Annotated in this window: 99 protein-coding genes and 1 tRNA gene (1 of these 100 only partly in view); 51 read left to right on the top strand and 49 right to left on the bottom strand. The window is 71.6% G+C overall.

What is annotated here, in order from left to right; all coding sequences use genetic code 11:
* Together D9C15_RS00495 and D9C15_RS00490 are read left to right on the top strand one after the other, a co-directional pair.
* Nucleotides 1-837, top strand: the 3' end of a protein-coding gene (locus D9C15_RS00495) for a TonB-dependent receptor (RefSeq protein WP_164886605.1). Its footprint begins 1,719 nt before the window's first position; only the last 837 of its 2,556 coding nucleotides appear in the window; the start codon falls outside the window, past its left edge; the stop codon is at nt 835-837.
* 67 nt (nt 838-904) lie between these two features.
* Nucleotides 905-4,729 (top strand): response regulator, encoded by a 3,825-nt coding sequence (locus tag D9C15_RS00490; RefSeq protein ID WP_127995469.1) that lies wholly within the window; start codon nt 905-907, stop codon nt 4,727-4,729.
* Here D9C15_RS00490 and D9C15_RS00485 read toward each other — a convergent pair.
* From D9C15_RS00485 to D9C15_RS00460, 6 genes are all read right to left on the bottom strand, one after another.
* Entirely contained in the window at nt 4,721-4,948 is a 228-nt protein-coding gene (locus tag D9C15_RS00485; protein ID WP_127995468.1) for a cysteine-rich CWC family protein, read from the bottom strand. The genes D9C15_RS00490 and D9C15_RS00485 overlap by 9 nt on opposite strands.
* Nucleotides 4,941-6,497, bottom strand: a complete 1,557-nt coding sequence (locus tag D9C15_RS00480; protein WP_127995467.1) for a malonate--CoA ligase — start codon at nt 6,495-6,497, stop codon at nt 4,941-4,943. Before D9C15_RS00480 ends, D9C15_RS00485 begins: the two co-directional genes overlap by 8 nt.
* A gap of 13 nt (nt 6,498-6,510) precedes the next feature.
* On the bottom strand, nt 6,511-7,302 hold the full coding sequence (locus D9C15_RS00475) for an enoyl-CoA hydratase/isomerase family protein (RefSeq protein WP_127995466.1): 792 nt from the start codon (nt 7,300-7,302) through the stop codon (nt 6,511-6,513).
* Nucleotides 7,303-7,363: 61 nt separating this feature from the next.
* Nucleotides 7,364-8,341: a Bug family tripartite tricarboxylate transporter substrate binding protein gene (locus D9C15_RS00470; RefSeq protein WP_127995465.1), complete on the bottom strand. Its 978-nt coding sequence runs from the start codon at nt 8,339-8,341 to the stop codon at nt 7,364-7,366.
* Nucleotides 8,342-8,376: 35 nt separating this feature from the next.
* A complete protein-coding gene (locus D9C15_RS00465; RefSeq protein WP_127995464.1) occupies nt 8,377-9,675 on the bottom strand; it encodes a malonyl-CoA decarboxylase in 1,299 nt (432 codons plus the stop codon).
* Nucleotides 9,665-10,354, bottom strand: coding sequence for a GntR family transcriptional regulator (locus D9C15_RS00460; protein ID WP_127995463.1), 690 nt, complete (start codon nt 10,352-10,354; stop codon nt 9,665-9,667). The genes D9C15_RS00465 and D9C15_RS00460 overlap by 11 nt, the downstream gene beginning before the upstream one ends.
* Nucleotides 10,355-10,506: 152 nt before the next feature.
* Here D9C15_RS00460 and D9C15_RS00455 point away from each other — a divergent pair, with 152 nt between their 5' ends.
* On the top strand, nt 10,507-11,421 hold the full coding sequence (locus tag D9C15_RS00455) for a transglycosylase SLT domain-containing protein (protein ID WP_127995462.1): 915 nt from the start codon (nt 10,507-10,509) through the stop codon (nt 11,419-11,421).
* A gap of 6 nt (nt 11,422-11,427) precedes the next feature.
* Here the strand turns inward: D9C15_RS00455 and D9C15_RS00450 are convergent, their stop codons facing one another.
* The 3 genes from D9C15_RS00450 to D9C15_RS00440 all read right to left on the bottom strand — a co-directional run bounded on the left by D9C15_RS00450 (nt 11,428) and on the right by D9C15_RS00440 (nt 13,326).
* Nucleotides 11,428-11,934, bottom strand: a complete 507-nt coding sequence (locus tag D9C15_RS00450) for a hypothetical protein (protein WP_127995461.1) — start codon at nt 11,932-11,934, stop codon at nt 11,428-11,430.
* 41 nt (nt 11,935-11,975) lie between these two features.
* Nucleotides 11,976-12,479 carry a hypothetical protein gene (locus D9C15_RS00445; RefSeq protein ID WP_127995460.1) on the bottom strand — a complete coding sequence of 168 codons (504 nt, stop codon included), beginning with the start codon at nt 12,477-12,479 and terminating at the stop codon, nt 11,976-11,978.
* 154 nt (nt 12,480-12,633) lie between these two features.
* Nucleotides 12,634-13,326, bottom strand: coding sequence for a hypothetical protein (locus D9C15_RS00440; protein WP_127995459.1), 693 nt, complete (start codon nt 13,324-13,326; stop codon nt 12,634-12,636).
* A 227-nt stretch (nt 13,327-13,553) separates the two neighbouring features.
* Here D9C15_RS00440 and D9C15_RS00435 point away from each other — a divergent pair, with 227 nt between their 5' ends.
* The 4 genes from D9C15_RS00435 (at nt 13,554) to D9C15_RS00420 (ending at nt 21,297) form a co-directional block, all read left to right on the top strand.
* Entirely contained in the window at nt 13,554-15,041 is a 1,488-nt protein-coding gene (locus D9C15_RS00435; protein WP_127995458.1) for an extracellular catalytic domain type 2 short-chain-length polyhydroxyalkanoate depolymerase, read from the top strand.
* A gap of 46 nt (nt 15,042-15,087) precedes the next feature.
* Entirely contained in the window at nt 15,088-17,232 is a 2,145-nt protein-coding gene (locus D9C15_RS00430; protein ID WP_127995457.1) for a D-(-)-3-hydroxybutyrate oligomer hydrolase, read from the top strand.
* A 62-nt stretch (nt 17,233-17,294) separates the two neighbouring features.
* Nucleotides 17,295-17,873, top strand: a complete 579-nt coding sequence (locus tag D9C15_RS00425; RefSeq protein WP_127995456.1) for a histidine phosphatase family protein — start codon at nt 17,295-17,297, stop codon at nt 17,871-17,873.
* Nucleotides 17,874-17,988: 115 nt separating this feature from the next.
* Complete coding sequence (locus D9C15_RS00420; protein WP_127995455.1) at nt 17,989-21,297, top strand: S41 family peptidase; 3,309 nt, start codon at nt 17,989-17,991, stop codon at nt 21,295-21,297.
* Here the strand turns inward: D9C15_RS00420 and D9C15_RS00415 are convergent, their stop codons facing one another.
* A complete protein-coding gene (locus tag D9C15_RS00415) occupies nt 21,298-22,212 on the bottom strand; it encodes an AEC family transporter (protein WP_127995454.1) in 915 nt (304 codons plus the stop codon). It abuts the gene before it with no gap.
* Nucleotides 22,213-22,290: 78 nt separating this feature from the next.
* On the opposite strand from D9C15_RS00415, the gene D9C15_RS00410 reads away from it, so the two are divergent.
* Nucleotides 22,291-24,264, top strand: coding sequence for a peptidase U32 family protein (locus D9C15_RS00410; protein ID WP_127995453.1), 1,974 nt, complete (start codon nt 22,291-22,293; stop codon nt 24,262-24,264).
* Here D9C15_RS00410 and D9C15_RS00405 read toward each other — a convergent pair.
* From D9C15_RS00405 to D9C15_RS00380, 6 genes are all read right to left on the bottom strand, one after another.
* Nucleotides 24,225-24,713, bottom strand: coding sequence for a nucleoside deaminase (locus D9C15_RS00405; protein WP_127995452.1), 489 nt, complete (start codon nt 24,711-24,713; stop codon nt 24,225-24,227). The genes D9C15_RS00410 and D9C15_RS00405 overlap by 40 nt on opposite strands.
* A 10-nt stretch (nt 24,714-24,723) precedes the next feature.
* Nucleotides 24,724-25,359 (bottom strand): flavin reductase family protein, encoded by a 636-nt coding sequence (locus D9C15_RS00400; RefSeq protein WP_127995451.1) that lies wholly within the window; start codon nt 25,357-25,359, stop codon nt 24,724-24,726.
* Nucleotides 25,360-25,369: 10 nt separating this feature from the next.
* Nucleotides 25,370-26,437 carry a BMP family ABC transporter substrate-binding protein gene (locus tag D9C15_RS00395; RefSeq protein ID WP_127995450.1) on the bottom strand — a complete coding sequence of 356 codons (1,068 nt, stop codon included), beginning with the start codon at nt 26,435-26,437 and terminating at the stop codon, nt 25,370-25,372.
* Nucleotides 26,438-26,600: 163 nt separating this feature from the next.
* Nucleotides 26,601-27,287, bottom strand: a complete 687-nt coding sequence (locus D9C15_RS00390; RefSeq protein WP_127995449.1) for a GntR family transcriptional regulator — start codon at nt 27,285-27,287, stop codon at nt 26,601-26,603.
* Nucleotides 27,288-27,332: 45 nt separating this feature from the next.
* The gene (locus D9C15_RS00385) at nt 27,333-28,445 is read right to left on the bottom strand and encodes an ABC transporter substrate-binding protein (protein WP_127995448.1); all 1,113 of its coding nucleotides are present in this window, start codon (nt 28,443-28,445) and stop codon (nt 27,333-27,335) included.
* A 126-nt stretch (nt 28,446-28,571) separates the two neighbouring features.
* Entirely contained in the window at nt 28,572-33,389 is a 4,818-nt protein-coding gene (locus tag D9C15_RS00380) for a PA14 domain-containing protein (RefSeq protein WP_127995447.1), read from the bottom strand.
* Between the two features lie 149 nt (nt 33,390-33,538).
* Here D9C15_RS00380 and uvrA point away from each other — a divergent pair, with 149 nt between their 5' ends.
* The 5 genes from uvrA to D9C15_RS00355 all read left to right on the top strand — a co-directional run bounded on the left by uvrA (nt 33,539) and on the right by D9C15_RS00355 (nt 40,963).
* Nucleotides 33,539-39,232: an excinuclease ABC subunit UvrA gene (gene uvrA / locus D9C15_RS00375; RefSeq protein WP_127995446.1), complete on the top strand. Its 5,694-nt coding sequence runs from the start codon at nt 33,539-33,541 to the stop codon at nt 39,230-39,232.
* 117 nt (nt 39,233-39,349) lie between these two features.
* On the top strand, nt 39,350-39,547 hold the full coding sequence (locus D9C15_RS00370; RefSeq protein ID WP_127995445.1) for a zinc metalloprotease: 198 nt from the start codon (nt 39,350-39,352) through the stop codon (nt 39,545-39,547).
* A complete protein-coding gene (locus D9C15_RS00365) occupies nt 39,544-40,017 on the top strand; it encodes a YybH family protein (protein WP_240668238.1) in 474 nt (157 codons plus the stop codon). Before D9C15_RS00370 ends, D9C15_RS00365 begins: the two co-directional genes overlap by 4 nt.
* Entirely contained in the window at nt 40,014-40,445 is a 432-nt protein-coding gene (locus D9C15_RS00360; RefSeq protein WP_127995444.1) for a hypothetical protein, read from the top strand. Before D9C15_RS00365 ends, D9C15_RS00360 begins: the two co-directional genes overlap by 4 nt.
* Before the next feature lie 11 nt (nt 40,446-40,456).
* Nucleotides 40,457-40,963 carry a hypothetical protein gene (locus tag D9C15_RS00355; RefSeq protein WP_127995443.1) on the top strand — a complete coding sequence of 169 codons (507 nt, stop codon included), beginning with the start codon at nt 40,457-40,459 and terminating at the stop codon, nt 40,961-40,963.
* Between the two features lie 16 nt (nt 40,964-40,979).
* On the opposite strand, the gene D9C15_RS00350 is transcribed toward D9C15_RS00355, so the two are convergent.
* Both D9C15_RS00350 and zwf read right to left on the bottom strand, forming a co-directional pair.
* Nucleotides 40,980-41,849, bottom strand: coding sequence for a MurR/RpiR family transcriptional regulator (locus D9C15_RS00350; protein WP_127996088.1), 870 nt, complete (start codon nt 41,847-41,849; stop codon nt 40,980-40,982).
* A gap of 17 nt (nt 41,850-41,866) precedes the next feature.
* Nucleotides 41,867-43,312 (bottom strand): glucose-6-phosphate dehydrogenase, encoded by a 1,446-nt coding sequence (gene zwf, locus D9C15_RS00345; RefSeq protein ID WP_127995442.1) that lies wholly within the window; start codon nt 43,310-43,312, stop codon nt 41,867-41,869.
* 252 nt (nt 43,313-43,564) lie between these two features.
* Between zwf and D9C15_RS00340 the strand changes: the two genes are divergently transcribed.
* The 10 genes from D9C15_RS00340 (at nt 43,565) to D9C15_RS00295 (ending at nt 54,036) form a co-directional block, all read left to right on the top strand.
* On the top strand, nt 43,565-44,866 hold the full coding sequence (locus D9C15_RS00340; RefSeq protein WP_127995441.1) for an ABC transporter substrate-binding protein: 1,302 nt from the start codon (nt 43,565-43,567) through the stop codon (nt 44,864-44,866).
* Between the two features lie 99 nt (nt 44,867-44,965).
* On the top strand, nt 44,966-45,823 hold the full coding sequence (locus D9C15_RS00335; protein WP_127995440.1) for a carbohydrate ABC transporter permease: 858 nt from the start codon (nt 44,966-44,968) through the stop codon (nt 45,821-45,823).
* 9 nt (nt 45,824-45,832) lie between these two features.
* Nucleotides 45,833-46,654, top strand: a complete 822-nt coding sequence (locus D9C15_RS00330; RefSeq protein ID WP_127995439.1) for a carbohydrate ABC transporter permease — start codon at nt 45,833-45,835, stop codon at nt 46,652-46,654.
* Nucleotides 46,655-46,678: 24 nt separating this feature from the next.
* The gene (locus D9C15_RS00325; protein ID WP_127995438.1) at nt 46,679-47,710 is read left to right on the top strand and encodes an ABC transporter ATP-binding protein; all 1,032 of its coding nucleotides are present in this window, start codon (nt 46,679-46,681) and stop codon (nt 47,708-47,710) included.
* Nucleotides 47,711-47,715: 5 nt separating this feature from the next.
* On the top strand, nt 47,716-48,444 hold the full coding sequence (locus tag D9C15_RS00320) for an SDR family oxidoreductase (protein ID WP_127995437.1): 729 nt from the start codon (nt 47,716-47,718) through the stop codon (nt 48,442-48,444).
* Between the two features lie 9 nt (nt 48,445-48,453).
* Nucleotides 48,454-49,839, top strand: a complete 1,386-nt coding sequence (gene dalD / locus D9C15_RS00315; RefSeq protein WP_127995436.1) for a D-arabinitol 4-dehydrogenase — start codon at nt 48,454-48,456, stop codon at nt 49,837-49,839.
* Nucleotides 49,840-49,863: 24 nt separating this feature from the next.
* The gene (locus D9C15_RS00310) at nt 49,864-50,790 is read left to right on the top strand and encodes an AraC family transcriptional regulator (RefSeq protein WP_127995435.1); all 927 of its coding nucleotides are present in this window, start codon (nt 49,864-49,866) and stop codon (nt 50,788-50,790) included.
* An 89-nt stretch (nt 50,791-50,879) separates the two neighbouring features.
* The gene (gene tal / locus D9C15_RS00305; protein ID WP_127995434.1) at nt 50,880-51,827 is read left to right on the top strand and encodes a transaldolase; all 948 of its coding nucleotides are present in this window, start codon (nt 50,880-50,882) and stop codon (nt 51,825-51,827) included.
* On the top strand, nt 51,827-53,422 hold the full coding sequence (gene pgi, locus D9C15_RS00300) for a glucose-6-phosphate isomerase (protein WP_127995433.1): 1,596 nt from the start codon (nt 51,827-51,829) through the stop codon (nt 53,420-53,422). Before tal ends, pgi begins: the two co-directional genes overlap by 1 nt.
* Nucleotides 53,419-54,036 carry an HAD family hydrolase gene (locus tag D9C15_RS00295; protein ID WP_127995432.1) on the top strand — a complete coding sequence of 206 codons (618 nt, stop codon included), beginning with the start codon at nt 53,419-53,421 and terminating at the stop codon, nt 54,034-54,036. The genes pgi and D9C15_RS00295 overlap by 4 nt, the downstream gene beginning before the upstream one ends.
* Here D9C15_RS00295 and D9C15_RS00290 read toward each other — a convergent pair.
* Genes D9C15_RS00290 through D9C15_RS00280 form a run of 3 tightly spaced genes read right to left on the bottom strand, consistent with a single transcriptional unit; the run spans nt 54,033 to nt 57,466 of the window.
* On the bottom strand, nt 54,033-55,112 hold the full coding sequence (locus tag D9C15_RS00290) for a M14 family metallopeptidase (protein WP_127995431.1): 1,080 nt from the start codon (nt 55,110-55,112) through the stop codon (nt 54,033-54,035). The genes D9C15_RS00295 and D9C15_RS00290 overlap by 4 nt on opposite strands.
* A gap of 2 nt (nt 55,113-55,114) precedes the next feature.
* Nucleotides 55,115-56,311 (bottom strand): M20 aminoacylase family protein, encoded by a 1,197-nt coding sequence (locus tag D9C15_RS00285; protein ID WP_127995430.1) that lies wholly within the window; start codon nt 56,309-56,311, stop codon nt 55,115-55,117.
* Nucleotides 56,312-56,341: 30 nt separating this feature from the next.
* Nucleotides 56,342-57,466, bottom strand: coding sequence for an ABC transporter substrate-binding protein (locus tag D9C15_RS00280; RefSeq protein ID WP_127995429.1), 1,125 nt, complete (start codon nt 57,464-57,466; stop codon nt 56,342-56,344).
* Between the two features lie 187 nt (nt 57,467-57,653).
* Between D9C15_RS00280 and D9C15_RS00275 the strand changes: the two genes are divergently transcribed.
* Genes D9C15_RS00275 through D9C15_RS00265 form a run of 3 tightly spaced genes read left to right on the top strand, consistent with a single transcriptional unit; the run spans nt 57,654 to nt 61,114 of the window.
* Nucleotides 57,654-59,696, top strand: a complete 2,043-nt coding sequence (locus tag D9C15_RS00275) for a molybdopterin-containing oxidoreductase family protein (protein ID WP_127995428.1) — start codon at nt 57,654-57,656, stop codon at nt 59,694-59,696.
* A 14-nt stretch (nt 59,697-59,710) separates the two neighbouring features.
* The gene (locus D9C15_RS00270) at nt 59,711-60,790 is read left to right on the top strand and encodes an aminopeptidase (protein WP_127996087.1); all 1,080 of its coding nucleotides are present in this window, start codon (nt 59,711-59,713) and stop codon (nt 60,788-60,790) included.
* Between the two features lie 3 nt (nt 60,791-60,793).
* A complete protein-coding gene (locus D9C15_RS00265) occupies nt 60,794-61,114 on the top strand; it encodes a polyhydroxyalkanoic acid system family protein (protein WP_127995427.1) in 321 nt (106 codons plus the stop codon).
* Between the two features lie 4 nt (nt 61,115-61,118).
* Here D9C15_RS00265 and D9C15_RS00260 read toward each other — a convergent pair whose 3' ends face one another.
* Complete coding sequence (locus tag D9C15_RS00260; protein ID WP_127995426.1) at nt 61,119-61,376, bottom strand: acyl-CoA-binding protein; 258 nt, start codon at nt 61,374-61,376, stop codon at nt 61,119-61,121.
* Between the two features lie 100 nt (nt 61,377-61,476).
* On the opposite strand from D9C15_RS00260, the gene D9C15_RS00255 reads away from it, so the two are divergent.
* Nucleotides 61,477-62,901, top strand: coding sequence for a wax ester/triacylglycerol synthase family O-acyltransferase (locus D9C15_RS00255; protein ID WP_127995425.1), 1,425 nt, complete (start codon nt 61,477-61,479; stop codon nt 62,899-62,901).
* Nucleotides 62,902-62,914: 13 nt separating this feature from the next.
* Here the strand turns inward: D9C15_RS00255 and D9C15_RS00250 are convergent, their stop codons facing one another.
* Nucleotides 62,915-64,606: an NHL repeat-containing protein gene (locus D9C15_RS00250; RefSeq protein ID WP_127995424.1), complete on the bottom strand. Its 1,692-nt coding sequence runs from the start codon at nt 64,604-64,606 to the stop codon at nt 62,915-62,917.
* 138 nt (nt 64,607-64,744) lie between these two features.
* Nucleotides 64,745-65,527, bottom strand: coding sequence for a DeoR/GlpR family DNA-binding transcription regulator (locus D9C15_RS00245; RefSeq protein ID WP_164886604.1), 783 nt, complete (start codon nt 65,525-65,527; stop codon nt 64,745-64,747).
* Nucleotides 65,528-65,580: 53 nt separating this feature from the next.
* Between D9C15_RS00245 and D9C15_RS00240 the strand changes: the two genes are divergently transcribed.
* Nucleotides 65,581-66,759: an MFS transporter gene (locus D9C15_RS00240; protein WP_240668237.1), complete on the top strand. Its 1,179-nt coding sequence runs from the start codon at nt 65,581-65,583 to the stop codon at nt 66,757-66,759.
* Between the two features lie 46 nt (nt 66,760-66,805).
* On the opposite strand, the gene D9C15_RS00235 is transcribed toward D9C15_RS00240, so the two are convergent.
* Both D9C15_RS00235 and D9C15_RS00230 read right to left on the bottom strand, forming a co-directional pair.
* Complete coding sequence (locus tag D9C15_RS00235) at nt 66,806-67,579, bottom strand: tetratricopeptide repeat protein (RefSeq protein ID WP_127995422.1); 774 nt, start codon at nt 67,577-67,579, stop codon at nt 66,806-66,808.
* Nucleotides 67,580-67,600: 21 nt separating this feature from the next.
* Nucleotides 67,601-68,263 carry a TetR/AcrR family transcriptional regulator gene (locus tag D9C15_RS00230; RefSeq protein ID WP_127995421.1) on the bottom strand — a complete coding sequence of 221 codons (663 nt, stop codon included), beginning with the start codon at nt 68,261-68,263 and terminating at the stop codon, nt 67,601-67,603.
* A gap of 89 nt (nt 68,264-68,352) precedes the next feature.
* On the opposite strand from D9C15_RS00230, the gene D9C15_RS00225 reads away from it, so the two are divergent.
* From D9C15_RS00225 to D9C15_RS00160, 14 genes are all read left to right on the top strand, one after another.
* Nucleotides 68,353-69,273 carry an ABC transporter ATP-binding protein gene (locus tag D9C15_RS00225; protein WP_127995420.1) on the top strand — a complete coding sequence of 307 codons (921 nt, stop codon included), beginning with the start codon at nt 68,353-68,355 and terminating at the stop codon, nt 69,271-69,273.
* A 58-nt stretch (nt 69,274-69,331) separates the two neighbouring features.
* Complete coding sequence (locus D9C15_RS00220; RefSeq protein WP_240668236.1) at nt 69,332-70,099, top strand: ABC transporter permease; 768 nt, start codon at nt 69,332-69,334, stop codon at nt 70,097-70,099.
* Nucleotides 70,100-70,112: 13 nt separating this feature from the next.
* Nucleotides 70,113-70,382, top strand: a complete 270-nt coding sequence (locus D9C15_RS00215; RefSeq protein ID WP_127995418.1) for a BolA family protein — start codon at nt 70,113-70,115, stop codon at nt 70,380-70,382.
* A 91-nt stretch (nt 70,383-70,473) separates the two neighbouring features.
* Nucleotides 70,474-71,733 (top strand): UDP-N-acetylglucosamine 1-carboxyvinyltransferase, encoded by a 1,260-nt coding sequence (gene murA / locus D9C15_RS00210; protein WP_127995417.1) that lies wholly within the window; start codon nt 70,474-70,476, stop codon nt 71,731-71,733.
* On the top strand, nt 71,730-72,368 hold the full coding sequence (hisG, locus tag D9C15_RS00205) for an ATP phosphoribosyltransferase (RefSeq protein WP_127995416.1): 639 nt from the start codon (nt 71,730-71,732) through the stop codon (nt 72,366-72,368). Before murA ends, hisG begins: the two co-directional genes overlap by 4 nt.
* A gap of 83 nt (nt 72,369-72,451) precedes the next feature.
* Nucleotides 72,452-73,771: a histidinol dehydrogenase gene (gene hisD, locus D9C15_RS00200; RefSeq protein WP_127995415.1), complete on the top strand. Its 1,320-nt coding sequence runs from the start codon at nt 72,452-72,454 to the stop codon at nt 73,769-73,771.
* Between the two features lie 14 nt (nt 73,772-73,785).
* Nucleotides 73,786-74,841, top strand: a complete 1,056-nt coding sequence (gene hisC / locus D9C15_RS00195) for a histidinol-phosphate transaminase (protein WP_127996085.1) — start codon at nt 73,786-73,788, stop codon at nt 74,839-74,841.
* Nucleotides 74,838-75,437, top strand: coding sequence for an imidazoleglycerol-phosphate dehydratase HisB (gene hisB / locus D9C15_RS00190; RefSeq protein ID WP_127995414.1), 600 nt, complete (start codon nt 74,838-74,840; stop codon nt 75,435-75,437). The genes hisC and hisB overlap by 4 nt, the downstream gene beginning before the upstream one ends.
* 2 nt (nt 75,438-75,439) lie before the next feature.
* Nucleotides 75,440-76,087 (top strand): imidazole glycerol phosphate synthase subunit HisH, encoded by a 648-nt coding sequence (gene hisH / locus D9C15_RS00185; protein ID WP_127995413.1) that lies wholly within the window; start codon nt 75,440-75,442, stop codon nt 76,085-76,087.
* 60 nt (nt 76,088-76,147) lie between these two features.
* Nucleotides 76,148-76,894, top strand: a complete 747-nt coding sequence (gene hisA, locus D9C15_RS00180) for a 1-(5-phosphoribosyl)-5-[(5-phosphoribosylamino)methylideneamino]imidazole-4-carboxamide isomerase (protein WP_127995412.1) — start codon at nt 76,148-76,150, stop codon at nt 76,892-76,894.
* Nucleotides 76,894-77,652 (top strand): imidazole glycerol phosphate synthase subunit HisF, encoded by a 759-nt coding sequence (hisF, locus tag D9C15_RS00175; protein ID WP_127995411.1) that lies wholly within the window; start codon nt 76,894-76,896, stop codon nt 77,650-77,652. The genes hisA and hisF overlap by 1 nt, the downstream gene beginning before the upstream one ends.
* Nucleotides 77,649-78,260, top strand: coding sequence for a 16S rRNA (guanine(966)-N(2))-methyltransferase RsmD (gene rsmD, locus D9C15_RS00170; protein WP_127995410.1), 612 nt, complete (start codon nt 77,649-77,651; stop codon nt 78,258-78,260). The genes hisF and rsmD overlap by 4 nt, the downstream gene beginning before the upstream one ends.
* Nucleotides 78,257-78,760, top strand: coding sequence for a pantetheine-phosphate adenylyltransferase (gene coaD / locus D9C15_RS00165; RefSeq protein ID WP_127995409.1), 504 nt, complete (start codon nt 78,257-78,259; stop codon nt 78,758-78,760). The genes rsmD and coaD overlap by 4 nt, the downstream gene beginning before the upstream one ends.
* 88 nt (nt 78,761-78,848) lie before the next feature.
* A complete protein-coding gene (locus tag D9C15_RS00160; protein WP_127995408.1) occupies nt 78,849-79,124 on the top strand; it encodes a YfhL family 4Fe-4S dicluster ferredoxin in 276 nt (91 codons plus the stop codon).
* Here the strand turns inward: D9C15_RS00160 and D9C15_RS00155 are convergent, their stop codons facing one another.
* From D9C15_RS00155 to D9C15_RS00120, 8 genes are all read right to left on the bottom strand, one after another.
* Nucleotides 79,125-79,529 (bottom strand): hypothetical protein, encoded by a 405-nt coding sequence (locus D9C15_RS00155; RefSeq protein WP_127995407.1) that lies wholly within the window; start codon nt 79,527-79,529, stop codon nt 79,125-79,127.
* Nucleotides 79,526-80,152: an aminoacyl-tRNA hydrolase gene (gene pth, locus D9C15_RS00150; RefSeq protein ID WP_127995406.1), complete on the bottom strand. Its 627-nt coding sequence runs from the start codon at nt 80,150-80,152 to the stop codon at nt 79,526-79,528. Before pth ends, D9C15_RS00155 begins: the two co-directional genes overlap by 4 nt.
* Before the next feature lie 76 nt (nt 80,153-80,228).
* Nucleotides 80,229-80,876, bottom strand: a complete 648-nt coding sequence (locus tag D9C15_RS00145) for a 50S ribosomal protein L25/general stress protein Ctc (protein ID WP_127995405.1) — start codon at nt 80,874-80,876, stop codon at nt 80,229-80,231.
* A gap of 44 nt (nt 80,877-80,920) precedes the next feature.
* Nucleotides 80,921-81,883, bottom strand: coding sequence for a ribose-phosphate pyrophosphokinase (locus D9C15_RS00140; RefSeq protein ID WP_127995404.1), 963 nt, complete (start codon nt 81,881-81,883; stop codon nt 80,921-80,923).
* A 53-nt stretch (nt 81,884-81,936) separates the two neighbouring features.
* Nucleotides 81,937-82,013, bottom strand: a tRNA-Gln gene (locus tag D9C15_RS00135).
* A 38-nt stretch (nt 82,014-82,051) separates the two neighbouring features.
* Entirely contained in the window at nt 82,052-82,933 is an 882-nt protein-coding gene (ispE, locus tag D9C15_RS00130) for a 4-(cytidine 5'-diphospho)-2-C-methyl-D-erythritol kinase (protein ID WP_205854711.1), read from the bottom strand.
* Between the two features lie 5 nt (nt 82,934-82,938).
* Nucleotides 82,939-83,460 carry an outer membrane lipoprotein LolB gene (locus D9C15_RS00125; RefSeq protein ID WP_127995402.1) on the bottom strand — a complete coding sequence of 174 codons (522 nt, stop codon included), beginning with the start codon at nt 83,458-83,460 and terminating at the stop codon, nt 82,939-82,941.
* Entirely contained in the window at nt 83,457-85,274 is a 1,818-nt protein-coding gene (locus tag D9C15_RS00120) for a tetratricopeptide repeat protein (RefSeq protein WP_127995401.1), read from the bottom strand. The genes D9C15_RS00125 and D9C15_RS00120 overlap by 4 nt, the downstream gene beginning before the upstream one ends.
* A gap of 87 nt (nt 85,275-85,361) precedes the next feature.
* On the opposite strand from D9C15_RS00120, the gene mutM reads away from it, so the two are divergent.
* From mutM to D9C15_RS00085, 7 genes are all read left to right on the top strand, one after another.
* A complete protein-coding gene (gene mutM, locus D9C15_RS00115; protein ID WP_127995400.1) occupies nt 85,362-86,177 on the top strand; it encodes a bifunctional DNA-formamidopyrimidine glycosylase/DNA-(apurinic or apyrimidinic site) lyase in 816 nt (271 codons plus the stop codon).
* A gap of 163 nt (nt 86,178-86,340) precedes the next feature.
* A complete protein-coding gene (locus tag D9C15_RS00110) occupies nt 86,341-87,183 on the top strand; it encodes an ABC transporter ATP-binding protein (protein ID WP_127995399.1) in 843 nt (280 codons plus the stop codon).
* Complete coding sequence (mlaE, locus tag D9C15_RS00105) at nt 87,180-87,962, top strand: lipid asymmetry maintenance ABC transporter permease subunit MlaE (protein ID WP_127995398.1); 783 nt, start codon at nt 87,180-87,182, stop codon at nt 87,960-87,962. Before D9C15_RS00110 ends, mlaE begins: the two co-directional genes overlap by 4 nt.
* Before the next feature lie 28 nt (nt 87,963-87,990).
* A complete protein-coding gene (gene mlaD, locus D9C15_RS00100; RefSeq protein WP_127995397.1) occupies nt 87,991-88,491 on the top strand; it encodes an outer membrane lipid asymmetry maintenance protein MlaD in 501 nt (166 codons plus the stop codon).
* A complete protein-coding gene (locus D9C15_RS00095; protein WP_127995396.1) occupies nt 88,488-89,243 on the top strand; it encodes an MlaA family lipoprotein in 756 nt (251 codons plus the stop codon). The genes mlaD and D9C15_RS00095 overlap by 4 nt, the downstream gene beginning before the upstream one ends.
* Before the next feature lie 111 nt (nt 89,244-89,354).
* Complete coding sequence (locus D9C15_RS00090) at nt 89,355-89,987, top strand: MlaC/ttg2D family ABC transporter substrate-binding protein (protein ID WP_127995395.1); 633 nt, start codon at nt 89,355-89,357, stop codon at nt 89,985-89,987.
* 83 nt (nt 89,988-90,070) lie between these two features.
* A complete protein-coding gene (locus D9C15_RS00085) occupies nt 90,071-90,340 on the top strand; it encodes an STAS domain-containing protein (RefSeq protein ID WP_127995394.1) in 270 nt (89 codons plus the stop codon).
* Here the strand turns inward: D9C15_RS00085 and msrQ are convergent.
* The 4 genes from msrQ to D9C15_RS00065 all read right to left on the bottom strand — a co-directional run bounded on the left by msrQ (nt 90,307) and on the right by D9C15_RS00065 (nt 93,093).
* A complete protein-coding gene (msrQ, locus tag D9C15_RS00080) occupies nt 90,307-90,966 on the bottom strand; it encodes a protein-methionine-sulfoxide reductase heme-binding subunit MsrQ (protein ID WP_127995393.1) in 660 nt (219 codons plus the stop codon). The two genes, D9C15_RS00085 and msrQ, sit on opposite strands and share 34 nt — an antisense overlap.
* A 16-nt stretch (nt 90,967-90,982) precedes the next feature.
* Nucleotides 90,983-91,972 carry a protein-methionine-sulfoxide reductase catalytic subunit MsrP gene (gene msrP, locus D9C15_RS00075; protein WP_127995392.1) on the bottom strand — a complete coding sequence of 330 codons (990 nt, stop codon included), beginning with the start codon at nt 91,970-91,972 and terminating at the stop codon, nt 90,983-90,985.
* A 78-nt stretch (nt 91,973-92,050) separates the two neighbouring features.
* Nucleotides 92,051-92,389, bottom strand: coding sequence for a hypothetical protein (locus tag D9C15_RS00070; RefSeq protein ID WP_127995391.1), 339 nt, complete (start codon nt 92,387-92,389; stop codon nt 92,051-92,053).
* Nucleotides 92,390-92,466: 77 nt separating this feature from the next.
* Entirely contained in the window at nt 92,467-93,093 is a 627-nt protein-coding gene (locus tag D9C15_RS00065) for a c-type cytochrome (protein ID WP_127995390.1), read from the bottom strand.
* A 62-nt stretch (nt 93,094-93,155) separates the two neighbouring features.
* On the opposite strand from D9C15_RS00065, the gene yihA reads away from it, so the two are divergent.
* On the top strand, nt 93,156-93,848 hold the full coding sequence (yihA, locus tag D9C15_RS00060) for a ribosome biogenesis GTP-binding protein YihA/YsxC (RefSeq protein ID WP_127995389.1): 693 nt from the start codon (nt 93,156-93,158) through the stop codon (nt 93,846-93,848).
* Here the strand turns inward: yihA and D9C15_RS00055 are convergent.
* From D9C15_RS00055 to D9C15_RS00025, 7 genes are all read right to left on the bottom strand, one after another.
* A complete protein-coding gene (locus tag D9C15_RS00055) occupies nt 93,845-94,363 on the bottom strand; it encodes an Hcp family type VI secretion system effector (RefSeq protein ID WP_127995388.1) in 519 nt (172 codons plus the stop codon). The genes yihA and D9C15_RS00055 overlap by 4 nt on opposite strands.
* Before the next feature lie 161 nt (nt 94,364-94,524).
* Nucleotides 94,525-96,798, bottom strand: coding sequence for a patatin-like phospholipase family protein (locus D9C15_RS00050; protein WP_127995387.1), 2,274 nt, complete (start codon nt 96,796-96,798; stop codon nt 94,525-94,527).
* Entirely contained in the window at nt 96,795-98,726 is a 1,932-nt protein-coding gene (locus D9C15_RS00045) for a DUF1631 family protein (protein ID WP_127995386.1), read from the bottom strand. The genes D9C15_RS00050 and D9C15_RS00045 overlap by 4 nt, the downstream gene beginning before the upstream one ends.
* Before the next feature lie 118 nt (nt 98,727-98,844).
* Nucleotides 98,845-100,494 (bottom strand): chaperonin GroEL, encoded by a 1,650-nt coding sequence (groL, locus tag D9C15_RS00040; protein WP_127995385.1) that lies wholly within the window; start codon nt 100,492-100,494, stop codon nt 98,845-98,847.
* 33 nt (nt 100,495-100,527) lie between these two features.
* Entirely contained in the window at nt 100,528-100,818 is a 291-nt protein-coding gene (gene groES, locus D9C15_RS00035) for a co-chaperone GroES (protein WP_009856121.1), read from the bottom strand.
* A 180-nt stretch (nt 100,819-100,998) separates the two neighbouring features.
* Entirely contained in the window at nt 100,999-101,976 is a 978-nt protein-coding gene (locus D9C15_RS00030) for a Bug family tripartite tricarboxylate transporter substrate binding protein (protein WP_127995384.1), read from the bottom strand.
* A 63-nt stretch (nt 101,977-102,039) separates the two neighbouring features.
* On the bottom strand, nt 102,040-102,831 hold the full coding sequence (locus D9C15_RS00025) for a helix-turn-helix transcriptional regulator (RefSeq protein WP_127995383.1): 792 nt from the start codon (nt 102,829-102,831) through the stop codon (nt 102,040-102,042).
* A gap of 99 nt (nt 102,832-102,930) precedes the next feature.
* Here D9C15_RS00025 and D9C15_RS00020 point away from each other — a divergent pair, with 99 nt between their 5' ends.
* Complete coding sequence (locus tag D9C15_RS00020) at nt 102,931-103,392, top strand: DUF3237 domain-containing protein (RefSeq protein ID WP_205854697.1); 462 nt, start codon at nt 102,931-102,933, stop codon at nt 103,390-103,392.
* Nucleotides 103,393-103,426: 34 nt separating this feature from the next.
* Here D9C15_RS00020 and D9C15_RS34430 read toward each other — a convergent pair whose 3' ends face one another.
* The 4 genes from D9C15_RS34430 to D9C15_RS33285 form a co-directional block, all read right to left on the bottom strand.
* Complete coding sequence (locus D9C15_RS34430; RefSeq protein WP_127995381.1) at nt 103,427-107,314, bottom strand: glycosyltransferase; 3,888 nt, start codon at nt 107,312-107,314, stop codon at nt 103,427-103,429.
* 16 nt (nt 107,315-107,330) lie between these two features.
* On the bottom strand, nt 107,331-110,780 hold the full coding sequence (locus tag D9C15_RS00010) for an eCIS core domain-containing protein (protein ID WP_127995380.1): 3,450 nt from the start codon (nt 110,778-110,780) through the stop codon (nt 107,331-107,333).
* 5 nt (nt 110,781-110,785) lie between these two features.
* Nucleotides 110,786-112,711: an AAA family ATPase gene (locus D9C15_RS00005; RefSeq protein WP_127995379.1), complete on the bottom strand. Its 1,926-nt coding sequence runs from the start codon at nt 112,709-112,711 to the stop codon at nt 110,786-110,788.
* 5 nt (nt 112,712-112,716) lie between these two features.
* The coding region (locus D9C15_RS33285; protein WP_205854696.1) for a hypothetical protein at nt 112,717-113,511 on the bottom strand (795 nt) is incomplete at its 5' end.

Genomic DNA, 113,511 nt, shown 5'->3' with positions numbered 1-113,511 from the left:
CGCGAGACCGACCACCTGCCCAGCGCCAGCCTGCGCTGGCGTCCGGCGCCGGGCTGGCAAGCCCGCGCCGCCGCGTCGCGCACGATCACGCGGCCCGACTTCAACCAGCTCTCGCCCTCGCTGCTGCTGCTGCCCAACCCGGTCGACTCGAACCTGAACCAGGGCAGCGCCGGCAACCCGGCGCTGCAGCCGATGCGCTCGTCCAACCTCGACCTGGGACTGGAGCACGAGCGCGCGGGCGGCACGGCGGCCTCGCTGGTGCTGTTCTGGAAGCAGGTCGACGGTTTCGTCTTCAACCTCGCGCAGCCGGAGGAACACGGGGGTGCGGTCTACCTCGTCAGCCGGCCGCGCAATGCCGACCGGGCGCGCGTGCGCGGGGTCGAGCTCGCATGGCAGGGCTTCTTCGACACGCTGCCCGGCGCCTGGTCCGGGCTCGGGCTGCAGGCCAACCTCACCCACGTGGACAGCAGCACCTTCGACCGCGTGCTCGGCCGCGAGGTGGCGCTGCAGGGGCTGTCGCGCCACAGCGCCAACCTGATCGGGCTGTACGAACACGGGCAGTGGTCGGCACGGCTGGCCTGGAACTGGCGCAGCCGCTTCGCCAGCGGCGTGGTGCCGGTGGTCGACCTCGGCGGCGCGCAGCAGGTCTGGACCCGTGCGCACGGCTGGCTCGACGCCTCGCTGCGCTGGCGCGTCACGCCCCGGGTGACCTGGGCGCTGGACGGCGTGAACCTGACCCGCACGCTGCGCCGCAGCGACCTGGGCAGTGCGGCCCGTCCGCGCGACGCCTTCGTCAACGACCGGCAGCTGGCCACCAGCCTGAGCGTGCAGTTCTGAACGGTTCCGCCGTGCCCCGGGAATCCGCCACCGTGGTGCGGGGCAGCGTCGCACTACAGTGGGTCACATGAGCCGATGCCCTCGATCGCTGCTGCATCTGTGGCTGGCCGGGCTCCTGCTCTGCCTGGGCGCGGCACCCGTCACGGCGCAGGATCCGGCGGCCTGGCGGCGCGCGGTGGACGACGCCCGCCAGCTGGCCGAGAACGATGCCCCCGCCGCTCTTGCGCGCGCCGTCGAGCTCGAACGCAGCCTGCCGGCCGACGCGCCGCCGGCCGACCGTGTGCGCCTGCTCAACCTGCAGGCGCGGGTCGAGGGCTACATGGCGCAGACCGAGCGCTCGGCCGCCCATGCGCAGCAGGCCTTCGAGCTGGCCGAGCAGGCGGGCGACCGGCTCGGCCTGGCCGAGGCCGGCCTGAACATCTCGATGAACGACGTGAACCTGGGCCGCCTGGGCCGGCTGCAGGAGATCATGACGCGCACGCTGGCCGCCCTCGAGGGGGCCGACCGGCCCGACCTGATGGGCGAGGCGCTGCTGCGCACCTCGATGACCTACCGGCGCGCCAACCTGCTGGACGACTCGCTCAACGTCGCGCTGCAGGCGATGGAGATCGCGCGCACCAGCGGCGACCCGACCGCACTGGCGCACGCGCACCGCGGCCTGGCGATGGCCTACGACCTGGGCGACCGCCTGCCCGAGGCGCGCGAGCAGTTCGAGCGGATGCGCGCGCAGGCGGTGGCCGGGCGTTCGCGGCTCAACGAGGCGCTGGCGATCAGCGGCCTGGCCGGCGTCGCGAGCAAGCAGGGCGACAAGCCGCTCGCGCTGCGCCTGTACCGCGAGGCGATCGGCCTGTACCAGTCGATCGGCATCCCGTTCTCGGAGGCGCTCGGCCACTTCGCGCTGGCCTTCGAGCTGCGCCAGCAGGGCGACCTGAAGTCCGCCCAGGCCGAGCTGCAGCGCGCCGCCGCGATCTACGAGCGCCACCCGAACCCGATCGGCCGCTGGTTCGTGCTGAAGGAGCAGAGCGAGCTGGCCCAGCGCCTGGGCGACCTCGCCGAGGCGCGCGCGCGTGCCGAGCAGTCCTACCAGCTCGCGCGCACGATCGACCTGCCGGTCTACCGCAGCGAGAGCGCGCAGCGCATGGCCGCGGTGGCGGCCGCCGAGGGCGACCACCGGCGCGCCTACGAGCTGTCGGTCGAAGCGGCCGAGGCGAACGCGCGCCTGGCGCGCGAACGCGCCGGCGCGCGGGTGTTCGAGCTGGCCGAGCGCATCCGCAGCGAGGCGCGCCAGCGCGAGCTGGCCGAGCTGACCCGCCGCAGCGCGCAGCAGGTCGCCGAGATCGAGCGGCGCACGCTGCAGCAGCGCTGGCAGGTCACGCTGCTGGCCGCCGGTGCGCTGCTGCTGGCCGGCGCGACGGTGTTCGTGCTGCGCCTGCGCCGCTCGCGCACCGAGCTGCAGCGCCAGACCGTCATCCTGCGCGAGGTGCTCGACGGCATCGGCGACTCGGTGCTGGTGGTCGACCGGCGCGCCGAGCTGGTGCTCGCCAACCCGGCTGCCGAGTTCATCGCCGGCCGCGGCATGACCACCGGCCCGAAGGGCAACTGGCGCGAGCGCTTCGGGCTGTACCTGCCGGACCGCGTCACCCTCTGTCCGCTGGAGGACCTGCCGCTGGCGCGCGCCCTGCGCGGCGAGGACGTCGACAAGCAGGACCTGTACATGCGGCGCAGCGGCGAGGGCCCGGACCAGGGGCTCTGGCTGACTGCCACGGCGCGGCCGCTGCGCGACGCGGCCGGCGCCGTGAGCGGCGCGGTGGCGGTGTTCGCCGACACCAGCGTGCGCCGGCGCGCCGAGGAGGAGGTGCGCGCCCTGGCCGCCGACCTGGAGCGCCGCGTGCAGGAACGCACCGAGGAGCTGGCGCGGGCCCGGCAGGCGGCCGAGGCCGCCAACCGGGCCAAGGGCGAGTTCCTCGCCAACATGAGCCACGAGATCCGCACGCCGATGAACGCGATCCTCGGCATGTCGTGGCTGGCGCTGCAGAGCGGGCTGGACGCGAAGCAGCGCAACTACGTCGAGAAGGTGCACCGCGCCGCCGAATCGCTGCTGGTGGTGATCAACGACATCCTCGACTTCTCCAAGATCGAGGCCGGGCGGCTCGAGATGGAGCAGATCCCGTTCCGGCTCGGCGAGGTGCTGGACCAGTTCGCCCACCTGGTGGGCATGCGCGCCGACGAGAAGGGCCTGGAGCTGCTGTTCGACCTGCCGCCGGACCTGCCGACCGCACTGGTCGGCGACCCGTCGCGGCTCGGCCAGGTGCTGCTGAACCTGGGCAACAACGCCGTCAAGTTCACCACCCAGGGCGAGGTGACGGTGGCGGTGCGGCTGCTCTCGCGCGAGGCCGACACCGTGGTGCTGCGCTTCGAGGTGCGCGACTCCGGCGTCGGCATCGAGGCCGCGCAGCGCGAGCGCCTGTTCCAGCCCTTCAGCCAGGCCGATGCGTCGACCAGCCGGCGCTACGGCGGCACCGGGCTCGGGCTGGCGATCTGCCGCCACCTGGTGGCGCTGATGGACGGCGAGATCGGCGTCGACAGCACCCCCGGCCGCGGCAGCGTGTTCCACTTCAGCGCCCGCTTCGGCCTGCAGCCCGGTGCCGCCGCGGCCGCGCCGGCGGCGCCCGGCGAGCTGCGCGGGGCGCGCCTGCTGATCGTCGACGACCACCCGCTGGCCCGCGAGCTGATGCTGGCGATGTGCAGCTCGCTGGGCATGCAGCCGGAGGCGGTCGGCGACGCCGCGGCCGCGCTGCTGGCGCTGCGCCGCGCCGACGCGGACGACGCGCCCTACCGTGTGCTGCTGCTGGACTGGAAGATGCCCGGCACCGACGGCATCGAGCTGCTCGAGCAGCTCAGCCACACCGAGCTGCGCCACGCCAGCCCGACGGTGCTGATGGTCACCGCCTTCAACCGCCACGAGGCGCAGCGGCGCCTGGACGAACGTGGCCTGCCGGTGGCCGGACTGCTGGCCAAGCCGGTCACTGCGTCGGCGCTGCTCGATGCCTGCGCCGTGGCGCTCGGTCGCCCGGCGCTCGCGGCCCGGCGCGAGGAACTGCGCCACGACCTGCTGCAGGCACGCCAGTCCGGGCTGGCCGGCACGCGCGTGCTGCTGGTCGAGGACAACGAGATCAACCAGGAGCTGGCCTGCGACCTGCTGCGCCGCGCCGGCATCGAGGTGAGCGTCGCCGCCGACGGGCGCGCCGCGCTCGACCGGCTCGAGCACGAGCGTTTCGACGCCGTGCTGATGGACTGCCAGATGCCGGTGATGGACGGCTACGAAGCCACGCGCGTGCTGCGCCAGTGGCCGGGCCTGCAGGACATGCCGGTGATCGCGATGACCGCCAACGCGATGGCCGGCGACCGCGAACGCGTGCTCGAGGCGGGCATGAACGACCATGTCGCCAAGCCGATCCGCGTCGACGAGCTGTTCGCGACGCTGTCGCGCTGGGTGCGGCCGGCCGCCGGCCCGGGGGCCGCCGGCGAACTGGCGGCCGTGCCCGGACTCGACCTGCGCGCCGGCCTGGCCGGCGTCATGGGCAACGAGGCGCTGTACCGTCGGCTGCTGCGCATGTTCCACGAGCGCGAGCGCGAGTTCGGCGCACGCCTGGCGGCCGCCCGGGCGGCCGGCGACGCGCCCGCCTGTACGCGGCTGGCGCACGACCTGAAGAGCGTCTCCGGCACGCTCGGCATGGCGGCGCTGCAGCGTGCCGCCGCGGCGCTGGAGGCTGCCTGCGAGCATGGCGCGGCGCCGGGCGAGATCGACCGGCTGCGCGACGCGGTGCTGCAGCAGCTCGGCCCGGTGCTGGACGGCCTGGCGCGACTGGCGCCGGACCTCGAGTCAGCCTGAGGTCTGCCCGGGTGCGCGGCCGGCGTCCTGCGCACCGGACAGTTCGGCCAGGCAGCGCAGGCACAGGCAGCCGCGGTAGGCGGCCGAGAGCCGGGCGAGGGTCGCCGCGTCGAGCCGCAGCGTCGTGCAGGCGCACGGGCCGGGGTCGTTCGCGCCGCAGTGGAACGCGCCGCCGCAGCGCGGGCAGCGCGTGGAGTCGGCCGGCGGCAGCTCAGGCACCGAACAAGGCCTTGTGCTGCTCGCGCAGCAGGTTCTTCTGCACCTTGCCCATCGTGTTGCGCGGCAGCGTGGCCTCGATGAACAGGTGCTTGGGCACCTTGAAGTTGGCGATTCGGCCCTTCAGCGCGCCGATCAGCGCGGCGGGATCGGGCGCGGCGCCCGGCCTGGGCACCACGACCGCGACCACCCCTTCGCCGAAGTCCGGGTGCGGCACGCCGATCACCGCGCTCTCGGCCACGCCGTCCATCTCGTTGAGGTAGCCCTCGATCTCGGCCGGGTAGACGTTGTAGCCGCCGGTGATGATCAGGTCCTTGCTGCGGCCGACGATGGTGACGTAGCCGTCCGCGCCGACCTTGCCGACGTCGCCGGTCCTGAACCAGCCGTCGGCGGTGAACTCCTCCTTCGTCTTCTCCGGCATGCGCCAGTAGCCGGCGAACACGTTCGGTCCCTTGACCTCGATGCCACCGATCTCGCCGGCCGGGCAGGGTCGGCCCTGCTCGTCGCTGACGCGCAGCTGCACGCCCGGCAGCGGGAAGCCGACCGTGCCGCCGCGGCGCTCGCCGTCCTCGGCCCGGTAGGGGTTGGACGTGAGCATCACCGTCTCGCTCATGCCGTAGCGCTCGAGGATGGTGTGGCCGGTGCGCTCGCGGAACTCGTTGAAGGTCTCGATCAGCAGCGGCGCCGAGCCGGCGATGAACAGCCGCATGCGGCGGCACGCCTCGCGCCCGAAGCCGGGCTCGGCCAGCAGCCGCACATACAGTGTCGGCACGCCCATGAAGACGGTGGCCTCGGGCAGGCGCGCCGTCACCAGCTTCGGGTCGAACCTCGAGAACCACAGCATCCTGCTGCCGTTCAGCAGCGCGCCGTGCGAGGCGACGAACAGGCCGTGCACGTGGAAGATCGGCAGCACGTGCAGCAGCACGTCGCCGTCGGTCCAGCCCCAGTAGTGCTTCAGCGTCAGCGCGTTGGACAGCAGGTTGCCGTGCGTCAGCATCGCGCCCTTGCTGCGCCCGGTGGTGCCGCTGGTGTAGAGGATCGCGGCCAGGTCCGAGGCGCTGCGCCGCGCCGGCACGTGACGGTCGCTCTGCAGCGCGGCGCGCTCGAGCAGCGAGCCGCTGCGGTCCTCGTTCAGCGTGAAGACGTGTTTCGTGCCGGCCTTGAACGCGATCTTCGACACCCAGCCGAAGTTCTTGCCGGAGCACACCACCACGGCCGGCTCGGCATTGCCGATGAAGTACTCGATCTCGGCTTGCTGGTAGGCGGTGTTCAGCGGCAGGTAGACGTACCCGGCGCGCAGCACCGCAAGGTACAGCAGCAGCGCCTCGACGCTCTTCTCGGTCTGCACCGCCACGCGTGGCGGGTGCTCGCCGTCGCGCGGCAGCTCGAGCGAATCGAGCAGGTTGGCGATCATCGCGGTGGCGCGTTCGAGGTCGCGCCAGGTGTAGCGCAGCGGCGCGTCCGGGCCGTCGCCGGTCTCGATCGCGACCGTGTCGAGCGCGGCCGGGAAGGCGGCGCGCAGCGCCGTGAACAGGTTCTGGTTGTCGTCCATCGCAGGGTTCCCTCTACGCGCGCCCGAAGCGCGGCGTTCTCTTCTCGAGGAAGGCGGCGATGCCTTCCCGGTGTTCTTCGCTGTCGGCGTAGGCGTAGTGCGCCAGCCGCTCGGCCTCGGTCGGCCCGTCGCGCTCGAGCTGGCGCAGCGTGCGCTTGTTCAGGCGCAGCGCCTGCGGCGCGAGCTGCGCGATCTGGCGCGCGCGCTGCACCGCCACCGCGGCCACCTCGTCGTCGGGCACCGCCGCGTGCACCAGGCCGTGCTGCAGCGCCGCCGCGGCGCCGAGCAGGCGGGCTTCGAGCAGCATCTCGCGCAGCACCGGGCCGCTCGCCACCCGCGCCACCACCTGCAGCTCGAGCGGCGCCATCGGGAAGCCGAGCCGGGCGATCGGTGCGCCGAAGCGGCTGCCGTCGCCGCAGACGCGGATGTCGCAGCAGGCCGCGATCTCGAAGCCGCCGCCCAGGCAGTGGCCCTCGATCTGCGCGACCAGCGGCAGTTCGCAGTCGAGCATCGCGTGCAGCGCCGGGGCGACGACGTGCTCGTGGAAGTCGCGCAGCCGTGCCGCGTCGAAGCGGAAGCCGGCGAACTCGGCGATGTCGCCGCCGGAAGCGAACTGGCCGTCCGCGCCGCGCACGATCACGGCGCGCGGCGCCTCGCCCGGCGGCAGCGCCTGCAGCCGCTCGAACAGCGCGCGCAGCTCGCGCCACATCGCGATGTCGATCGCGTTGAGCTTGCCCGGGTGGGCGAGCGTCAGCGTCGCGACGCCGTCCGCGCCGGTGGGCGCGAGCGTGACGGTACCCGCCATCAGGCATGCCTCCGCGCTGCGTGCTTCGGGATGAGCGCTTGGGAGCGGCCCGGCGCGCTCATCAGTCGAGCTTCGCGCCCGAGGCCTTCACCACCTCGTGCCAGCGCTTGACCTCGCTCCCCACGAACTTGCCGAAGGCGTCGCCGTACAGGTTGGGCGTCTCGGTGCCGAGGCCGGTCCAGATGCCCTTCAGCTCGTCGCCGGTGAGCGCCTTCTTCATCTCGGCCTGCATCGCCTCGACGATCTCCTTCGGCGTGCCCTTGGGCGCCCACAGGCCGTACCAGGTGGCGACCTGGTAGGTCGGCACGCCGCCTTCCTTGGACGTCGGCACGTTCGGGAAGCCGGGGGCACGGCTGTCGGAGGCCACCGCGATCGCCTTGATGCGCCCGCCCTTGATGTGCGCGGCCGAGGAGCCGAGGCCGTCGAACATCATGTCCACCTGGCCGGCCACCAGGTCCTGCAGCGCCGGGCCGGCGCCGCGGTAGGGGATGTGGGTGATGAAGGTCTTGGTCTGCAGCTTGAACAGCTCGCCGGCCAGGTGGTGCGAGGTGCCGTTGCCGGCCGAGCCGTAGTTCAGCTTGCCCGGGTTCTTGCGCAGGTAGTCGAGCAGGCCGGGCAGGTCGTTGACGGCCACGCGCTGCGGGTTGACCACGATCACCTGCGGCACGCTGGAGATCAGGCCCACCGGCACGAAGTCGGTCTCGATGTTGTAGTCGAGCTTGGGGTACATCGAGGGCGCGATCGCGTGGTGCACCGCGCCCATGAAGAAGGTGTAGCCGTCCGGCGCCGCGCGGGCCGCCACGCCGGCGCCCACCGTGCCGCCGGCGCCGCCCTTGTTGTCGATGACGAACTGCTTGCCGGTGTTCTTGGTCATCGTCGCGAACAGCGGGCGGGCGAAGGCATCGGTGCCGCCGCCGGCCGGGAACGGCACGACGATGGTCACCGGCTTGGTCGGCCAGGCCTGCGCGAGCGCCCAGGGGCTGGCCAGCCCCAGGGCGAGTGCGGCGAGGGCGCGGCGGTGGATCGAGGGTTGGCGCATCGAACGGGTCTCCGTGGTGTGTGTGGTGGTTCGAGTCAGAGCAGCGAGGCGACGAGGCGTGACTGTGCCACTTCCGCGTGCACGAACTTCTCGTGGTGCAGTTCGACGCGCGCCAGGTCGTACAGGTAGTTGACCATCAGGCCGAAGGACTGGCGCACGCCCTTGCCGGAGAGATCGGCGAGGGCGTTCAGGCGCTCGAGCCGGGCGCCGTTGTCGAGGTGGAAACGCGCCACCGGGTCGCCGTCGGGCTGGGCCGCGTGCAGGCCGAGGTAGAACGCGCCCAGGCGCAGCAGCGCCTGCTGCGCCGGCTCGGGCAGGGCGCGCAGCGCGGCGGCGTTGGCCAGCTTGTCGAGTTCGCCGCCGCAGGCGGCCAGCAACTCGGCGCGGGCCTGCTGCAGCCGCTCGGCACGCGGCTTCGCCAGGCCCTCGATCACCGCGCCGGCGCGCAGCCAGCGCGCGAAGCCGGGGATGGGCGAGAGCGTGCAGAAGGTCCGCAGCTGCGGCAGCTCGCGCTTGAGCTCCGCGGCCACGCGCTTGATCAGGAAGTTGCCCAGCGACACGCCCTTGAGGCCGGGCTGGCAGTTGCTGATCGAGTAGAACGCCGCCACCTTGAACTGGCTGGCCGGCAACGGCTCGCTCGCCTTGTCGATCAGCGGCGCGATCGCCGCCGGCATCTCCGGCAGCAGCGCCACCTCGACGAAGATAAGCGGCTCGTCGGGCAGCTGCGGGTGGAAGAAGGCGAAGCAGCGGCGGTCGGGCTGCAGTCGGCGGCGCAGGTCGGCCCAGCCGTCGATCTCGTGCACCGCCTCGTGGTGGATGATCTGCTCGAGCAGCTGCGCGGGCGAGTTCCAGTCGACCCGGCGCAGCTGCAGGAAGCCGGGGTTGAACCAGCTTGACAGCAGGTGCAGGAAGTCGGCCTCGACGGCCTTCAGCTCGGGCGCCTTCGAGACGCGCTGCAGCAGCGAGCGGCGCATCGCCACGATGCTGGAGGTGCCGCCGGGCGAGCGGTTGATCCGGCGCAACAGTTCCTGGCGCGGCGGCTCGGCCTCGCGCGTCAGGCGCTCGAGGTTGGCCGCGCTGGGCTCCTTCGCGTAGGCCTGCGCGCTCGCCAGCACGGCCTGCGGGTCGGGGCTGAAGTCGCGCGACAGGCGCTCGAAGAAGCTGCCCTGCTGGTCGTCCGGCAGCGCCTTGAAGCGCGCCACCACCTCGCGCGCGATCGCCACGCTGTTGGCCTCGCCACGCTCGGAGAGCAGGCGGCGGCAGTCGATCATCAGGGTGCGCAGGTGGCGCGCGCCGTTCACCTTGCGCGCGGCGCTGCGCAGTTCATCCAGCATGCGGTGCTCCTTGCGATCGTTCGGCCGCGCGCAGCGCCTTCAGCGCGGCGAGCTGGGCCATCAGGTGGTCGTGCATCACGCGCTCGGCGCGTGCGGCGTCGCGCTGCACGATGGCGTCGAGCAGCACGCGGTGTTCGTTGATCGAGGCCTCGATGCGGCCCGGCCAGTTCAGCTGCCGGCCGCGCAGCAGGCGCACGAAGCGGCGCAGGTCGCCGGTGGCGCGGTCGAGCCAGCGGTTGCGCGCCATGGCCTGCACCGTGCTGTGGAACTCGTGGTTGGCCCGGTAGTAGCCGTCGATGTCGTGCGCGGCGGCATGCCGCTCGAGCTGGTCGTGCAGCTGGCGCAGGCGCCGGATGTCGGCCTCGCTCGCCTTGCGCACCGCCTCGTAGGCGCAGCGGCCCTCCAGCAGGGCCATCACCGGCAGCAGCTCGTCGGCGTCCTCCTCGGACATCTCGGCCACCTTGCAGCCCTGGCGCGGCACCGGCGTCACCAGGCCCTCGGCGGCCAGCACCTTGAGCGCCTCGCGCAGCGGCGTGCGGCTGATCTGCCAGTCGCCGGCGAGTGCGAGTTCGTCGATCCACTGGCCAGGCTGGAGCACGCGGTCGAAGATCATCTGGCGCAGCCGGGTGGCCACTTCCTCGTGCAGCGAAGCCCGGCGCAGCGGGGTGGGTTCGACCATGGCTGCAGGCTAGCATTACTAATTCATAATTACAACGACCCGGCCCCGGGCAGGGACTTGTCCGGCGTCGTCGACCCGAGGGGGAAGGGCAGGTCGAGCGAAGCCGGCTTCGCTACAGTGGCGGCCGTCGCCCTTCCGCGCCCGACCCGAGCGTGCTCACCACCGTCCTCGCCCGCCGTGCCCTGGCCGCCCTGCTGCTGTGCAGCGGCAGCGCGCTGGCGGCCGTCGGGCCGGTGGAGTCCGAGGCCGAACGGCTGCACCGCACGCTGCTGCGCAGCGAGGCGCAGGCGCTGGAGAACGGCGAGGGGGTCGAGCGCGATCCCGAGCGCGCGGCCCGGCTGTATTGCCAGGCGGCCCGGCTGGGGGATGCCGAATCCCAGTTCAACCTGGGCTGGATGTACGCCAACGGACGCGGCGTCGAACGCAGCGATTCGACCGCGGCCTACTTCTTCCATGCCGCGGCGGAGCAGGGCCTGGAGCAGGCGGTGCGGATGCTCGACCGCGTGGGCGGCCCCCCGACCTACACACCCGATTGCATGCGCGAGCCGGAACCCGCCCGCGCCGCCACGGCGGTGCCGCGCGCCGCGGCGCCGGTGCCGGCTCCGGCTGCGGCCGCCCCGGCGATCGCCGCGCCGCCGGACATCGCGCGCCTGGTCAAGCGCCTGGCGCCGCAGTACGGCCTCGCGCCGCAGCTGGTGCTGGCGTTCATCCAGGCCGAGTCGAACTTCGACGTGGTCGCGCTCTCGCCCAAGAATGCCAAGGGCCTGATGCAGCTGATTCCCGACACGGCCGCGCGCTTCAACGTGCACAAGCCCTACGACCCGGAACAGAACGTGCGCGGCGGCATGGCCTACCTGCGCTGGCTGCTGTCGTACTACCGCGGCGACGTGATCCTCGTCGCCGCGGCGTACAACGCCGGCGAAGGCACGGTCAACCGCTACCGCGGCGTGCCGCCCTACGCCGAGACACGGGCCTACGTGCGCCGCATCCTGGCCGGCTTCGGCCAGGCGCTGCACCCGTTCGACCGCGCGCTGACCGAACCCGCGCCGCTGCCGCAGCTGCGCTGATCCGGATCAGTTGGTGATCAGCAGCGTGCGCTCGCCGTAGGACGCCTGGGTCGCGCCGTTGTTGAGTCGGGCGCGCACCTGCACACGGTAGCGCCCGAGCGGCAGGTTGGTGCGCAGTTCGGCGATCACCTTGTTGGAGCGCCAGCCGCTCAGGCCGGCGCTGCCGTCGGCCGAGCAGAACGCGCCCAGGTTGCCGCCCATCGGCACCAGGCTGCGCACCACGGCGCCAGCGGCGTTGAGCATCACGATGTCGACGTCGGTCCAGGCCGTGGTGTTGCCCGCTGGCGCATTGACCGCGCATTCGGCGGCGAAATGCACCAGCAGGCGCTGGCCCGGCGCGATGCTGATGAACGGGCTGACCATCCCGGAGACCAGCACCGGGCCCGGCACGTTGATGATCTGGTTGCCGGTCGCGGTGGTGCCGAACAGGGTATGCGCCTGGGCGGCACCGACCGAGACGGCGGCCAGCGCGGCGGCCGCGAAGCTGCGGCGCAGCAGGGAAAGCAACGACATGGCAGGACTCCTCTGGGGTGGATCGCGGGGGGGGGGGGGGTTCAGCGGGTCACCAGCAGCGTGCGCTCGCCGATCGTGCCGCCGGTGGCACCGTTGTTCAGGCGGGCGCGTGCCTGCACGCGGTAGACGCCGGCCGGCAGGCCCGGGCCGCCGATGCCGATCACCGCATTGGACTGCCAGCCGCTCAGGCCCGCGCTGCCGTCGGCCGAGCAGAAGGCACCGAGGGTGCCGACAGTGGGCTGCAGCACTTGCACGACGGCGTTGGCCGCGTTGAGCACGACGAGGTCGATGTCGAGCCAGGCGGTGGTATTGCCGGCCGCGGCGTTGACGGCGCATTCGGCCGCGAAGTGCACATAGAAGCGCTGGCCCGCGGCGTTGGCGAATGCGCCGCTGGTCGCGCCGGGGACCGGCGTGGCGATGGCGCCGAGCGGGACCGGCATGTTGTTGACGCCGGTGGCCACTGCGATGGTGTGGGCTTGGGCCACCCCGGCCAGGCCGAGGGCGGTGACGGCGGCAGCAAGGCGCAGGTTCTTCAGGAAGTTCATGGTGATGTCCTCGAGGGGCGGATGAGGGTTCACGCGGCGTCCTGCCCCGGCGGACGTCGGCGAGGGAACTCCACGCCGCGACGCCACCCCGGTCGGTCCGGATGCGGCATCACGACGGTCGGGAATCAGCGGGCGGCGCGCCGCCCGCGCGTGGTCATGGGCTCGGGTGGGCCTGCGGGTCGTCGGGCGCGACCTGTTCGCTCAGGCGCAACTCCTCGAGGCGGCGCCTCGCCTCGCCCGGAACGGCCGTGCCGGGCTGCAGCGTGGCGGCCTGCAGTGCGCCGCGCAGCCCATCGGGCGAGTCGCCCTGCGCCTCGAGCCAGGCCTCGAATGCCAGCAGGCGCACCCGCTCGCTGGCATCGGTGTCGGCCACGGTCTTCAGCAGGCCCTCGGGCAGCACGACGCCGTCCTCGCGCGCCTGCAACAGCCCCTCGAAGCGATCGGCCTCGGTGCCGCGCTCGATGGCCTGCAGCAGCCGCGCCGTGTCGGGCCGCGGCGCGGGTGCGGCGACCGGGCACTGATCCTCCGCAGGCATGGCCTGGGCCGCCGTCGATGCGGTCGCGGTGTCCGTCGTGCGGGCCGGCCGGGCCACGGTCCGCCCGCTCTGCCGCTCGATCTCCTCGAGCACCCAGTCCAGCGGCTGCTGCTCGACGCGCAGCGTGGCGCGGCCGTCGTCGCTGATGGCGATCAGCGCCGTGTCCTGGTGCAGCGTGGCGGCCGCGGGTGCGGGGTGCGCGGGTGCGGGTGGCGGCGCCTCCGGGCGCGGCGCGCCGCGCAGCATCCAGCCCAGGCCCACGGCGGCGGTGAACAGTGTCGTGCGCAACAGCAGGGTGGGGATCGATCGCATGGTCGTGTCGGTGTGCAAGGGCGTGTAGGCGTATGTTTAGGCGACGGGTGTTCCGGGTCCTTCCCTAGCAGGGCATCCCGCAGGCCCTGCGTGCTAGGGCCCCTGTCGGACGGAGGCGCGCACCGTTGCGGGGCCGCCCCTACCTCGCAGGCTCCTAGGGTTTGTGCCGAATGAGATGGGCGCGCGGATCGTGAACATGGCGGCCTGTTTTCGACCAGGAGATCGCCATGGCCCGAGCCCCGCTGCTGGCCACCGCGCTCGTCGCGGCGCTGGCCGCGCCGGCCAGCCGGGCCGCCTCGGCGCTGCCGGCGCTGAACATCGATCGCGCGGCGATCACGGTCTCGGGGCTGTCCTCCGGCGGCTTCATGGCCAACCAGCTCGGCATCGCGCACTCGGCCACCTTCAGGGGCGTGGGCGTGTTCGCGGCCGGGCCCTACATGTGCGCCGGTCACAGCCACTACACGGCCTGCATGTACAACGCGGGCATTTCGTCCTCGAGGCTCGCGACGATGCAGGCCGACATCGACCGCTGGAGCGGCAGCAGCATCGACGCGAAGTCGAACATCGCGGCGCAGAAGGTGTTCCTGTTCGTCGGCAACGGCGACACCACGGTCGGCCCCAACCCGGTGCTCGCGCTGCAGTCGCAGTACCAGGCCAACGGCGTGCCGGCGGCGAACCTGCAGCTGGTGCGGCGCGACGGCACCGCGCATGTATTCCCGACCGACTTCGCCGGCACCGGCAACAACGCCTGCAACAGCGCGAGCTCGCCCTACATCGCCAACTGCGGCTACGACGGCGCGAAGGCCGCGCTGTCGATGTTCTACGGCACGCTGAACCCGCGCAACGACGCGCCGCCCGCCGCGCGCTACCTCGAGTTCGACCAGTCCGCGTTCACGAGCAACCCCGGCATGGCGGCCACCGGCTGGGTCTACGTGCCGGCCGACTGCGCCGCCGGCACGAGCTGCCGGCTGCACGTGGCGCTGCACGGCTGCCAGCAGAACCAGGCGACCATCGGCGACCGCTTCCTCGTCAACACCGGCTACACGCGCTGGGCCGACACCAACCGCATCGTCGTGCTGTTCCCGCAGACCCGCGTGGACAGCACCAGCCGCAGCACCGCCGCGAGCGGCTCGCTGCCCAACCCGAACGGCTGCTGGGACTGGGTCGGCTGGTACGGCGGCAGCTTCGCGCAACGCAGCGGCACGCAGGTGGCGGCGATCAAGGCGATGGTGGACCGGCTCGCCTCCGGCGGCAGCGGCGGTGGGGGCTCGACGCTGCCCGCGCCCACCGGCGTGGCCGCCTCGGGCGCGACCGCCAGCAGCATGGTGATCGCGTGGGGCGCCGTGACCGGCGCGAGCGGCTACAACGTCTACCGCAACGGCGGCAAGGCCAACTCGGCGCCGGTGGCCGGCACGAGCTTCACCGACACCGGGCTGGCTCCCGGCACCACCTACGCGTGGACCGTCACCGCGGTCGACGCCGGCGGCGCCGAGAGCGCACCCTCGGCCCCGGCCAGCGGCACGACCACCGGCAGCGCGGCGGTGTGCTTCACCGCCTCGAACTACGCGCACACCACCGCGGGCCGCGCCACGCAGCGCCTGGGCCTGGCCTATGCCAACGGCTCCAACCAGGCGATGGGCCTGTGGAACGTGTTCGTCACCACCACGCTGAAGCAGACCGGCGCGAACTACTACGTGATCGGCTCCTGCCCCTGATCCCCTGCCTTCCTTCCCCACGACGACCCCAGAGAGGAGAACGACGATGAGAACACCCTGGATGCTGCTGCCGCTGGCGGCTCTGGCGCTGGGCACGGCGCCGGCCGGCGCGCACGGCGACGACGCCGGCCGCGGCTACGGCCCGCGCAGCCCGTTCAACCGCCTGCCCGCGTTCATCAACGGCCCGGTGACGAGCACCGAGTACGACGGCGTCACCGACGACCTGCTGACCGCCGGCCTCGGCAAGAGCGGCCTGGCCGGTGCCACGCCCCCCGTCTCGGCCGTGCCCACTGCCGCGGAGATCCGCCGTCTGGCGATCTACGTCAACTACCGCGCGATCGTCGACATGACGCCCGGCGGCGGCTACGGCAGCTTCTACGGGCCCAACGTCGATGCGCAGGGCAACGTCACCGGCTCGGAAGGCAAGATCGCCGGGCTCGAGGTGCTTGCCTTCAGCCGCGGCGCGCATGCCGGCGCAACGCCGCAGAACGTGGTGCTGATGGTGCAGGTGCCGGCCAGCTTCGACCCGCGCAAGGCCTGCATCGTGACCGCCACCTCGTCGGGCTCGCGCGGTGTGTACGGCGCGATCAGCGTCGGCGAATGGGGCCTCAAGCGCGGCTGCGCGGTGGCCTACACCGACAAGGGCACCGGCACCGGGCCGCACGACCTGGCGACCGACACCGTGACGCTGATCGACGGCACGCGCACCGGCGCCGCGGCCGCGGGTGAGCTGGCCCAGTTCCGCGCGCCGCTGTCGGCGCAGCAGCTGGCCGAGATCAACGCCGCCAGCCCGAACCGGCTCGCGTTCAAGCACGCGCACTCGCAGCGCAATCCCGAGCGCGACTGGGGCCGCTTCACGCTGCAGGCGGTCGAGTTCGCCTACTACGTGCTCAACGAGCGCTACGGCCGCACGCTCGGCAACGGGCTCAAGCTGCGCACGATCCGGCCGGAGAACACCGTCGTGATCGCCTCCAGCCTGAGCAACGGCGGCGGCTCGGCGATCGCCGCCGCGGAGCTGGACCGCGAGCGCCTGATCGACGGCGTGGCCGTCTCCGAGCCGATGATCCAGCTGCCGCCGGACGCCGGCGTCGTCGTCAAGCGCGGCACCACGGTGCAGCCGGTCGCCGGCCGGCCGCTGTTCGACTACACCTCGCTGGCCAACCTGATGGGCTTGTGCGCCAGCCAGGCCCCGTCGCTGGCCGGCGCGCCGGGCAAGGCGCTGGTGTCCTCGGCGGTGGTGATGGCGATCGCCGCCAACCGCTGCGCGTCGCTCAAGGACAAGGGCCTGGTCGCCGGGGCCACGACGGCCGAGCAGGCCGAGGACGCACTCGGCAAGCTGCAGGCCTACGGCTGGGAGCCCGAGGCGGCGCAACTGCACACCTCGCTGGCCGCGCTCGAGGTGGCGCAGGCGATCAGCATCACCTACGCCAACACCTACTCGCGCGCCAGCGTGGCCGATGCGCTGTGCGGCTTCAGCTTCGCCGGCGTGGACGCCGCGCTCAAGCCGGCCGCCGTGGCGCCGCTCGCGCTGGCCATCATGGCCGGCACCAGCAACGGCGTGCCGCGCTCGGCCCCGGTGGAGGTGATCAACGACCTGTCGGTCGGCGGCCCGGTGCGCGACCTGTTCTCGGTCTCGGCGTCGACCGCGCGCTCGGATGCCGGTCTCGACGGTGCGCTGTGCCTGCGCAACCTGCTGACCGGCAGCGACGCCAAGGCACAGGCGCTGCGCCAGGGCATCTCGGAGGTCTACCGCAGCGGCGACCTGCGCGGCAAGCCGGCCATCATCGTGCACGGGCGCGACGACGCGTTGGTGCCGGTGAACCACTCGTCGCGCCCGTACGTGGCGCTGAACCGCAAGGTCGAGGGCCGCCACAGCAGGCTGCGCTACATCGAGGTGGCCAACGCGCAGCACTTCGACGCCTTCGTCGGCCTGCCGACGGTGCTGCCCGGCTACGACAGCCGCTACGTGCCGGTGCACCTGTACCTGTTCCGTGCGCTCGACGCGATGTACGCCCACCTGACCGAGCGCGCCCCGCTGCCCGGCAGCCAGGTGGTGCGCACCGTGCCGCGCGGCGGCAGCCCCGGCGCGGCACCGGCGCTCACGGCGGCCAACGTGCCGCCGATCGCGCTCGAGCCGGCCCCGGCCGACGCGATCACGGCGCGCGGCGCGACGCTCGTCGTGCCCGACTGAGCGCGACGGCGGCGGTGACCCCGCCGCCGTCCCCGGCTTCGCGGCACGGGCAGCATCGCGTGATGCTGTCCCGTCGCCCCCTGCTCGGCGCCACCCTCGGTGCCACCCTCGGCACCGCCTGCCTGCCCGGCCGCGCGGCCGACGCCCCGAACGATGCGGCCGAGGCCGCCCTGCGCCGCGGCGGCGTGGTGATCGCGTTCCGGCATGCGCTCGCGCCAGGCACCTTCGATCCGCCCGGCTTCAGGCTGGGCGACTGCTCGACGCAGCGCAACCTGAACGAGGACGGCCGCGCCCAGGCGCGCCGCATCGGGGCCTGGTTCGCGGCACGTGGGCTGGTGCCGGCACGGGTGCGCTCCAGCCCCTGGTGCCGCTGCGTCGACACCGCGCAGCTCGCCTTCGGTGCGGCCGAGCCCTGGGCGGCGCTCGGCTCGCCGCGCGGCGCGAGCGAGACCACCAATGCCGAGTCGCTCGAGGCGCTGCGGCGCGCGGTGGCCGCGCGGCGCGAGGGCATCGAGGTCTGGGTGACGCACATGTTCGTGCTGTCGGCGCTGGTGGGCGAGGGCAGCGCGTCGGGCGAAGGGCTGGTGCTGGCCAGCGTGGACGGCGTGGTGGCGCTGCGCGCGCGCCTGGCCATCCCATGAACCCCTGAGGCGACGCGCACGCCGCTCGCCTATGCTCGCGGCTTTTCCGCCGCGCGCGCGGGCCACGAGCCCGCCGTGCGGCGGGTCCCGTGGACAGTTCCAACCCGTCTTCGCCATGAGACCACTGCTGCGTCGCGCACTGGCCGCGTGCCTGTTCCTCCTGCTTGCCGCCCGGGCGCCGGCGGCCGAGCCGCTCGGCGCGCTGGAGGCGCCGCTGTGGCTGCGCTACCCGGCGATCTCGCCCGACGGCCGGCAGGTCGCGTTCAGCTTCCAGGGCGGCCTGTACGTGGTGGGCGTCGAGGGCGGACCGGCGCGCCTGCTGGTTGCCAACGGCCGGCGCAGTCACTCGCCGGTGTGGTCGCCCGACGGCCGCGCGATCGCCTTCGCCTCCGACGTGTACGGCAACGACGACGTGTTCCTGGTCGCCGCCAGCGGCGGCCCGGCGCGGCGCCTGACCACCCACTCCGCGCCCGAGCAGCCGACCGGCTTCACGCCCGACGGGCGCGAGGTGCTGTTCGCCGCGCAGCGCCTGGACGACCGGCGCAACAGGCTGTTCCCGTCGCGCTCGGCCGGCGAGCTGTACAAGGTGTCGGTCGAGGGCGGCCGGCGCCCGCAGCAGCTGCTGAGCACGCCGGCGCTGGCCGCGCGCTTCGACCGCGCCGGCACGCGCCTGCTCTACGAGGACTGGAAGGGCTACGAGAGCCCCTGGCGCAAGCACCATGTCTCGCCGGTGGCGCGCGACGTCTGGCTCTACGACGTGGCCGGCGGCCGGCACCGCAAGCTCACCGAGTTCGGCGGCGAGGACCGCGACCCGGTCTGGTCGCCCGACGAACAGGCCTTCTACTACCTCAGCGAGCGCAGCGGCAGCTTCAACGTCTGGCGCCAGGGGCTCGACGGCGGCGCGCCCCAGCAGCTGACCTTCTTCGAGCGCCATCCGGTGCGCTTCCTCAGCATCTCGGCGCAGGGCGTGCTCGCCTTCGGCTTCGACGGCGAGCTCTACACGCTGCCGGCCGGCGCCGCGCAGCCGCGCAAGCTGGCGGTGCAGATCGCCTCGGACACCCGCGGCCGCGGTGTCGAGCAGCTCAAGCTGGCGCAGGGTGCCACCGAGATCACGGTCAGCCCGGACGGCAAGGAGATCGCCTTCGTCGTGCGCGGCGAGGTGTTCGTCGCCTCCACCGAGTTCGGCGACACGCGCCGCATCACCGACACGCCGACGCAGGAGCGCTCGGTGCAGTTCAGCCCGGACGGCCGCAAGCTGATGTTCGCCGGCGAGCGCGACGGCGCGTGGAACCTGTACGAGGCCGCGATCGTCGGCAAGCGCGACGACGTGCCGCACTTCTTCGCCGCGCCGCAGGTGAGCCTGCGCACCGTGCTGGCCAACGGGCAGGAGAACTTCCAGCCGCGCTGGTCGCCCGACGGCAAGGAGATCGCCTTCCTCGAGAACCGCACCACGCTGAAGGTGCTGGACCTGGCCAGCGGCAAGGCGCGCACCGTGCTGCCCGGCGAGGCCAACTATTCCTACGCCGACGGCGACCAGTGGTTCGACTGGTCGCCCGACGGCCGCTGGCTGCTCTCGCAGATGCTGGACCGGCAGCGCTGGACCCACGAGGTGGCGCTGGTCGACGCGGCCGGGCAGCGTCCGCCGCGCAACCTCACGCTCAGCGGCTATGAAGACCTGCACCCGCAGTGGGCGCGCGGCGGCCGGCAGTTCCTCTGGGTCAGCGACCGCATGGGCCTGCACGGCACCGGCGGCGTGGCGCAGACCGACATCTACGCGATGTTCCTGACGCGCGAGGCCTGGGACCGCTTCCGCCTCGACAAGACCGAGTACGCCCTGCTGAAGGACAAGGAGACGGAGCAGGACAAGGCCAGGGACGACGCGAAGAAGGACTCGGCGAAGGACGCGAAGAAGGACGCCGCGCCCGAGCCCAAGCGCGCCGACCCGGTGGCGCTCGAACTCGACGGCGCGGACGAGCGCGTCGCGCGGCTGACCCCCGGCTCGGGGTCGATCCGCGCCCTGGCGATGACGCCCGACGGCGAGACCCTGCTGTACCTGCAGCAGGGCGCCGAGGACATGGAACTCTGGCTGCACCGCCCGCGCGAGAAGGAACTGCGCCGCCTGTTCGGCCTGCCCTCCGAACGCGTGCCGGTGTGGGAGGCGCCGCCCACCGACCTGCAGCTCGACGCCAAGGGCGAGACCGGCTACCTGCTGGTGGCCGGCAGCCTGCACAAGTTCAAGCTGCCGCAAGGCGATGCCGCGGCCAAGGCCGAGCCGGTCAAGTTCAGCGCCGAGCTGAACCTGGACCGCGCGGCCGAACGGGCCTACCTGTTCGAGCATGTCTGGCGCCAGACGCTGCAGAAGCTCTACGTGGCCGACATGGGCGGGGTCGACTGGGCCTTCTACCGGCGCGCCTACGAGCGCTTCCTGCCCTTCATCGGCAACGACGAGGACTTCGCCGAGTGCCTCTCGGAGATGCTCGGCGAGCTGAACGTGTCGCACACCGGCGCCGGCGTGGCGCGGCACGACCCGGACGAGGACGCCACCGCCGCGCTCGGCGCCTTCTTCGACGAGCGCCATGCCGGCGCCGGGCTGAAGATCGCCGAGACCATCGCCGGCGGCCCGCTGGACACGGCCGGCAGCGCGGCGCGCGCCGGCAGCGTGATCGAGCGCATCGACGGCGCGCCCATCGGACCGGGCCGCGACGTGGACGCGCTGCTCAACCGCAAGGCCGGCAAGCGGGTGGTGCTGAGCCTGGTCGATGGCGCCGGCAAGCGCAGCGAGCAGGTGGTCAAGCCCATCACGCTGAAGCAGCAGGCCGAGCTGCTCTACCGGCGCTGGGTGCGCCAGCAGCGCGAGACGGTGGAGCGCCTGTCCGGCGGCCGGCTCGGCTACGTGCACGTGCGCGAGATGGACGACGACAGCTACCGCGACACCTATGCCGAGGTGCTCGGCCGGCACAGCGCCAGGCAGGGCCTGGTGGTCGACACGCGCTTCAACGGCGGCGGCAACCTGCACGACGACCTGGCCGTGCTGCTCTCGGGCCGGCGCTACCTGGAGTTCGTGGCGCGCGGCCAGGCCATCGGCTGGGAGCCGGTGGGGCGCTGGAGCAAGCCCTCGATCGTGCTGGTCGGCGAGAGCAACTACTCCGACGCGCACCTGTTCCCCTGGACCTACCGCCATCTCGGCCTGGGCAAGCTGGTCGGCATGCCGGTGGCCGGCACCGGCACCGCGGTGTGGTGGGAGACGCTGCAGAACGACGCGCTGTACTTCGGCATCCCGCAGGTCGGCTTCCGCGACGAGAAGGGCGAGTACATGGAGAAGGCGCTGATCGTGCCGGACATCCTCGTGCCCAACGACCCGGCGGAGATCGCCGCCGGGCGCGACGCGCAGCTCGAGGCGGCGGTGCGCGAGCTGCTGAAGTAGTCAGCCCAGCAGCCGCCCGCCCAGCCAGTGCCAGGCCGGCGCGGTGGACAGGCCCAGCGGGATGCCCAGGCCGACCATCAGCGAGACCAGCGGTGGCGCCAGGCGCGCCTGCGCCGCGACGATCGCCGCGCCGATCATCGGCGGCATCGCCGCCTCGATCACGCTGACGCGGCTGGTGGTGCCGGGCGCCGCCTCGGCCCACCACAGCAGCAGGAGCACCAGCGCCGGGCAGGCCAGCAGCTTGTAGCCCAGCCCCAGGCAGAGCAGCCGCGCGTGTTCGCGCAACGCGTCGAAGCGCAGCTGCAGGCCGACCGAGAGCAGCGCCAGCGGCGCCAGCGTGTCGCCGATGCGCAGCAGCACCTGGTCGACGGCCGGCGGCCAGGCCAGCGGTGCGCTGACCAGCGCCAGCACCAGCGCGACGAAGGGCGGAAAGCGCAGCACCTGGAGCAGCACCTCGCGCGCCGAGCGGCCGCCGCCGCCGCTGTACAGCGCCGCGGCCGCGATGCCCAAGGTCGAGAGCGCGAGGTAGGAGCCGAGCTGGTCGATCAGCAGGCCGAGGCCGAGGCCGTCGCGGCCGTGCAGCGCCTCGATCATCGGCAGGCCGACGAACGAGGTGTTGCCGAAGCCGCCGACCAGCGTCAGCGCTCCGATGCTCGCCGCCGGCAGCTTCCACAGCCGGCCGACGGTCCGGAACAGCACCGCACCGAGCAGGAACAGCGCCCAGGGCATCAGCACCGGCAGCAGGTGCGCGGCGTCGAAGCGGAAGGCGTGCAGGTGGTGCAGCGTCAGCGCCGGCAGGCTGAGGTGCAGGATGACCGCGTTGATCGCGGTGTGCGCGCCCTCGGGCATGCGGCCGCTGTGGCGCAGCAGCAGCCCGGCGGCCAGGCAGGCCACGAGCAGCAGCAGGTTGGACATGGGGAACCTCGCCCGGCGCACGAAGGGCACCTCTTGCCCGGAGTACGAGCGCGGCGCGCAAAAGCGGACAATCCCGCCATGCCGCGCCCGGACCTCGAACTGCTGGCCCCCGCCCGCGATGCCGACATCGGCATCGAGGCGGTGAACCATGGCGCCGATGCCGTCTACATCGGCGGGCCGGCCTTCGGCGCGCGCGACAAGGCGGGCAACTCGCTGGCCGACCTCGAGCGCCTGGCCCAACATGCGCACCGCTTCGGCGCGCGCATCTTCCTGACGCTCAACACCATCCTGCGCGACGACGAGCTCGAGGCCGCGCGCACGCTCGCCTGGGACGCCTGGAACATCGGGCTCGACGCGCTGATCGTGCAGGACATGGGCCTGCTCGAGCTCGACCTGCCGCCGATCCAGCTGCACGCGAGCACGCAGACCGACATCCGCACGCCGGAGAAGGCGCGCTTCCTGCAGGACAGCGGTTTCTCGCAGATGGTGCTGGCGCGCGAGCTGACGCTGCCGCAGATCCGCGCCGTCGCGGCGCAGGTGACGGAGGCGACGCTCGAGTTCTTCATCCACGGCGCGCTGTGCGTGGCCTACAGCGGGCAATGTTTCATCAGCCATGCGCACACCGGGCGCAGCGCGAACCGCGGCAACTGCTCGCAGGAATGCCGGCTGCCCTACACGGTGACGGATGCGGCCGGGCGCATCGTGGCGCACGAGAAGCACGTGCTCTCGCTGAAGGACAACGACCAGAGCGCCAACCTCGCCGCGCTGGTGGAGGCCGGCGTGCGCAGCTTCAAGATCGAGGGCCGCTACAAGGACCTCGGCTACGTGAAGAACGTGACGGCGCACTACCGGCGGCTGCTCGACACGCTGCTGGAAGGCCGCAACGACCTGAAGCGCGCCTCCTCCGGCCGCTGCCGCTTCGATTTCGTGCCCGACCCGGCGCGCAACTTCAACCGCGGCGCGACCGACTACTTCGTCAACGGCCGGCTCGACGACATCGGCGCCTTCGACACCCCCAAGCACGCCGGGCTGCCGCTCGGCCACGTGACCAGGGTCGCGCGCGAACACTTCGAGCTGGAGACCGACAGCGCCGAGACGCTGCTGCACAACGGCGATGCGCTGACCTGGGTCGACCTGCACGGCGAGCTGCAGGGCGTGCCGGTGAACATCGCCACGCACCTGGGCGGCCGCCACTGGCGCATCCTGCCGAACGCCGAGATGGCCGCCCTGAAGCACCTGCGCCCGGGCACCACGCTCAGTCGCAACCGCGACATGGCCTGGGAGCGCCTGCTCGCGAAGAAGTCGGCCGAGCGCCGCATCGCGCTCGACCTGCACTGGCATGCCGACGGTGCGGGCTTCGTGCTCGTGGCGGTCGACGAGGACGGCCACCAGGCCTCGGTCCGCGCCGAGCACGCGCTCGAGCCGGCGCGCGACCCGGCGCGCTCACGCGACGCGCTGCGCGAATCACTCGGCAAGCTCGGCACCACGATCTTCGAGCCGCGCTCCATCACCATCGAGGGCGACGCCTTCGTGCCCGCGTCGCTCGCCAACGGCCTGCGGCGCGATGCGGTGGCGGCGCTCGAGGCGGCACGCGCCGCGGCGTTCGAGCGCCTGCCGCGCGCCGTGCCCGTGGAGCCGCCGGCGCCGTACCCGGAAGACACGCTGAGCTACCTCGCCAACGTCTACAACTCCAAGGCCGCGGCCTTCTACGCCCGGCACGGCGTCAAGGTCATCGCCGCCGCCTACGAGAGCCACGAGGAGCTGGGCGAGGTGCCGCTGATGATCACCAAGCACTGCGTGCGCTTCAGCCTCAGCCTGTGCCCCAAGCAGGCCAAGGGCGTGATCGGCGTGCAGGGCACGCTGCGCGCCGAGCCGCTGACGCTCGTCAGCGGCGGCGACACGCTGACGCTGCGCTTCGACTGCAAGCCCTGCGAGATGCACGTGGTGGGCCGGATGCGCAAGAGCGTGCTGCGCGATGCGGCGCGCGAGGCGGCCGCGGTGCCGATGCAGTTCTACCGCACGCGGCCGGCCAGGACGCCGGCCGCCTCCTGAAGCACGGCGATCGCATCTTCGGCCAGCAGCGGCCCGTCGACCTGCACCGCAGGCGACGCGCCGGCATAGACCGCGGCGCTGCGGATCGGCAGCGTGTCGCCGCCGAGCGCCGCGCCGATGTCGTCCTGCGAGGCGGCGAACACCACGCGCCGGATGCCGGCCCAGAACATGGCGCCGCTGCACATCGCGCAGGGCTCGCCGCTCGCGTACACCGTGCCGCCGTGCAGCGCCTCGGCGCCGAGCGCGCTGCGCGCCTCGCGCACCAGCACCAGCTCGGCATGGCCGGTGCAGTCGCCGCTGGTCACCTGGTTGTTCTGCGCGGTCCACAGCAGGCGGCCGTCGGGCGCGACCAGTGTCGCGCCGAAGGGCATGTTGCCGGCGGCGACGGCCTGGCGCGAGGCCTCGATCGCGCGGCGCATCGGTTCGTGGTCGGAGGGGGTCAAGGGCATGGGCTCTCCTTCAGATCTCGTCGATCGGCGTGCTGGCGCGGCTCTCGCGGTCCTGGCCGTCGATCGCGAAGCGGTCGCGGGTGGTGACGTAGAAGCTCGCGCCGAAACGGCCCACCGGGTGGTAATCCTGCAGGCGCACGCGCCAGTTGGAGGTGTCCACCAGGCCGTCGCGCGCATGCAGCCATTGCACGCGGCCGATGAAGACGTAGCGGCTCTCGGTCTCGAGCTTCTCGTGCAGCACGCACTCGAACGCCACCGGCGCTTCGGCGATGCGCGGCGGCCTGACCGTCTGCGACGGCAGCGCATGCAGGCCGAAGCGCTGCAGCTCGCTCACGTCGGGCGGCAGCGACTCGCCGCAGGCGTGCATCTGCGCGGCCATCGCCTCGTCGCTGATGTGCACGACGAATTCGCCGCTGGCCAGGATGTTGGCCGCGGTGTCCTTGAGCCGCCCGTCCTTCAGGCGGTTGATCGAGAGCATCACGATCGGCGGGTCCTCGCCGAGCATGTTGAACATCGAGAACGGCGCGGCGTTGGCCACGCCGCCGGCCGAGAGCGTGGTGACGAGCGCAATCGGCCTCGGCACGATCAGGCTGGCCATCAGCTTGTAGCGCTGGTAGGCCGAGAGTTGCGCGAAGTCGATCTCCATGGGCCCGCTCTCAGGGTTGCTTGCCGAGCACGCCTTCGGCGTACCACTTCATCTTCCAGAGCTCGTCCTCCGGCAGCACCTGGCCCGCCGCGACCCTCGTCGCACCGGTCGTGTCCTTGATCGGACCGGTGAAGGGATGGAACTTGCCCGCCAGGATCTCGGCCTTCTTCTGCTCGAACAGGGTCACCACGTCCTTGGGCACTTCGGCATTGGGCGGCACCACCTGCACGATGCCCTCCTTCATGCCCCACTTGGTGTCCTCGCTCTTCCACTTGCCTTCGAGCACCTGCCGCACCTTGTGCACGTAGTAGACGCCCCAGTTCAAGGTGTTGCCCGACAGATGGGCCTTCGGCCCGAAGCGAGTCATGTCGGAGTCCTGCCCGAAGGCGTACAGGCCCTTGCTCTGCGCCAGCTGCACCACGGCCGGCGAGTCGGTGTTCTGGTAGAGCACGTCGGCGCCCTGGTCGATCAGCGCCTGCGCGGCCTCGCGCTCGCGGCCCGGGTCGTACCAGGAGTTGATCCACACCACCTTGACGCCGACCTTCGGGTTGACGGCGCGCGCCCCCAGCGTCCAGGCCGACAGGTTGCGGATGACCTCCGGGATCGGGAACGGCGCCACGTAGCCGAAGGTGTTGCTCTTCGTCATGCGCCCGCCGAGCAGGCCGATCAGGTAGGCGCCCTCGTAGAAGCGGGTCTGGTAGATGCCGACGTTCTTCGCGCTCTTGTAGCCCGAGCAATGTTCGAACACCACGTCCGGGTGGTCCGCGGCGACGCGGATGGTCGGGTCCATGAAGCCGAACGAGGTGGTGAAGATCATGCGGCAGCCGTCGGCGATCAGCTGGCGGATCACGCGGTCGGCTTCGGCCGACTCGGGCACCTTCTCGACGTAGACCGTCTCGACCCGCTGGCCGAACTCCTTCTCGACCATCTTGCGCCCGAGGTCGTGCTGGTAGGTCCAGCCGATGTCGGCGATCGGGCCGGGATAGATGAAGCCGATCTTCAGCGGCGCGGCAGCGCGTGCCGGCGTGGCGACCAGGGGAGCGAGGGCGGAGGCGAGCAGGAGCTGGCGGCGATGCATGGCGGGCTCTCGGAAAAGGGCGCCGGGGATTCGGCAGATTGTATACATGCACACAACATGCCATCGTGTCATGGCAATCAAGTCATTGAAAATCAATGACTTGCAGTTAGTTGCGCAATGTATACAATCGCCGCAATCTGGTGCCGGCGCACCGCGGTGGGGCTCAGGCCGGCAGGGCCAGGCGCGCTTCGAGGGCGCTCAGGTGCTGGTCCATCAGGGCTGCGGCGGCATCGGCCTCGCGCAGCGCGAGCAGGTCGACCAGGCGCTGGTGCTCGTCGTGTTCGCAGGCCGCCTCGCCCGGGGCCTCGTAGAGGGCGACGATCAGCGAGCACCGGGTCATCAGCTCGGTGAGCATGCGCTGCAGCACCCGGTTGCCCGCCAGCTGCGCCAGCGCGAGGTGGAAGCCCCCGGCCAGCAGCACCCAGCGCGCGTGGTCGCCCTCGTGCAGCGCGGCATGTTCGGCCGCGAGCCGCTCGTGCAGGCGCTGCACCTCGGCATGCGTGATGCGCGCGGCGACCAGGCGCACGATGGCCGCCTCGATGGCGCGGCGCGCCACGAACACCTCGCGTGTCTCCTGCGGCGTGGGCGCCGCGACGGTGGCGCCCTTGTTCGGCACGATCTCCACCACCTGCGCCTCGGCCAGCCGGCGCAGCGCCTGGCGCACCACGGTGCGGCTGACGCCGAACTGTGCACACAGCGCCTCTTCGCCGAGCCGCTCGCCGGGCCGCAGGCGGCCCTGCATCACGGCGTCGAAGAGCGTGTCGTAGACGGTCTGGTCGAGTGTGCCGGTGACCGGCTTGGACGCTGCGCGGCGCTTCGTGGTCGGCGGGCGGCGGCGCGAGGTGGGCATCGGGCCGGCAGTGTAGCCAGCGCGCCGCGGGCGCGGCGCGCAGCCTCAGCGGCGGAACTTGCCGTCCGGGCCGATGATGGAGAGGTCGACGAAGTCCAGCCCGGTGTGGTCGGTCGGGCTGTAGTTGACCTCGAGGCCGCCGATGTCGAGCTTCTGCAGGCTCTCGAGCGACTGCTGCAGCTTCACGCGCGTCGGGCTCGGGCCGGCCTTCCTCAGCGCCGCGACCAGCACCTTGGCCGCCGCGAAACCCTCCAGCATCGCCGGCGTCACGCCCTCCAGGCCCTTGGCGACCGCGAGGTCGTGCGCTTCCTTGACGATCGGCGCGGCCAGCGAGCGCTCGTAGGGAAAGACCTGCGCGACGATGGTCCCGCGCGCGTTCTCCTTGAGCGACTTGACGAAGCCGCCGGACGCGTTGTTCGAGAAGGTGACGACCTGCGCGCGCGAGCCCGACTTGCGGATCGCGTCCACGCCGTCGGCCGCGGCGTTGCCCGAGCCGATCAGCAGCACCGCCTGCACACCCGACTCGGACACCTTGGGGGCGATCTTGGAGAAGTCCCAGTTCTCGCGGGAGAACTTCTCCACGAACACCGGGTTCTTCGCGACGGCTGCGAAGCCGCGCTGCGCGCCCTCGAGCAGGTCGGCCCCGAAGCTGTCGTCGACATGGATCACGCCGATCCGGTCCATCCCGATCAGGCTGAGGTGCTGCACCGCGCGCTCGGCCTCGCGCTGGTAGGTGGCGCGCACGTTGAACACCCACGGATTGACCGGCTTGTGCAGCACCATCGCGCCGGTGGACGGTCCCACCAGCGGCACCTTGTGCTCCGCCAGGAGCGGCATGATGGCCTGGGTGTGCGGCGTGCCGCGGTTCAGGAACAGCGCGACCACGTTCTTCTCGGTGATCAGCACCTTGGCGTTGGCCGCCGCGAGCTTGGGGTCGAACTTGTCGTCGAGCGACACCAGCTCGATGGACTGCCCGTTCACCCCGCCCTTGGCGTTGACCGAGTCGAGGTACAGCTTCGCCCCGTCGGTGGTCTCCTTGACGCCGGCGGCCACCGCGCCGCTGAAGCCGGCCGTCTGCCCGATCACGATCTGCGCCTGCGCGGACAGGCAAGCCAAGGCGCTGGCCAGCGCGGCCAGCATTCCAACGACCTTCTTCATCTGCATCTCCATCGCCCTGCGCCCCGTGTGGCGCCACCGCGCAGTGTCGCCGCTGCGGCGCGTCCGTGGACGCCGCAGGCGCAGGCGGCGTGACACCCTGCACGGGCGCCGCGCCGATGGAGTGCATCAGTTCGTGTACAGGCTGGCCGCCGGGATGGCCACGTAACCGGTCGTGCCCGGCACCTGCCAGCGCAGCCGCATCACCGCGCTGCCGGTGTTCTCGTAGTACTCCACCCGCACCGTGTAGCGCTGCCCGGCCGTCAGCGTCACCGTGCCGCTGGTGTTGGTGGTCGACGAGTGGTTGGTCCAGTTGTTGATGACCTGGGTGCCGTTGATCCACACCCTCACGCCGTCGTCCGAGACGGTCTGGAAGCGGTAGCTGCCGCTGCTCGGCGCGAGCACGGTGCCGGTCCAGCGCGCCGAGAAGCCGTTGTTCGGCACCCCGGTGCCGGGCGAGCCGCCGCCCCAGCTGAAGTCGATCGCCTCGGTGCGCGTGAGCACCGCCGTGCCGGACAACGAGGTGTTGGCGAAGTAGCTGCCGGCCAGGCCGCTGCCCACCGCAGGACGCGCCAGGCGCGCGGCCGGAATGGCCACGAAGCCCGCCTCGCCCGGCGGCTGCCAGCGCAGCCGCATCGCCGCGCCGCCGCCGCGTTCGTAGTACTCGGCGACGATGTCCACCTGCGTACCGGCCGCGAGGTTGATCACGCCGCTGGTGTCCACCGTCGGGGCGTGGTCGGTCCAGTTGTTGATCAGCTGCACGCCGTTGACCCACAGCCGCACGCCGTCGTCCGATTCGGTCTGGAAGCGGTAGCTGCCGCTGGCCGGCACGATCAGCCTGCCGCTCCAGCGCGCCGAGAAGTTGTCGGCGTTCACGCCGGTGCCCGGCGAGCCGGTGCCCCAGTCGAAGTCGACCGCTTCGGTGCGCGCTAGCACGGCGGTGCCGCCGGGCGTGACGCTGTTGTAGTAGCTCGCGGCCAGGCCCGTGCCGCTGCCGGCGGCCTGCGGCGCAGCCGTTTCGTCGCTGCCGATCTCGCGCAGGTAGGCCACCAGGTTGGCGAGGTTGGCGTCGCTGATCGTCACGCCGCCGTGCGATCGCACCGCGGCCTCGAGCGTCGCCGCCGAGCCGTCGTGCAGGTAGGGCGCGGTGGCCCAGACGTCGCGCAGGGTCGGCGGGTCGATTCCGGTCAGCGCGCCGCCCAGCCGCTGGCCGCTGGTGGCCTTGAGCGTGCCGACGTTGGCCGGCGTGTTGACGCCGCTGGCACTGAACGCGGTGCCGGCATGGCAGGACGCGCAGTCCATCGAACTGAACAAGGTGCGGCCGGCACTGGCCGCGCTGGACAGCGCGGCGGCCGAGGGCCGGTGCGGGCTCGGCTCGAAGGCGTTCAGCGAGGCCAGGTAGGCGGCGAGTGCGTCCAGATCGCTCGACAGGCCGGTCTTCGCATCGCCGAGCGGCTGGCTGCGCGTGCCGGCCGCGAAGTCGGTGTCGGCCATCAGGCCGGTGCCGCCGGCGAGGTTGCGGATCTGGCCTTCGAAATCCTGCACCTCGTCGAAGTTGTTGCTCCAGTGCAGCCAGCCCTGGCCCATGCCGGCGCGGCCGCGCAGGCTGATGGTGTTGCGCAGGCCTTCGCCGAAGTTGGACAGGTCCCAGGTGCGGCCGTCGTGCCCGCCGTCGTTGTGGCAGCTCGCGCAGCTCATGTAGCGGTCGCGCGCCAGGCGCGGGTCGGCCGCGTCGTAGAACAGCTGCTTGCCGCGCAGCACGGTCGGCGCGAGTTTCTCGCTGGTGATGGTGGTCAGCGTGGCCTGCAGCGGCGCGGCGAGCTGGCCGGCCGCGAGCGGCCGCAGGTCGTGCACGTTCACCGTGCGGTCCATGAAGTTCTGGACGTACAGGGTCTGCCCGTCGGCCGAGACGGCGAGGCCCTGTGGCGCGAGCCCGCTGCCGAAGCGGAACAGCTCGCGCTTGCCATGTGCGTCGACCACCGCCACCTCGCGGCTGGTCTCGAGTGCGACGAACAGGTACAGGCCCTTCGGGTCGAACGCCGCGGCGCTCGCCAGGCTGGCGTTGTCGTGGTCGATGCGGCCGGCCAGGTCTTCGCTGCCGCCGGCCAGCACGATGCGAGAGCTGATCGCGCGCACGGTGTTCTGGAAGTTCAGCGGCAGGCCGTCGCGCGCGCCGCCGCGCTGGATGTTGTCCTGCTTGGAGGGCACCCAGGCGGCGCTGCCGTCGGGCGAGATCGCCGCCGCGCCGAGGTAGTTCGGCAGGCCGCGGCCCTGGTTCTCGAAGTCCGGCTTGCTGCTGGTGGCCAGCGTGATGGTGCGGGTCAGGGCCAGGCTGGCGGTGTTCAGCACCAGCAGCTCGCCGTTGCCGTTGCCCGGCGTGGCGGTCGACTCGCCCGGCGCGGGCGGCGTGATGAAGCGGCTCACATAGGCGGTCGCGCCATCGGCGGACAGCGCGACGTGGCGCGGGTTCGCGCCGAGCGCGAGGCTGCCGGTCTGCGCGAAGCTCGTGGTGTCGAACTTCAGCACGGTGCCGCTGCCCTCGAGCACGACCAGCGCGACGCCGTTCGCCGAGGCCGCCACGCCGTACGGCGCCGAGCCGCGCGGCAGTGCGATGGTGCGCACCACGGCCAGCGTGGCCGGGTCGATCACGCTCAGTGTCGCGGCGCGCTTGTTCGCCACCCAGACCAGGCCGTTGGCCGCCACCGCCAGCGTGCGCGGCGCGGCGCCGACCGGGATCTCGGCCAGGCGCGCGCGCGTGCCGGTGTCGAACACGGCGACGCTGTCGTTGTCCGGATTGACCACCCAGAGCCGGCCACCGGCCAGCGCGAGCGGACCGGAGGCCACCGGCGTGCCGGCCGTCGGCGCGAGGTAGATCGCCTGCAGCACCGAGGCGCGCTGCTCGACGCCGGCGTCGTCGATCGCCGTCACGGTCACCGTGTAGAGGCCCGGCTGCGCATAGGCGTGGCTGGCGCCGGGCGAGCTGCTCCAGTCGGTGCCGCTGCCGTCGCCGAAGTCCCAGCGGTAGCGCACGTTGCTGCCGGTGGCGCTGGCGCTGAAGCTGGCGCTGCTGCCGGCCAGCGTGGCCGACGGGGCGAGCGGGATCGAGACCACCAGGCCGCCGCCGTTGCCGGCCACCGTCCAGGTGAAGCCGACGCTCGCGTTGTTGACGCCGTCGCTCACCGCCGCGACCACGTTGTAGGTGCCCGCGGTCGTCGGCGTGCCGGAGATCAGGCCGCTGGCGGCGTCGATCGACAGGCCGGGCGGCAGGCCGGTGGCGCTGTAGCGCAGCGTGTCGCCGTTCGGGTCGCTGCCGGTGAGCTGCACGCTGGCGGGGCTGCCGACGGTGGCGTTGCGGTCGCCCGGCGACGCGAGCGTCGGCACGGTGGCCGGGTTGGGCGTGGCGGCGACGTTGACGCGCACGATCTTCGCTTCCGAGGGCACGCCGTTGGCATCGAGCACGAACAGCATGTAGAAGCCCGGCGGCGCGTCGGCGGCGCGGGTGGGCGCCTGCACCGCGAGCCGGTTGCCATCGGCGGCGAAGGTCAGCTCGACGAAACGCTGCTCCATGTTCCAGCTGTGCGTCACCGAGCCGGTCTTGATCATCACCACGCGTGCCGCCGGGCCGGCGCCCGAGGTGTCCAGCGTGTAGGTGCGGCCGATGTCCATCACCGTCGGCGCGGCGTCGATCACCGGGCGCGGCGCGAGCTGGCCGCCGGCGGTGAACAGGTAGGGCGGGAAGTAGAGCTCGAAGTTGGTGTTGTTCTGCGGCCCCGGCGCTCCGCCGCCGCCGACCATCACCGAGCCGTCGGGCAGCAGCAGCGAGATCGAGTGGTACAGCCGCGCCTGCACGCCCGAGGCGCCCACCGTCCAGGCGCCGGTGTCCGGGTTCCAGATCTCGGCGCTGTTGTTCACCTGGTCGAGCGCGTTCCAGGTGCGGCTGCCGCCGGTGGCGAGCACCTTGCCGTCGGGCAGGACGGTGCTGTTGACGAGCCGGCGCTGGGTGGACATCGAGCCGGTGGGCGTGACCACCGGCGCGCCGTTGCGGATGTCGATCACGATCGCGCCGTTGCTGTTGCCGCCCAGCTGCAGGATGCGTCCGGGCCGGAACATCGCCGCGCTCGCATCGCTGCCGGTGTAGCTGCCGGCGAACTGGCCCACCGAGGTCAGGCTGCCGGTGCCGCTCGGGTCGACGTAGTACATGCGGCCGGCGCTGTCGTAGCCGAACACGCGGCCGTCCGGCGCGACGAAGTTGCGCGGGTACATGAAGTCCAGGCTGCTGGTGTTCGCGCCGGAGAGCAGGCGGAACACGCCGTCGGCCTGGCGCACCTCGGGCCGGTCGGTGCCGCTGCTGCCGCCCTGGATGTAGGTGTCGCCGTTGAGCAGCGTGGTCGAGGTCGAGTACCAGCGCGCCCGGTTCATGTTGGACTGCCGGGTCAGCGTGTTGTCCGAGAGCCGGAACAGGTTCGAGTTGTTGTTGCCGGTATTGGTGGTGGCGCTGCCGGTCCAGTTGTCGCCGCCGGCGATGAACACCGCGTCGCCCGAGGGCAGCAGCAGCTGCGAGCTGCAGAAGATGTCGGTGCCGGTCTGGTTGTCCAGCGTGCTGTGGCCGCCGGCCAGGCCGCCGGCCGGATCCCACACGTCGTAGATGAAGTAGGCGGTCTGCGTGCCGTCGGCCTTGGTGCCGTAGCTCATCACGCGCCCGTCGGGCAGCAGCACGGCGTGCAGCGGGATCAGCGGCCAGGGCGTGACCGGCGACCACATGCCGCGCTGGTGCGCATCGGCCGGGATCGCGCCGCTCGGCACGAAGGCGGCACGTTTCGGGGCGCCGCTGCGCTCGGCCTCGTCGGCCGGGTCGGGATCGCCCCCGCCGCAGGAGGCCAGCAACGCGGCTGCGACGAGCAGCGGGAGCGTGACTGCATGCGGACGCCGTGCCTTGGTGTTCTTCATGGCGCTTGGCACGGCCACCCCTCCAGGGCCCGCGCGGTTGGTATTTGTTACGAAAGTTTCGATTCGCAGCCGGCTGCCCTACAACCCCCGATGTCCGGGGCAGGGTTGGGCCCGATCCGTAGAATCTCCCGCCTCCCACCGGGCACCCCATGGACAGACGCCGCCAACCCGACACGGGCCTGATCCGCATCCGCGGCGCACGCCAGCACAACCTGAAGAACCTCGACCTCGACATCCGCACCGGCGAGATGACGGTGGTCACCGGGCCGAGCGGTTCGGGCAAGTCCAGCCTGGTGTTCGACACGCTGTACGCCGAGGGCCAGCGGCGCTACGTCGAGACCTTCAGCGCCTACGCGCGCCAGTTCCTCGACCGCATGGACCGCCCGGCGGTGGACCGGGTCGACGGCGTTCCGCCGGCGATCGCGATCGACCAGACCAACCCGGTGCGCTCGAGCCGCAGCACGGTCGGCACGATGACCGAGCTGAACGACCACCTGAAGCTGCTGTTCGCACGCGCCGCCGAACTGTTCGACCGGCAGACCGCGCAGCGCGTTCGGCACGACTCGCCGGAGACGATCTACGCCGAGTTGATGGCGCGCACCAGGGACGGCGACCACCGCCTCGTGGTCACCTTCCCGGTCGAGCTGCCGGCCAACACCAGCGAGCAGGACATCGAGCAGTGGCTCGCTGCGAGCGGCTTCACGCGTGTGCAGGCGCAGCGCGAGGTGGCCTCGCCGACCGGGCCGCGCAAGATGCTGGATGTCGTCGCGGACCGCTTCCGCATCCAGGGCACCGAGAAGATCCGCGCCATCGAGGCGATCGAGACCGCGCTCAAGCGCGGCGCCGGCCGGGTCAACGTCTATGCGCTGAAGGAAGAAGGCGAGCCGGACCTGTGGCGTTTCTCCACCGGCCTGCACTGCCCCGACAGCGACATCCGCTACGCCGATCCGCAGCCGGCCCTGTTCAGCTTCAACTCGGCCTACGGCGCCTGCGACACCTGCCGCGGCTTCGGCCGCGTGATCGGCGTCGACTACGGGCTGGTGATCCCGGACCACCGCAAGACGCTGCGCTCGGGCGCGATCAAGCCGATGCAGACGCCGGCCTGGAAGGAATGCCAGGACGACCTGCTGAAGTACGGCGGCGAGGCCGGCATCCCGCGCGACACGCCCTGGTCGCAGCTCACCCCGGCGCAGCGCGACTGGGTGATCAACGGCTCGCCGCACTGGAACGGCAACTGGAACAAGCAGTGGTACGGCGTGAGGCGCTTCTTCGAGTACCTCGAGTCCAAGGCCTACAAGATGCACATCCGCGTGCTCTTGTCCAAGTACCGCAGCTACACCCCCTGCACCGCCTGCGGTGGCGCGCGCCTGAAGACCGAGGCACTGCTGTGGCGCCTGGGCTCCAGGGACGACGCCGACGCGGCGCTCGCGCCGCAGAAACGCTTCCTGCCGCGCGGCGTGCAGTGGTCGCGCGAGCAGCTCGAGGCGCTGCCCGGGCTGACGGTGCACGACCTGATGCTGATCCCGATCGAGCGGCTGCGGCGCTTCTTCGAGCGGCTCAGCCTGCCGAGCTCGATGCTCGACGAGGCGCTCAAGCTGCTACTCGACGAGATCCGCACCCGGCTGAAGTACCTGTGCGACGTCGGCATCGGCTACCTGACGCTGGACCGCCAGAGCCGCACGCTCAGCGGCGGCGAGGTGCAGCGCATCAACCTGACCACCGCGCTCGGCACCTCGCTGGTCAACACGATGTTCGTGCTCGACGAGCCGAGCATCGGCCTGCACCCGCGCGACATGAACCGCATCGTGCAGGCCATGCAGCGCCTGCGCGACGCCGGCAACACGCTGGTGGTCGTCGAGCACGACCCGGCCGTGATGCTGGCCGCCGACCGGCTGATCGACATGGGCCCGGGCCCGGGCGAACGCGGCGGCACCATCGTGTTCGACGGCACGCCCGAGGCGATCCGCAGCGCCGACACGCTGACCGGCGCCTACCTCGGCGGGCGCAAGCACGTGAGCATGGGCATCAAGCGGCTGGTGGGGCCGGCGACGCCCAAGCTCATCGTCGAGGGCGCGCGCGAGCACAACCTGAAGGACCTGACGGTCGAGTTCCCGCTCCAGCACCTGGTGTGCGTGACCGGCGTCTCCGGCTCGGGCAAGAGCACGCTGATGCAGGACGTGCTGCACCCGGCGCTGCAGCGCCACTTCGGCAAGGCGACCGAATCACCCGGCGAGCACGACCGACTGCTCGGCGCCGACTGGCTGGCCGACGCGGTGTTCGTCGACCAGTCGCCGATCGGCAAGACGGCGCGTTCGAATCCCGCCAGCTACGTCGGCGCGTTCGACGAGATCCGCAAGCTGTTCGCGCAGGCGCCGCTGGCGCTGCAGCGCGGCTACGGCGCGGGCATGTTCAGCTTCAACGCCGGCGACGGGCGCTGCCCGACCTGCGGCGGCTCCGGCTTCGAGCATGTCGAGATGCAGTTCCTCAGCGACGTCTACCTGCGCTGCCCGGACTGCGACGGACGCCGCTACCGCGCCGAGATCCTCGACATCAGGATCGACCGCCGGGCACCGGGCGAGGTGCTGCGCGAGCTGAGCGTGGCCGACGTGCTGGAGCTCACCGTCAGCGAGGCGGTGCAGCTGTTCCGCGACGACCGCGAGGTGCTGCGCGTGCTGCAGCCGATCGTCGACGTCGGCCTCGAGTACGTGAAGCTCGGCCAGCCGGTGCCCACGCTTTCCGGCGGCGAGGCGCAGCGCCTGAAGCTGGCCGGCTTCCTGGCCGAGGCCGCGGGCGGTCCGAGCCAGCCGGCGGCGAGGAAGGGCACGCTGTACCTGTTCGACGAGCCGACCACCGGGCTGCACTTCGACGACATCGCCAAGCTGATGCGGGCCTTCCGCAAGCTGCTCGACGCCGGCCACTCGATCATCGTGATCGAGCACAACCTGGACGTGATCCGCGCCAGCGACTGGCTGATCGAACTCGGCCCCGAGGGCGGCGAGGCCGGCGGCGAGCTGGTCTGCGCCGGGCCGCCGGAGGAGGTGAAGCGACATCCCACGTCGCACACCGGCCGCGCGCTGGCCGAATACGACCAGGCGCTCGGCGTGGAGGAGTCGCGCCCGCTGCAGAGTGTCTTGCTGGAAAGGCGCGATCAGCGCCGCGCGGCGGAGGAGGTGATCCGCATCGTCAACGCGCGCGAGCACAACCTGAAGTCGCTCGACGTCGACATCCCGCGCGGGCAGTTCAGCGTCATCACCGGCGTGTCGGGCTCGGGCAAGAGCACGCTGGCCTTCGATATCCTGTTCAACGAGGGCCAGCGGCGCTACCTGGAGTCGCTCAACGCCTACGCGCGCAGCATCGTGCAGCCGGCCGGGCGGCCCGAGGTGGACGCGGTGTACGGCATCCCGCCGACCGTGGCGATCGAGCAGCGCCTCTCGCGCGGCGGGCGCAAGAGCACGGTGGCCACCACCACCGAGGTGTGGCACTTCCTGCGCCTGCTGTACGTGAAGCTCGGCCTGCAGCACTGCACGAAGGACGGTGCGCCGGTGCGCCCGCAGAGCGCCGAGAGCATCGCCGCCCAGCTGCTGCGCGACCACAAGGGAGTGCACGTCGGCCTGCTCGCGCCGCTGGTCGTCAACCGCAAGGGCGTCTACACCGATCTCGCCAAATGGGCCAAGGCGCGCGGCCACACCCATCTGCGCGTGGACGGCGAGTTCCTGAAGGTCGACCCCTGGCCGCGGCTGGACCGCTTCAAGGAGCACACGCTCGAGCTGCCGGTGGGTGACCTGGTGATCGACCCGGCCCACGAGGCCGAGCTGCGCGCGCTGCTCGCGAAGACCCTCGAGCTCGGCAAGGGCGTGATGCACCTGCTGGCGCCGCTGGACGGCCTGAAGGGCGCGATGGCCACGGGCGCGCCGACCGGCCGCATCGGCACGGTGAAGGTGTTCTCGACCAAGCGCGCCTGCCCGGTGTGCGGCACCAGCTACCCCGAGCTGGACCCGCGCATGTTCAGCTACAACAGCAAACACGGCTGGTGCACCAGCTGCGTCGGCACCGGCCTCGCGCTGACGCGCGAGCAGCGCAAGGCCTACGACGACTCGCGCCGCGACGACGACGACAAGGGCCGCGAGCAGAGCTTCCCCTCCGAGGAGCCCGAGGTCGAGGGCGTGGTCGACGCACCCTGCCCGGACTGCGGCGGCACGCGCCTGAACGCCGCTTCGCGCGGCGTGAGCTTTGACGACAAGTCGATCGCCACGATCGCGCAATGGAGCGTGAGCGACTGCCGCGTCTGGATTGAATCGCTGCGGCTGGCCGGTCGTGACGCCGACATCGCGCGCGACGTCATCAGCGAGATCCGCAGCCGGCTCGAGTTCCTCGAGGAGGTGGGCCTGGGCTACCTGACGCTGGACCGCGCGGCGCCCACGCTCTCGGGCGGCGAGGCGCAGCGCATCCGGCTCGCGGCGCAGCTGGGCAGCAACCTGCAGGGCGTGTGCTACGTGCTCGACGAGCCGACCATCGGGCTGCACCCGCGCGACAACCAGATCCTGCTCGACGCGCTGCACAAGCTGGGCGACAAGGGCAACACGCTGGTCGTGGTCGAGCACGACGAGGACACCATCCGCCGCGCCGACCACATCATCGACATCGGCCCGGGCGCCGGCAAGCGCGGCGGCCGGCTGGTGGCGCAGGGCGACCTGCACGAACTGGCGGCACATGCGGATTCGGTGACCGGCCGCTTCCTCGCCGCGCCGATGCGCCACCCGCTGCAGCCGCGCCGCCCGGTCGACGCCGCGACGCCTCAGCTGGTGGTGCGCGGCGCGGCGCTGCACAACCTGCAGCAGCTGGACGTGGCGGTTCCGCTCGGCCGGCTGGTGGCGGTGACCGGGGTCAGCGGCTCGGGCAAGTCCACCCTGGCGCGCGACGTGCTGCTGGCCAACCTGCAGTTCATCAACACCCGTGGCGCGAAGCCGGCCTGGGCCGGCTGCACGGCGATCGACGGCTACTCGCGCGTCGACCGCGTGCTCGAGGTCGACCAGACGCCGATCGGCAAGACGCCGCGCTCCTGCCCGGCCACCTACATCGGCTTCTGGGACACCATCCGCCGCCTGTTCGCCGACACGCTGGAGGCCAAGGCGCGCGGCTACGGGCCGGCGCGCTTCTCGTTCAACACCGGCGAGGGGCGCTGCCCGGCCTGCGAAGGGCAGGGCCTGCGCACCATCGAGATGAGCTTCCTGCCCGACGTGAAGGTGCCCTGCGACGTCTGCCACGGCCAGCGCTTCAACCCGGAGACGCTGGCGGTGAGCTGGCGCGGCAAGCACGTCGGCGAGGTGCTGACGATGGAGGTGGACGAGGCGGTCGAGTTCTTCGCCTCGATGCCGGCGATCTCGTACCCGCTGTCGCTGCTGCGCGACGTGGGCCTGGGCTACCTGACGCTCGGCCAGCCGAGCCCCACGCTCTCCGGCGGCGAGGCGCAGCGCATCAAGCTCGTGACCGAGCTGACCAAGGTGCGCGACGACGTCACGCGGCGCGGCAACAAGGCGCCGCACACGCTCTACGTGCTCGACGAACCGACCGTCGGCCTGCACATGGCCGACGTGGAGAAGCTGATCCGCGTGCTGCACCGGCTGGTGGACGGCGGTCACAGCGTGGTGGTGATCGAACACGACCTGGACGTGATCGCGGAGGCCGACTGGATCGTCGACCTCGGGCCCGAGGGCGGTGCGCGCGGCGGGCGCGTCGTGGCGGAGACGACCCCCGAGGCGCTGGCGGCGAACCCGGCGAGCCACACGGGAGCGGCGCTTGCGCCGGTGCTGTCGCGTCATGGGCCGAGCGGGTCCCGCGCCTGATCAACGCACGACGGCAGGGCTTGCCGCCCGAGGGCCGGCGCTGCTAGCCTGACCGCAGGGCGTGGCTGGAGCGGGGAGGGCGCATGTCTCCATCGGGCTGTTCACTGGACGCGCGACATGGTCGACCAGAATTCCTTCACCGCGTGGGAGGCCGACCGCTTCCCTTTCCCCAAGCCCTTCGATCCGCTGTCCCTCATGGCCTGCTGGTTCCCGCCCGAGTACTCCGATGGCCCGCTGTTCGGGCGCAACCTGGCGCTGTCGGCCGGCGACAAGGAGTTCGTCAGCCGGCTCTACCCGCATAGGACGGCAGCATGAGCCACGATACCCGCGCTCCAGGCCCGGCGTGGCCGCGCAGCGTCTGGGTCGGCATGGCGGCCGCCGGGCTGGCCCTGGCCGGGGGTTGCGCTGCCCCAGGCGCGTCGCCGGACGCGCTGCGCGCACAGGTCGAGGCCACCGAACGCGCCTTCGCGCAGACGATGGCCAGCCGCGACGCGGCCGGCTTCGAGCGCTTCCTGTCCGAGCAGGCGGTGTTCTACGGCAGCCAGCGCGTGCACCACGGCAAGGCCGCGGTGATGGCGGCCTGGAAACCGTTCTTCGACGGCCCGGTCGCGCCGTTCTCGTGGGAACCCGACCGCGTCGACGTGCTCGCCGACGGCACGCTCGCGCACTCCAGCGGCCCGGTGCACGACCCGCAGGGCAAGCGGATCGCGCGCTTCAACTCGGTGTGGCGCCAGGAGGCGCCGGGAGTCTGGCGCATCGTGTTCGACAAGGGCGAAGCGCCGTGACGACGCTCTGCCGGCTCGTGGCCTGGGGCCTGGCCCTGTTGCTCGCGGCCTGCGGCGACCGCGCGGCCGCGCCCCCGGCGCCGGCGGCCCCGGCCGCATCGGCACAGGCGCGGGCGCAGGCCGACGCGCTGGTGGCCTTGCTGCGCGGCGCCGAGATCCAGGCCGAGACGGATGCCCAGCGCGCCGAACTGCGCCGCGCGCTGCAGGACCTGCGCGATCGCCCGCTTGCCGAACTGCAGGGGGCGCGTTATGCCGGGCCCGACGGCACGCCGGGCCAGCGCGGCCTCGCCGAGCTGCTGCGCGCGCACCTGGTGCCGGCCCAGCCGGCCGCGATCGAACTCGAGGCGCTCGTCGCGGCGCGTGCCGTGCCCGAGGCCCGCGCGCTGCTCGACGAGACGATCGCGCGCATCGGCGCAGCGGCGAAGTAGGCGCAGGCACGATGGCCAAGTGCAGCATCCATCCTGGCAGCACTGCGGTCGGCAAGGTCAACGGCGTCGACGTCTGCGCACCGTGCAAGGCCGAACTGGCCGCCGCGGTGACGCAGGTCGACAAGCATGTCGACCCGAAGGACTGCTTCGTCTGGTACGAGGGTGGCAAGTCCGGCTGGCAGCCCATCCCCGGCACCGGCTGCGCGCACTGGGTGTCGCACCAGCGGGGCTACAAGCGCGGCGGCAAGGGCGAGCAGTGCATGCTCGGCTACACCTTCCGCGTGAAGACGATGCTCGGCGGCCTGTCGGAGGTGAAGAAGCTCGCCGACGTCAAGGTCAACGACGTCTACGCCACGCCCTCGAAGGACCACACCGGGCTGGTGATCAAGGTCGTGGCCGACAAGGCCAAGCCGGACGAGCCGAAGATCACCATTCGCCACGACTCCAGCGCCCAGGGCAAGGTGGCCGACAACGAGTTCGCCACCTACTTCAAGGGCAAGGGCAGCTTCTGGCGCTGACCGGCCCGCGCGCGGCTCACTCCGGCTGCGCGTAGCGCTTGGCGCGCAGGTTCTTCTTGATCTCCTGCAGCATCGGCCGCAGCTCGCCGGGCAGGCGCAGCGCGACGGCGGTGGTCAGGATGTCGATCACCGTCAGGTGCAGCAGGCGCGACACCATCGGGCTGTAGCGGTCGTAGTCCTCGGGGTGGTCCACCGCCAGCAGCACTTGGTTGGCGCCGCCCTGGCCCATCAGCGCCAGCGGCGAGCCGCTGCAGGTGATGACGATGGTCGTCGCGCCGCGCCGGCGCGCCACCTCGGCCGCATCGAGCAGGTCGCGCGTGCGGCCGGAGTTGCTGATCAGGACGGCGCAGTCGCCCGGCCCGAGCATGGTGGCGGCCATCAGCTGCACGTGGCCGTCGCTCACCGCGGCCGAGCGCACGCCGAGGCGGAAGAACTTGTGCTGCGCATCCTGCGCCACGATGCCGGAGTTGCCGACGCCGTAGAACTCGATGCGCCGGCCCGCGCGCCCGGCCTCGGCCAGCGCCTCGATGGCGCGCTCGAAGGCATGGCTGGTGGCGTCGTTGCGGTACTTCAGCAGCGCGCTGACCGCGTTGTCGATCACCTTGACCACGATGTCGCCGACCTTGTCGTCCTCGTCCACCGCGCGGTGCACGAAGGGCACGCCCTCGTTCACCGTGCCGGCCAGCTTGCGCTTGAAGTCCGCCAGCCCGTCGTAGCCCACGCTGCGGCAGAAGCGCACCACGGTCGGCTTGCTCACATGCGAGCGGTCCGCGAGCTCGGCCACCGGCAGCGTCGCGAAGCTGCGCGGGTCGAGCAGCAGCAGCTTGGCCACGCGCTGCTCGGCCGGCGGCAGCGCCGGGATCGAGGCGCGGATGCGGTCGAGCATGGACGTTTCCATGGCGGCTACTGTTCCTCGGCCCAGGCGAAACCGTCGCGCGCGACGAGCGCGCTCGCCGCCGCCGGCCCCCAGGTGCCGGCCGCGTACGGGCGCGGGCCGGTGGTGTCGTTCTTCCAGGCGTTGAGGATCGGCTCGACCCAGCGCCAGGCCTGCTCCTGCTCGTCGCTGCGCACGAACAGGTTCAGCTTGCCGGCGATGGCGTCCAGCAGCAGGCGCTCGTAGCCGCCGACGCGGTTCTCGGCGAAGGCCTTGTCGAAGTCGAGGTCGAGGAACACCGGCGCCAGCGAGTCGCTCGAGCCCGAGCCCTTGGCCGCCAGCAGGTGCAGCTCGAGGCCGTCCTCGGGCTGCAGCTTGATGACCAGCTTGTTGGGCTGGTTCAGGCCCGGGAAGATGCTGTGCGGCGTGGGCCGGAAGTTGACGACGATCTGCGCGTCGCGCGCCGCCAGGCGCTTGCCGGTGCGCAGGTAGAAGGGCACGCCGGCCCAGCGCCAGTTCTGCACCTCGGTGCGCAGCGCGACGAAGGTCTCGGTCTGGCTGCCCGCCGGGACCTTGACCTCCTCGAGGTAGCCGACCGCCGGGTTGCCGGCGCAGTTGCCGCCTCGGTACTGGCCGCGCACCACGTCGCGCGCGACGCTCTCCTCGGTGAAGGGCCTGAGCGAGCGCAGCACCTTGAGCTTCTCGTCGCGGATCGCGTCTGCGTCGTTGCGGCTCGGCGGCTCCATCGCGATCATCGTCAGCAGCTGCAGCGCGTGGTTCTGCACCATGTCGCGCAGGGCGCCGGTGCGGTCGTAGAAGTCACCGCGCGTGCCCACGCCGATGCTCTCGGCGATCGTGATCTGGATGTTGGCGATGCTCTCGCGCCGCCACAGCGGCTCGAACAGCGCGTTGCCGAAGCGCAGCGCCATCAGGTTCTGCACCGCGGCCTTGCCGAGGTAGTGGTCGATGCGCAGCGCCTGGTCCTCGCGGAACGAGGCGCGCACCACGCGGTTGATCTCCTGCGCGCTGGCCAGGTCGTGGCCGAGCGGCTTCTCGAGCACCACGCGCACGTTCGGGCCGTTCAGCCCGACGGTGCCGAGCTGCTCGACGATCTGCGGGAACAGGTGCGGGCTGGTGGCCAGGAACAGCACCACCGTGTCGGCGCCGCGCGTCTCGATCCAGTCCTTCAGCCCGGCGTAGTGCTCGGGCAGGGAGAGGTCCATGCGGCGGTAGTGCAGCAGCTGTGCGAAGCGCCCGAACTCCTCGTCGCTCGGGCGCTTGGCGCTCTCGACCTCGACGAAGCGGTCCTTGATGAAGTCGCGGTACTCGGCGTCGCTGCGCTCGTCGCGCGCGACAGCCAGGATGCGGCCGCCCGCGGGCAGCTTGCCGTGGCGCCAGGCCTGGAACAGGGCCGGCATCAGCTTGCGCCAGGTGAGGTCGCCGGTGCCGCCGAAGAAGACGAGGTCGAAGCTCATGGGGTGAAACCGGGGTGGTCCGGAAGCTGTAACTAAGTTTCATGCGGATCATGCACGAGTTCCGGACGGGGGTCAACGCATCACCTACGGGCCAACTTCTCTTGCAGCGGTTGCGGGAAAACACTAGAGCTCGGTGCAAAGAAGTACAGAGGCTTGTGGGGAAAGTATCAAGCGGGTCAAGGGCCGGAACCTACATTGCCTGCACCGACGCGGCCGGTCCGCGCGGATCGAACCCACCCAAGGAGACAAGACATGACGCTGAGGGCTTCACTGACCCTGCTCGCCGGCCTGTGCGTGGCCGGCACCGCTTCGGCCGTCGACCTGGTCATCGCCACGGTCAACAACGGCCACATGATCGAGATGCAGAAGCTCACCCCCGAGTTCGAGAAGGCCCACCCCGGCATCAAGCTCAAGTGGGTCACGCTGGAGGAAGGCACGCTGCGCTCGCGCGTCACCACCGACATCGCCACCAAGGGCGGCCAGTTCGACGTGATGACCATCGGCATGTACGAGACGCCGATCTGGGGCAAGAAGGGCTGGCTGATGGAGCTCAAGCCCGATGCCGCCTACGACGTGGACGACCTGCTGCCGGCGATGCGCAACGGCCTGTCGGTGGACGGCAAGCTCTACGCCGCGCCGTTCTACGGCGAGAGCTCGATGCTCATGTACCGCAAGGACCTGACCGACAAGGCCGGCGTCACCTTCCCCGAGCGCCCGACCTGGCAGCAGGTGGCCGACGCGGCCGCGAAGATCCACAACCCGCCCAGCGTCTACGGCATCTGCCTGCGCGGCAAGCCGGGCTGGGGCGACAACATGGCCTTCCTGTCGACGATGGCCAACAGCTTCGGCGCGCAGTGGTTCGACATGAGCTGGAAGCCGCAGCTCGAGACCAAGCCGTGGAAGGACGCGGTCACCTTCTACGTCGACCTGCTGAAGAAGTACGGCCCGCCCGGCTCGAGCGCGAACAGCTTCAACGAGATCCTGGCGCTGTACAACGAGGGCAAGTGCGGCATGTGGATCGACGCGACGATCGCCGCCTCGTTCGTCACCGACCCGAAGCAGAGCAAGGTGGCCGACAAGGTGGCCTTCGCGCAGGGCCCGTACGCGGTGACCGAGAAGGGCGCCAACTGGCTGTGGGCCTGGGCGCTGGCGATCCCCGCCGGCACCAAGAACGCCGACGCGGCGCAGAAGTTCATCACCTGGGCGACCTCGAAGGAGTACATCAACCTGGTGGGCAAGACCAACGGCTGGGGCCGGGTGCCGACCGGCACGCGCAAGTCGACCTACGCGAACCCCGAGTTCCAGAAGGCGGCGGTGTTCGCGGCGGCCGAGAAGAAGGCGATCGACACGGCCAACCCGAACGACTCGACGCTGCCCAAGAGCCCGTACGTGGGCGTGCAGTTCGCGGCCATCCCCGAGTTCCAGGCGATCGGCATCGCGGTGGGCCAGCAGATGAGCGCGGCCTTGTCGGGCAAGGTCTCGGTGGACCAGGCGCTGAAGACCTCGCAGGCCGCCGCCGACCGCGAGATGCGCAAGGGCGGGTACTACAAGTAACCCCCCCGTAGCGCCTGCGGCGCTCCCCCCCAGGGGGGCGCCGCCAGCGGGCCGGCGAAGCCGGACCCGCGGCGTCCGCTCGATTTGTGAGGCCCCGCGATGAACAGACTCCTGCCACGCGCCCTGATGGCGCCGGCCGTGGTCACGCTCTTCCTCTGGATGATCGTGCCGCTGGCCATGACGATCTACTTCTCGGTCGTCCGCTACAACCTGATGCAGCCCGGGCCGAAGGAGTTCATCGGCCTGATGAACTGGGAGTTCTTCGTCACCGACCCGGACTTCGGTGCCTCGGTGTGGAACACCCTGCTGCTGCTCGGCTCGGTGATCGCGATCACGGTGGTGCTGGGCGTGGCGCTCGCGCTGCTGGTCAACGAGGCCTTCCCGGGCCGCGGGATCGTGCGCGTGCTGCTGATCTCGCCCTTCTTCGTGATGCCCACGGCCAACGCGCTGCTGTGGAAGCACATGATGATGAACCCGGTCTACGGCGTGCTGGCGCAGGTCTGGCTGTTCTTCGGCCTGACGCCGGTGGACTGGCTGACCGATCACCCGCTGTTCGCGGTGATCCTGATGGTGGCCTGGCAGTGGCTGCCGTTCGCCTGCCTGATCTTCATCACCTCGCTGCAGTCGCTCGACCGCGACCAGATGGAGGCCGCCGGCATGGACGGCGCCAACGCCTTCCAGAAGTTCTGGTTCCTGACCCTGCCGCACCTGGGCCGCCCGATCGCCGTGGTGATCATGATCGAGATGATCTTCCTGATGAGCGTGTTCGCGGAGATCTTCACCACCACCGGCGGCGGGCCCGGCAACGAGAGCACCAACGTCGCCTTCCTGATCTTCAAGCAGGCGCTGATGAACTTCGATGTCGGCGTGGCCTCGGCCGGCGCGCTGTTCGCGGTCGTGCTGGCCAACATCGCCGCGGTGTTCCTGATCCGCATGATCGGCAAGAACCTGGACTGAGGGACCCTCATGAACACCAAGCTCCTCGGACTGATCGCCCGCACCGTGACGGCCTGGGTCGTCACGCTGCTGGTCGTGTTCCCGCTCATCTGGCTGGGGCTGACGGCCTTCAAGACAGAGCAGCAGGCGATCGCGATGCCGCCGCAGCTGTTCTTCACGCCCACGATGGAGAGCTTCCACGAGGTCAACGAGCGCAGCGACTACCTGCTGCACGCGAAGAACTCGATCGTCACCAGCGTGCTGTCGACGATCATCGGGCTGGCCATCGCCGCGCCGGCGGCCTACTCGATGGCCTTCTTCCGCACCAAGCGGACCCGCGACATCCTGATGTGGATGCTGTCCACCAAGATGATGCCGGCGGTGGGCGCACTGGTGCCGGTGTACGTGATGGCCCAGACCGCGGGCCTGCTGGACACGCTGACCTCGCTGACCATCGTGTTCACGCTGTCCAACCTGCCGATCATGGTGTGGATGCTGTACTCCGGCTTCAAGGACATCCCGCCGGACATCCTCGAGGCCGCGCGCATGGACGGCGCCAACGTGTGGGGCGAGTTCAAGCACGTGATCCGCCCGCTGGCGATGGGCACGCTGGCCTCCACCGCGCTGCTGTGCCTGGTGATGAGCTGGAACGAGGCCTTCTGGTCGCTCAACCTGAGCTCGGCCAAGGCCGGCACGCTGGCCACGCTGATCGCCTCGTACTCCAGCCCCGAGGGGCTGTTCTGGGCCAAGCTGTCCGCTGCCTCGCTGCTGGCCATCGCGCCGATCGTCGTGGTCGGCTGGTTCAGCCAGAAGCAGCTCGTCCAAGGTCTGACCTTCGGCGCGGTCAAGTAAGAACGAATCCAGGAGACATTCACCATGGCCTACCTCGAACTCAAGGGCGTCGAGAAGTTCTTCGGCAGCCTGCGCGCCATCAAGGGCGTGGACCTGCAGATCCAGAAGGGCGAATTCGTCGTCTTCGTCGGGCCCTCGGGCTGCGGAAAGTCCACGCTGCTGCGCATGATCGCCGGGCTGACCGAGATCGACGGCGGCAGCCTCGAGCTCGACGGGCGCGACATCACCAAGCTGCCCTCGTCCAAGCGCGACCTGGCGATGGTGTTCCAGAGCTACGCGCTGTATCCGCACATGAGCGTGTACGACAACATGTCGTTCGCGCTGCGCCTGGCCAACGTCGACAAGAAGACGATCGAGGAGAAGGTGCAGCGCGCCGCGCAGATCCTCAACCTGGCACCCTACCTGAACCGCACGCCGAAGGAACTCTCCGGCGGCCAGCGACAGCGGGTGGCGATCGGCCGCGCGATCGTGCGCGCGCCCAAGGTGTTCCTGTTCGACGAGCCGCTGTCCAACCTCGACGCCGCCCTGCGCGGCCAGACGCGGGTGGAGATCCACAACCTGCACCGCGACCTGGGCGCCACGACGATCTACGTGACACACGACCAGGTCGAGGCGATGACGCTGGCCGACCGCATCGTCGTGCTGCGCGACGGCCTGATCGAGCAGGTCGGCACGCCGCTGGAGCTGTACGACCGGCCGGCCAACCAGTTCGTCGCGCAGTTCATCGGCTCGCCGCAGATGAACGTGATCGAGGCCAGGCAGGTGCCCCAGGTGCCGGACGTGCCGTCGGGCGGCTTCGTCGGGCTGCGGCCGGAGGACGTGACGCTGCAGCCCGCCGCGCAGGCGGGGCAGGGTGCTCTCGGCGGCACGGTCGACCTGGTCGAGTCGCTCGGCGCCGAGACGCTGATCCACGTGAGGCTCGACAGCGGCGCGCCGATCATCGCGCGCCAGGCCACGCGCACCGCGCTGCGCAGCGGCGACAAGGTCGGCGTGTTCGTCGCTGCCGCCAATGCCCACCGCTTCGATGCCCAGGGCCGCGCGGCCCGGGTCGGGTGACGGCGATGGGCAACGCACTCGCCGGAAAGGTGGCCGCCGTCACCGGCGCGGCCTCGGGCATCGGGCTGGCCAGCGCCGAGGCGATGCTCGGCGCGGGCGCGCGCGTCGTGCTGATCGACCGCGACGCGGCGCGCCTGGCCGAGCAGCAGGCGCGCCTCGGCGACGCAGCGCTCACGCTGGTGCTGGACCTGCTCGACCCGGCCGCCTGCAAGACCCTGCTGCCGCGCGTGCTGGCGCTGACCGGAGCGCTCGACATCTTCCACGCCAACGCCGGCCTCTACGTCGGCGGCGACCTGGTCGACAACGACGTCGACGCGATCGACCGCATGCTGAACCTGAACGTCAACGTCGTGATGAAGAACGTGCACGACGTGCTGCCGCACATGATCGCGCGCGGCGCGGGCGACATCGTCGTCACCAGTTCGCTGGCGGCGCACTACCCGACGCCCTGGGAGCCGGTGTATGCGTCGTCGAAGTGGGCGATCGACTGCTTCGTGCAGACCACGCGGCGCCAGGTGTTCAGGCACGGCATCCGCGTCGGCGCGATCTCGCCCGGGCCGGTGATCACCTCGCTGCTGGCCGACTGGCCGCCCGAGAAGCTGAAGGAGGCGCGCGAGTCCGGCAGCCTGATCGAGGCGCGCGAGGTGGGCGAGGTCGTGCTGTTCATGCTCACCCGCCCGCGGGGCATGACGATCCGCGACGTGGTGATGCTGCCCACCAACTTCGATCTCTAGGGGATCGCGATGAACACCATGCTGCACCTGGGCCTGGGCTCCTTCCACCGCGCGCACCAGGCCGTCTACCTGCACGAGCTGAACAAGAGCGGCGACCGCTCGTGGACGCTGGCCGGCGGCAACACCCGGCCCGACATGGCCGAGACCATCGCCGCGCTGTCCGCGCAGGGCGGCGCCTACACGCTCGAGACCATCTCGCCGGCCGGCGAGCACCGCTACGAGCGCATCACCTCGATCCGCAAGATCATCCCGTACAGCGCCGACCTGGCCGGGCTGATCGCCGAGGGTGCGAGCCCGGCGACGAAAATCATCTCCTTCACCGTCACCGAGGCGGGTTACTACCTCGATGCGAAGAACCGGCTCGACCTGGCCTTCCCCGACCTGGCGGCCGACCTGCAGGCGGCGAAGGCGGGCCAGCCCGGCGGCACGATCTACGCGGCGCTCACCGCCATCCTGCGCCGCCGCATGGCCAGCGGCGGCGGTCCGGTGACGCTGCTGAACTGCGACAACCTGCGCCACAACGGCGACCGCTCGAGAAGCGGCCTGCTGCAGTTCGTCGAGCTGCTCGGCGACACGGCCCTGCGCGCGTGGATCGAGGCCCACACCACCAGCCCGAACGCGATGGTCGACCGCATCACGCCGCGCCCGACGCCGGACGTGCGCGAGCGTGTCAAGGGGGCGACCGGCGTCGACGACCCGGCCGCGCTGATGGGCGAGAGCTTCATCCAGTGGGTCATCGAGGACCGCTTCGCCGCCGGCCGCCCGGCCTGGGAGAAGGTCGGCGTCGAGATGGTCGAGTCGGTCGCGCCCTACGAGGAGGCCAAGATCCGGCTGCTGAACGCCACCCACAGCTGCATCGCCTGGGCCGGCACGCTGGCGGGTTTCCTCTACATCCACGAGGGCACGCACGACGCGGAGATCCGCCGGCTCGCGTTCGACTACGTCACCGACGACACCATCCCGTGCCTGCTGCCGAGCCCGATCGACCTGGCTCGCTACCGCGACATCGTGCTCGACCGCTTCGGCAACCCGGCGATCCGCGACACCAACCAGCGTGTCGCGATGGACGGCTTCAGCAAGATCCCGGGCTTCATCGCGCCGACCATCCGCGAGCGCCTGGAACGCAAGCAGTCGATCGACAGCGTGGCGATGCTGCCGGCGCTGTTCCTCGCCTACCTGCAGCGCTGGCACCGCGGCCAGATCCCCTACGAGTACCAGGACCAGGCGATGGACCCGGCGGTCGCGCATGCGATCTGCGACGCGGCCGATCCGGTGGCCGCCTTCGCGGCCGACAAGCTGCTGTGGGGGCCGCTGGCCGGCGATGCCCGCCTGGCGGCAGCGCTCGAGGCGGCGAGCGCACGTGTGGCAGAGTTCGTGCGACGACGCGGCGCCTGACCGCGAGGAGACAAGGAGCCGGCCATGGCCCAGCAGCAGCGCGTGCGCAGCCCCGAGCTGGAGCACGACGTCGGCCGCACCCCCAACCTCGGCTACGAGCCGCCGGGCAGCTTCGGCCACGTGCGCTGCCTGGAGCACGGCTTCCCGAACCCGCTGGTGCGCTGGCACTACCACGAGGAGTACGAGCTGCACCTGATCGTCGCCACGCGCGGCAAGGTGTTCGTGGGCGACTACATCGGCCACTTCGAGCCCGGCCACCTGGTGCTGACCGGGCCGCGCCTGCCGCACAACTGGATCTCCACCGACGTGCCGCCCGAGGGCGTGGCGCTGCGCGACATGGTGCTGCAGTTCCCCGACGCGCCGCTGCGCCAGGCCGCCGGGCTGATCCCCGAGCTGACCGAGGCGCTGCCGCTGCTCGAGCGGGCGCGCAACGGCATCGAGTTCTTCGGCGTGTCCGACCTCGCCCGCGCACGCTTCGAGCGCATCAAGGCCACGCACGGCCTGCAGCGCTTCGCCGAATTCAGCGTGCTGCTCGGCGAGCTGGTGCGCTGCACCGACTTCCGGCTGCTGTCCACGGTGCAGCTGCAGAGCCACGACGACGACGCGGCGCTGGCGCGCATCAGCGGCATCGTCGACTTCCTGAGCGAACACTACTGCGAGAACTTCTCGATGGCCGAGCTGTGCCAGCGCGTGGGCATGACCGAGAGCAGCTTCTCGCGCTACTTCCGCCGCGCCACCGGCAACAGCTTCACCGACTTCGTCAACCGGCTGCGCATCAACAAGGCCTGCCAGCTGCTGATGGAAACCGACCGCTACGTCACCAACGTCTGCTACGACGTCGGCTTCAACAACGTGGCCAACTTCAACCGCCGCTTCCTGCAGGTCAAGGGCATGACGCCCAGCGAGTTCCGCCGCCAGGCGGAAGCACGCTTCGGCAGCCGCGGCGCCTGAGTTACCAACCGGGGACAACTCACCGTGGCCTTCGCCGCGGTGGGGCCGGGACGCGTTCTAATGGAGACCTGCGCCCGGACGCCCCCGCCATGAACCAGCTCGACCAGCTCAAGCAGCACACCATCGTCGTCGCCGACACCGGCAACTTCAGGCAGCTCGCCCAGTTCGCCCCACGCGATGCCACCACCAACCCGTCGCTGATCCTGAAGGCGGTGCAGCAGCCGGACTATGCACCGCTGCTGGCCGACACGGTGGCGGCGCACCGCGGCCAGCCGCTGGAGGAGATCGTCGACCACGTGCTGGTGCGTTTCGGCCGCGAGATCCTGAAGGTGGTGCCCGGGCGCGTCTCGACCGAGGTCGACGCGCGGCTGTCGTTCGACACCGCCGCCAGCGTCGAGCGCGCGCGCCGCATCATGGCGCTGTACGAGGACGCCGGCATCGGCCGCGAGCGCGTGCTGATCAAGATCGCCTCCACCTGGGAGGGCATCCAGGCGGCGCGCATCCTCGAGCACGAGGGCATCCACTGCAACCTGACGCTGCTGTTCGCGTTCTGCCAGGCGGTGGCCTGCGGCGACGCCGGCGTGACGCTGATCTCGCCCTTCGTCGGCCGCATCTACGACTGGTACAAGAAGGCCGCCGGCAGCACCTGGGACGAGGCGGCCAACGCCGGTGCCAACGACCCGGGCGTGAAGTCGGTGACGCAGATCTACAGCTACTACAAGAAGTTCGGCATCCACACCGAGGTGATGGGCGCGAGCTTCCGCAACACCGGGCAGATCGTCGCGCTGGCCGGCTGCGACCTGCTGACCATCAGCCCCGAGCTGCTCGCGCAGTTGCAGGGCAGCGAGGCCGCGCTGCCGCGCCGGCTCGACCCGGCGCAGGCGGCCGCTGCGGCTATCCACGCGACCAGCTTCAACGAGGCGAGCTTCCGCTGGGCGCTCAACGAGGACGCGATGGCCACCGAGAAGCTGGCCGAGGGCATTCGCGCCTTCGCCGCCGATGCGGTGAAGCTCGACAGGATGATCGGAGGGATGTGATGCAAGTTCCACGCTGTGACCAGACCGAGGCCTGGGCCGCGCTGCGCGGCCACTACGAGGCCCACGGGCGCGACCTCGACCTGCGCGAGGCCTTCGCGCGCGACCCGTCGCGTTTCGCGGCGCTGGGCGTGGAGGCACCGGAGATCTTTGCCGACCTGTCGAAGAACCTGGTCGACTCGGCGACGCTGAGGTTCCTGCTCGACCTGGCGCGCGAATGCCGGCTCGAGGAACGGCGCGACGCGATGCTGGCCGGCGCGCCGATCAACCACACCGAGGGCCGTGCGGTGCTGCACACCGCGCTGCGCGCGCCGCGCGGGCAGGGGCCGTTCTCCGACGAGGTGCACGGCGTGCTCGACCGCCTGCTCGCCTACGTCGAGACCGTGCGCGACACGGGCGCGAGCGGCATCCGCCACGTGGTGAACATCGGCATCGGCGGCAGCGACCTCGGGCCGCAGATGGTGGTGCCGGCGCTCGACGCCTTCGTGCATCCGAAGCTGCAGTTCCACTTCGTCGCCAACGTCGACGGGCACGACATCACGCCGGTGCTGCGCCAGCTGAAGCCCGCCGAGACGCTGTTCATCATCGCCAGCAAGACCTTCACGACCCAGGAGACCATGGCCAACGCGGTGGCCGCCAAGGCCTGGTTCACCGCCAACGGCGGCACCGACACCGCGAAGCACTTCGTCGCCACCACCACCAACGTCAAGGCGGCGGCCGAGTTCGGCATCGCCACCACCTTCGGCTTCTGGGACTGGGTGGGCGGGCGCTACTCGCTGTGGTCGGCCATCGGCCTGCCGATCGCGCTGGCGATCGGCGCGGAGAACTTCCGCGCGCTGCTGGCCGGCGCGCATGCGATGGACCGGCACTTCGCCACCGCCGAGCTGCCGAAGAACCTGCCGGCGCTGCTCGGGCTGATCGACGTCTGGTACCGCAACTTCCACGGTTTCACGAGCCGCAGCGTGGCGCCCTACCACCAGGGCCTGCGCCGGCTGCCGGCCTACCTGCAGCAGCTCGAGATGGAGAGCAACGGCAAGTGCGTCGACCTCGACGGCGCCCCGCTGCCCTTCGGCACCAGCCCGGTGGTCTGGGGCGAACCCGGCACCAACGGCCAGCACGCCTACTTCCAGATGCTGCACCAGGGCACCGACGTGATCCCGGTCGAGTTCATCCTGGTCAAGCGGCCCACGCATGCGCTGACCGACCTGCACACCAAGCTGCTGGCCAACGGCCTGGCGCAATCGCAGGCGCTGATGCTCGGCAAGACCACGGGGCAGGCGCTGGGCGAGAAGGCGCCCACGGCCTCGAAGGCGCTGGACGCGCAGACGATCGCGAAGCACCGCACCTTCCCCGGCAACCGGCCGAGCACCACGCTGCTGCTCGACCAGCTGACGCCACGCTCGCTCGGCGCGCTGATCGCGCTGTACGAGCACCGCGTGTTCACCAGCGGCGCGCTGTGGGGCATCAACAGCTTCGACCAGTGGGGCGTGGAGCTCGGCAAGGCGCTGTGCAACGACCTGCTGCCGCGGCTGGCGTCGGGCGACACGGCGGGCCTGGATGCGTCGACCGCGGGGTTGCTGGCCAGGCTGCGTGCATGAACGTCGTCTTTGACTTCGGGGGCGTGCTGTTCCGCTGGCGCCCCCGGGACCTGCTCGCCCGGCTGCTGCCGCAGCACGTGCCCGACGCGGCCGCGGCCGAGCGGCTGTTCGAGCACTTCTTCGAGAACTACCAGGGCGACTGGGGCGAGTTCGACCGCGGCACGGTCGAACCCGGCCCGCTGGCCGAGCGCATCGCGCGGCGCACCGGGCTGACGGTGGACGAAGCGCGCCGCGTGATCGACGGCGTGCCCGCCGAACTGCAGCCGGTGGCCGGCACGGTGGAGCTGCTGCACACGCTGCATGCGCAGGGGCGGCCGCTCTACTACCTCTCGAACATGCCCGAACCGTACGCGCAGCACCTGGAGGCGACGCACCACTTCCTCGGCCTGTTCCGTGACGGCGTGTTCTCGGCGCGGCTGCAGCTGTGCAAGCCCGAGCCGGAGATCTTCGCCCAGGCGGCGCAGCGCTTTCGCGTCGAGCCGGCGCGCACGGTGTTCATCGACGACATGGCCGAGAACGTGGTGGCCGCGCGCGCGGCCGGCTGGAAGGCGATCCGCTTCGTCGATCCGGCCCAGTGCGCCGACGAGCTGCGCGCGGCCGGCGCGTTGGACTAGGCCGACAAGCCCTCGACCCCCTGGCGCGCCACCGCCGTCGCCTGCTGCAGCACGGCGAGCTTCCAGGCCGGCGTGTCGACGTAGAACGCCTCGCGCAGCGCGCGCTTGATCTGCGCGCGCCGCCGGTCGTCCGCCTCCGGGTGGTTCTCGAGCCACTGCTCGGCGCGCAGCGCCTCGAGCGTCTGCATCAGCGGCACCGTGCCGAACTCCAGCGCGATGCCGGTGTACTCGGCCTGCGCGCACTCCTCGTAGACCACGTTCCACATCAGGCCGGTCAGCAGCGCGGCGCTCGCGCTGCCGTCGTAGATCGAGGTGACGCGCTCGCCCCACCAGGCCTTGGCGCGCCGCAGCGCGAGGGCATCGTCGCGCCCGGCCCAGATGCGTTCGCCCACGCCGGTCGGGCCCAGCCCGGTGTGCAGGTCGATCCAGGCCAGTCGCGCGCAGCGCCGGCCATGCTCCTGCAGCACGTGGCGCAGCGTCACGTGGCTCCAGGTCGGGTCCGCGCCGCCGTAGAACAGACCCTCGGGCTGCGTGTACTGCCCGCCCGTCACCGCCGCCTGCATGGCAGCGAAGCCATGCTCGGCGATGAAGCCGGCCAGCGCCGCGTTGACTTCGGGCGAGGGCGGCCAGGTCGGCGGCACCAGCCAGTGCGCGATCGCGTCGTACAGCGGGTTGGCCGGCGCCGGGGCGTGGAAGTCGCGGAAATTGCGGTTCAGGTCGACGTTCTCCTGCGTCGTGCGGCGCCCCCAGGAGAAGCCGTAGGGGTTCAGCGCGTGCAGGTACAGCACCGCGATGCCACGTTCGCGCAGCAGCGCGCGCCAGCCGGCATCGCCCACCAGCATGGTCTGCACCGCCGAGCCGGCGAAGCCCTCGATGCCATGGCAGGCGCTGGAGACCAGCAGCAGCGCCTCGGCCGTGCGCGGGCCGTCGTGCACCACGTCGAGCGCGAGCGCCTCGCCGTCGCGGCCGAGCAGCGGGTGGGTGTGCTGTTCGACGTCCAGCCCGGCCGCCTCGGCCGCGGCGAGGAACTTGCCGCGGGCCTCGGCGTACGACTCCGAGAAGACCGCGGTTTCCATGCTCAGCGCCGCGCGGCGGCCAGCCAGGCCTCGGCCAGGCGCACCCACATCGTCGCGCCCAGCGGGATCAGTTCGTCGTTGAAGTCGTAGCTCGGGTTGTGCAGCATGCACGGGCCCATGCCGTGCCCGCCTTCGCGGTGGCTGCCGTCGCCGTTGCCGATCAGGAAATAGCAGCCGGGCTTCTCGAGCAGGAAGTAGCTGAAGTCCTCGGCGCCCATGGTCGGCTCGAACTCGAGCACGTTGGCGGCGCCGACCAGGTCGCCCAGCACGCCGCGCACGAAGGCGGTCTCGTCGGGGTGGTTGATGGTCGGCGGGTAGTTGCGGTGGAACTCGAACTCGCACTCGGCGCCGAAGGCGCGGCAGGTGTGCTCGGCGATCTCGCGCATGCGGCGCTCGATCAGGTCGAGCACCGGCAGCGTGAAGGTGCGCACCGTGCCCTGCATCTCGCAGCTGTCGGGCACGACGTTGGTGGCCTCGCCGGTGTGGATCATCGTCACCGAGATCACGCCGGCATCGATCGGCCGCTTGTTGCGGGTGATGATGGTCTGGAAGGCCTGCACCATCTGGCAGGCCACCGGCACCGGGTCGATGCCGTTGTGCGGCATCGCGCCGTGTGCGCCCTTGCCGCGGATGGTGACCTTGAACTCGTTGCTGGAGGCGAAGCAGGGCCCGTTGGTGACGGCGAACTGCCCGGCCGCCATGCCGGGCCAGTTGTGCGCGCCGAACATCGCCTCCATCGGGAACTTCTCGAACAGCCCGTCGCGGATCATCTCGCGCGCGCCACCGCCGCCTTCCTCGGCCGGCTGGAACACGAGGTACACGGTGCCGTCGTAGTTCCGGTGCCTGGCCAGGTGCTTGGCCGCGGCCAGCAGCATCGCGGTGTGGCCGTCGTGGCCGCAGGCGTGCATCTTGCCGGCATGCCGGCTGGCATGCGCGAAGCGGTTCTTCTCGGTCATCGGCAGCGCGTCGATGTCGGCGCGCAGGCCGACGGCGCGATCGCTCGTGCCGTTCTTCAGGATCGCCACGACGCCGGTCTTGCCCAGACCGCGGTGGATGGGAATACCCCAGTCGGTCAAGGTCCGGGCGATCAGCTCGGAGGTGCGCTCCTCCTCGAAGCACAGCTCGGGATGGGCGTGGATGTCGCGCCGCAGCGCCGTGATCGACGCCGCGTCGGCGAGGATGGATTCGATCAGCTTCATGATGACTCCGGCGGGGCCGCCGGAGGCATCTTAACGCCGGACTTTTCCGTCCTCGGTCAGCATGGACAAGTCGACGAAGTGCGAGGCGACGTGGTCGCGTGCGCTGAAATCGACCCGGAAGCCGCCGAAGTTCGCGTTCGAGATCGACTCCAGCCCGGCCACCAGCGAGTCGCGCGACGGGTTCTTGCCGGCGCGCTTCAGGCCCTCGGCGAACACCTTGGCCGACAGGTAGCCTTCCATGCTGGAGTAGTTCGGCGTGGCGTCCGGCCCGGCCTTGGCGACCGCCTCGAGGTACTCGCGCGAGATCTGCGTGGTGGTCGAGAACGGGAAGGGCATCACCTGGCTGACCATGATGCCGCGGCCCTCGCGGCCGAGTTCGTCGGCCAGCGCCTGCGTGCCGACGAAGGACACGTTGTAGAAGGTGCCGCCGTAGCCGGCCTTGCGTGCCTCGCGGATGAAGGCGGCGCAGGACTTGTAGGCGCTGATCTGCACCACCGCGTCGGGCCCCTTGGGCACGATGTCGGCCACCGCCTTGGCCACATCGACCGTGTTGCGCTGCACCGTGCCGAGCGCGATGGGCTCCAGGCCGAGCGGCTTGAGCGCGCGCTTGACGCCCTCCAGGCCGGCCTTGCCGTAGGCGTCGTCCTGGTAGAACACGGCGATCTTCTTCAGGCCCAGCGACGTGAGCTGCTTCACGATCAGGCCGGTCTCGTCGTAGTAACTCGCGCGCAGGTGAAAGACCCACTTGCTGAACGGGTCGCGCAGCACCTCGGCGCCGGTGAAGGGGCCGAAGAACGGGATCTTGGCGTCGTTGACCAGGGGCAGCGCGGCCACGCAGGTGGGGGTGCCGACGTAGCCGAGCAGGGCGAACACCTCGTCCTTGATCAGCTTCTCGGTGTTGGCCTTGCAGCGGTCGGGCTCGTAGCCGTCGTCGAGCGTACGCAGCTCGATGGTGTGCCCGTTGATGCCGCCGGCGGCGTTGAGCTGGTCGAAGAAGACCTTCGCACCCTTGTTCATCTGGATGCCGAGCTGGGCGGCCGGGCCGGAGAACGCGGCCGACTGGCCGAGCACGATGCGGCTGGATTGGGCCCAGGAGGGCAGGGCAATGGCGCCTGCGGCGGCGGCCACGCGCTTGATTGCGTCACGACGGTTCATATGAGGACTCCCAACGTTGCGCCCGCGATAGCGGGCGCCTTGCGCGCCGGGGCGGGCCGTATCGGCACACCTTCCGTGCGGGCTCGAAATTCACGCGGGCGCGAGGATACGACGGCCCGCGCTGCCGGTGGTGTGCCGTTCTGCCCGGTCGCGGGCACGTGGCCGGGCGCTGTGCAATAGTTCGCGCATGGAATCGACGATCGTCCGCGGGGCCTGCCCGCACGACTGCCCCGACACCTGTGCCCTGCGCATCACCGTGCAGGACGGCCGCGCCGTCAAGGTGCAGGGCGACCCCGACCACCCGCCCACCCACGGCGCCTTGTGCACCAAGGTCTCGCGCTACCCGGAGCGCACCTACCACCCCGAGCGCGTGCTGCAGCCGCTGCGGCGCGTCGGACCCAAGGGCAGCGGCCGCTTCGAGCCGGTGAGCTGGGACGCCGCGCTCGGCGAGATCGCCCGCCGCCTGGCCGCGATCGCGGCGCGCGACCCCGAGGCCATCGTGCCCTACAGCTATGCCGGCACGATGGGCCTGCTGCAGGGCGAGTCGATGGCAGCGCGCTTCTTCCACCGGCTCGGCGCCTCGCTGCTGGACCGCACGATCTGCTCCAGCGCCGGCGGCGACGCGCTGGTCGCCACCTACGGCGGCAAGGTCGGCATGCACCTCGAGCACTACGCCGACGCGAAGCTGATCCTGATCTGGGGCAGCAACTCGATCGCCTCGAACCTGCACTTCTGGACCTTCGCGCAGCAGGCCAAGCGCGCCGGCGCCAAGCTGGTCTGCATCGACCCGCGCCGCACAGAGACGGCCGAGAAGTGCCACCAGCACCTCGCGCTGCTGCCCGGCACCGACGGCGCGCTGGCACTCGGCCTGATGCACGAGCTGATCGTCAACGACTGGCTCGACCACGACTACATCGAACGCCACACCGTCGGCTGGCCGGCGCTGCGCGAGAAGGCCCTGGCCTGGAGCCCCGAGCGCGCCGCGGCGGTGTGCGGCCTGACGGCCGACGAGGTGCGCGGCCTGGCGCGCGACTACGCCACCACGCGGCCGGCCGCGATCCGCCTGAACTACGGCATGCAGCGCGTGCACGGCGGCGGCAACGCGGCGCGGCTGATCGCCATCCTGCCCTGCCTGACCGGCGCCTGGCGGCAGCGCGGCGGCGGGCTGCTGCTGTCGGCCTCGGGCTGGTTCAAGGCCTTCCGCAACGACGCGGCGCTGCAGCGGCCCGACCTGCTCGCCGGGCGCACGCCGCGCACCATCAACATGAGCACCATTGGTGACGACTTGCTGCGCGAATCCTCGCCCGCCTTCGGCCCGAAGATCGAGGCGCTGGTGGTCTACAACAGCAACCCGGTCGCGGTGGCGCCGGAGTCGCGCAAGGTGGTGGCCGGCTTCGCGCGCGAGGACCTGTTCACCGTGGTGCTGGAGCACTTCCTCACCGACACGGCCGACCATGCCGACATCGTGCTGCCCGCCACCACGCAGCTCGAGCACCTGGACGTGCACACCAGCTACGGCCACACCTGGGCGATGCTGAACCGGCCGGCCGTCGCGCCGCTCGGCCAGGCCAAGCCGAACACGCAGATCTTCCGCGAGCTGGCGGCGCGCATGGGCTTCACCGAGCCCTGCTTCGCCGACGACGACGAGACGCTCGCGCGCATGGCCTTCGCTGCGGAGGTCGACTTCGCCGCGCTGCAGGCGCAGGGCTGGGTCAAGCTGCCGCTGCCCGAGCAGCCGTTCGCCGAGGGCGGCTTCCCGACGCCGACGGGCCGCTGCCAGATCGACGCGCCCGGCCTGGGCGTGCCGGACTTCGTGCCGAACCACGAGTCGGTGCAGAGCAGCCCCGAGCTGGCGCGGCGCTACCCGCTGGCGATGATCTCGCCGCCGGCGCGCCACTTCCTGAACTCGACCTTCGTCAACGTGAAGAGCCTGCGCGACATCGAGGCCGAGCCCATCGTCGAGGTGCATGCCGACGACGCGCGCCCACGCGGCATCGCCGACGGCCAGGTGGTGCGTGTCTTCAACGACCGCGGCGAGTACCGCTGCAAGGCGCGCATCAGCGAGCGCGCCCGGCCCGGTGTGGTCAACGGGCTGGGCATCTGGTGGCGCAAGCTCGGCCTGGACGGCACCAACGTCAACGAGCTGACGCACCAGAAGCTCACCGACATCGGCCGCGCGCCCGCCTTCTACGACTGCCTGGTCGAGATCGGCGCCGTGGCCGGACCGTGAAGCGGCTGCTGCGGATGGCGGGGCTCGGTCTGGTCGGCGTCGTGCTGTTCGCAGCCGCGGCCACCTGCCTGACCAGCGGCTGCAGCACGCTGGGCTACTACGCGCAGTCGGTCAACGGCCACCTCGCGCTGGTGCAGTCGGCCCGGCCGGTGGACGAGTGGCTCGCCGCGCCCGACACGACCGGGCCGCTGAAGGCGCGCCTGGCGCTCGCGCAGCGCATGCGTGCGTTCGCGGTGCAGGAGCTGAAGCTGCCGGACAACGCGAGCTACCGCCGTTTCGCCGACCTGAAGCGCCCGGCCGCGGTGTGGAACGTGGTGGCCGCGCCGGAGCTGAGCCTGCAGCTGCGCACCTGGTGCTTCCCGCTGGTGGGCTGCGTCGGCTACCGCGGCTACTTCGAGCGCGCACAGGCCGATGCCTTTGCCGCCGGCCTGAAGGCCGAGGGCCTGGAGGTGCTGGTCTACGGCGTGCCGGCCTACTCGACGCTCGGCCGGCTGCCGCGCTTCGACTGGCTGGCCGACCCGCTGCTGAACACCTTCATCGACTACCCCGAGGCCGACCTGGCGCGGCTCATCTTCCACGAGCTGGCGCACCAGGTGGCCTATGCGGGCGACGACACCGAGTTCAACGAGTCCTTCGCGACGGCGGTGGAACGCCTCGGCGGCGAACGCTGGATGCAGGCCCATGCGAGCGAGGCGGCGCGCGAGGAGGCGGCCCGTGCCGATGCGCGGCGGCAGGATTTCCGCGCGCTGACGATGCGCTGGCGCGAGCGCTTCGACGCGCTCTACCGCGGCCCCGGCAGCGAGGCCGAGAAACGCGCCGGCAAGGCGGCGCTGATGACCGAACTGCGCGCCGAGTACGAGGCGATCAAGGCGCAGCGCTGGGGCGGTTACGCCGGCTACGACGGCTGGTTCGCGCGCGCCAACAATGCGGCCTTCGGCGTGTTGGCGGCCTACAACGGCCTCGTGCCGGAGTTCCAGCGCCTGTTCGAGCGCCAGGGGCGCGACTTCGAGCGCTTCTACACTGAGGTGCAGCGCCTGGCCGCGCTGCCCAAGGCCGAGCGCCGCGCCGCGCTGGCGGCACTGCAAGGAGACTGACCCGTGGCCGACATCCGCATCCACCGCAAGCACAAGCTGGGCCTGGAGCAGGCGCGCAAGGTCGCCTGGCAATGGGCCGAGGAGGTGGAGAAGAAGTTCGACATGGAGTGCACGGTGCTGGAGGGCGAGACCAGCGACACGGTCGAGTTCAGGCGCAGCGGCGTGAGCGGCCGGCTGATCGTCGCGCCCGACCACTTCGACCTCGACGCGAAGCTCGGCTTCCTGCTCGGCGCCTTCAGCAGGACGATCGAGGACCAGATCGAGACCGAGCTCGACCGGCTGCTCGCGGCCTCGCCCAAGCCCGCGCGCAAGAAGAAGAGCTGAGCCGCTATTCCTTCAGCGATTCGATCAGGTCGATGTACTCCTGCATCGACTCGTCCGCGCTCTTGCCCTTGACCAGGGCCCAGGCGTCCCACTTGGCGCGGCCCACCATGTCGGTGAAACCCGGGCGCTTGCCCTGCACGTCGCCTTCGGTGGCCTGCTTGAAGAGCGAGTAGATCTTCAGCAGGGTCATGTTGTCGGGCTTCTCGGGCAGCTTCTTCGAGTCCGCCACCGCCTGCTCGAAGCGCTTCTTGAGGTCTGCCATGGAGCGTGTCTCCTGTGGGTGAAAATCGCCATTGACGCTGCGGATGTTACCCAGCATCGTCCGCGCGAACGTAGAGCCGCGCCCCCAGGAGGAGCCCCCGATGGCCGAGACCGCCGAGCGCATGTCGCGCGTGGACACCGCGTGGCTGCGCATGGACAACGACGTCAACCTGATGATGATCGTCGGCGTCTGGATGCTCGAGCCCGGCATCACCCACGCCGCGCTGTGCGAGCGGGTGCAGGACAAGCTGCTGCAGTACGGGCGCTTCCGCCAGAAGGTGGTGCCCGACGCGATGGGCGCCTCGTGGGTGGAAGACGAGCATTTCGACGTGCAGCGCCACGTGGTGCGCGAGGCGCTCGAGCCGCGGCCCGGGCAGTCGAACGTTGACGCGCTGAAGGAGCGTGTCGGCGAGCTCGCCACCACGCCGCTGGACCCGCACCACCCGCTCTGGCAGTTCCACCTGATCGAGCACTACGACGGCGGCAGCGCGATGATCGCGCGGGTGCACCACTGCATCGCCGACGGCATCGCGCTGATCTCGGTGGTGCTGTCGATCACCGACGGCGGCAGCGCGCCGCCGCAGAAGGCGCGCCGCGCCCGGCCCGACGAGGCGCACGAGGAGGACTGGCTGTCCGACGCCGTGCTCAAGCCGCTGACCGACCTGACGATCAAGGCGATCGGCATGTACGGCAGCGGCGTGGCCAAGTCGGTGGAGATGCTCGCCCACCCGCAGCAGCCGCTGCTGGGCTCGCTGGACATGGCGCGCGTGGGCTACCAGGTGATCAGCGACGTGGCTGCGCTCGCGCTGATGCCCGACGACTCGCCCACCTCGCTGAAGGGCCGGCCGATCGGGCGCAAGGTGGTGGCCTGGAGCGAGCCGATGCCGCTGGACCGCGTGAAGGCGGTCGGCAAGGGCCTGGGCTGCTCGATCAACGACGTGCTGCTGGCCTGCGTGGCCGGCGCGATCGGCGTGTACCTGCACGAACGCGGCGAGAGCACCGAGGGGCAGGAGATCCGGGCCATGGTGCCGGTCAACCTGCGCCCGCTCGAGGAGGCCTGGAAGCTGGGCAACCGCTTCGGCCTGGCACCGCTGACGCTGCCCATCGGCATCGACAACCCGGTCGAGCGGGTCTACGCGGTGCGCCGGCGCATGAACGAGCTCAAGGGCAGCTACCAGCCGCTGCTCGCCTTCGCGGTGCTGGCGGTGGCCGGCCTGCTGGTCAAGCCGGTGCAGGATGCGCTGCTCGGCCTGTTCGCCAAGAAGACCACCGCGGTGATGACCAACGTGCCGGGACCCGCCCAGCCGCTGAAGCTGTGCGGGTCCACGCTGAAGCAGAACATGTTCTGGGTGCCGGCCTCGGGCGAGATCGGCATGGGCGTCAGCATCCTCACCTACGCCGGCGGCGTGCAGTTCGGGCTGATCACGGATGCGCAGCTGTGCCCGCATCCGCAGCAGATCATCGACCGCTTCGCGCCGGAGTTCGACAAGCTGCTGCTGCTGACGCTCATGCTGCCCTGGATGTGAGGCCGGCGGCCCGTCACAGCCAGCGGCGCAGCAGCGCGAACTTGAAGCCGCCGCCCTCGTTGGCCTCGCCGGCCTGCAGCAGGCGCACCGTGCTCACGCGCGGGTCGGCCTGCAGCACCACGGCGCGGCCGGAGTCGCTGCGGCCGGCGGAGGCCATCGGCGTGATCGCGAGCCCCTGCGTGCCGAACGTGGTGTCGAGCGCCCCGTCGGCGCCGTAGCGCGCCACCGCGAAGTTGCCGCTGCTGCTGCCGCCTTCGTAGACCCAGCCGCCGGCGAGCAGCTTGCCGTCGGCCTGGCGCACCAGCGCGCTGGCCGCGTCCCAGTTCGTCGCGCTGACCGGCGTGATCACCGTGCCGCCGCTGCCGAATCCGGCGTCGAGGCTGCCGTCGGCGTTCAGCCGGGCGAGCGCGAAGTCGTTCTGGATCTGGCCGGCCAGCACCAGCTTGCCGCCGGCCAGCACCACGGCCTGCGCCGCGCCGATGGTCGAGTGGCCGAACACGCCGGCGACCTTGCCGCCGGTGCCGAAGCCCGCGTCCAGCGCGCCCGAGGCGGTGTAGCGCGCGGCGACGAAATCGCCTTCGCCGCCGACCGCGACGATGCGCTGCTCGGTGCCCACCTTCTGCAGCAACAGGGCATAGGCCGAGTCGCGCGAGCTGTGTGCACGGATCGGCGTGATCACCGTGCCGCCGTTGCCGAAGCCGTTGTCCAGCGCGCCGTTGGCCTGGTAGCGCACGAGCGCGAAATCGACCCCGGTGCTGCTGCTCCCGCGGTCGCTGTCGCCGGCGACGACGATCTTGCCGTCCTCCTGCAGCGCGATCGCGTTGAGGTGGTCGGTCGAGTTGCCCAGCGAGGTGACCACCTTGCCGCCGTTGCCGAAGCTCGGGTCGAGCGTGCCGTCGGCGAGGTAGCGAACGATCGCGAAGTCGATGTCGGTGCCGCTCACGGCCGTCGTGCCGGCGACCAGGATCTTGCCGTCGGGCTGCACCGCCACGGCCTGCGCCATGTCGCTGCCGTTGCCCGCGGCGATCGCGGTGACCACCTTGCCGCCGCTGCCGAAGGTGGTGTCCAGCGTGCCGTCGCGGCCGTGGCGCAGCACCGCGAAGTCGGTGCCTCCGGCGATCGTCGTGGTGCGGCCGACCGTGATCACCTTGCCGTCGGCCTGCACCGCCATCGCGGTGGCGTAGGCCTCGCCGTCGCCCACGGCGACGATCTGCTTGCCGCCGTTGAAGCTGGTGTCGAGCACACCCGGCTCGCCGCCCACCGTGACCGTCAGCGGCTCGGTGTCCTTCAGCTCGCCGGAACTGCCCTCGGCGCTGCCGGCGGTGGGCAGCGAGTGCGGCGCGCCGGCGGCGGCGGCGAGCGTCACCGGCGCGCTCGTGGCGCCGGCGGCGATCATCACCGGCGCGGCGCTCACGCCGGCCGGCAGGTTCTTCAGGCTGACCAGCACCGCGCCGGTGAAGCCGTTGCGACGCGTCACCGTCGCGGTCAGCTCGGCGGTGCGGCCCTGGATCACCAGCGTGCGGTCGGTCGACAGCGTGAGCGTGAAGTCGGCCGGCGGGGGCGGCGGGGCGGGCGTCTGGCCGCCGCCGTTGCCCGGCGCCGGGGTGTCGGATCCGCCGCCGCCGCAGGCGCCGAGCGAGGTCAGCGCGGCCAGCGCGGTCAGGGTGTAGAGCGCGGCGATCGGTGCGCGCGAACGGGTCTGCATCGGGTTCTCCTCGGGTGTGAATGCGATGGGGCGCATTCTTGAAAGCCGGGGAGAACCGGGCATCGCCCGATGGAGCCATCGGCGGGCCAGCACGAAGAGCCAGCCCGGCCCACGGCGCGGGCCGGCGCCCGCCGAGGCTCAGACCTGCTCGACCTCGACCGCGGCGCGCAGCCAGTCCGGCGCCGCGTCGCTGATCACGCGGTCGAGTTCGCCGAGCGGCGCCACGGCACTCGGGGCTACGGCATCGAGCTTGGTGGCATCGGTCAGCAGCATGCGGCGCGCCGCGCCATCGAGCATGGCGCGCTTGATCGCCGCCTCCTGCGGCTCGTGCGCCGTCAGGCCGGCACGCGGGTGCAGCGCGCAGGCGCCGAGGAAGGCGATGTCGGCACGGTGCGCGCGGATGGTCGCCAGCGCCTGCTCGCCGACGAAGATGCGCGGCGCTGGCAGCCACAGCCCGCCGGCCAGCACCAGGCGCACGCGCGGCTCGTCGGCCAGCGCCAGCGCGGCGTCGAGCGAATGGGTGATGACGGTCAGCGGCCGCGGCGCGTCGGGGCGCCTGAGCGCCTCGATCAGCGCCAGCGCCGTGGTGCCGCCGTCGATGAACAGCGTGTCGTTGGCCTGCACGTGGCGCGCGCCGGCCGCGGCGATGGCGCGCTTGGCGCCCGTGGCCACGCCGGCGCGCTGCGCGGTCGGCAGCACCGTGGCGTGCAGCGCGATCGCGCCGCCGTGCGTCTTCTGCACCAGGCCGCGCGCCTCGAGGGCACGCAGGTCGCGCCGCACCGTGTCTTCCGAGACGCCGTAGGCCGCCGCCAGCGCCGCCACCTCGACGCGGCCGCGCTCGCGCAGCGTCTGCGCGATGCGCTGCTGGCGCTCGGCGGCGAATTTCGGGGCGTCTGCCATCGGCGTGGGCGATGCGGGCATGGCGGGAGTGCGGCTTTGTGCAAGAACACGCAAATTACAGCACAATACGGCACATGCAAGCAAATCCATGTTCCACGGCGGCGCTGCCTCAGCCCGCACCGCCCGCCCTGCGGCGCTGGCATCTCTCGGTGCGGGCCCAGTTCGCCGTGCTCGGCCTGGCCATGGGCGCCTGGGGCGCCCAGGTGCCGGCCGCCAAGCTGCATTACGGTCTGGACGAGGGCGAGCTGTCGATCGCGCTGCTGGCCGCCGCGGCCGGCGCGGTGTTGTGCCTGTTCAGCGCCGGCGCGCTGGTGGCGCGCTTCGGCGCTCGCCACTGCGTGCAGCTGGCCGGCACGCTGATGTGCGCCGTGCTGGCGCTGGTGCTGCAGTTCGAGTCCTACGGCGTGCTGCTGGCGCTGATGATGCTGCTGGGCGCCGGCAGCGCGCTGTTCGACGTCTCGATCAACTCCGACGGCAACCACCTCGAGCTGCGCGCCGGCCGCAAGGTGATGAGCGGGCTGCACGCGATGTTCAGCCTGGGCGGCATGGCTGGCGCGCTGCTGGTGGCCGGGCTGTACCGGTTCGGGCTGGCGGCGCCGCTGCAATTGGCCGCGGTGGGGCTGCTGCTCGCACCCTTCGTGCTGTGGTCCTCGCGGCCGATGACCAGCGACCGCGCCGACTCCGACGAGCAGCCCGCGCCGCTGGCCTGGCCGCGCGGCATCCTGCTGTGGATGGGCGCGCTGACGACGCTCGGCATGGTGGCCGAGGGCGCGATGTACGACTGGAGCGCGCTCTACGTGCACCAGGAGCTGCGCACCGATGCGGCGCTCGGCGCGCTCGGCTTCGCCGCGTTCAGCGCGGCGATGGCACTCGGCCGCCTGTTCGGCGACCGGGTGCGCGAGCACTACGCCCCGGTGGCCTTGCTGCGCCGCTCGGGCGCGCTGGCCGCCGCCGGCATGGCGCTGGCGCTGGCGATCGGCACGCCCTGGGCGGCGCTGGCCGGCTTCGTGCTCGTCGGGCTCGGCCTGGCCAACGTGGTGCCGGTGGTGTTCGCCGCGGCCGGGCAGGTGCCCGGCGTGGCGCCGGCGCAGGGGGTGGCGGCGGTGTCGTCGGTGGGCTACCTCGGCTTCATGATCGGCCCGGCGCTGATCGGCGGCCTGGCCCGCGCCACCACGCTGTCGGCCGCGCTGTGGGCGGTGGCGCTGTTCGCGGCGCTGATGGGCCTGGCGGCGCGGCGCGTCCTGCGGGCCTGATCCGGCCCGCGGGCCTGCATGCCCGCAGTCCGTCTCGCGTCCGCGCTCAGTCCTCGAGTTCCGCCTTGGCCATCTCCACGTCGAGGCGCTCCATCGCGTCGGCCGGCTGCACGGCGGCCGCGTCGGCATAGAGCTTCTCGGCCTCCTTCATCTTCTTCTCGCCTTCCAGCATCACCAGGCCGTTGGCGTATTCGATCATCGCGATCGCCGAGCCCGGGTTGAGCTTGAGCGCCTGCTTGTACATCGCCAGGCCGGTGTCCTTGCTCGCGCCCTGGGTGCGGCCGAGCAGCGAGCCGACCTTGTCGATCACCTCGGCGTGGAAGGCGCCCAGCGCGATGTGCGCGTCGGCATGTTTGGGCGCGAGCTTGATGGCGGTCTCGAGCGCCGTCTTGACCTTGCTGCCCAGGCCCTGCGCCAGGGCCTTGGCCACGCTGATGCCCTGGCTGTAGCGGCCCAGCGCGTAGGCCTGCCAGTACCAGGCGTTGGCGTTCTTCGGCTCCTCGGCCTGCTGCGCCTCGGCGCGCGACGAGACCTCAAGGAACAGCGCCAGCTTGTTCTTCTCGCTCTTCTCGAGGTAGTTGGCGTAGATCGCCTGCGCCTTGTTGGCCACCGTGATGCCGGCAGCGCCGGCCTTCAGCCCGGCTTCGCAGGCCTTCTGGAACTCGCCGGCGTGGAACAGCGCCCAGGCGGCGAGCACCTTGTCGTCCTTGGGCAGGGGTTCCACGTCGCCGGCGTGCAGCCGGGCCCAGTGCTTCTTCAGCCCGGCGGCGTCGTAGACGTAGCCGGTGTTGTCGTACGGAAAGGCGGTCCACTTGGCCATCGTCTGTCTCCTGTGTTCTTGTCAGCTGCCCCGGTATTGTCCTGCCAGCGCATGCAGGTGGTCGCGCTGCCCGGGCTCGAGATAGGGTAGCAGCAGGCTCAGCACATGGAAGGCACCGCGCAGCAGCGCCGCGCCGGCGGCCTCGGGCTCGAGCGCGCGGCGCGGGTCGCGCACGTACTCGTAGCTCAGCCAGTAGGTCAGCACCACGGCCATCGCGGTGGCCACCGGCTCCATGTCGCGCGCCTCCATGCGCAGCGCACCACCGCGCGACAGGCCCTGCAGCAGGCCGTGGATGGCCTGGTTCTGGTGCCGCAGCACATGCTGGAAATGCGTCTCGAGGCGTCGGTTCTTCGACAGCAGGTCGTTCAGGTCGCGGTACAGGAAGCGGTAGTGCCAGATCTGCTCGAACAGCATGTGGAAGAACAGCCAGGCGTCCTCCACGTGGCGCACCTGGTCGGCCGCGCGCAGCAGTTCGCCGAGCGACTTCTCGTAGCGGTCGAACAGGCTGTTGATCAGCTCGTCCTTGGCCGGATAGTGGTAGTAGAGGTTGCCGGGGCTGATGTTCAGCTCGGCGGAGATCAGCGTGGTCGAGACGTTCGGCTCGCCGAAGCGATTGAACAGCTCGAGCGTGACCTCCAGGATGCGTTCGGCCGTGCGGCGCGGTTTCTTGGGCGGCGTGGCCATCGTGGAGCGGGATTCTGGCACCAAGGCCCAGGGGTCACGCAGGGGGTGCGCCCTAATCGCAAGCGCCGTCTCCCTACAATCCCGGCCCCATGCCCGCCATCTCGTTCCAGCATGTCTCCAAGTCCTTCCGCAGCGCGCGCGGCGACGTGCAGGCGCTGGACGACGTCAGTTTCGACATCGATCAAGGCGAGTTCTTCGGCCTGCTCGGGCCCAACGGGGCCGGCAAGACCACGCTGATCAGCATCCTGGCCGGCCTGACGCGTGCCAGCGGCGGGCGCGTCGCCGTGCACGGCCACGACGTGGTGAGCGACTACGCCGCCGCGCGCCGCAGCCTGGGCGTGGTGCCGCAGGAACTGGTGTTCGACCCGTTCTTCAGCGTGCGCGAGACGCTGCGCATCCAGAGCGGCTACTTCGGCGTCAAGGCCAGCGACGCCTGGATCGACGAGCTGCTCGCCAACCTCGGCCTGGCCGACAAGGCCGGCGCGAACATGCGCCAGCTCTCCGGCGGCATGAAGCGGCGCGTGCTGGTGGCCCAGGCGCTGGTGCACCGCCCGCCGGTGATCGTGCTCGACGAGCCGACCGCCGGCGTGGACGTGGAACTGCGCCAGACGCTGTGGCAGTTCGTCTCGCGGCTGAACAAGGAAGGCCACACGGTGCTGCTGACCACGCACTACCTCGAGGAGGCCGAGGCGCTGTGCGGCCGCATCGCGATGCTCAAGCAGGGCCGCGTGGTCGCGCTCGACCGCACCTCGGCGCTGCTGGCCGGCACGGCCAGCACCATGCTGCGCTTCAAGACCGACCAGGCGCTGCCGCCCGCGCTACAGGCCCGCTCGCGCGTGACCGGGCGCATCGTGCAGATCACGGCGCACGACGCGGCCGAAGTCGAGGCCATCCTCGCCACCCTGCGCACCGCCGGCTGCACGCCGGAAGACCTGGAGATCGGCCGCGCCGACCTGGAGGACGTGTTCCTCGAGATCATGCGCGGCGAGCATGCGAAGGAGCCGGCATGAGCGCGCCGGGCCGCTCCCAAGTGCGAATCCCGGAGCGCTTTGCGCGGAGGGTAGTCCAGTGAGCGGGCTGTTCGCGGGCACGCGCACCCTGCTCTACAAAGAGGTGCTGCGCTTCTGGAAGGTGGCCTTCCAGACCATCGGCGCGCCGGTGCTCACCGCGGTGCTGTACCTGCTGATCTTCGGCCATGTGCTGGAAGACCACGTGAAGGTCTACGACCAGGTCGGCTACACCAGCTTCCTGATCCCCGGCCTGGTGATGATGAGCGTGCTGCAGAACGCCTTCGCCAACAGCAGCTCGTCGCTGATCCAGAGCAAGATCACCGGCAACCTGGTGTTCCTGCTGCTGACCCCGCTGTCGCACTGGGCCTGGTTCGCGGCCTACGTGGGCGCCTCGATGGTGCGCGCCCTGGTGGTGGGCCTGGGCGTGCTGCTGGCCACCGTGTGGTTCGCGCCGCTGCACCTGGCCGAGCCGGCCTGGATCGTGGTCTTCGCCGTGCTGGGCGCCGGCATGCTGGGTGCACTCGGGCTGATCGCCGGGCTGTGGGCGGAGAAGTTCGACCAGATGGCCGCGTTCCAGAACTTCATCATCATGCCCATGACCTTCCTCTCGGGCGTCTTCTATTCGGTGCATTCGCTGCCCGGCGTCTGGCAGGCGGTGAGCCACCTGAACCCGTTCTTCTACATGATCGACGGCTTCCGGCGCGGCTTCTTCGGCGTGAGCGACGTGTCGCCGTGGACCAGCCTGGCGCTGGTGGGCAGCGCCTTCGTGCTGGTCAGCGCCATCGCCTTGAACCTGCTGCGCGTGGGCTACAAGATCCGCCACTAGAATCCAGCCCATCATGTCCGACCCGACCGCCGCCGACGTCCAGCGCTACATCGCGCAGGGGCTGGCCTGCGAGCACCTCGAGGTCGAAGGCGACGGGCGCCACTTCTTCGCCACCATCGTGTCGGCGGAGTTCGAGGGTGCGAGCCGCGTGCAGCGCCACCAGCGGGTCTACCGGGCCCTGGGCGATAGAATGCGCGAGCAGATCCACGCCCTGTCGATGAAGACGCTGACGCCGGCCGAGTGGGCTTCCCAGCCTGCCGCGGCCCCCACCCACCACCACTGAACCGCGCCGCAGTGTTCACTGCGGCGGCCGGGTTTGCGCGCCCCGCGGGACCCGGCAGCCAGGTGGGCATGGGCCACAGCACCTCATCCTCATGGACAAACTCCTGATCCGCGGCGGACGCCGACTCCACGGCGAGATCGCCATCGCCGGCGCCAAGAACGCCGCGCTGCCCGAGCTCTGTGCCGCGCTGCTGACGGCCGAGCCGGTGACGCTCGAGAACGTGCCGCGCCTGCAGGACGTGGCCACCACGCTGAAGCTGCTGCGCAACATGGGTGCGAGAGCCGAGCGCAGCGAGGCGGCGCCCGAGACGGTGGCCATCGATGCCAGCGGCGTCACCTCGCCGGAGGCGCCGTACGACCTGGTCAAGACCATGCGCGCCTCGATCCTCGTGCTCGGGCCGCTGCTGGCGCGTTTCGGCGAGGCCACGGTGTCGCTGCCCGGCGGCTGCGCGATCGGCTCGCGCCCGGTCGACCAGCACATCAAGGGCCTGCAGGCGATGGGCGCGGAGATCACCGTCGAGCACGGCTACATCCTCGCCAAGGCGAAGCGCCTGAAGGGGGCGCGCATCACGACCGACATGGTCACCGTCACCGGCACCGAGAACCTGCTGATGGCCGCCACGCTGGCCGAGGGCGAGACCATCCTCGAGAACGCCGCGCAGGAGCCGGAGATCCCCGACCTGGCCGAACTGCTGATCAAGATGGGCGCGCGCATCGCCGGCCACGGCACGCACCGCATCCGCATCCAGGGCGTTGAGCGCCTGCACGGCACCACGCACCGCATCGTGCCCGACCGCATCGAGACCGGCACCTTCCTGTGCGCGGTGGCGGCCACCGGGGGTGAACTGCTGCTGCGCGACGCGCGTGCCGATCACCTCGACGCGGTGCTCGAGAAGCTGCGCGAGGCCGGCATGGCGATCGAGACCGGCAGCGACTGGATCCGCCTGAAGAGCAGCGGCCGGCCGAAGGCGGTGAGCTTCCGCACCAGCGAGTACCCGGCCTTCCCGACCGACATGCAGGCGCAGTTCATGGCGCTGGACTGCATTGCCGAGGGTGCGAGCAAGGTCACCGAGACGATCTTCGAGAACCGCTTCATGCACGTCAACGAACTCGTGCGGCTGGGCGCGAACATCGTCGTCGACGGCCACACCGCGCTGGTGCAGGGCGTGCCCAAGCTCTCCGGCGCCACCGTGATGGCCACCGACCTGCGCGCTTCGGCGAGTCTGGTGATCGGCGGCCTGGTGGCCGACGGGCAGACGCTGGTCGACCGCATCTACCACCTCGACCGCGGCTACGACCGCATGGAAGCCAAGCTGCGCGGCATCGGCGCGGACATCGAAAGAATCAAGTGATCACGCTCGCGTTGTCCAAGGGCCGCATCTTCGACGAAACCCTGCCGCTGCTGCAGGCCGCCGGCGTCGAGGTCGCGGAAGATCCGGAGAAGAGTCGCAAGCTGATCATCGGCACCAGCCGCCCGGAACTGCGCATCGTGCTCGTGCGTGCGACCGACGTGCCGACCTACGTGCAGCACGGCGGCGCCGACCTCGGCGTGGTCGGCCTCGACACCCTGCTCGAACACGGCGGCCAGGGCCTGTACCAGCCGCTGGACCTGCAGATCGCCAAGTGCCGCATGAGCGTGGCCGTGCGCGACGACTTCGACTACGCCGCCGCGGTGCGCCAGGGCTCGCGCATCCGCGTGGCCACCAAGTACACCCGCATCGCCAGCGACCATTTCGCCGAGAAGGGCGTGCACGTCGACCTGATCAAGCTCTACGGCTCGATGGAACTGGCGCCGCTGACCGGCCTGGCCGACGCGATCGTCGACCTGGTCTCCACCGGCAGCACCCTGAAGGCGAACAAGCTGGTCGAGGTGGAACGCATCATGGACATCTCCTCGCGCCTGGTGGTCAACCAGGCGGCGCTGAAGCTGCGCCGCGAGCCGATCCGCGCGCTGATCGACGCGTTCTCGTCTGCGGTGGGAGGCTGAGATGGTGCCCCCAAGCTCACTTCGTTCGCTGCCCCCCGCGGGGGCGCAGGCCTCCCTTGGGGTGGCCCGGCGGGAGGCCTGACATGGGCGTGGCCATCCGCGAGCTCTCCACCACCGACGCCGACTTCGAGCCGCGCTTCGCGGCGCTGAAGCACTGGTCCGCCGAGACCGACCGCGAGATCGAAGCGCGGGTCGAGGCGATCCTCGCCGACGTGCGCACGCGCGGCGACGCAGCGGTGCTCGAGTACACGCAGCGCTTCGACGGCGTGCCGGCCGCCTCGGTCGCCGCGCTCGAACTCGGCCGCGACGAACTGTACGCCGCTCTCGCGCAGATCAGCCCGGCCCAGCGCAGCGCACTGCAGGCCGCCGCCGAGCGTGTGCGCGACTACCACCAGCGCCAGCTCGAGGCCTGCGGCCGCGGCTGGAGCTACCGCGACGCCGACGGCACGCTGCTCGGCCAGAAGGTCACGCCGCTGGACCGCGTCGGCATCTACGTGCCCGGCGGCAAGGCGGCCTACCCCTCGAGCGTGCTGATGAACGCGCTGCCGGCCCAGGTGGCCGGCGTGGGCGAGATCGTGATGGTCGTGCCCACGCCGCGCGGCGAGCGCAACCCGCTGGTGCTGGCCGCCGCAGCCGTTGCGGGGGTCGACCGCGCGTTCGCCATCGGCGGGGCACAGGCGGTGGGGGCGCTCGCCTACGGCACGGCCACGGTGCCGGCGGTCGACAAGATCACCGGCCCGGGCAACGCCTACGTCGCGAGCGCGAAGCGGCGCGTGTTCGGCCAGGTCGGCATCGACATGATCGCCGGCCCGAGCGAGATCCTGGTGCTGGCCGACGGCACGACGCCGGCCGACTGGGTGGCCATGGATCTCTTCAGCCAGGCCGAGCACGACGAACTGGCGCAGAGCATCCTGCTCAGCCCGGACGCCGCCTACCTGGCCCGAGTGAAGGCCGAGATCGAGCGCCTGCTGCCCGGCATGCCGCGGCGCGACGTGATCCGAGCCTCGCTGGAGGGCCGCGGCGCGCTGATCCGCACCCGCTCGATGGAGGAGGCCTGCGCCCTCAGCAACCGCATCGCGCCCGAGCACCTCGAGGTGTCGAGCCGCGAGCCGGGCCGCTGGGAGCCGCTGCTCAAGCACGCCGGCGCGATCTTCCTCGGCGCGTTCACGAGCGAGAGCCTGGGCGACTACTGCGCCGGGCCGAACCACGTGCTGCCCACCTCGGGCACCGCGCGCTTCAGCTCGCCGCTGGGCGTGTACGACTTCCAGAAGCGCAGCAGCCTGATCGAGGTGAGCGAGGCCGGCGCGCAGGTGCTGGGCACGATCGCCGCCGAGCTGGCCTATGGCGAAGGGCTGCAGGCGCATGCGCGGGCGGCCGAATTGCGACTGAAAGGAACGACGTGAGCCTCGAGGAGCGCATGCAGCGCGTGATCCGCCGCGACGTGCAGTCGATGCACGGCTATGCGGTGCAGCCGAGCGCCGGCTTCGTCAAGATCGACACGATGGAGAACCCGTTCCGGTTGCCCGAGGCGCTGCAGATGGAACTGGGCGAGCGTCTCGGCCGCGTGGCCATCAACCGCTACCCGGCCGAGCGCACCGAGGACCTGCGCGCGGCGCTGGCCGTGCACGCCGGCATGCCCGACGACTGCGCGCTGACGCTCGGCAACGGCTCCGACGAGCTGATCTCGATGCTCTCGCTTGCCTGCGACGTGCCGGGTGCCGTGTTCATGGCGCCGCTGCCGGGCTTCGTGATGTACGCGATGTCGGCCCAGCTGCAGGGCATCCGTTTCGTCGGCGTGCCGCTGACGGCCGAGTTCGAGCTCGACGAGGCGGCCATGCTCGCTGCGATCGCCGAGCACCGGCCGGCGCTGATCTACCTCGCCTACCCGAACAACCCGACGGCGAACCTGTGGGACGACGCGGTGATCGACCGCATCATCGAGGCCGCGCCGGGGCTCGTGGTGATGGACGAGGCCTACCAGCCCTTTGCCGCGCGCGACTCGATGGCGCGGCTGCGGCGCTGGCCGCACGTGCTGCTGATGCGCACGATGAGCAAGTTCGGCCTGGCCGGCGTGCGCATCGGCTACCTGATCGGCCGGCGCGAGCTGGTGACCGAGATCGACAAGCTGCGCCCGCCGTTCAACGTCTCGGTGCTCAACGCCGAGGCCGGGCTGTTCGCGCTCGAACATGCCGACGAATACGCCCGGCAGGCGGCGCTGATCCGCGAGCAGCGTGCGCGCCTGATGCGGGCGCTGCAGGACCTGCCCGGGGTGCGACCGTTCCCGAGCGAGGCCAACATGATCCTGGCGCGCTTCCCGGACGCGGCCGCCACCTTCGAGCAGCTCAAGCAGCGCCGCATCCTGGTGAAGAATGTCTCCGGCCTGCACCCGCTGCTGGCCAACTGCCTGCGGCTGACGATCGGCACGCCGGACGAAGTCAGCCTGACGATAGCCGCCTTGAGGGCCAGCCTATGACGACTTCCACCAGGACGGCCGAGGTCACCCGCAACACCAAGGAAACGCAGATCCGCGTCCGCGTCGACCTCGACGGCACGGGCGAGGCGAAGCTCGCCACCGGCATCGGCTTCTTCGACCACATGCTCGACCAGGTGGCGCGCCACGGGCTGATCGACCTCGAGGTCGACGCGAAGGGCGACCTGCACATCGACGGCCACCACACCGTGGAGGACGTCGGCATCACGCTCGGCATGGCGGTGGCCCAGGCGGTGGGTGACAAGAAGGGCCTGGTGCGCTACGGCCACTCGTACGTGCCGCTGGACGAGGCGCTGTCCCGCGTGGTGGTCGATTTCTCCGGCCGCCCGGGGCTGCACATGGACGTGCCGTTCAGGAGCGGCATGGTCGGCGGCTTCGACACCCAGCTCGCCTACGAGTTCTTCCAGGGCTTTGCGAACCACGCGCTGGTGACGCTGCACATCGACAACCTCAAGGGACAGAACGCGCACCACCAGGCCGAGACGGTGTTCAAGGCCTTCGGCCGGGCGCTGCGCATGGCGCTGGCGATCGACCCGCGCGCGGCGGGCGTGATCCCGTCCACCAAGGGCTCCCTCTGACCATGGCCAGGACCGTCGCCGTCGTCGACTACGGCATGGGCAACCTGCGCTCGGTGTCGCAGGCGGTGATGCACGTGGCAGCGGGCAGCGGGCTGGAGGTGATCGTCACCTCGACGCCGGAAGAGGTGTTCGCCGCCGAGCGCATCGTGCTGCCGGGCCAGGGCGCGATGCCGGACTGCATGCGCGAGCTGCGCGATTCCGGCCTGCTCGAGGCGGTGCTCGACGCGGCGGCCAACAAGCCGCTGATGGGCGTGTGCGTGGGCATGCAGATGCTGCTCGAGCGCAGCGAGGAAGGGCCCACCGACGGGCTCGGGCTGATTCCGGGGGAGGTGCTGCGCTTCCGTCTGGAGGGCCGCCGACAGCCCGACGGCAGCCGCTACAAGGTGCCCCAGATGGGCTGGAACCAGGTCGCCCAGGCGCGGGCGCACCCGCTGTGGACCGGTGTGCCCGACGGCGCCTGGTTCTACTTCGTGCACAGCTTCTACGCCCGCCCGGCCGCGGCCGAGCACAGCGTCGGCGAGGCGGACTACGGCGGCCGCTTTACCTGCGCGCTGGGCCGCGATAACATTTTTGCCACCCAGTTCCACCCCGAGAAGAGCGCCGAGCACGGCTTGGCGCTGTACCGCAACTTCCTGCACTGGAAACCTTGACGGTCCTCCCCCCACCCCTTCTCGGGTGCCCCGCCTCCCTCCCACCACGCCTGTTCGGCCATGTTGCTGATCCCCGCGATTGACCTCAAAGACGGTCGATGTGTCCGCCTGAAGCAGGGCGACATGAGCGAGTCCACCACCTTCAGCGAGAACCCGGCCGAGATGGCACGGCGCTGGGTCGATGCCGGCGCGCGGCGCCTGCACCTGGTGGACCTCAATGGCGCCTTCGCCGGCAAGCCGGTCAACGAGGCGGCGATCAAGGCCATCCTGGCCGAGGTGGGCGACGAGATCCCGGTGCAGCTCGGCGGCGGCATCCGCGATCTCGACACCATCGAGCGCTACCTCGACGACGGGCTGAGCTTCATCATCATTGGCACCGCGGCGGTCAAGAACCCGGGTTTCCTGCACGACGCCTGCACGGCCTTCGGCGGCCACATCATCGTCGGCCTGGACGCCAAGGACGGCAAGGTCGCCACCGACGGCTGGAGCAAGCTGACCGGCCACGAGGTGGTGGACCTGGCTCAGAAGTTCCAGGACTACGGCGTCGAGGGCGTGATCTACACCGACATCGGCCGCGACGGCATGCTCACCGGCATCAACATCGAGGCCACGGTCAAGCTGGCCCAGGCGCTGACCATCCCCGTGATCGCCTCGGGCGGGCTGTCGAACATCGCCGACATCGAGCGGCTGTGCGCCGTCGAGTCCGAGGGCATCGAGGGCGTGATCTGCGGCCGTGCCATCTACACCGGCGATCTTGACTTCGCCGCCGCGCAGGCGCGCGCCGACGAACTGAACGGCGCCGACTGATGCTGGCCAAGCGCATCATTCCCTGCCTCGACGTCACCGGTGGCCGGGTCGTCAAGGGCGTCAACTTCGTCGAGCTGCGTGATGCCGGCGACCCGGTCGAGATCGCGGCGCGCTACAACGACCAGGGCGCCGACGAGCTGACCTTCCTCGACATCACCGCCACCAGCGACGAGCGCGACCTGATCCTGCACATCATCGAGGCGGTGGCCGCGCAGGTGTTCATTCCACTCACCGTGGGCGGCGGCGTGCGCACGGTGGCCGACGTGCGGCGACTGCTCAACGCCGGGGCCGACAAGGTGAGCTTCAACTCCGCCGCGGTGGCCAACCCGCAGGTGATTCGCGAGGCTTCGGGCAAGTACGGCGCGCAATGCATCGTCGTCGCCATCGATGCCAAGCGCGGCGAGCATGGCGGCTGGCAGGTCTACACCCATGGCGGCCGGCGCAACACCGGGCTGGACGCGGTGGCCTGGGCGAAGCAGATGGCCGAACACGGCGCCGGCGAGATCCTGCTCACGAGCATGGACCGCGACGGCACCAAGATCGGGTTCGACCTCGAGCTGACCCGCGCGGTCACCGACGCGGTCGACATCCCGGTGATCGCTTCGGGCGGCGTCGGCGCGCTCGAGCATCTCTCCGAGGGCATCCGCATCGGCGGCGCGGACGCGGTGCTGGCGGCCAGCATCTTCCACTACGGCGAGTTCACGGTGGGGCAGGCCAAGGCGCTGCTGGCGCGCGACGGCATTCCGGTGCGGATGTGAGGCACGCGCCGGCGGGCGAGGTCCGCATCATCGGCGGGCAGTGGAAGCGCTCCAAGCTGCCGGTGCCCGACCGCCCCGGACTGCGCCCGACGCCCGACCGGGTGCGCGAGACGCTGTTCAACTGGCTGGGCCAGGACCTGGCCGGCTGGCGCTGCCTGGATGCCTTCGCCGGCAGCGGGGCGCTCGGCTTCGAGGCCGCCTCGCGCGGCGCGGCCGAGGTGGTGCTGCTGGAGCGCGACCGCGAGCTGGCGGCGCGCCTGGAGCAGTCGCGCCAGCGGCTGAAGGCCGAGCCGGTCCGCGTCGAGGCGACCGATGCGCTGGGCTGGATGCGGCGCTGCCCGCCGCAGCGCTTCGAGATCGTCTTCGTCGACCCGCCGTTCGAAGCGCAGCTGTTCGATGCGGCATTGGCCGCCGCGGCGCCGCTGGTCGTGCCCGACGGCTTCGTCTACCTCGAGGCCGACCGGCCGTACGCCCCCGACGCGCTGGCGCCGCTCGGGCTGCGGGTGCATCGCCATCTGCGCGCCGGATCGGTGCATGCCCACCTGCTGCGCCGCGAACCCGAGGGCTACACTGCGCCGGCAGACCAGCCCGACGGGAGCCCGCGTTGACCTCCGTGACCCGCCTGACCGCCGTCTACCCCGGCACCTTCGACCCGATGACGCTCGGCCACGAGGACCTGATGCGCCGTGCCAGCAGGCTGTTCGAGCGCCTGATCGTCGCGGTGGCCGCCGGGCACCACAAGCGCACCATGTTCACGATTGCCGAGCGGCTGGAGATCGCCTCCGAGCTGGCCGCCAAGTACCCGAACGTCGAGGTGATGGCCTTCCGCGGCCTGCTGCGCGACTTCGTCGTCGGCCATGGCGGCAAGGTGGTCGTGCGCGGCCTGCGGGCGGTGAGCGACTTCGAGTACGAGTTCCAGATGGCCGGCATGAACCGGCAGCTGATGCCCGAGGTCGAGACCCTGTTTCTCACGCCCAGCGACCAGTACCAGTTCGTCTCCGGCACCTTCGTGCGCGAGATTGCCAGCCTCGGCGGTGATGTTTCCAAGTTCGTGTCACCCTCGGTGCTCGACCGGCTGAGGGCCCGGGTGAAATCGAGCGAAGGCTGAAACATGAAGCCCCCGAGCTCACTTCGTTCGCGGCCCCCCGAGGGGGCGCCCCAGCGCCTTCGGGCAGCCGTGCGCCGCTGAGGATTCCATGGCCCTGCTGATCACCGACGAATGCATCAACTGCGACGTCTGCGAGCCCGAGTGCCCGAACCAGGCGATCTCGATGGGGCCGGAGATCTACCAGATCGACCCGCAGCGCTGCACCGAGTGCGTGGGCCACTTCCCCGAGCCGCAGTGCGTGCAGGTGTGCCCGGTCAGCTGCATTCCGGTGAACCCCGAGTTCATCGAGTCGAAGGACTCGCTCTGGGCCAAGTACGAGCGCCTGCAGCAGCAGGCGGCGACGCCGGCGCCGGCGCCGAAGTGATCAGCGTGCCGCGGCGGCGGCCTTGGGCGCGACCGCGATGAAGTCCTTCTCGGCCGGCTTGTCCTTGCCCGCGCGCGGCTTGCCGGCGCTCGTCGTGGCGGGCGCGTCCGGCGTGGCCGGGCCGACGGCGACCGCGCCCGCGGCCGACTTCTCGGCGGCCTTCTCCGCCGCCTTGCGCTCGCGCTCGAGTTCGGCGGCGCGCTTGCGCTCGGCATCGGCGAAGCGCTTGGCCTCGGCGCGCTGGGCAGCGGTGCGCGGGTCGCTCGCCTCGATCAGCTGGCCCTCGGGGCAGGGTACCTGCGAGTAGGTGCGGCCGTCCGCGCCGCAGCGGTAGATCGGCGGCGCGGCCAGCGCCGGCGCGGCGGTCAGCAGGGCAAGGCTCAGCAGCAGGGTCGCTCGGGTCATCGCGGCGTCTCCGGAGGGGACACGCCCTCCGGGCGCGGCGGCTTGGGCCGCGGCGGCTTGGCGTGGAGCTTCATCATCGCGCGCTCCATCTCGCCTGCGAGCATCAGGTCCAACGCGGACAGCGATTGCGTGATGCCGTTCTCGATCGCCACGCGGTGCTCCGGGCTGGGCTTGCGCAGCACGTAGTGCACCACCTCGGCCTTGACCCCCGGGTGGCCGATGCCCAGGCGCAGGCGCCAGTAGTCCGCGCTGCCGAGCTGCGCGTGGATGTCGCGCAGCCCGTTGTGGCCGGCATGGCTGCCGCCGAGCTTGAGCTTCACCTGGCCGGGCGGCAGGTCGAGCTCGTCGTGTGCCACGAGGATCTCGCCCGGCGCGATCTTGAAGAAGCGCGCCAGCGCCGCGACCGCCTTGCCCGACAGGTTCATGTAGGTCATCGGCTCGAGCAGCCAGACCGGGCCGTGCGGCGTGGCCGCGCGTGCCGCGTTGCCGAAGTAGCCGCGCTCGGGCTGCAGCGACACCTTCAGGTTGCGCGCCACCTCGTCGACGAACCAGAAGCCGGCGTTGTGGCGCGTGGCCTCGTACTCGGGGCCCGGGTTGCCCAGGCCGACGATGAGCTTGATCATGGGCCGCGATTATCCCGGGCCGGAAACGACGAACCCCGCCGCAGCGGGGTTCGCGAGCAGGAAGCAGCGCGCGGGCTTACTTCTTGTTCTGCTTCTCGTCCTTCTTTTCCTTCTTGGCCGGGGCCGCCGGGGCCGCGACGGCCGGGGCGGGCGCGGCCTCTTCCTCGGCCGCCTGCATCGAGACGGACACGATCACCGGGTCCTTCTTGCCGTGCGTGACCACCTTGATGCCCTCGGCGAGCTTCAGGTCGCTGACGTGCAGCGACTGGCCCTTGGCGAGGTTGCCCAGGTCCACCGTGAGGTACTCGGGCAGCTGCGAGGCCAGGCACTGGATCAGCAGCTCGGTGACCACGTGGTTGACCAGGCACTTGTCGGTCTTGACGGCCGGCGAGTTCTCCTCGTTCACGAAGTGCAGCGGCACCTTCTTCGTGATCTTGGTCGTCGCGTCGACGCGCTGGAAGTCGATGTGCATCACGATCGGCTTGAAGGCGTGCATCTGGTAGTCGCGCAGCAGCACCTTCTCGGTCTTGCCGCCGAGTTCCATGTCGAGCAGCGACGAGTGGAAGGCTTCCTTCTTCAGCGCGAAGAAGAGCGCGTTGTGATCGAGCTCGATCATCTGCGGCTGGCCGGCACCGTAGACGATGCCGGGCACCTTGTGCGCATTGCGCAGGCGGCGGCTCGCTCCGGTCCCCTGCAAAGTGCGCTCGAAAGCGACGAATTTCATGATGACTCCAGGATGGATGAGGGCCCGCGACCAGGCTCCTCGCTTCAGAAGTTCGCGTTTTGCTCCGCGAACAGGGACGTCACCGATTCACCGTCGGAGATCCGGCGGATGGTCTCGGCGAACAGGAAGGCCACCGACAGCTGGCGCACCTTGGTGCACTGCCGGCCGGCCTCGGAAAGGGGGATGGTGTTGGTGATGACCACTTCATCGAGCGCCGAGGACTTGATGCGCTCGATCGCCGGGCCGGAGAACACCGCGTGCGTGCAGTACGCGTACACGCTCTTGGCGCCGCGCGACTTCAGCACCTCGGCCGCCTTCACGAGCGTGCCGGCGGTGTCGATCATGTCGTCCATGATCACGCAGTTGCGGCCCTCGATCTCGCCGATGACGTGCATCACCTCGGAGACGTTGGCGCGCGGGCGGCGCTTGTCGATGATGGCCAGGTCGCAGCCGAGCTGCTTGGCGAGCGCCCGGGCGCGCACCACGCCGCCGACGTCCGGCGAGACGACCACCAGGTCCGAGTAGCGCTTGCCGTGCAGGTCCGACAGCAGCACTGGCGAGGCGTAGATGTTGTCGACCGGGATGTCGAAGAAGCCCTGGATCTGGTCGGCGTGCAGGTCCATCGTCAGCAGCCGCTCGACGCCGACGGCCTCGAGCATGTTGGCGACGACCTTGGCGCTGATCGGCACGCGCGTCGAGCGCGGCCGGCGGTCCTGGCGCGCATAGCCGAAGTAGGGGATGACCGCCGTGACCCTCCTGGCCGACGCACGCTTGAGCGCGTCGACCATGATGCACAGCTCCATCAGGTTCTCGTTGGTCGGCGCGCAGGTCGGCTGCACGACGAAGATGTCGCGCGCCCGCACGTTCTGCTCGATCTCGATGTCGACTTCGCCATCGGAGAAGCGCCCGACCTTGGCCTTGCCCAGTTCGATGCCGAGGTGGCCGGCAATCTCCTGCGCCAGGGCAGGATTGGCGTTGCCGGTGAACAGCACGGTGTTGAACAGCACGTTCGCTCCGAGAAGGCGATCCGGTCGCGAAGCTGCACCGGGTTCAGAAGTGGTGGCAGGGGAGGAAGGACTCGAACCCTCGAATGTCGGAATCAAAATCCGATGCCTTAACCAACTTGGCGACTCCCCTACACGGGTCCGACGCTCGCGCGCGAACCGAAACCCTGTTCAGTCCGTTGCCCATCCGACCAGCGGATGCTGCTCCAGGCTGCGGCACATGCGCCCCACCCACCCCGCCGGAAGATCCGACGGTATCGCCGCGACGGGCCGGGCACCGGTGCCTGCTCTCGCGAACACGGCACTGCCGGAGCCGGTCATGCGCGCATTGCCGAAGCACTGCTGGAGCCGCCTGACGCCCTCCGTCACCTCGCTGCACGCTGCTTCGGCGGGCGGCTGCAGGTCGTTGCGGCCGAAGTCTCCGTCGAGCAGCTGCGCCCGGGTGCGGGCCATGTCTGCAAGAAAGCCCGAAAGTATAACAGCTTCGCTATCGCGGCGAAGCAGCGGGCTCGTGAAGATGCTGCGGGTCTCGATCGCCGCGGGCGGCTTGAGCACCGCGAACCAGGCCGGCGGCAGCTCGATCGGGGTCAGCCGTTCGCCGATGCCCTCGACGAAGGCGTGGCGGCCGCCGACGAAGAAGGGCACGTCGGCCCCCAGGCGCGGCGCCAGGGCGAGCAGGCGCTCGCGCGGCCAGTGCAGGCCCCACAGGCGGTTCAGCGCCAGCAGCGTCGAGGCGGCGTCGGAGCTGCCGCCGCCCATGCCGGCGCCCCAGGGCACCTGCTTGTCCACCGAGATGTCGGCGCCGAGCGCGGTGCCGCTCTCGGCCTGCAGCAGCCGCGCGGCGCGCAGGCACAGGTCGTCCTCCGGCAGGGCCGGGCCGAGGTCGTGGCGTGCCAGGCGGCCATCGTCGCGGCGCTCGAAATGCAGCGTGTCGCACCAGTCGATCAGCACGAACACCGACTGCAGCAGGTGGTAGCCGTCGGCCCGCCGACCGGTGACGTGCAGGAACAGATTCAGCTTGGCCGGCGCGGCCACCTCGTAGAGCGCACGCAGGCTCATCAGGGACGATCCATCTTGACCCGCACCGTCACCGTGGGCGGCTGCTCGCGCACCGCGGCGATCGCCGCGTCGTCGAACCTCGACAGGTCCACCGCCCAGCCGAGCTGGCGGAACCCGGGAGGCGCGGCGGTGCTGGCGGCGCCGGGCCAGGGCCGGCCTTGCAGCCAGTCGAACAGCGCGGCCACCGGCACGCTTTCGCCCAGCACCTCGCGGGTCAGCGCGTCCAGGTCCGGGTAGGGCGTCTCGCCCTGCGAGGTGACCAGCGTGACGCGGCCGGGCTGCCAGCGCGCCTGGGCCAGCATCGTGCCCAGCGGCGTGGAGAGCGAGAAACGGCCGCGTTCCGGGGCGCCCTGCAGCTCGAACGCGGCGCTCATCGAGCGTGCGTCCTGGCCCGGGGCGGCGTCCACCCGCACGGCCAGGCGTCCGCTCAGGCTCTCCCCGGGCGGCGTGGCGACCGGCGGCGGCACGGTGGCGCAGCCGGCCAGGAGCAGCGCGGCCGCGGCCAGGGCCGCACGGGTCACAGGTCCACCCGCAGGCGGGCGAGCGTCTCGCGCAGCACGTCGTTGGCGCTGTCGCGGCTGCGGGCCTCGCGCCAGACGCGGCGGGCCTCGTCCTGCTGGCCCATCACCCACAGCACCTCGCCCAGGTGGGCGGCGATCTCCGGGTCGGGGCGCGCCTGGTAGGCCGTCTTCAGCAGGCGCAGCGCCTCGGCCTTGTTGCCCATCCGGTACTCGACCCAGCCCAGGCTGTCGGTGATGAAGGGCTCGCCCGGGCTCAGCTCGAGCGCCTTCTGGATCAGCGACTTGGCCTCGGGCAGGCGCTGGTTGCGCTCGGCCAGCGAGTAGCCCAGCGCGTTGTAGGCATGGTGGTGGTCCGGCTTGAGCTGGATGACCTTGCGCAGCAGGCGCTCCATCTCGTCCATGCGGTTGAGCTTCTCGGCCATCATCGACTGCTCGTACAGCAGCTCGACGTCGTCGGGGAAGCGCTGGTTCGCCTGCGCGAGCACGGCGCCGGCGTCCTTCCACTGCTTCACGTCGCGCAGCACCTGCGCCTCGGCCAGCAGCTTGGCCCGCACGTCCGACTGCTCGCGCTCGGGCACGCGCCGGATCAGCTCGCGCGCCTCGCGCAGCTTGCCCTGGCGCGCCAGCAGCGAGGCGCGGCGCGTCTGCACCTCGAGCAGCCGCTGCGGGTTGTCGACCTTGGCCAGCCAGGTCTCGGCGGCCTTGAAGTCGCGCCGCTGCTCGGCGGCCTGGGCCAGCAGCAGCCAGGCCTGGGTGCGGCCCTGCTCGGCGCCGGCGGCAGGCGACGGCGTGTCGTCGTCATCGTCGGCGCCGCCGCCATGCGCCGGGGTGGCGAGCGTCGGCGCCGGGGCGGCGTCGAGCCGCTCGAGGTAGGTCTGCAGCGAGGCCGTGGCGTCCGCCGGCTGGCGCAGCTCGAGTTGCAGCGCGCCGAGCGTCAGCCAGGGCGGCGGCAGCTCGGGAGCGCGCCGGGTCACCTCCTGCAGCTGCGTGACGGCGTCGACAAAGCGCTGCACCGAGGTCAGTGCGCGCACGTAGGCCAGGCGCACGCCGTGGCTGTCCGGCTTGGCCCGGAGGTGGCCCAGGATCACGCCCTCGAGCTCGGGCACGCTGCCCAGCGCCACCGCGGCGAGCAGGGCCGGCGATTCGTCGGTCGGCGCGTCGGCGTGGGCACGTTCCAGCAGCGCCCGGGCCTTGGCCACATCGGGCACGCCGAGCCAGGCGCGCGCCATCGCCACGCGCGCGGGCACGCGGTCGGCGCCACCGTCGGCGAAGGGTTGCAGCGTCTTCTCGATCAGCGCGGCCGCCTGTGCCTTGTCGTTCTGGCGCGAGAAGAACGCCGGCAGCGACTGGATCAGCGCGCCACGTTCGCCCGATGGCGTCAGCTCGACCAGCGCGCGCATCGGCTCGACGGCCTCCGCCGGCCGGTTCAGCGCGATCAGCAGCTGGATCAGGTAGCGGTGCGCCTCGGCGGAGGACGGCACGGCCGAGCGCCAGGCCATCACCGCGGCCAGCGCCTGGTCGCCGGCACGGGCCTGCAGCGCGATGTCGGTGGCGCGCCGGAACAGCTGCTCGTCCTTCGTGCGCCGGGCCGCGTCCAGCATCACCTGGTAGGCGGTGCCGGCGTCGCCCTCGCGCAGCTCGATCTCGCCGATCAGCAACTGATAGAACAGCTGGGCGTCGAGCCGCGAGTTGACCACCGGTGCCGTGCCGGCGCGTTCGGTCTGCGCCGAGGTGGCGAGCGTCGCGCACAGCAGCGATGCCGTCAGGGCGCCCAGCAGCCGGGTCAGGCTCGAACGGATCGGGAACACGGGCATCGGCACTCCTGGAAGCAAGATTCATTCTATTGCGCACCCTCGCGGGGCCCCGAACTGCGATCCGTGCCGCTCGCGATAATTCCGCGCATGCCCGAACTTCCGGAAGTCGAGACCACGCGGCGCAGCTTCGCCGAGCGCATCCACGGCGCGCAGGTGCTGGCGGTGCGGCGCGGCAAGCCGTTGCGCTGGCCGCTGGGCGTCGAGCCGCAGTCGCTGGTGGGGCAGCGGGTGGGCGAGGTCACGCGGCGTGGCAAGTACCTCTGGCTGGCGCTGGAGCGCGGCGGGTTGCTCATGCACCTGGGCATGTCGGGCTCCCTGGCCTTCAGCCGGCAGCCGGACGAACCCGGCGCACACGACCATTTCGACCTGGTCACCTCGGCCGGCACGCTGCGCCTGGTCGACCCGCGCCGCTTCGGCGCGGTGGTGTGGTCGCCCGCGCTGGACGAGGCGCCGGCCGCCAAGCTGCTGGCGGGCCTGGGGCTGGAGCCCTTCGATGCGGCCTTCGACGGCGACTACCTGCACCGGGCGCTGCGCGGCCGGCGCGTGGCGATCAAGCAGGCGCTGCTGGCCGGCAACGTGGTGGTGGGGGCCGGCAACATCTACGCGTGCGAGGCGCTGTTCCAGGCCGGCATCGACCCGCGCACGCCGGCCGGGCGGCTGAGCCGGCCGCGTTGCGAGCGCCTGGCGCTGGCGATCCGCGCCGTGCTCGGCCAGGCGCTCGAGCTCGGGGGGGCGACGCTGCGCGACTTCCGCGATGCCCACGGCATGGCCGGCCAGTTCCAGCAGCATGCGCAGGTCTACGGCCGTGCCGGCGAAGCCTGCGCTCGCTGCGGCGCCACGCTGCGCCGGATCGTGCAGGGCCAGCGCTCCACCTTCTTCTGCCCGGGCTGCCAGAAACGCTGAGCACGGGGCTGGCCGCCCGGATTTCGCCGTGTGACCACTGGTCACGAGGCGAGTTCGGGTTTCCCCTGCAAGGGCGAAATTGGCGTGAGACAATCCGCCCGCCTTGGCCGGCCGCTGGCCGGCGCCCGCCGCCGGCCGGCATCACAACAAGAGCCTGAGCTGCATGCCCAGTGACCCCCCGTCCCCGAACACCGACACGCTGATCGAGATCGACCATGTCACGTTCGGCTACGACGCCAGCCGCACGATCCTCAGCGACATCTCGCTGCGCTTCCGGCGCGGACAGGTCACGTCCATCCTCGGCAGCTCGGGCTGCGGCAAGACCACGCTGCTGCGCCTGATCGGCGGCGTGCACGCGGCCAACTCGGGCACGGTGCGCTTCGCCGGCGAGGTGGTCGATGCGCGCGACAAGGACAAGCTGTTCCGCATGCGCCGCCGCATGGGGGTGCTGTTCCAGTTCGGCGCGCTGTTCACCGACCTGTCGGTGTTCGACAACGTGGCCTTCCCGCTGCGCGAGCAGACCGACCTGAGCGAAGCCATGATCCGCGACATCGTGCTGATGAAGCTGAACGCGGTCGGCCTGCGCGGCGCGGCGAGCCTGCGCATCTCCGAGGTGTCCGGCGGCATGGCGCGGCGCATCGCGCTGGCGCGGGCGATCGCGCTGGACCCGGAACTCATCATGTACGACGAGCCCTTCGCGGGCCTGGACCTGATCTCGATGGGCGTGGCGGCCAACCTGATCCGCACGCTCAACGACGTGACCGGCTCGACCTCGCTGGTGATCTCGCACGACGTGCCCGAGTGCATGGCGATCAGCGACTACGTGGTGCTGCTGGCCAACGGCGGGCGCATCGTCGCGCAGGGCACGCCGAAGGAGCTGATGGACTCGGTCGACCCCGAGGTGCGCCAGTTCGTGCGTGGCGAGCCGGACGGCCCGGTCAAGTTCCACTACCCCGCGCCGCCGCTGGCGCAGGACTTCGGCGTCTCCGCGGAGGCGACGTCGTGACCAATCCGCTGACCCTGCTGGGGGCGCGCACGCTGCGGGTGCTGCGTTCGTTCGGCCACGCCGCGTTCTTCTTCGTCGAGCTGCTGCGCGCGGTGCCCGAGGCGATGCGCCGCTTCGGCCTGGTGGTGGCGCAGGTGCACGCGATCGGCAACCTGTCGCTGATCATCATCGTCGCCTCCGGGCTGGCGGTGGGTTTCGTGCTGGCGCTGCAGATGTACTACGCGCTGGTGACCTATGGCGCGACCGAGTCGCTCGGCCTGATCGTCAACCTCGCGCTGGTGCGCGAGCTCGGTCCGGTGGTCACCGGGCTGCTGTTCGCCGGCCGTGCCGGCACCTCGCTGACCGCCGAGATCGGCCTGATGAAGGCCGGCGAGCAGCTCGCCGCGATGGAGATGATGGCCATCGACCCGAAGGCGCGCGTGCTGGCGCCGCGCTTCGTGGCCGGCGTGGTGTCGATGCCCATCCTGGCGATCCTGTTCTCGGCCGTGGGCATCCTCGGGGCCTACGTGGTCGCGGTGCTGCTGATCGGCATCGACGCGGGCAACTTCTGGTCGATCCAGCAGAACAAGGTCGACATCTGGCGCGATGTCGGCAACGGCATCGTCAAGAGCATGGTGTTCGGGGTGATCTGCACCTTCGTCGCGCTCTACCAGGGGCACGAGACCGAGGCGACGCCCGAGGGCGTGGCGTACGCGACGACGCGCACGGTGGTGATCTCGTCGCTGGCCATCCTCGGCATGGACTTCATCCTCACGGCGCTGATGTTCTCCACGCCATAAGCAGCACGCGAACGAAAGGATTCCCTCGATGGGCAAGAAAGGCATCGAAACGCTGGTCGGGCTGTTCGTCCTGCTCGGCATGCTCGGCCTGGTGTTCCTGGCGCTGAAGGCGGCCAACCTCGCCAGCTTCGGCAACAACGACAGCTACACCCTGCTGGCGCGCTTCGACAACATCGGCGGCCTGAAGGTGCGCGCGCCGGTGCGCAGCGCCGGCGTGACGGTGGGCCGCGTCACCTCGATCACGCTGGACACCAAGACCTACCAGGGCCTGGTCAGGCTGGAGGTCGACCGCGACGTGCAGTTCCCGAAGGACTCCTCGGCGCGCATCCTGACCGCCGGGCTGCTGGGCGACCAGTACATCGGCCTGGAGCCCGGTGCCGACGAGAAGAACCTGGCCGCCGGCGACACCATCCGGCAGACCCAGTCCGCCGTGGTGCTCGAGAGCCTGATCAGCCAGTTCCTGTTCAACAGGGCGGCCGATGCCGGCAGCACGGCCGCGCCGGCGCCGGCCAACGGAGCGAAGAAGTGACGCGATCCGCTGCCAGCGCCGTGCTCGTCGGCGTGCTGCTGCTGTCGGCCGGCTGCGCGAGCGTGGGCCCGGCACGCGGCGGATCTGGCCAGCGGCTCGACCCGTGGGAGAACTGGAACCGCAAGGTGTTCTCGTTCAACGAGTCGCTCGACGAGAACGTGCTCAAGCCGGTGGCCACCGCCTACAGCAACGTGGTGCCCGAACCGGTGCGGCGCGGCGTCGACAACGTGTTCGGCAACTTCGCCGACGCCTGGTCGGCGGTCAACAACTTCCTGCAGGGCAAGGTGGAGAACGGCCTGCGCGACGTGATGCGCGTGGGCACCAACACCTTCTTCGGCCTGGGCGGCGTGATCGACATCGCCAGCGAGATGGGCCTGGACCACCAGTACGAGGACTTCGGGCAGACGCTCGGCACCTGGGGCTTCGCCTCCGGTCCGTACGTGGTGTGGCCGCTGCTCGGATCGTCGACCGTGCGCGATTCGGTCGGCCTGCCGCTGGACAACGCGGCCTCGCCGGCCTCGGTGGTCAACGACGGCGGCTCGCGCTACGGCATCACCACGCTGCGGGTGATCAACACCCGGGCCAAGCTGCTCGGCGCCAGCCGTGTGCTCGACGACATCGCGCTGGACAAGTACACCTTCGTGCGCGATGCCTACCTGCAGCGGCGCCGCAGCCTGGTCTTCGATGGCGACGCCCCGCCGCAGGACGCCCCCGAGCCGGAGCCGGCGGCCTCGGCGCCCCCGGCGCGGTGAAACCGGCGGCAGGTGAGAGACGTTAAGGATTGCGAACCGGCCGAACCTGCGGCCTGATCCCGGCTCTGAAGGAGGGCGCCGCCCGCGGCGCCGACGAACGAAAGGACACCCATGCTGATCCACCGACTCGTGACCTGGTTGAGTGCCGCCGCGCTGCTGCTCGGTGGCGCCGCGGCGCAGGCGCAGGACACCCGCGCGCCCGACCAGCTGATCAAGGAGGTCTCGACCGACGTGCTCGACGCGGTCCGAGCCGACAAGAACATCCAGGCCGGCGACGTGCAGAAGGTCATCACGCTGGTCGATGCGAAGGTCATGCCGCACGTGAACTTCCAGCGCATGACGGCCTCGGCCGTCGGGCGCTACTGGCGCCAGGCCACGCCCGAGCAGCAGAAGCGGCTGCAGGACGAGTTCAAGGTGCTGCTCGTGCGCACCTACTCCGGCGCACTCGCCCAGGTGAAGGACCAGACCGTCTCGCTCAAGCCCTCGCGGCCGAGCCCGGACCCGAACGACGTGATCGTGCGCACCGAGGTGCGCGGCAAGGGCGACCCGATCCAGCTCGACTACCGGCTCGAAAAGGGCGAGCAGGGCTGGAAGATCTACGACGTCAACGTGCTGGGCGTCTGGCTGGTGGAGAACTACCGCAACAGCTTCGCGCAGGAGATCGGCGCCAACGGCATCGACGGCCTGATCGGCAAGCTGGCCGATCGCAACAAGGGTGCGGCCGGCGCGCCCGCCAAGAGCTGACATGCGGCCCCTGCGCTCGCTTCGTTCGCTGCCCACCGAGGGGGCGCAGGGTTCCCTCGGGGCGGCCCGGCGGGGACTCTGACATGCTGCTGCTGCCGGCCACGATCACGCTGCGCGAGTCGCGCGACACGCTGCAGCTGCTCACGCAGGCGCTGCAGTCGGCGCCTGGCGAGGAGGTGGTGATCGACGCCTCCCCGCTGGCGCAGTTCGACACCTCGGCGCTGGCGGTGCTGCTCGAGTGCCGCCGCCTGGCGGGCGCCTGGGGCAAGGGCTTCAGTGTGCGCCAGGCACCGCCCAAGCTGGCCGAACTGGCCAGGCTCTACGGCGTGGACGCCCTGCTCTTCGCGGCCTGACGCACGCGCCAGCCGAGCAGCACGGCGATCACCACGCCGTACACCGCCACCTCGGCCAGGTTGTTCTTGGCCGCGCGCATCCAGAAGAAGTGCAGCAGGCCCAGCAGCACGATGGCGTAGACGCTGCGGTGCAGCGCCTGCCAGCGTGCCGCGCCGAGCGCCTTGATCGCGCGGTTGAACGAGGTCGCGGCCAGCGGCGCCATCAGCAGCAGGGCGGTGAAGCCCACCAGCGCGAACGGGCGCTTCGGGATGTCGCGCGCGATGGCCGCAGGGTCGAAGCCCATGTCGAGCCAGGCGTAGGCGAGGAAGTGCCACACGGCGTAGAAGAAGGCGTACAGGCCGAGCATGCGCCGGAAGCGCGCGAGCGCGGGCTGGCCGGTCCACTGGCGCAGCGGCGTGACCGCCAGCGTCAGGCACAGGAAGCGCAGCGTCCAGTCGCCGGTGGCGCGGATCAGCGCCTCGGCCGGGTTGGGCCCGAGCTGGTTCGCCAGCGCGCCGTACAGCAGCCAGGCGAACGGCAGCGCACACAGCACGAACAACCCCGGCTTGGCCAGCGGATGCAGCAGCGGCGAGCGCAGCGGGCGGCGGGCCCGGGCGGGGGCGGAATCGGGCAGCACGGCCGACATGGTGCCTCGGCGCGGCTCAGTAATGCTTCTTCAGGTCCATGCCGGCGTACAGCTGGCCGACCTGGGCCTCGTAGCCGTTGAACATCAGCGTCGGCCGCTTCTTCTGGAAGAGCCCGTCCTCGCCGATGCGGCGCTCGGTGGCCTGGCTCCAGCGCGGGTGGTCGACGTTCGGGTTGACGTTCGAGTAGAAGCCGTACTCCTGTGCCGCGGCCTTGACCCACGCGGTGCGCGGCTCCTTCTCGACGAAGCGGATCTTGACGATCGACTTGCCGCTCTTGAAGCCGTACTTCCAGGGCACGACCATGCGCACCGGTGCGCCGTTTTGGTTCGGGAGAACTTCGCCGTACAGGCCGAAGGTCAGCAGCGCGAGCGGGTGCATCGCCTCGTCCAGGCGCAAACCCTCGACATAGGGCCAGTCGAGCACGCTCGAGCGCACGCCGGGCATCTGCGTCTTGTCGGCCAGCGTCACGAACTCGACGTACTTCGCGTTGCCGGTCGGCTCGACACGGCGGATCAGCTCGGCCAGCGAGTAGCCGACCCAGGGGATCACCATCGACCAGCCCTCGACGCAGCGCAGCCGGTAGAGACGCTCCTCCATCGGTGCGAGCTTGAGCAGTTCGTCGAGGTCGTAGACCTTCGGCTTGGCGACCGCGCCCTCGACCGCCACCGTCCAGGGCCGCGGCTTGAGCGTGCCGGCGTGACGTGCCGGGTCGGACTTGTCGGTGCCGAACTCGTAGAAGTTGTTGTAGCCGGTGACGTCGTCGTAGGCGGTCGGCTTCTCCATCGTCAGCGCGCCGGCCACGCCGCTGCGTGCACCCGGCAGCGGCGCCAGGCGCCCCGGACGGGCCTGCGCCAGTGCGTCACGCGCGGCCCAGCCCGCCAGCGCGCCGCCGGCCGCACCGAGTGCGATGCGCTTGAGCAGTGTGCGGCGTTCCTCGTAGACCGCGCGTGGCGTGATCTCGCTGGCGACGGGGTGGGCAAAGCCTCGATCCGGGTGGAAGTGCATGGCGGGTGTACGGGCGGCGACGCGGGATTGTTCCTCGGTCGCGCGCCGCCTGCCCGTCCTTACGGGCAAAGACCGCGATCAGATCACGTCGCCGAAGTCGGTCGGCTCGAACAGGCGCAGCGAGCGCTTGGACGCCCGTTCGCGGAAGCTCTTGCGCGCGAACAGCTTGGCCTGCGCCTGGTCGGGCAGGTCGGTGATGTTGAGCACGTTCTTCGCGATCAGGGTGTCGATCAGGTCCTCGAGCACCCGCACGAAGTCGGCATCGAGCCGCGAGAAGCCCTGCGTGCCGTCGCCCGGCAGGCCCACGAAGGCCTGCACTTCGGGGTGGTCGTCGGCCAAGAACTCACCCGCCTCGCCGGCACGCTCGCGGTGCAGGCTCTCGATCTCGCCCAGGGCGTTGCGGCGGACGTACGGCATGCGGGGCACTATACGCGCCGCCCCGACGAAAAGGGCCGGCAAGGCCGGCCCGGTTCGTGACGATTCGCCGACCCGGCCTACTGGAGCCCGGCGATGTAGTCGGACACGGCCTTGATCTCCCGGTCGCTCATCTTGGCGGCCACGCCGGTCATCTGCGCGTTGTTGTTGCGCACGCCGCCGCGGAAGGCCAGCAGCTGGGCCTCGGTGTACTCGGCATGCTGCCCGGCCAGGCGCGGGTACTGCGAGGGGATGCCGGCGCCGGTCGGGCTGTGGCAGCCCGAGCAGGCGGGGATGCTGCGGTCGGCGATGCCGCCGCGGTAGATCTTCTCGCCCAGCGTGACCAGGTCCTTGTTCTTCGCCGCGCCGGGCTTGGCGGTCTTGCCGGCGTAGAAGGCGGCGACGTTGCGCATGTCTTCCTCGCTCAGTGCCGACGCGAAGCCCTTCATGATGGCGTTGTCGCGCTTGCCGGACTTGAACTCGCCCAGCTGTTTGACCAGGTACTCCGGGTGCTGGCCTTGCAGGATCGGGTTGGCCGGGGCGCCACGCGATCCGTCGGCCGAGTGGCAGGCGCCGCAGACGTTGGTGGCGATCGTCTGGCCCTTGGCGGCATCGGGTTTGGCGGCGGTCGGCGCCCCCGCGGCCAGGACCGGCCCAGCGAGCGCGGCGAACATCAGGCAGGACAGCGTGGCAGCGATTCTGTTCATGAGGCGGCGTTTTTCGGGTGCAAAACCGCTCGATTTTACAATGAGCGCTTTGGGCGGACCCGATGGCCGACACGAGCAGCGATAACACAGCCCCGAGCCCCGCCCAGGCGCAGCAGCAGGCCCTCGCCTGGGCGCACACGGCGCGCTTCCTCACCACGGCCAGCCGGCTCGACCAGCTGCCGCCCACCGAGCTGCCCGAAATCGCCTTCGTCGGCCGCTCCAACGCCGGCAAGTCGAGCGCGATCAACGTGCTGACGCAGCAGAAGCGACTCGCCTTCGCCTCCAAGACGCCGGGCCGCACGCAGCACATCAACCTGTTCGAGCTCGGTCCGCGTGACGCGCCCGACGCGCTGTTCGCCGACCTGCCGGGCTACGGCTATGCCGCGGTCGCGCGGGGCGACAAGCTGCGCTGGCAGCAGGTGATGGCCGACTACCTCGCGCTGCGCCGCAGCCTGTCGGGCATCGTGCTGCTGGTGGACTCTCGGCTCGGCTTCACCGAGCTCGACCGGCAACTGCTCGAGTTCATCGCGCAGCGCGTGGGCACCGGCACCGTGCGGTTGCTGGTGCTGCTGACCAAGGCGGACAAGCTGAACCGGCGCGATCGCACGGCCGCCGTGCACGCCGCGCAGACGCTGCTGGCGGCACACTCGACGGCGGAGTCCGACATCGGCGTCGCCGCGTTCTCGGCGCTTTCGCGCGAGGGCCTCGGCGACGTCGCGCAGCAGCTGCGCGAGTGGGTGACGGCCGCGCGCTAGAACGCCACCTTGCCGGACGGGATGTCCCACGACACCGGCACCAGCGGCCCGAGGCTGCCGTCGGCATCGTTCTGCTTCGCGTATTCGAAGGTCACTTCCTTGAAGACCATCTCGACCTTCTGGACCACGTTGCCCTCGTCGGTGGCGCTGTTGCCGACCTTGGTGATGAACACACCCTTCATCAGCATCCGGAAGAACACGCCCTGCGAACCGCTCGAGGCCCCCTTGTTCATGCCGACGCCCTTGAGCATGTGCAGTTCCATCTCGGGGAACGACTGGCCGGAGAAGATGTAGCCCAGGATGCGCGTCGACGCGCTGTCGAAGTAATGCTCCCAGGTCATCTTGCCGGGGTTCGGCTTGCCCACCGATGCGCCGCCGCCCTTGGTCCAGCTCGTCTCGGCCTCGACTTCCCAGTCCCAGCCCTGCAGCTCGATCCAGCCCTGTTCCTTGTACTTGCCGAGCTGGCGGGTCTCGCCCTTTGCACCATCGATTCGCAGCATCGCGTTCAGCGGCATGGTCCACACTCCTCTTGAGCCAGGGCTTGTTCGGTGTTCCTGCGCGGCAATCCGCCTGACCGCTGCCGCACACGGCGCGAGCACCCTGCCCGCAACCTACACGCGATGGTAGTCATTTCGATACGGCCGCTCCACCCATCAACGTAGGTGGCGCCGTTCGCTCACGGCCGCCCGATGAACAGCGTCAGGCCGGTCGAGCCGCGCGGCGCGTGCGTGAGCCCGAGGTAGACCGGCCCGAGCCCGGTGTCGGCGCCGACGAACAGGCTGGCCCCGCTGCGCAGGTCGGACAGGCTGGCATCGCCCCAGCGCCCCCAGGCGTTGCCGGCCTCGAGCGTGCCGCCGACGAACACGCCGCGCGTGAACAGCAGCGACTCGCTCGCGCGGTGGTACCAGGTCAGGCGGCCGAACAGCACCGCGTCGCCGTCGAGCTGCTCGAAGCGGTAGCCCGACAACTGCTGGAAGCCGCCCAGCGTGTAGCGGCCGAGCTGCTCGCTGCCCGGGCCGGCCGGCGTGCCGCTGGCCCCGGCGCGCTGCACCCGGAGGTACAGGTTGACCGTCTGGCGCCCCCGGCTCCAGGCCACCGTGCCGTCGCTCTCGATGCGGGTGAAGTGCTCGCGCACCGCACTGCCGGTGACGCGCCGGCGCCCGGCCACCGCCTCGGCCTGCAGGCGGTAGCCGTGCTGCGGGAAGTTCGCGTAGTCGAGCTGGTCCAGCACCGCACCGGCGCGCAGGCCACCCTCGCGCACGCTGAAGGGCTGGTCCAGGCCCTCGAAGCCGGCGGCGACGATGTCCGGCACGGTGCGCTGGTGCACCCAGGTCGCACCGAGCCGCAGCTCGCCGAGCCCGCCCCAGGGCTGCCCCAGGTCCAGGCCCACGCGTGCGGACTTGCGGTTGAAGCGCCCGCGCTGCGCACCGCTGTCGTTGTCGTAGTCGGTGATGTCGCGCCGCTGCGCCTCGGCGTAGGCGGCCACGAACCAGTCGTTGCTGATGCCCAGGGTCCAGTTCAGCGGGTGGTAGATCTCGGTGAACCACAGCGGCACCTGGCCGATCTGCACGCGGTTGCGCCACTCGCTGCCGTTGGCGTCGAGCCAGTGGCGGTTGTGGCTGATCTTGACGTTGAAGTTCGAGCCGCCGCGGAAGTCGGTGACCAGGTCCAGCCCGATGCGGAAGTAGTGCGGGCCCCAGGGCTTGTCCTCGACGTCGAACACCAGGCCGTCGCCCTCGGCGGTGGTCACGAGCCGGTAGTCGGCGCGCATGTAGTCGTCGCTCGCGGCCAGGCGCAGCGCGTCGCGCTCGGCCTTGGCCGGGTCGAAGGGCTGGCCGGGGCGCGACTCGAGCTGCGCGACGAAGCGGCCCGGGTTCGTCACCTCCGTGCCCTCGAAGCGGATGAAGGCCAGCGGCGGCGTGGGCACCGCGCCGCGCGGGCGCTGCGCGCGCCACTGCGCATAGGCCTCGCGGCCGGGCGAGAGCGCCGCCAGGCGCTCCTCCAGCGGCGCCGCGCCGCGCTCGCCCAGGCCGATCAGCTCGCGCGTGCGGGCGAAGTCTGCCGAGGTGAGCGCGCCCAGCTCCGGCGTGATCAGCACGTCCGAGGGGCCGAGTGCCGCCAGGCTGCGCTGCACGTTCTGCTCGGTCAGGATGTTGATCATCTGCGTCGTCAGCCCGCCCACCGAGGACAGCGTCTCGCGCGGCGCCAGCGGCGTGCCGATGTTCACGACGATCAGCACCTGCGCGCCCATGCTGCGCGCCACCGCGACGGGCAGGTTGTCGACCAGCCCGCCGTCGCCGAGGATGCGGCCGTCGACCTCGGTGGGCGCGAACACGCCCGGCACGCTCATGCTCGAGCGCAGCGCGGTGGCGAGGTCGCCCGAGCCGATCACCACCGCCTGGCCGGTCTCCATGTCGGTGGCCACGGCGCGGAACGGGATCGGCAGGCGGTCGAAGTCGCGCACCGCACGCGCGGGCAGCGTGTAGCGGCGCAGCAGCGATTCCAGCCCGCGGCCGGAGATCGCGCCCAGGGGCGCGCGCAGCTCGCCGTCGCGCATGCCGATCTCGATCACCGGCGAGATCTCGAAGTCCTCCTCCTTGCGCCGCTGCGACAGCAGCGGGCGGCCGACGCGGTTGGAGAACACGGCGTCCCAGTCGATCTTCAGCAGCTCGGCCTCGAGCTGCTCGGCCGTCATGCCCGAGGCGTACAGCCCGCCGATGATGGCGCCCATCGAGGTGCCGGCGATCACGTCCACCGGCACGCCGGCCCGCTCGAGCACCTTCAGCACCCCGACGTGGGCCAGCCCGCGCGCGCCGCCGCCCGACAGCACCAGCCCGATGCGCGGCCGGGCCGGCGCGTCGACGGCCTGGGCCCGTGCCGATGCGGCGCACAGCAGTGCGCCCAGGAGCGCACACAGCGCAATCAGCGCGGCCCCGCGCCGCGCCGTCATGACGCCAGCGGGATCTGGTTCAGCAGCGCGTCGACGCTGCGCGGCACCAGCGGCTGCGCTTCCAGCGGCTGCAGCAGGCCGGCGGCATCCAGCCGCTCGAGCGCCTGCCGGGTGATCGAGTGGGTCTGGCCGGGCCGCTCGCCGGCGAACAGGAAGTACAGGCCCTGCTCGCTCTTCCACAGCAGCTGCACCACCGACCAGCGGCGCTGCAGGAACAGGCGCGCCCGGGCGCCGGCCTCGAGGGCGTCGAGCCGGCGGCGTGACTCCTCGAACGAGGCGTCCATCGGCCGCGAGGCCAGGAAGTCGGCCGGAACCGTGTCCATCGAGGCCAGGTCGATCACCGAGTCGGCGAACGGGCGCGGCAGCGGCGTGTCCGGGATCACCTCGTCGCGCATGCGCTGCACGATCTCCTGCGGCGTGAGCGGCGCCGGCGCCGAGGCCCGGAAGCCCTGGCGCAGCGCCACGGTGTGCACGGCCATCAGCTCGTCGAGCACCGCCTGCTGCTCCGGCTCGGGCAGCGCGACCAGCGCCATGCCCTCGCGCAGCCGCTGCAGCAGCCCGGGCAGCAGCGCCACCAGGCGCTGCCGGCTCTGCGGATGGGCCGGCGTCTGCAGGCTCCACAGCAGGTCGTCGACCGCCTTCAGGTAGCTCGGCGTCGGCTCGGCCTGCTCGCCGTGCCGCAGCATGGACTCGGCCAGCACCTTGGCCCAGGTGCCGGTGACGAAGCGGCGGATCGCCGGGCTGGCCGGCACCGGCGCCATCTGGTCCGACAGGCGTTGCGACAGCACGTGCTCCAGCAGCTCGCGCCGCTCGCTGCGCTGCAGCGAGTCGACACTGGCCTGCGCCTCGCGCAACTGCCATTGCAGCTGCTCGCCGAGGAAGGCATCGAGCCGCGCGAGCGCGCGCCGGAACGTGGCCGCGTCGGGCGCGGCCGCGCGCGAGACCTCCTCGGTCACCGCCTCGGCGAAGTTCATCAGCCCGGCCAGGCGCTTGTCGCCCGGCGCAGGCCAGGCCGACGCGGCACCGGCCAGCCGGTTCATCAGTTGCCACACCGGGTGCTCGGGGGCGTCGAGCATCGCCCGGTCCTGCTGCGCGACACGCAGCGCCGCCACCTGCAGCCGCGCCAGCAGCGCACGGCAGGCGCTGGGCACCGCGGTGTCGGCCTGGATCAGCGCGAACAGGCGCGACAGCAGCTCGATCACCTGCTGGTCGTCGCCGCCGCCGGTGCGCGAGGTCTCGGCCAGCAGCGCGCGCAGGCTGCCGGGCCGCACCGCCGGCGCGGCGCCGCGTTCGGGCAGCGCCAGCGGCGCGGCCAGGATGACCGTCTTGTAGACACCCGGCTGCACGCCCTGCGCCTCCAGGCGCGACGAGGCGGCCGCCCAGGCCGACTTCAGCAGACCGGCCATCACGCCGGCCGACACGCGCAGCAACGTGGCGCGCTGCGCGAAGTGCGGCACCGCCGCGCAGGCGGCCTCCCACAGCGCGGTGGCGTACGCCAGCGGGCGCAGCGGGTGGGAGTCGGCGCTGACGTGCTGCAGCCCGGCCAGCGTCGAGGTGAAGGTCTGCAGCTCGCGCGCCTCCCACTCGGCGGTGCTGTCGATCATCTGCAGCGCGCGCGAGATCTCGATGTCGACCTCGACACGGCTCTCGTCCATCAGTTCGAGCCCGCCGCCCGCCGGGCCGGCCGCGGCCTCCTGCTCGCTGCGCTGCACCGCCTCGCGCAGCGCCTCGACGAAGCGGCGCTGGTAACGCGCCGCATCGCGCTGCAGCGCCTCGACGATCTCGAAATGGTGCTCGCGCTCGCGCGGTGTCATCCCGCCGTGGTCGCGCAGCACGTTCAGCGTGCCGGCCAGCGAGCGCTCGATCAGCGCGGCGGCCCGCCCGAGCTCGTCGTCGACGAAGCGTTGCAGCGGGGGAGCGAGCGCCATGGGCCCGATTATGTCGGCGCGATGAAAAAAGGGCCGCCTCGCGGCGGCCCTGACGCGGGCACGCAAAAAAGGGCCGCCTCGCGACGGCCCTTCGGCAGGCTGGCGGAGCCCGGACGTCTTACATGTCCATGCCCATGCCGCCCATGCCGCCCATGCCACCGGGCATGCCGCCGGCCGGGGCCTCTTCCTTCGGCGCCTCGGCGACCATGCACTCGGTCGTCAGCATCAGGCCGGCCACGGAGGCGGCGTTCTGCAGCGCGGTGCGGGTCACCTTGGTCGGGTCGAGGATGCCCATCTCGAGCATGTCGCCGTAGGTGCCGTTGGCGGCGTTGTAGCCGTAGTTGCCCTTGCCGGCCATCACCGCGTTGACCACCACGCTCGGCTCGTCGCCGGCGTTGGCGACGATCTCGCGCAGCGGCTGCTCGACGGCGCGCAGCACGATCTTGATGCCGGCGTCCTGGTCGTGGTTGTCGCCCTTGAGCGAACCGACCGCGGCCGCGCGCGCGCGCAGCAGCGCGACGCCGCCGCCGGCCACGACGCCTTCCTCGACGGCCGCACGGGTGGCGTGCAGCGCGTCTTCCACGCGGGCCTTCTTCTCCTTCATCTCGACCTCGGTGGCGGCACCGACCTTGATGACGGCCACGCCGCCGGCCAGCTTGGCCACGCGCTCCTGGAGCTTCTCGCGGTCGTAGTCGCTGGTGGCTTCCTCGATCTGGACGCGGATCTGCTTGACACGCGCCTCGATGTCGGCGGCCGAGCCGGCGCCGTCGATGATCGTGGTGTTCTCCTTGCCCACCTCGATGCGCTTGGCCTGGCCCAGGTCGGCCAGCGTGACCTTCTCGAGCGTCAGGCCCACTTCCTCGGCGATGACCTTGCCACCGGTCAGGATGGCGATGTCTTCCAGCATGGCCTTGCGGCGGTCACCGAAGCCCGGCGCCTTGACGGCCACGACCTTCAGGATGCCGCGGATGGTGTTGACGACCAGGGTCGCCAGCGCCTCGCCCTCGACCTCTTCGGCCACGATCAGCAGCGGGCGGCCGCTCTTGGCCACCTGCTCCAGCGTGGGCAGCAGTTCGCGGATGTTCGACACCTTCTTGTCGTGCAGCAGCACGAACGGGTTGTCGAGGATCGCAACCTGCTTGTCGGGGTTGTTGATGAAGTACGGCGACAGGTAGCCGCGGTCGAACTGCATGCCCTCGACGACGTCCAGCTCGTTGTTCAGGCTCTTGCCGTCCTCGACGGTGATGACGCCTTCCTTGCCGACCTTGTCCATCGCGTCGGCGATGATCTTGCCGATCGACTCGTCGCTGTTGGCGGAGATGGCACCGACCTGCGAGATTTCCTTGGAGGTGGTGGTGGGCTTGGAGGCCTTCTTCAGCTCCTCGACCAGGGCCGAGACGGCCTTGTCGATGCCGCGCTTCAGGTCCATCGGGTTCATGCCCGCGGCCACGTACTTCATGCCCTCGCGCACGATCGACTGGGCCAGCACCGTGGCGGTGGTGGTGCCGTCACCGGCGTTGTCGCTGGTCTTGGAAGCGACTTCCTTGACCATCTGGGCGCCCATGTTCTGGAGCTTGTCCTTGAGCTCGATCTCCTTGGCGACCGAGACACCGTCCTTGGTGACGGTGGGGGCGCCGAAGCTGCGCTCGAGCACCACGTTGCGGCCCTTGGGGCCCAGCGTGACCTTGACCGCGTTGGCCAGGATGTTCACGCCCTCGACCATGCGGTGACGCGCGTCCGCGCCGAAGACAACGTCTTTTGCTGCCATTGCTGTTTCTCCGAATTCGAGTTCTGGGGCTGATTACTTCTCGACGACCGCGAAGAGGTCTTCCTCGCGCATCACGAGCAGCTCGTCGCCGTCGACCTTGACGGTCTGGCCGCTGTACTTGCCGAACAGCACGCGGTCGCCGACCTTGATGTTCAGCGCCACGAAGTCACCCTTGTCGTTGCGCTTGCCCGGGCCGACGGCCAGCACCTCGCCCTGGTCGGGCTTCTCGGCGGCGTTGTCGGGGATCACGATGCCCGACGCGGTCTTGGTCTCGTTCTCCAGGCGCTTGACGATCACGCGATCGTGCAACGGACGAAGCTTCATACCATCTCCTTGATGTCTTACCGACAAGCTTTGACGTGCGATTGAGCCGAAGTTTGCGCTCATTCACATGAGAGGTCCGGGAGGGATCCGGAACCGTTAGCACTCACGACTGGCGAGTGCTAGCAGGCGGATTATAGGCACGGACCTGCGGCTTTCAAGACACCCCGGGAACTCGGCGGCTCAGTCTCCCTTGAAGCCCGTGGCCTTCACCACGGCGGCCCAGCGGGCTGCTTCGGCGGCGAGCATCCTGTCGGTCTCGGCGCGCGAGGTGCCGAGCACGCTGAAGCCGGCCTCCTGCAGCTTCGCCTTGGTCTCCGGCGACTGCACGGCGGCCACCAGCTGGCGGTTCAGCAGCTCGAGCGCCGCGGCCGGCGTTCCGGCCGGCGCGAACACCACGAACCAGGCGGCGAAGTCGATCCTCGGGAAACCGGCCTCGGCGAAGGTCGGCACCTCCGGCAGCAGGGGCGAACGGGCCGGGGCGGTGGTGGCCAGCGCGCGCATCTTGCCGCCCTTGACCTGCGCCGCGCCCAGCGCGGTGGACACGAAGGCCCCGGCCACGTCGCCGGCGACGATGGCCGTCACCGCATCGCCGGTGGCGCGGTAGTGGATCGGCTCGACCTTGAAGCCGCCCGCCTCACCGAACAGTTCGGCACCGAAATGCCCCGGCGTGCCGGCGCCGAAGGTCGCGAAATTGGTGCGGTCGGCCTTTGCCTTGGCCGCCTTCACGAAGTCGGCCACGCTCAGGTGCGGCGCGCTGGCCGGCACCACGAGCAGGAAGTCGGACCGCACCACCTCGCTGATGCCGGCCAGCTCCCGGGCCGGGTCGTAGGGCAGCTTGCTGAAGGCGGGCGGGGCGATCGCGATCGAGCCGACCTCGCCCAGCAGCAGCCCGTAGCCGTCGGCCGCGCCCTTGGCCACGCCCTGCGCGGCGATCTGCCCGCCGGCGCCGGGCTTGTTCTCCACCACCACCTGCTGCTTGAGCAGCTCGGCCAGCCGGCCGGCGATCAGGCGCGCCGCGACGTCCGGTCCCGAGCCCGGCGGGAAGCCGACCGTCAGCCGCAGCGGCCGCTCCGGGAAGGTCTGCGCCCGGGCGGGCCAGCTCGGCAGGCTCAGCGCGGCGGTGGCGAGCAGCAGCTCGCGGCGGGTGGGGTGCGGCATGGCGGGCTCCTCGCGGCGGATGGCGTCGGCCGCGAGTCTTCCGCATCGGCCGCGCGGGCCCTGTCATCCCAGAGGCGGACAACCCGTCGCGCCGAAGCGCGCGAACAGCTCGCTGCGGAAGTGCAGCCCGAGCCGCTCGAAGGCCCGTGCCCGGTAGGTCTTCACCGTGGCCAGCGAGAGCCCGAGGTCGGCGGCGATGCCGTCGTGCGTCCAGCCGCGCAGCAGGCGCTCGCAGACGTCGAGTTCGCGCGCGGTCAGTGCCGGGCAGGCCTGCTGCAGCACCTCGCGCGGGCCGCGCGGGAGCGGGCGCGCCGCGAGCGCGAGGTGGCGCTGCACCGCCGCCATCAGCAGCGGCGCGAGCGCCTCGAAGCGTTCGCGCTCCAGGCCGCCGAACGGCCCCTGGTGGGCGTGGTGGTAGAGGTTGACGGCCAGCAGCGACCCGTCGTCCTCGCGGGTGGCCGCCGAGAGCCGCTCGAGCATGCCGTGCGCCCGGTAGATCTGCTCGCGGTGCGCGCTGGTGGGCGCCTCTTCGGCGCGCATGTGCAGCACCGCCACGTGGCCGGGCGCGGCGGCCGCGTCCACCCGGTCGAAGCTGCGGTCGTGCCGGTACAGCCCGGCGTGGTAGGCGCGGAAGCAGTCGTGGGTCACGTCGGCCACGCCGCGGCTGGCCGAGGCGTGCAGCACCGGCGCGCGGTCGCGCCAGACGCGGTAGACCGACCAGGTGGCCGCCTGCAGCGGGGTGTTCAGCGCGTCCAGCGCGGCCGAGGCGAAATCGGCGCGGCCGATCGCGCCGATCAGGCCGGCGAGGGCGTGCCGGGTCTCGGCGTCGCCTCCGGCAGGGAGGGGTTGGGGCATCGCGTCATCCTCTGGGCCGACAGCCGGGCCGGCCTGAACCTGCGCATCATTGGGCGGCGCACGCCGCTGTCCATCCGGAAAGAGCCCAGCATGACCCCGATGCCGCCCGCCCCCGCCCTGGTTCCGCTGACGCAGATCCGCTGCGAGGTGGGCACGCTGGTCAGCCTGGGCGACGCGCCGGCGGGCGAGCGCCGCTATGTGCCGCTGGGCAGCGGCTGGGCGCGCGGCCCGGAGCTCGACGCCGAACTGGTCGAAGGCGGGATCGACTGGCAGCTGGCACGCCGCGACGGCGTGCTCGAGATCGCCGCCCACTACGTGCTGCGCACCGCCGACGGGGCGCTGGTCGAGGTGCGGAGCGAGGGTCTGCGGCACGGGCCGGACCCGGTGATGGCGCGCCTGGCACGTGGCGAACCCGTGCCGCGCGACGCCTACTTCTTCCGTACCCTGATGCGCTTCACCACCGGCGCGGCGGCCTGGGCACACCTGAACAAGGTGATGGCCATCGCGGTGGGCCAGCGCGAAGCGCGTGCCGTGCTGCTGGACGTGTACCGGCTCACCTGACCGGCCCAGCGCGACATCGATCGGCCGCAGCGGGTCAGGCGGGCGCCGCGGCGTCGGCCGGCGCGGCGGCGCCGGCGGCGAGGAACGGCCGGCTGGCCAGGTCGGCGAAGCGCCACACCGCGACACACTTGTCGGCGTAGGCGCCGCCGCCCTCGGTGCAGCCCTCGACCAGCAGGTGCCGCGGCGGCGGGAAGTCGAACGGCGCGCCCTGCAGGTGCAGCGGCCGCCAGTCGCCGCGTGCGATGTCGCGGTTCGGCCGCGGCTGGGTGAAGTGGGTGGTGATCAGCCAGGTCGCGCCGGTGGCGGCGAAGCGGCGCAGCACCCGGGCGATCTCGGCGTAGGGCAGGTGCACCAGCAGGTCGCGGCAGAACACCGCGTCGGCGGCGGGCAAGGCCTGCGGCAGCGCATCGTCCAGCAGGTCGGCGGCGACGAAGTGGCGGTTGGCCGCCGGCTCGGCGACACGGTGCGCGGCCACCAGCTCGGCGAGCAGCTCGACGCCGGTGACCTCGATGCCCGGCAGTTCGACGGTTCGCATCCAGTGCCGGTCGCCGCAGGGCGCGTCGAGCAGGCGGTGCACCCCCAGGTGCTCGAGCAGCAGCGGCAGGCGGCGCCGCAGGCCCGCGGTCTGCGCGAGGCTCGAGCCGGTGCCCGAGACCGACTCGCAGCGGTGGCGCCGGAACAGCTCCGCCGCCTGCGCCGCGCCGGCCTCGCGCGCGAGCGACTCGCGCGGGTCCGCGCCGCCGAGCGAGCGCTTGAGCAGGTGCGTGAAGAAACTTCGCGGGGCGAGCAGCGCATCGCTGCGCGCCTCGGCCGGGAAGCGCTTGCCGAGCTCGACGTTCGACAGCATGTAGGCGATGGCCGCGCCGTCGACCTGCGCCTCGTGCGCGGCCGCATCGCGCTCGGCCAGGAAGTCCTGCGGCCGGCTCCAGCACACCGGCTGCACCCGCTCGACCGGCAGCTCGTGCCAGCCGCGCGGATCGCGTTCCACCACCGCCGTCAGCAGGTCGCCGCCGAAGTTCCAGCCCACGCGCTGGCGCCGCGCGACGATGTCGCGCACCTGCGCCCAGTAGGCCGCGGCGATGCGGCTGCCCGGCGGCGCGGCGATGAAGGCGTTCGAGATCGGACCGCTGCGCATGCGGTGGCCGACGAAGTCGTGCGCGGCCAGCCAGCCGGGCAGCTCGTGCGGCGGGCGCATCAGCAGGCAGTCGGCGTCGATCCACAAGCCGCCGAAACGCGCCAGCAGCCAGGCACGGATCGCGTCCGCGCGGTGTGCGACATGCAGGTGCGACAGGTCGAGCGCGCCCATCTCGGGGTCGCCCGCGCGCAGCGCGGCGAAGGTCTCCGGCGTCAGCAGGCGCAGACCGGGCACGTGGTGCAGCAGCGTGCGGCGGCAGGCGCGGATCCAGGACGGGCAGGGCCCCTCCCAGTAGGTCCACACCGGCACGCCGGCGTCGCTGCGCGCTGCGACTGGCCGGCGCTCGTGCAGCACGCCGGCTGCCGGCGTTGCGCTCGGGAAGCGCTGCGCCAGCGTGGCCGCGTCGCGCGTGGCGCGCACGGCGGCGAGCCGCTCGAGGTTGGCCGCGTAATGCGGGTTGGCCGCGCCCGGCTGGCCCGGCGCGATGCCGCCGGACAGCGGGTGGTGCAGGTGGAACACCGGCTGGTCGGGCCGCTGGCTGCGGCCCAGGCGGCCGCACAGCGCGGCCTTGTGGAACCAGGCATCGTCCTCGCCGCCCCAACCGCGGAAGCCCTCGATCAACCCGCCGTGACGCTGCACGAAGTCGCGCCGCACGAGGCCGATGCAGCCGATCCGCCCGGTGAGGCGCTGCACCACCGCGGCCTGCTCGGGCGCGAGTTCGCCGCGCGCCACGCGGCGCGAGTCCTCGGCGTCCAGGTAGTGCACCGCGGTGTAGGGCACCAGCATGTCGAGCCGGCGTGCGGCCAGCTCGGCCAGCGCGCGGCCGAGGAATTCGGGCGCGTGCAGCAGGTCGTTGTCGTGCCAGGCGACGACCGGCTGCGTGGCCTGCGCGGTGCCGGCGTTCAGCGCGGTGGCGCGCTCGAACGCGCCGTCGTGGGCGATGAACAGGTGCCGGTCGGCCCAGCGCAGCGAGAGCGCCTCGGCGACCGGCTCGGCGCCGAGCTCGACGACGACGATCTCGGCCACCGCGCTCGACTGGCGCAGCGACGCCAGCGTCGCGGCCAGCAGCGGCAAGCGCTCGCGGCCGCCGTGCGGCACGACGACCGAGACACGCGCGTTGGCGCTCAGGGGTGCAGGCATCGCGGGCTCCTCTTGGACGGGGGTGGACACTGGGCGGCGCGGCGCGCGCGTGGCGTCGAGGGCCCGGTCGAGCGCGGGCTTCCAGTGGTGCCGCCACTGGTCGGCGAAATCCCAGTGCCGCTCGACCCAGGCACGGTTCGCGGCACCGCGCGCGACGAGCGCTTCGGGGCCGAGCGCGACCAGCGCACGCAGCACGGCCTCGAGCGTCTCGGGCGTCGCGCGCTCGAACGGCAGGTCGCCGGCGTCCGGCGCACAGCGCCGCAGCACCTCCTCGACACCCGGCAGCTGCCCGAGCCCGTTGACGACCACGCAGCCGGCCGCCAGCCCCTCGAGGCTGTTGCGGTGGTAGCTGCCGGTCACGCATTCGTCGATGACGATGTGCGCGCGCCGCTTCATCGCCAGCGCCTGCGCGTGCGGCACCACCGCGCCGCCGCGCAGCACCTCGAGCTGCACCAGGCCCTCGCGCGCAAGCCGGTCCAGCAGTGCCAGCGTCGACAGCGCACCCTTGGCATGCCAGTACAGGCGGTGGCCGGGCGGGTAGCGCTCGTGCGCGCCGCTGGGCGTGAAGGCGATCGTGACCGTGTCGGGCTTGGGCTCCGGGCGGTAGGCGGCCTCCCACAGCGGCAGCGGGTTGGGCACCGCGGTCCAGCCCGCGAACTCGGGCAGCGTGGCCTGGTATTGCGCGACCACCAGGCCGGGCTGCCCGGCGCGCACCAGCGCCATGTCGACGTTCCAGCCGTAGTTGTGGGCCAGCGTCAGCAGCGGCTTGCCGGCCAGCAGGCGCGCGTGGCGCGGGTCGACGCGGCCGTTGTGCACGATCACCGCATCGGCCGCGGCGAGCGCGGCCCCGGCCTCGCGCGGGTGCGTCGACCACTGCAGGTCGCCGTCGAAGGCCACGCCGTTGGCGTAACGGTCGGTCGCCCAGACGCAGCGGGCCGCATGCGGCGTGGCGTGCGCGATGCAGCGCGCCAGCACGGCCGGCACGCCGGCCACCGGCGTGGTCGCGTAAGAGACGATGCGCAGCGCCGGGGTGGCGGCCGGGGCCGGCCGCGCCGCGCCGGCCCAGCCGGCGATGTCGGCGCGCGGCAGCGCGGCGAGCCGGCTGGTCGGCGAGAGGTTGACCAGTTCGACGCCGCGCCGCGCCAGCGCTGCATGCAGCGCGGCGTACTGCGCGTCGATCTCGGCCAGCCGGGCGGCGAGCGGGTGAGGGCCGGTGGCGCCGAAGAAGTGGCCGTCGTCGAAGTCGACCCCGATCAGCCCGATGCGCGCCGCGCCCAGGTGCGCCGCGAGCAGCACCGCGACATAGGGCGAGTTCTGCGTGTAGTCCAGCGTGTCCGGCCCGGTTGCGGTGCCGCCGAAGCGGCCGAGCCGGAAGCGCACCACCGGCGGCGCCACCGGCCCGAGCTCGAGCTGCGTGAACAGCGCCTTCGCGCGCGACTCGCGCACCCAGCGGAAGCGCCCGTCGCGGAACTGACCCGGCGGGTTGACGACGACCAGGTAGTCCGGGTCGAACAGGCGGCCGATGTCGTTGACGCCGATGGTCGCAAGGCCGTGGTCGCGCGGCAGCGTGTGCAGCGAGCGGCCGCAGCCGCAGACGAGGATCGTGGCGCCGGGGTGGCGGTCGGCATAGGCGGCCAGCGTGTCCATCGGCGTCGCGGCCCGCTCACGTGGCGCGGCGCAGCGCCGTGACGATCGCGCTCGCGCGCTGGTTGGCCTGCGTCAGGTTGCTGCGCTCGCTGGTCGACAGGCCGCTGGCGATGTCGGCGCCGCGCGCCCCGGCACGCTGTGCGTGCAGCACGGTCGCGGCGATCGCCGGGCCGATGTCGGCGGCCGATTGCATCGCGCGCGTGAGCGCCGCGTCGTCCAGGCCGCGCCCGCGCGCGGCCACCAGCGCGTCGAAGATGCGCGGGTCGAGCCGGTACTCGTGCCCGGCGGGCAGCGCCACCGTGGCGGCGCGGTCCTCCGGCCGCACGCCGGTCGCGGCCTCGGCGCCGCGGGCCGGCCCCGCCGTACCGCTGACCGCCGCCTCGCCGCGGTAGCGCGAGGCGATCGTCGCGGTGATGCGGTTCTGCGGCGTGCGCCGGTCTGGCGGCTGGGTCGCGTCGATGACGTAGGCCTCGCACGCGAAGTTCGCGTCGACCTTGTTGTTGCGCGGCAGCCGGCGCGGATTGACGTCGACAACGATGTTGGTCACCCGCACGCGGTAGTACACCCACTTGCGCTCGGTGTTCACCCAGGTCTTGATGCGGCTCTCGAACTGGCTCTCGTGCGCGTCGTTGGCCGCGGCGGTGATCGGGAACAGGTTCTGCGCCGCGCCCGAGCCGCCGACCTGGTGGTTCAGCAGGTGGCCGCGGATGTACTTGCGGTCGTTCGTCTCGCCGGGGTCGGTGGCCAGCAGCGACGACCAGACGTTCGCGCCCGCCGGCTCCTGGCCGGCCGGGTGGTCGGGGCCGAGCGGGTCGGCCGTCATCGCCGTGCCGACGGTGTTGCCGGTGCCCGCGAGCGTGCCGCTCTGGTACTGGATGCGCGTCGTCAGCCCGGCGATGCCGGTGCCGGCGGCAGTGTCCACGCGCGCCGAGCTCGGCTCGATCACCTCGGGGCTTGCCGCCGCGACGACGCCCCAGACATCGCGCACCGGCACCACGTCCAGCCGGGTCAGCCGGTGCCGCAGCCGCAGCGGCGCGAGCAGCGGGCGCAGCACCAGCGCACCGACCGGCCGACCGGCGAAGCGGTTGACGATCGGCACGGCCTCGCGCAACGCGTTGCGCACGCGATCGGCCGGGCTCGCGTTCGGATCCCCACCCAGCGCCCGGCTCGCCAGGCTCGAGGCCTGGCGCCGGATCCAGTCGACCGCGCGGTCGAGCATGCGGTCCACGCTTGCCTGCAGGTCGCGGATCGTGCGCTGCACCTGCGCGCCCACGTCGCCCAGGCCGATGAAGCGTGCCAGGAAGTCCAGGATCACCGGGATCGTGCGGGCCATGGTGCGCTCGACGAAATTGGCCGCCGCGCCGATCGCGCCCGAGGCGATCGCGGCGATCGAGTTCACGACCGACTCGACCAGGTCCAGGATCTGGTTGATGCGCTGGATGAAGAACTGGATCGTCGTGTAGGTCTTGATGATCGCCTGGATCACCGCGCCCACCGGGCTCAGCAGCGACAGCAGCTGCTGGATGCCGGCCATCACCAGGCGCTGCTGGATGAAGCTGCGGATCGCGCCCAGCGCGGCGTCGCGCAGCGAGCCGAAGAACTCGGTGACGCGGTCGCGCAGCGCCTGCACCAGGCCGCGCTGGCGGATCTCCTGCAGCAGCGCGAAGGCCGACTCCAGGCCGGCCACGACCCGCTCGCCGAGCAGCCGCACCAGCTTCTCGCGCACCCTCGCCCAGGTCAGGCCGAGGATCTGCAGCACGAACCAGATGATGCCGCGCAGGTCCCAGCGCTCGGGCATCTGGATGCCGGCGCGCGCCACCGGGCCGGTCAGCCAGGCGATCACGCCGTCGCGCAGGTGCGCGAGGATGTTGGTCATGAACTGCCGCACGCCCTGGCCGACGGCGCCCAGCAGGTTGCGCAGGAAGCCGACCGGGTTGCGGATGATGACCAGGAAGGTCGCCCGCGCGCGCATCAGGATGTCGAGGATGCGCCGGCCGCCGGCACCCATCGCCGCCTCGTAGATCAGCTCCAGCAGCTTCATCAGCGCCGCGCCGGCGAAGCTCACCAGGTCGGCCAGCAGCGGCCGGAACAGGCCGACGATGCGCTGCAGCGTGTCGATCGGGTGCAGCACGTCGCTGAGCTGCAGCGAGGCCCAGGCCGCGGCGAAGGTGCCGGTCACGCGCTCCCAGGTCAGGTTGCGCGCGGTGGTTTCCTGCACGAACCAGTCGTGCGCGCGCTGCAGCGCGCCGCTTTGCACCAGCTGGTCGACTTTCTCGGTGCCGCCCGGGATGAACTCGGCGAACGCGCGCACCACGTTGAGTGCCGAGCGCGGCACCGCCGCGCCGGTGAACGGGTCGCGGCCGAGCATCACCGTCACCAAGCCGTAGCCGGGGATCTGGCGGCAGAAGCCGGCCAGCGGCTCCATGAAGGTTTCCTTCAGCCAGGTGATCGCCTGCGTCACCAGGCCCGACACGAACGCGGTGATGCGCTCGATGATCGGCGTGAAGATGCCGCGTGCGCGGCGCCACACGTCGCCGGGGCTGAAGATGTCGCTCCAGCCGAGCGAATCGGTGAAGCGCGTGAACGCGTCGCGGATCGTCTGGAAGTTCAGCCCCAGCGCGGCGGTCTGCTGCTGCACCCAGGTGCCGAGCCGGTCCACCACGCCGTAGCGCTGCAGCACCTGGAACAGGATCTCGCCGCCGGGGATCAGCCCCATGAAGGCACGCAGCACGTTGACCAGCGTGCGCTCGACCACGCGCATGTTGATCGGGTTGCGGCCGATGATCAGCGTCAGCAGCGTGAAGCCGGGCACGTTGGCGGCCAGCGCGGCCAGCCCGTCGAGGATGTCCGACAGGCCGAGCCGCTGCACCAGGCCCTCGGGCTGCGCGCTCAGTGCCGGCGCTTCCGCGCGCTGCACCTGCGCGCGCGGCGCGGCGCCCTGCTGCACGGTGTGGGCGAGCTCGTGCGCGATCAGCTCGCGCCCCTCGGCGCTGTCGGGCTGGAACTGGCCGGCGCCGAAGAACACGTCGGCGCCGGTCGTGAAGGCGCGCGCGGCGAGCCGGCGCGACAGCACGGCGGCCTCGGCGTCGTCGTGCACGCGCACGCGCGAGAAGTCGGCACCGAAGCGCGGCTCCATGTAGCGCCGCAACGGCCCGGGCAGCGGCCGCCCGCCGCCGCGCCGCGCGCCGATGCGGGCTGCGGTGTCGGGTGCGAGCGCCGCGCCGCCGCCGGTCGCGGCACGCTGCACGCGCACCGGGCTGCGCGCCGGTCCGGCCGCGCGTGCCGCGATGCGCGGCGGCGCGTCCATGCGCACCACGCGGCGTGCCGCGTCCGCGGCCTCGTGCTCGGCCGCGTCGTGCACCGACGACACACGCAGCGCCATGCGCTGCAGCGGCGGCGCCTGGCCGCGCTGCGCGGCCCCCGGCTCGGGTGCCGGGCGCAGCGCGGGAGCGAGTGCGCCGCCCATCGTGCTCAGTCGCGCAGCGACGGGCACTGCTGCCCGGCCTTGCGGTACTCGCGCTCGAGCGCCTGCAGCAGCAGCGCCTCGTCGAGCGCACGGTCGCGGTCGATCGCCAGCAGCGCCGCGTGCAGCGCGGCGTTGCGGATCTGCCCGCCGGCGATCGCGCAGCGCCGCGCGATCCGTTCCAGCGCCTCGGCGCCCACCGCATGGCCCGCGCCCAGGTGCGAGGCCCACAGCGCGAGCCGCGTCGCCGCGTCGGGCAGCGCGAACTCGACGGTCACGTCGAGCCGGCGCGCGAACGCCGGGTCGATGCGGTCGGCCGCGTTGGTCGTCACGACCAGCACGCCGGCATAGGCCTCGAGCCGCTGCAGCAGGTAGTTGGTCTCGAGGTTGGCGTAGCGGTCGGTCGAGCTCTGCACGCCGGTGCGGCCGGCCAGCAGCGCGTCGCCCTCGTCGAGCAGCAGCACGATGTCGAGCGACTCGGCGGCGTCGAACACACGCTCGAGGTTGCGCTCGGTCTCGCCGATGTACTTGCTCACCGTGGCGGCGAGGTCGACGCGGTACAGCGGCCGGGCCAGGCGCGCGGCCAGGTGGCGCGCGGCCAGCGTCTTGCCGGTGCCGCTGGGCCCCTTGAACAGCGCGCGCACGCCGCAGGCCGCGGCCTGCGCGGCCGGCAGGTGGCCCGCCAGGCGGTCGCGGTGCCGGCAGCGCGCCACCAGCGCCTCGAACTCCTCGCCCGCGGCGCCGCCCAGCGCGAGCGGCTCGTCCGCGCCGGCGGCGCTCACGCGGCGCGCGATGCTGTCCAGCGCATGCCGGCCCAGCGCGCCGATCTCCTCGGCCACCGCCGCCAGCGCATCGGGCGTGTCGGGCGGCACGGCCTGCGCGGCGCGATGCAGCCGCCCGCGCGGCAGCCGCCAGCCGACCAGCGCCGCATCGACCGCGCGGCCGGGCCAGGCGAGGGCCCAGTGCCGGCGGCGCTCGTCGGCGTCGGGCGGCTCGAGGTCGATGCGGCGCGGCGCCGGGCCGTCGAACGTGAGGCCGCCGTGGCGCGGCAGGCGCAGGAAACAGGGCGCGGGCAGTCCGGGCGGCGGCGTCCAGGCGATCGCCTCGCCGGGGGCGGGCTCGAAGCTCAGCAGCGGCGCGGCATCCAGCAGCGCGGCCGCAGCCCCGAGCGAGGCCAGCGCCGGCGCGTCGACCGCCGCGACCAGGCCGCGCCCGGCCGCCCGCGCGAGCGCGCCGGCCAGCGTGCGCCGGCCGCTGCCCGGGCTGCCGCGCAGCAGCCAGGTCGCCGGCGCCGGGGGCGCCTCCAGGCGTGCGCGCAGCGCCGCGGGCAGGATCAGCGCCGGCAGCGGCATCAGCGCCTCGCGCGGCCAGTGCTGCCAGCGGCCCGCGTCGGGCGGCAGGCCGCCGGCCAGCTCCCACAGCGCGGCGGGCACCGCGAGGCCGGGGTCCTGCTCGCCTTCGAGCAGCGCACCGGCACCGCGCAGGCGCTGCAGCGCGGCGCTGCCGGCCACCGCGCCGAAGGCCAGCGCCAGCGTCGCGCGCGTCGGCCGGCCGGCGCGGCCGTGCAACTCGTCGACGAAGGCCGCCAGGCGCGGGTCGTCGGCCGCCAGCGCCGCGGCGACGAAGCAGCCCAGACCGTCGGCGTCCAGGCCGAGCGCGTCGCGCAGGCGCGAGAGCGGCCCGGCCGGCGCGCCCTGCGCCCGCTGGTCGAGCCGCTCGATCGCATCGTCCAGCGTCAGGTCGGCGAGCCCGGCGTCGGCGGCGGCGTCGAGCGTGTCGCGCAGCGCGGCGTGGCGGCCCAGCAGCGGCTCGAGCGCACCCTCGCGCGCCACCGCCGCGCGCAGCAGCACGAGCAGCGTGCGCAGCCGCCAGTGCTGCAGCTCGGCCGCCGCAGCGGCCTGCGCGATGGCGCGGGGCGAGGGGGCGGCACCCATGGTCATCAGTCGAAGCGGAAGCGGATGTCGCTGCCCGCCGCCGGCAGCCAGCCGGGGTCGCGGTCCAGGCCCGCGAAGCGCAGCGCGAGCGGCAGCCCGGCGAGCGCGAACTGCAGTTCCACGCGCCCGGCGCCGGCACGCAGCCGGGCCGGCAGCTCGAGCGCCAGTGCCAGCGCGGCGCGCGGCGGCAGGCCGAGCGCCGCGCCGAGCCGCGTGCGCACCAGTGGCCAGGTGAGCGTCCACAGGTCCGGCGGCGTGGTGCCGCGCCGCCGCCGGTGCACGAGCGTGCCGGGTGGGGCGTCGAGTGCGGCCGCTCCGGCCTGCCAGGCGAGCACGAAACCGGCCGGATGCAGCAGGCGCTGCCCGGCGGCATCGACCAGCAGGTGGCACGGCCGGGTGTCGGCCGCGAAGGCTGCCCGTTGCGAGGCATCGGCAGCCCAGGCCGCCGGACGCGGCAGCGGCGGCGCCGGGCCGGACTGCGCGTGCAGCCAGGCGTCCAGCGGGTCGGCGCGAAAGCGGCGCCCGAGCGATGCGCGGCCGGCGCGTTGCAGCCAGTGCCACGGCGAGCAGGGCAGGCCGCGGTGCTGCGGCTGGGTGAAGTCGCCATACAGGCCGAGCGCGGTCGCGACGTTGAGCAGGAAGAACAGGCCGCCGAAGCGGGTGTCCAGCGCCACGGCGGGCGCGGCGGTCCGCGCGAGCGGCACGGCTGCGGCCGCCGTGCGCGCCGCGTGTGGCGGGTGCACCGGCGCGCGCTGCGAGCGCGCCGGCGCCGCGGGCGCAAGGGCGTCGGCCGCGGCCGG

Origin of the sequence: Piscinibacter defluvii (assembly GCF_004011805.1) — a bacterium.
Classification (GTDB): Bacteria; Pseudomonadota; Gammaproteobacteria; order Burkholderiales; family Burkholderiaceae_C; genus Piscinibacter; species Piscinibacter defluvii.
The sequence above is the reverse complement of the archived record's forward strand: the minus strand, read 5'-3'. Positions and strand labels throughout refer to the sequence as shown.

Coding starts and splice junctions, on each gene's coding strand:
- D9C15_RS00365 (WP_240668238.1), top strand. CDS start 39,544: ATGAGCCACGATACCCGCGCTCCAGGCCCGGCGTGGCCGCGCAGCGTC.
- D9C15_RS00400 (WP_127995451.1), bottom strand. CDS start 25,359: ATGGAGATCGACTTCGCGCAACTCTCGGCCTACCAGCGCTACAAGCTG.
- D9C15_RS00325 (WP_127995438.1), top strand. CDS start 46,679: ATGGCCTACCTCGAACTCAAGGGCGTCGAGAAGTTCTTCGGCAGCCTG.
- D9C15_RS00470 (WP_127995465.1), bottom strand. CDS start 8,341: ATGCGCCAACCCTCGATCCACCGCCGCGCCCTCGCCGCACTCGCCCTG.
- D9C15_RS00250 (WP_127995424.1), bottom strand. CDS start 64,606: ATGCAGACCCGTTCGCGCGCACCGATCGCCGCGCTCTACACCCTGACC.
- D9C15_RS34430 (WP_127995381.1), bottom strand. CDS start 107,314: ATGGACACGCTGGCCGCCTATGCCGACCGCCACCCCGGCGCCACGATC.
- D9C15_RS00225 (WP_127995420.1), top strand. CDS start 68,353: ATGCCCGCCATCTCGTTCCAGCATGTCTCCAAGTCCTTCCGCAGCGCG.
- D9C15_RS00120 (WP_127995401.1), bottom strand. CDS start 85,274: ATGCCCGTGTTCCCGATCCGTTCGAGCCTGACCCGGCTGCTGGGCGCC.
- D9C15_RS00260 (WP_127995426.1), bottom strand. CDS start 61,376: ATGGCAGACCTCAAGAAGCGCTTCGAGCAGGCGGTGGCGGACTCGAAG.
- zwf (WP_127995442.1), bottom strand. CDS start 43,312: ATGAGCTTCGACCTCGTCTTCTTCGGCGGCACCGGCGACCTCACCTGG.
- D9C15_RS00435 (WP_127995458.1), top strand. CDS start 13,554: ATGGCCCGAGCCCCGCTGCTGGCCACCGCGCTCGTCGCGGCGCTGGCC.
- D9C15_RS00145 (WP_127995405.1), bottom strand. CDS start 80,876: ATGAAATTCGTCGCTTTCGAGCGCACTTTGCAGGGGACCGGAGCGAGC.
- D9C15_RS00215 (WP_127995418.1), top strand. CDS start 70,113: ATGTCCGACCCGACCGCCGCCGACGTCCAGCGCTACATCGCGCAGGGG.
- D9C15_RS00290 (WP_127995431.1), bottom strand. CDS start 55,112: ATGGAAACCGCGGTCTTCTCGGAGTCGTACGCCGAGGCCCGCGGCAAG.
- D9C15_RS00295 (WP_127995432.1), top strand. CDS start 53,419: ATGAACGTCGTCTTTGACTTCGGGGGCGTGCTGTTCCGCTGGCGCCCC.
- D9C15_RS00440 (WP_127995459.1), bottom strand. CDS start 13,326: ATGCGATCGATCCCCACCCTGCTGTTGCGCACGACACTGTTCACCGCC.
- murA (WP_127995417.1), top strand. CDS start 70,474: ATGGACAAACTCCTGATCCGCGGCGGACGCCGACTCCACGGCGAGATC.
- mutM (WP_127995400.1), top strand. CDS start 85,362: ATGCCCGAACTTCCGGAAGTCGAGACCACGCGGCGCAGCTTCGCCGAG.
- D9C15_RS00010 (WP_127995380.1), bottom strand. CDS start 110,780: ATGGGCGGCGCACTCGCTCCCGCGCTGCGCCCGGCACCCGAGCCGGGG.
- hisF (WP_127995411.1), top strand. CDS start 76,894: ATGCTGGCCAAGCGCATCATTCCCTGCCTCGACGTCACCGGTGGCCGG.
- D9C15_RS00425 (WP_127995456.1), top strand. CDS start 17,295: ATGCTGTCCCGTCGCCCCCTGCTCGGCGCCACCCTCGGTGCCACCCTC.
- D9C15_RS00280 (WP_127995429.1), bottom strand. CDS start 57,466: ATGAACCGTCGTGACGCAATCAAGCGCGTGGCCGCCGCCGCAGGCGCC.
- D9C15_RS00030 (WP_127995384.1), bottom strand. CDS start 101,976: ATGCCGCACCCCACCCGCCGCGAGCTGCTGCTCGCCACCGCCGCGCTG.
- uvrA (WP_127995446.1), top strand. CDS start 33,539: ATGGACAGACGCCGCCAACCCGACACGGGCCTGATCCGCATCCGCGGC.
- dalD (WP_127995436.1), top strand. CDS start 48,454: ATGAACACCATGCTGCACCTGGGCCTGGGCTCCTTCCACCGCGCGCAC.
- D9C15_RS00245 (WP_164886604.1), bottom strand. CDS start 65,527: ATGCCCGCATCGCCCACGCCGATGGCAGACGCCCCGAAATTCGCCGCC.
- D9C15_RS00480 (WP_127995467.1), bottom strand. CDS start 6,497: ATGGACGACAACCAGAACCTGTTCACGGCGCTGCGCGCCGCCTTCCCG.
- D9C15_RS00445 (WP_127995460.1), bottom strand. CDS start 12,479: ATGAACTTCCTGAAGAACCTGCGCCTTGCTGCCGCCGTCACCGCCCTC.
- hisA (WP_127995412.1), top strand. CDS start 76,148: ATGTTGCTGATCCCCGCGATTGACCTCAAAGACGGTCGATGTGTCCGC.
- D9C15_RS00110 (WP_127995399.1), top strand. CDS start 86,341: ATGCCCAGTGACCCCCCGTCCCCGAACACCGACACGCTGATCGAGATC.
- D9C15_RS00340 (WP_127995441.1), top strand. CDS start 43,565: ATGACGCTGAGGGCTTCACTGACCCTGCTCGCCGGCCTGTGCGTGGCC.
- D9C15_RS00050 (WP_127995387.1), bottom strand. CDS start 96,798: ATGACGGCGCGGCGCGGGGCCGCGCTGATTGCGCTGTGTGCGCTCCTG.
- yihA (WP_127995389.1), top strand. CDS start 93,156: ATGGCCGACACGAGCAGCGATAACACAGCCCCGAGCCCCGCCCAGGCG.
- D9C15_RS00350 (WP_127996088.1), bottom strand. CDS start 41,849: ATGCTCGACCGCATCCGCGCCTCGATCCCGGCGCTGCCGCCGGCCGAG.
- D9C15_RS00160 (WP_127995408.1), top strand. CDS start 78,849: ATGGCCCTGCTGATCACCGACGAATGCATCAACTGCGACGTCTGCGAG.
- D9C15_RS00355 (WP_127995443.1), top strand. CDS start 40,457: ATGGCCAAGTGCAGCATCCATCCTGGCAGCACTGCGGTCGGCAAGGTC.
- msrP (WP_127995392.1), bottom strand. CDS start 91,972: ATGCACTTCCACCCGGATCGAGGCTTTGCCCACCCCGTCGCCAGCGAG.
- pgi (WP_127995433.1), top strand. CDS start 51,827: ATGCAAGTTCCACGCTGTGACCAGACCGAGGCCTGGGCCGCGCTGCGC.
- msrQ (WP_127995393.1), bottom strand. CDS start 90,966: ATGTCGGCCGTGCTGCCCGATTCCGCCCCCGCCCGGGCCCGCCGCCCG.
- D9C15_RS00320 (WP_127995437.1), top strand. CDS start 47,716: ATGGGCAACGCACTCGCCGGAAAGGTGGCCGCCGTCACCGGCGCGGCC.
- D9C15_RS00235 (WP_127995422.1), bottom strand. CDS start 67,579: ATGGCCAAGTGGACCGCCTTTCCGTACGACAACACCGGCTACGTCTAC.
- D9C15_RS00330 (WP_127995439.1), top strand. CDS start 45,833: ATGAACACCAAGCTCCTCGGACTGATCGCCCGCACCGTGACGGCCTGG.
- D9C15_RS00275 (WP_127995428.1), top strand. CDS start 57,654: ATGGAATCGACGATCGTCCGCGGGGCCTGCCCGCACGACTGCCCCGAC.
- D9C15_RS00410 (WP_127995453.1), top strand. CDS start 22,291: ATGCCGCGCCCGGACCTCGAACTGCTGGCCCCCGCCCGCGATGCCGAC.
- D9C15_RS00490 (WP_127995469.1), top strand. CDS start 905: ATGAGCCGATGCCCTCGATCGCTGCTGCATCTGTGGCTGGCCGGGCTC.
- D9C15_RS00070 (WP_127995391.1), bottom strand. CDS start 92,389: ATGCCGTACGTCCGCCGCAACGCCCTGGGCGAGATCGAGAGCCTGCAC.
- D9C15_RS00420 (WP_127995455.1), top strand. CDS start 17,989: ATGAGACCACTGCTGCGTCGCGCACTGGCCGCGTGCCTGTTCCTCCTG.
- D9C15_RS00380 (WP_127995447.1), bottom strand. CDS start 33,389: ATGAAGAACACCAAGGCACGGCGTCCGCATGCAGTCACGCTCCCGCTG.
- hisB (WP_127995414.1), top strand. CDS start 74,838: ATGACGACTTCCACCAGGACGGCCGAGGTCACCCGCAACACCAAGGAA.
- D9C15_RS00405 (WP_127995452.1), bottom strand. CDS start 24,713: ATGCCCTTGACCCCCTCCGACCACGAACCGATGCGCCGCGCGATCGAG.
- D9C15_RS00065 (WP_127995390.1), bottom strand. CDS start 93,093: ATGAACAGAATCGCTGCCACGCTGTCCTGCCTGATGTTCGCCGCGCTC.
- D9C15_RS00045 (WP_127995386.1), bottom strand. CDS start 98,726: ATGGCGCTCGCTCCCCCGCTGCAACGCTTCGTCGACGACGAGCTCGGG.
- D9C15_RS00370 (WP_127995445.1), top strand. CDS start 39,350: ATGGTCGACCAGAATTCCTTCACCGCGTGGGAGGCCGACCGCTTCCCT.
- D9C15_RS00085 (WP_127995394.1), top strand. CDS start 90,071: ATGCTGCTGCTGCCGGCCACGATCACGCTGCGCGAGTCGCGCGACACG.
- D9C15_RS00465 (WP_127995464.1), bottom strand. CDS start 9,675: ATGCTGGATGAACTGCGCAGCGCCGCGCGCAAGGTGAACGGCGCGCGC.
- D9C15_RS00090 (WP_127995395.1), top strand. CDS start 89,355: ATGCTGATCCACCGACTCGTGACCTGGTTGAGTGCCGCCGCGCTGCTG.
- D9C15_RS00430 (WP_127995457.1), top strand. CDS start 15,088: ATGAGAACACCCTGGATGCTGCTGCCGCTGGCGGCTCTGGCGCTGGGC.
- D9C15_RS00240 (WP_240668237.1), top strand. CDS start 65,581: ATGCAAGCAAATCCATGTTCCACGGCGGCGCTGCCTCAGCCCGCACCG.
- D9C15_RS00285 (WP_127995430.1), bottom strand. CDS start 56,311: ATGAAGCTGATCGAATCCATCCTCGCCGACGCGGCGTCGATCACGGCG.
- hisC (WP_127996085.1), top strand. CDS start 73,786: ATGCAGCGCGTGATCCGCCGCGACGTGCAGTCGATGCACGGCTATGCG.
- D9C15_RS00230 (WP_127995421.1), bottom strand. CDS start 68,263: ATGGCCACGCCGCCCAAGAAACCGCGCCGCACGGCCGAACGCATCCTG.
- D9C15_RS00155 (WP_127995407.1), bottom strand. CDS start 79,529: ATGACCCGAGCGACCCTGCTGCTGAGCCTTGCCCTGCTGACCGCCGCG.
- D9C15_RS00390 (WP_127995449.1), bottom strand. CDS start 27,287: ATGCCCACCTCGCGCCGCCGCCCGCCGACCACGAAGCGCCGCGCAGCG.
- tal (WP_127995434.1), top strand. CDS start 50,880: ATGAACCAGCTCGACCAGCTCAAGCAGCACACCATCGTCGTCGCCGAC.
- groL (WP_127995385.1), bottom strand. CDS start 100,494: ATGGCAGCAAAAGACGTTGTCTTCGGCGCGGACGCGCGTCACCGCATG.
- D9C15_RS00335 (WP_127995440.1), top strand. CDS start 44,966: ATGAACAGACTCCTGCCACGCGCCCTGATGGCGCCGGCCGTGGTCACG.
- D9C15_RS00025 (WP_127995383.1), bottom strand. CDS start 102,831: ATGCCCCAACCCCTCCCTGCCGGAGGCGACGCCGAGACCCGGCACGCC.
- D9C15_RS00475 (WP_127995466.1), bottom strand. CDS start 7,302: ATGGCGGGTACCGTCACGCTCGCGCCCACCGGCGCGGACGGCGTCGCG.
- D9C15_RS00005 (WP_127995379.1), bottom strand. CDS start 112,711: ATGGGTGCCGCCCCCTCGCCCCGCGCCATCGCGCAGGCCGCTGCGGCG.
- D9C15_RS00395 (WP_127995450.1), bottom strand. CDS start 26,437: ATGCATCGCCGCCAGCTCCTGCTCGCCTCCGCCCTCGCTCCCCTGGTC.
- D9C15_RS00055 (WP_127995388.1), bottom strand. CDS start 94,363: ATGCCGCTGAACGCGATGCTGCGAATCGATGGTGCAAAGGGCGAGACC.
- hisD (WP_127995415.1), top strand. CDS start 72,452: ATGGGCGTGGCCATCCGCGAGCTCTCCACCACCGACGCCGACTTCGAG.
- D9C15_RS00255 (WP_127995425.1), top strand. CDS start 61,477: ATGGCCGAGACCGCCGAGCGCATGTCGCGCGTGGACACCGCGTGGCTG.
- groES (WP_009856121.1), bottom strand. CDS start 100,818: ATGAAGCTTCGTCCGTTGCACGATCGCGTGATCGTCAAGCGCCTGGAG.
- pth (WP_127995406.1), bottom strand. CDS start 80,152: ATGATCAAGCTCATCGTCGGCCTGGGCAACCCGGGCCCCGAGTACGAG.
- hisH (WP_127995413.1), top strand. CDS start 75,440: ATGGCCAGGACCGTCGCCGTCGTCGACTACGGCATGGGCAACCTGCGC.
- D9C15_RS00460 (WP_127995463.1), bottom strand. CDS start 10,354: ATGGTCGAACCCACCCCGCTGCGCCGGGCTTCGCTGCACGAGGAAGTG.
- D9C15_RS00310 (WP_127995435.1), top strand. CDS start 49,864: ATGGCCCAGCAGCAGCGCGTGCGCAGCCCCGAGCTGGAGCACGACGTC.
- D9C15_RS00450 (WP_127995461.1), bottom strand. CDS start 11,934: ATGTCGTTGCTTTCCCTGCTGCGCCGCAGCTTCGCGGCCGCCGCGCTG.
- D9C15_RS00020 (WP_205854697.1), top strand. CDS start 102,931: ATGCCGCCCGCCCCCGCCCTGGTTCCGCTGACGCAGATCCGCTGCGAG.
- D9C15_RS00270 (WP_127996087.1), top strand. CDS start 59,711: ATGGCGGGGCTCGGTCTGGTCGGCGTCGTGCTGTTCGCAGCCGCGGCC.
- mlaD (WP_127995397.1), top strand. CDS start 87,991: ATGGGCAAGAAAGGCATCGAAACGCTGGTCGGGCTGTTCGTCCTGCTC.
- D9C15_RS00415 (WP_127995454.1), bottom strand. CDS start 22,212: ATGTCCAACCTGCTGCTGCTCGTGGCCTGCCTGGCCGCCGGGCTGCTG.
- D9C15_RS00385 (WP_127995448.1), bottom strand. CDS start 28,445: ATGAAGAAGGTCGTTGGAATGCTGGCCGCGCTGGCCAGCGCCTTGGCT.